Raw genomic sequence first — 115,343 nt, forward strand, 5'->3', positions numbered from 1 at the left:
GGGATGTATTCACAGAAGGGAAAGCCGACGTGGCATTGGCGGCTTCCGTTTTCCACTATGGCGATATCCATATCCGAAATCTGAAAAACTACTTGGCTGAACAAAATATACCCGTTAGGAATGACTGATTATGAGTATCGATTTAAAATCCCTGAAATTTGATGAAAATGGATTGATTCCGGCGATCGTACAGGACGACCAAACGGGAAACGTCCTCATGCTGGCTTATATGAATCAAGAAGCATTGCAAAAAACGCTGGAAACGAAAGAAACTTGGTTTTACAGCAGATCGAGACAAGAGCTGTGGAACAAAGGGGCCACTTCGGGTAATAAACAAACCGTGAAACGGATTTCGATAGATTGCGATCAAGATACGATCCTCTTGCAAGTCAATCCGCAAGGGCCTGCTTGCCACACCGGCGAAACGACTTGCTTCTATACAAAGATATTCGAAGAAGAAGCGTCCATCCGGGAAGTGGTCCAAGAAGTGGCAGAGGAAATCCGCGTGCGGAAAGACAATCCGGTGGAAGGTTCCTACACGACGTATCTATTCCGTGAAGGGCTCGATAAAGTGTTGAAAAAAGTAGGGGAAGAGTCCACGGAAGTCGTCATCGGAGCGAAGAACCACGACAAGGAAGAAGTGACAAACGAGCTTGCCGATTTGGTCTATCATTCTCTTGTCATGATGGAAATCTTGGACGTGACAATTGAAGATGTGAAGACGGTTTTGCGAAAACGACGTCCGAGAAAAGAGGTATTGCGCCATGACTAAATTTTGGAGCAGCATGGTGCGGCGGACGGAACCTTACGTTCCAGGCGAGCAGATCAATCAAAAGGACATCATCAAGCTGAATACGAATGAGAATCCGTATCCACCTAGTCCGAAAGTGCAAGCTGCAATTCAGGCGGAAATGCAGCAGACCTTGCAATTGTATCCATCGCCGACAGCCGACGGACTTCGGGAAGCCATTGCGAAGCACAACGGAATCTCAAAAGACGAAGTGTTTGTCGGGAACGGTTCGGATGAGGTGTTGGCCTTTTCGTTCATGGCTTTCTTTGAACCCGGAAAGGCAATCCGCTTTCCGGACATATCGTATAGTTTTTACCCGGTCTATGCGAAAATATTCGATATTTCCTATGAAGAAATTTCGGTGAATGAAGACTTTTCATTGCCGGTCGAGCAGTTTTATCAAGCGGAGGGCGGTGTTATATTACCGAATCCGAATGCACCGACCAGCTTGTATGCCGAATTGGAGGACATTGAACAAATCGTCAAAAACAATCCCGATCAAGTAGTGATCATCGATGAAGCGTATATCGACTTTGCGGCGACATCTGCGGTCGAATTGATTCGGAAATATGACAATTTACTTGTCGTTCAAACGACATCCAAATCCCGTTCATTGGCCGGGCTACGTGTCGGGTTTGCAATGGGGAACCCGTCCCTGATTGAAGCGCTCATCCGGATTAAGGATTCATTCAACTCCTACACGGTCGACCGGTTGGCGATGGTCGGAGCGACTGCGGCTTTTGAGGATGAGCCATATTTCGAAGAAACGGTCGGAAAAATCATCGGTACCCGGAAAAAAACGATCCAGGCACTGGAACAACTCGGATTCGCCGTCTTGCCATCCCAGGCGAACTTCGTCTTCGCGCAGCATCGAATCGTTACCGCTGAAACACTATACAACCAATTGAAAGAAAACGGAATCCTCGTCCGCTATTTCAATAAACCGAGAATTGACAATTATCTACGCATCACGATTGGCACTGATAAGCAGATGGATAAGCTGTTGGAAGCTTTGAAGCAGATCATCTGAATAGTTCCCTTTGGAAAACCTCAGCCAGGCATGTTGCCTGGCTGTTTGCGTGGACAGATTTTGGTAATTCGATGTCGGATGAGAGGAGAACCTGCTATACTATACAAATTGAACAAATGATATGGAGGCAGAGACTTGAAGTTATCTAGAGTGGTCGATGTGTTGTTAATCTTATTTGTAGGATATTTAGCAATTATACGCTTCAAGGAAGGCATGACAGGAATCGGCATTATGTTTACAGCACTGGCATTCGTCTACCTAGTTACATTCATTGTAAGGATCAAAAATGAGAGAGAGAAAACTGATAACAAGTAATTGGCTGACATTGCTGCGCAAATAGTTGTTCCCTTTTTCAATTTGTTGTAGTATAATATTTGAATTGCAATTTTCGAAATGAGGAATAACGAATGAAAAAATCGATATATGGATTGACGCTCGACCAATTGACCGAGTGGCTTGTGGAGCAAGGGCAAAAGAAGTTCCGGGCAGCACAAGTTTGGGACTGGCTCTATAAAAAACGCGTCACCGAATTTGCCGATATGAAAAATATCAACAAAGAGTGTGTTGAACTCTTAGACGCGAATTTTGTCATCCAAACATTGGAGCAATCCGTCAAACAAGAATCTGCGGATGGCACGATCAAGTTCCTGTTTAAAATGCAGGATGGCAACCTGATTGAAACGGTTTTGATGACTTTTCCTTATGGCTATTCCGTTTGCGTAACAACCCAGGTCGGTTGTAACATCGGATGCAGCTTTTGTGCAAGTGGATTATTGAAAAAGAATCGTGATTTGAATGCGGGAGAAATCGTGGAACAAATCATGAAAGTCCAACAGCATCTTGACTCGAAAGGGAATGATGAACGAGTCAGCCATATCGTAGTAATGGGAATCGGTGAGCCGTTCGATAATTATACGAATTTGATGAATTTCCTGCGTGTGGTGAATGACCAAAAAGGACTTTCCATCGGAGCACGTCATATTACCGTCTCGACAAGCGGTCTGACTCCGAAAATCAGGGAATTCGCGAATGAAAACATCCAGATCAATCTGGCTGTCTCGCTTCACGCCCCGAATAATGACTTGCGGACACGGATCATGAAAATCAATAAAGCGTATCCGATTGAAAAACTGATGGAATCAATCGATTATTATTTGGAAACGACGAATCGGCGAATCACTTTTGAATACATTTTATTACAGGACGTCAATGATCATGTCGCAGAGGCACAGCAGTTGGCAAAATTGCTGGAAAACAAACGACATCTCTCTTATGTGAACTTGATTCCATATAATCCGGTGGATGAGCATGGGCAATATAAGCGGAGTACACCGGAAGCGATTAAGACATTTTATGAAACGTTGAAAAAGAAAGGTATCAACTGCGGCGTACGATGGGAGCAAGGTACAGACATCGATGCCGCGTGCGGTCAATTAAGAAGTAAACAAATTAAGAAAAACGCTGCGAAATAATCACAAGCGCCCGGAGTTGGAAAAAGCGGACAAGCCCTTCTGAATTGGGCTGTCCGCTTTTTATTTTTCCTGCCGCATGAAAATTAGACCGAATTGAACAAGAAGTGCCAGTCCAAAACCGAACGAAGTGATAATGAATAAATCCAATATCCCGATGGACTCGTAAAAATCTCCCGAGCCCATTAGGAAGCTGCGGAAAAACTGAAGAAATCCAAGAACTAACGCCACCATAAAAATCCGGAATGCAACCGTTAGCTTATAAAATAGCATGACACTGGCCAAAATCCCGACCGTCAAGCTGAAGATGCCGAATGTAGCATAGTTCTTCCATATCAGGGCATGACCACCAATTGTCCGAACGCCTAAAATGAGTAGAACAAAAGAAGTCAATGCCGTAAATAAACCGATTTTCCATAATCTGCTGTCCATTCATAACCCCCACTTTCCCTTTCTATCATACTGAAAACCGAGGAGATTTGCGAGTTGTCTCAAAAACGGGGGAGTTGGACGATTCTAGGAGTGTGCATAACATTTGTGGTGCGCTCATAATCCACTGTTGAGCTCATAATTCCCATCAAAAAAAGGCTCCCTTATGGGGAAGCCTTGCATTTAACATTATTTTTTAGCAATCAACACAAGCTTGCCTTGGTCCAGTTCTTTTTCCGCGTCCGCCGCTTCTTGTTCAGTCAAGCCTACCGCTTCCATTTTGCTGCGCAGCTCGTCACCACGGGAAGAGAACATATTTTTCATGCTATCCAGGAAGCCTTGTTCCGACATGCCCACGTTTTCAGTGTCCAACGCGTCTGTAATATGATCGGCTCTTTTTTTATCGTGGGCAAAAATATAGATATCGTCGTGTGTGTATCCTTGCGTCACCAAGTTTTCAATTTCTTTCTTTGCTTGCACTGCATTTTCCACAGTATGTTTGACAGTCATGTAAAAATCCCTCCATTGGTAGTTGCTTATTTCATGTATACCAACAAATGATTGGATTTAAACAAGTGGACCTTCAATAAGTCGTAGTCAATTGAGTTTTATTTGTTGGAAAAGTTGGATGAACTCGGATGGATCTTCTACTACGGTAAATGTGAAAACACCTTGGATCGTATGGAGATAAAACAAACCGGTGCCTCCCGAAAAAGGGCGGTATGACAAATCCAACACATCCTGTAATCGATATGTGTTTTTTCCTGTTGCAATAGCATGACGATATAGAATGACATGATGACTGGAACGGATGAACGTTTGCTCGTGCCAGACGGTTTTTCGGTCAACTAAAGTATATTCGATTTTGCATAGGATTGGATCCATAATGTCCCTCCGGATGATAAGATACAGTAGGTGTTCTTAAAGGTCCACTATATCGAATTCACAGGAATTTATCCAGGCATAGCCATTTCACTCTTCTGAAAGAAAAAATCCACCCAACTGGTCGCTGAGTGGAGACGGTACGTTCCTATTATTGAGCAGTAAGCATGGCTTCGAAAGCATCGATAATATGAAGGAAATGTTCCGCTTCGCGGAATACATGGTCGGCGAGTAATGGATGAATGATACTTTTAATCCGACATTCTTCAATCAGCTCACGTGCGGTCTTCTTGAAATCCCGTAATGAGACAACGGACACTCGGTTTTGATCAAGGAATTGATCCAAAAGAGGGACCGTTTCAGATTGTGGCCGCATGGAATCCAAATCTTGTGCTTGGAAAAGCAGTTGGTCAAAGTCATGGCTGAATTCACGTGCCTGATCGACCAGTTTCCGTTCGGAAGGATCTAACAGATGACCTATGAATTTGGAGTGGTCGGCCATGATCCGCAAGAAAAAGACATTCTCTTTAATAATCGCTTCAGGCAGCGGCTTGAGTTTTCCTTGGTTCAATTCCTTCAGGCGTTTGGCAAAATAGGCAGCCTCTCTGCTTATATGATCCAACAGCAACGGGAAGTTATTCGAGACGAGTTCACACCGTAACGTCAGTCCAAGAACTTTCCGTTTATAAGCCCAAATCGAGACGGCAGCCTGATATACCTGGATATTAAATCGCCGGATCACTTCAGGATCCGTTCTTTCATCAAACCCTGCAGCCTGTTGTTCAATTTCTTCAAAGAGCGCGATGAACTGCCTTGCCTCCTGAATTAGCATCGTATCATCCGCTGTAAATCCAATGCTGAGAAAGAAAGCGTGTTCCTTCATGATTCTTGACCAAAACCGGATTTCTTCCAATGAACGAGTCACAAAGGTAGGAATTTTAGTCACTCCTAAATTAGTTTTTGATCTCATTCATTCTATTTGAAAAGGGAATCACTTATGAATCGAAACGCAACAAACGTTTAATGTCTTTTTGAATATCTTCGCGATAGGATTCATCAGCAAAATTATATTCCGCCATCAAAAACCCGTTTTGGTCGATTAAATAAAAATTGGTTCCATGGATGACTTGATCCGAGGTCTTCGGCTTCTGGACAATCGTCTGAAACTGTTCCATCGCAAACGTTTCGATGTCTTTTTGGGAGTAGCCGGACAATAAATGCCAATTCGATTCGTCTTCTGTGAAATGCTGGATATACTTCTTTAGTACTTCGGGAGTATCCACATCGGGATCGACTGTAAAGGTAACGAATTTCACATCTAGTCCTTTTTCTTTCGCTTCAGCTTGCAAGGTTGCCATCTCCATCGTCATCGGAGGGCAGACCGTTTCGCAATTGGTAAAGATGAAATCCGCAATCCAGATATGCCCTTCAAGTTCTTTAGTGCCAAACGATTGTCCATCTTGATCTGTGAATGAAAAAGAGACAAGTTCTCTGCCGGGAGACATGTCTGAACCGCAAGCTGCAACGAGCAGAAGGGTGGAAAGAAATATTAGAGCTTTCAGCGACCGTTTTCTCATCTCAACTCACACCTTCCTCATCAGTTTGTATATAAGGCAAGCGGATCGTGACGGTCGTACCTCTTTCGGAATCGCTCACAATGTGAAAGGAGCCTCCGTGTACACGAACAATCTCTTTTACAATGGAAAGGCCCAAACCGGTTCCACCAGTGGTCCGGTTCCTCGCTTTATCTGTTCGGAAGAAACGTTCACCAATCCTTCTAATATCCTCGTCGTCAATAAAAGTTCCTTCGTTTGTCACCTGGAAAACCGCATTCTCAGCTTCTTCCTGCAATTCGATGAAGATAGTTCCACCCTGAACCGAGTATTTGATGGCATTATCGATCGTATTGTAAAACACTTGCTGTAGCCGCTTTGGATCGCCTGATATAATAAGCTCTTCCTCTACATGAGAGGAAAGCTTCAAGTGTTTATCGGAGAGATGGATCTTGAACAAATCCAAAGTATCGTACAATAATTGGGCAACTGCAATCGGTTGCCATTCAAGGGAATACAGATCTTGTTGCAAATGATTGAGGTCAGCCAAATCGTAAATTAATTTGTTCAGTCTCTCTGTCTCTTTTTCGATGGTCTGCAAATAACTTGCTGCTTCTTCCGGAGAGGAATAAATCTTTTCTTTCAATGCATGGGTATAGCCGGAGATGTACGTCAATGGGGTCCGCAGTTCGTGCACGATATTCGAAGTAAACTCCTTTTTCCGCTCTTCTTGCTGCTCCAAAGACAAGCTCATCGTATTGAATGCTTTCGTCAATTGCCCCACTTCATCATCCCGCTCCGTCTCAATCCGGTTGGAATAATTCCCTTGGGACACCTCGTAGGAAAGCTTCTGTAAATCCTGTAACGGCCTAAAAAGGGAACGCCATGCCTGGTTAACAACGAGGAATAGGATAAAGAAAAACAAGGAACCGACAATGATGAGCAGGGGAATGCTTTCCCGGAATACGTCTTGGATTGCGGCAAGCGGCACGTAAATATAGATGAAACCGATGAGGCCGCTTGCTCCTTTAATCGGAAAAATCGCGCCCAAGATGTCCCGGTTCAGCTCTTCTACATGGCCTCTCTTCGTGACATAGGCTCCCTTTTCCAATTGAGCACGATCTTGCTCATCGACAAGTGTTTCATAATTGATTTTATAGGGAAAATAAGAAGATAGCTCTTCCAAGTTATCAACCACAATAACTTCATATTCCGAGACTATGTTATACCATTGAATCTTTTCAATGATCTCATCATTTAATTTCCCATAATGATAATGGGACGCTGTCCGCTTCCCTTGATAAATGATTGATTCCTCAATACTATTTAAATAGAGTTCCGAATAAAGATAATGGATGAAAAAAAAGGAAAATAGAATCGTGAATCCGATGCTTGTCAAAAGGACGATCAATATCTTCTTGCTTAATGTCAACTGTTTCATCATCACACCTCAAACTTATAACCGACTCCCCAAACCGTTTCGATCATGTCTCCGTCTTTCCCCATTTTCAGGCGCAACGTTTTAATATGGGTATCCACGGTCCGTTCACTGCTTTGGTGTTCATCGCCCCAGACAAGTTGCAGCAATTGTTCCCTTGAGTAGACACGCCCCTTGTTTTTCACCAAGAGGCGTAGAACCCCGAACTCTTTAAGGGTCAATGATAGAGGACTCCCGTTCAATGTGACCGTATGGGATGTATGGTCAATTACAAGCGGACCTGCCCGCAAAACTTCTTCATCCTGTTGCTGTCGATATGTCCGGCGTAAGACGGACTCGATACGCGCCAGCAATTCTCCCGGAAGGAAAGGCTTGACGATATAATCATCTCCTCCTAATTTGAGACCTTGGATTTTATCCCATTCCTCGCCTTTGGCAGATAAGAAAATAAGCGGAATGGAGGAAGTCCGCTTCACTTCCTTGGCGAACGTGAAGCCATCCATATAAGGCATCATGACATCCACGATGCATAAATGTGGTTCTTCTTCTTCGATGAGGTGTAATGCCTGGATGCCATCAGCGGCTTCGAGGACTGCATAGCCTTCTTTTTCAAGGAAGGTCCGGATCAGTTTTCTCATTTGCTCTTCATCGTCTATAATTAAGATTGTCGTTTGTTTCATTTGCCATACCTCGTTTCAGTTACGCTCTTTTACTTTTAGTTTCTAATAAATTTGTGAAGACTATATGAAATTCCAATTCTTCACCAATATTTCGCAATCATTTTATATAATCATACTGAAGTTACGGAGTTACGTGAAGAAAAAAGACATGGGAGGAATTGGTTTGAAACGTATTGTTAGATGGTTGCTAATAGGGGCGACGATAGCGATATTGGCTGCTTGCGGGAAAAATGAGGAACCGGAAGTAAGCACCGAACCGGAAGAGATCTTGCCGCTGGAAGTCGCGCTGACGGTGACGGAGCAAGTGGAAGTCGGTGAAACGGTGAAGATGGAAGCGCTCGTGACGCAAGGGGATGAAAAAGTCGAAGATGCGGATAAAGTAGTTTTTGAAGTATGGGAAGAAGGCAAAAAAGAGGATAGTGTCATGATGGATTCAATGAATGCGAAAGAGGGCTTGTATACTGCGGAAACGACATTCGACCATGACGGCCTATTCCACATCCAAGTCCACGTGGATGCAAGAGGTATGCATACGATGCCGAAGAAAGAGGTAACGGTCGGTGATGGAGGCCATCATGGGGATGCTCATGACGACCAAGAAGGGAATCATGGACATGGTCATTCGAATGGTTTTTCCATGCACTTCACAAAACCTGAAGCTGTCAATGTGAATGAAGGACAAAATTTGATGGTCCATCTCCAAATGGATAATGCGCCGTTAGAACAAGCGAGAGTGCGTTATGAAATTTGGAATGGATCGAATGAAAACAAAAAAGAGTGGGTGGAAGCGGAGGAGTCCAAAGCGGGAGAATACGTTGCAACGCATACATTTGCAGAGCCAGGCACCTTTCATGTCCAAATCCATGTGGAGAATGAAGATGGATTGCATGAACATGAAGACTACAAATTTGAAGTGAAATAAAACGGAAGCCTTCTGACCTATGTGTCAGGAGGTTTTTTGATGCTAAGGAAATTATAAAATTTTGACCTGAGCATAACCTTCTAAGCCAGCGTATTTACGTCTAGGCTCCGGGCGCCAGCCCCTCGAGTCGCTTCGGTCTTTCAATAAAGGCAAAAAACGCCTTTATCTGAAAGCCCTCCAGCGCTTGTCGGGGCTAAGAGGGCGCCCTGCGCTTTTGTTCTTCTAGTAAAAATAGAACCTCTTTCCCAAGCATTTCCAAAACTATATCATTTCTTTACCTTTCCTTTACATTGGCTCAATAATCCTGTTCTAAAATTAAGTATATCTTCCTGGAGGGTGGTCATTGGATTGGGAAAATGGTTGCGGAAATACAAGGGGAGACAGGTCGTTCGGTTAAAAAGATTGCCGGCCGTCAAAATGACGGAATGGTCTTTCAAAAGTCGACTCATGATGGCAATCTCCTCAATTTTACTTGTGTCGACGATATGTATCGGTTTTGTTACGTATCAGAAATCGAAGGAAAGTACAATTGATCTTGTCTCCACCCGCTTGGAAAGGGAGGTCCACATTATTAATGATTTGGCAAAAACCTTGATGCTCGTTCATGTTGGGAATCGCGAGCAATTCATGAGAGAGCTGGAAACGGTCGTCAAACGCCAGCATGTTTCCTTGATCCAATCCGGTTACCATCCGGATATGTTTTATTTGGAAGAAAGCAAGCTGATACCGTTTTCCACTAGTAAAAACAGGGACCTGCTTGTCGACCATTCTGTTTTGAAAAAAATCAGAGAGGATCGCAAGGGCGTGCTCCACGAAACAATCCAAGGTGAGCCTTATACCATCAGTTTTTTTGAAATTCAAGAATTAGGCGGGGCATATATCATCGCCATACCGGACCAGGATTATTTGGCTGCTACGCAGAAAATGGCTATTTTCATCCTTCTGACGATTGTTATTTCATTACTGATCGCCATACTGCTAGTCAGCTTGATCATCCGGAAATTGACAAAACCGATGATCCAACTGCAACAGAAGATGCGGTTTGTGAGGGAAGGGGATTTGCGTGTTGAATTGACCTCCGAGTCCACTATTCCTGAAATCCGTTCATTGAATAAAAGCTTTCATATGATGATCGTAAGCATGTCGCAGATGTTGGCCGAAGTGAAAGAAACGAGTACAAAGCTTTTGACAACGGGAGAACAGTTACAAGAGAACTCCGCTGTTCTTTTGGATAAAAATAATCTTGTGCAAGACATTGTCTCAGAGTTAGGTACAGTTGCGAAAGAGACGGTAGCGGTATCTACTCAGCAACAGCAGGCATTTTTACATATGAAGGAATCATTAGATGGCATGTTTCAAGAAATGACAGACGTGTCCCGATTATCGTCCAGCACAGAACAGATCGCCACTATGGGGGAAATATCGGTAGGTGAGGCTGCCCATTCAATGCAGCTCTTTTTTGACAGCATGCGGCAAGTCGTTCAAACAATAGAAGAACTCCAAGAGAAATGCAAATCAATTGATCAAATCGTCAACTTGATTGGGCATCTGACAGAACAAACACGAATGCTTGCGTTAAATGCCAAAATTGAAGCGACACGTGCGGGCAAAGCAGGGGCCGGATTTTTAGTCGTGGCCAATGAAGTGCAAAGATTGGCGGAACAATCGAATGACGCAACCGAAACAATCAAAGCATTGCTCAGCGGAATGGAACAAAGCGTCCATGCTTCCGCTACGAATGTGGACAAGATGCAAGAAAATGGAACGGTTTTGCAACGTGTCACTAATGAGAATGGGCAACAATTCAAAGGGGCGGCGGTGCATATACGCTCTTTAAATGAAAAGCTTTTAATCATGTCCGATCATTTGCATTCTTTGGAAACGGCAGTTCCGCTACTTGAAAATACAACGGTCCGACTGGAACATGTTTCAATAAAAAATGAAGAAATCTCCATACGTATGATGCATTCCTTCATAGAACAACATGAAGCAATGGTGGAGGTGGAGCAGACGGGGCGGGATCTATCTATATCGTCGGATACACTCCGCACCCATGCGGAGCGATTTAAAGTTTACGAAGATACCCAAAGCAGCCAAGACAATAATAAGGATGATACTGCAATCCCTCTTGTAAACTTCCCTGTGTCTGCTGAGGTGGTGTAAAGGAGATGGATAGAAAAAAGCGGCAGACAAGTTAAACTTGTCTACCGTTTTTTACTGTTTATTGGAATCTGTCTCGATCGGAACAAGATCGAAAATTTCATGATCTTCAAACGCATCAACAAGCCGATCAAGCCACTCATAGTAATCCCGCATATATTCAAGCTTCTCTATATCTCTCTCTACGATACCCCGCAATTCGGAGTCGATTGATTCGTCTTGTACCAGCTCTCTCAATTCCTTTAATGACCGCCTGACCGCCACGGAATGAAGTGAAATGGACCTTCTCCATTTAATGGAGAATAGGTCGATGAAGCTTTGATACCAATCATCTTTCACTTGGTAGAGGTCTTTGCGGACTCCCCGTTTCCAAGCACGTTCGACTAATTTTAAATCGGAAAGGGCTCGTACGGAAGTGCTCATGCTCGTTTTGCTCATGCCTAGTTTTTCGGTCATTTCATCTAAAGTCAGAGGTTCATCGTGAAAGAACATCGTTCCGTATTGTCTACCGGCAGATGGAGTCAGACCGTAGAGATGGATGTTTTCTGCGATGGCTTCAATAATCCGTTCCCGGACTTTATCAAGTTTTTCCCTACCGTCCATAAATCTGCTTACCTCCATTGTATTTACTGCCATATAGCGTAGTATAGATTCCCAAAAAAATCAATTTTTATTTATTCTAGTTCGTACAGTTTTTTCCGTACAAACGATTTGAATAGAACTTACGGTTGTTTTTCAAAATGATTACATTTATAATTAGAAAGGTTACTAGCTTTTTAAATTAATAAGGAGTGTACCAATGAGTGAAACAGATGAAGTGAAAAAGATTCAGGTTGTGAACATAACCAAGATATTTGGCAAAAACACAAAACGGGCAGCCCGTATGCTGAAAGAGAAAAAAACCAAACAAGAAATTTTACAAGCGACCGGTGCTACAGTCGGGGTCAATCATGCGTCTTTTGATATCTACGATGGAGAAATATTCGTCATCATGGGGTTATCCGGAAGCGGAAAGTCCACACTTGTCCGGATGTTGAACCGGCTCATCGATCCGACCATGGGTGAAATCCTGTTGGACGGCAAAGATATCGTCAAGATGAATAAAGAGCAACTCCGGGAAGTGAGACGAAATAAAATTGGCATGGTGTTTCAAAACTTTGCGCTCTTTCCCCATAAAACAATCCTCGAAAATACAGAGTATGGTTTAGAAATCAAAGGGGTTTCCAAAGAGGAACGCCGAGAGAAAGCGATAGAATCATTGCGACTTGTCGGCCTTGCAGGATATGAAGATCAATACCCAAAACAGTTGAGTGGCGGGATGCAGCAGCGGGTAGGTCTCGCAAGGGCTCTTGCCAACGGACCGGATATTTTATTGATGGATGAGGCATTCAGTGCACTCGATCCATTGATCCGCAGAGATATGCAGGATGAATTGCTGCAGCTTCACCATGAAATGGGCAAAACAATCATTTTCATCACCCATGATCTCGATGAGGCGCTCCGGATCGGAGACCGCATTGCATTGATGAAGGACGGGGAAGTGGTCCAAGTTGGGACTCCGGAAGAAATTTTAATGAGTCCATCCAATGAATACGTGGAACGTTTTGTAGAAGATGTCGACTTGTCCAAAGTGTTAACTGCAGGTCATATTATGAAAAAAGCGGATACTGTTCAAATTGATCGGGGACCTCGGGTTGCGTTGCGCCTGATGAAGCGTCTTCGCATTTCATCTATTTATGTCGTCGATTCCGCAAACCGGCTGTTGGGTGCTGTCACGGCGCAAGACGCAGGGCAAGCGATCGAAGCGGGAAAAACTTTGGAAGATGTCTTAATTACGGATTTCCCGATGATCCCGGCGGATATGGTTTTGACAGACCTGTTTGATCTTGTATCAACGGCGGTCATCCCTGTTGCCGTCATTGATGATAGCAGGAAATTACAAGGGATTATCATTCGTGGTGCACTGATTGGCGCATTATCAGGTGACAATCAGTTTATCAATAATAATGGAACAATCGATTCGGAAGAGCAGATCAGCGGGGAGGTGACTTCGAATGAATGAATTATTACCTCGATTGCCATTTGCGGCTTGGATTGATGAAGGTATTGATTGGCTCGTCTCGACATTCGGTACTGTGTTTGATGGTGTATCCGGTTTCTTGGCGGGGATTGTGGAAGGGTCAGTAGAATGGCTGAATATGGTGCCATCGATTCTGCTCGCTGTTCTATTCTCCTTGCTGGCGTGGTTTTTATCGACACGCCGTATCGCGATTTTCACCTTGATCGGCTTGTTGTTTATCGATTATCTAGGTTACTGGTATCCGATGTTGCAAATGTTGGCACTTGTGTTGACATCCGTTTTCTTTGCACTCGTAATCGGTATCCCGATTGGTATTTGGGGCTCTCAAAAGGCTGCAGTCCGCAATGTGGTGAATCCGATTTTGGACTTGATGCAGACCATGCCGGCATTCGTTTATCTATTGCCAGCAATCTTCTTTTTCAACATTGGCGTCGTGCCGGGCGTGGTGGCTTCGGTCATTTTCTCGATGCCTCCGACGATCCGTCTGACGATGTTAGGCATCGAACAAGTGCCGAAAGATTTGATTGAAGCGACAGAAGCTTATGGATCCACTACGTGGCAACGCTTGAGCAAAGTGCAAATCCCGCTGGCCAAACCGACCATCATGGCGGGGGTCAATCAAAGCATCATGCTTTCCTTATCCATGGTTGTCATCGCTTCCATGGTCGGTGCACCAGGGCTCGGAGAGGAAGTGTACCGGGCCGTAACACAATTGAAAACAGGTGTCGGTTTTGAAACAGGGTTATCCATTGTAATCGTAGCGATCATTTTGGATCGGATCACCCAACATGCAGGTAAGAAAAAAAGAGGGGGACTAACAGAATGACATTGACGAAAAAGATATTAGGAGTAGGGACGGCGGCGCTTCTGGCGCTTGGTCTGGCAGCTTGTGGAGGCAGTGACGACAAAGGGAATAACGAGTCCGGCAGTGAACCGGCTAATAAAACCGAAGGATCGGTAGGCGAATCCGTAAAATATAAAATCACGGGTATCGACCCAGGAGCCGGCATTATGCAGGCAACGGAGCAAGCTATCGAGGAATACGAGTTGAATAACTGGGATGTGACAACTGGTTCGGGGGCGGCTATGACTGCTGCGCTGAAAAAAGCGTATGATAAAGAAGAGCCGATTATTGTGACGGGCTGGACACCACACTGGAAATTTGCGAAGTTCGATCTGAAATATCTTGAAGATCCAAAAGGTGTATACGGCGGAGAAGAACAAATTCGCACGATCGCTCGTACTGGTTTGAAAGAGGATCTTCCGGAAGCTTACCAAATCCTCTCCAACTTCAAATGGACCGAGGAAGATATGGGAGATGTCATGGTAGCAATCCAAGACGGTGAAAAAGAAGAACAAGCTGCCCAAAATTGGATTGATGAAAATTCGGATAAAGTAGCGGAATGGACAGAAGGCGTCGATAAAGTGGACGGCGATAAAATCAATCTGGCCTACGTTGCATGGGATAGTGAAATTGCGAGCCATAACGTTATGAAATTAGTTCTCGAAGACATGGGCTATAACGTCACATTGACACAAGTCGAAGCGGGTCCACTCTGGACAGCTGTTTCCGATGGCAGTGCGGACGCATCTTTAGCGGCATGGTTGCCGGTCACGCATAAAACCTATGCGGATAAATTCGAGGGTAAATTCGAGGAGCTCGGCGTCAACATGGAAGGCGTCAAAATTGGTTTGGTTGTACCGACATATATGGACATTGACTCCATTGAAGATTTAAAAGAATAATTTTAGTGTGACCCGGACTGCTTTGAGCAGTCCGGGTTTTTGGATATCGGGAAATATTTTATAGGGAGAAAGTCTCGGTTTGCAAGCAGTTGGTGGGAAACTGCAAGTAACTAGATGTGAAGTACAAGCAAATAAGTGTCGGATGCAAGCAACCGGATGTCGAGTGCAAGGAAACTCCCGATGGATTGAAAAGGGAGACAAGGAAACGGGGCAGAACGGATTACTTTGTTGTGAGAATAGTCCCGAATTGGGAATGAAACTTCGAAAGTGACGGATAAGGGAACTAAAGTGACGGATAAAATTGTGAACTTGAAGGATAAGTTCTTACATGGGCATGTTTGTAATAGATGCTTGTCAGTTATCTTTCTAAGAGGCAAGTTTGTCCAAAGATATGCCAGTTTCCCAGGAGGTGTACCAGTCCCAAAATAAATTTCATTTGCTCGCCAGCTTTAAATTTTAAGGACTAGCCCTTTTCCACCATTTCTTATTTGGATTTTGATTAACGAAAGCGAATATGATACCTTTAACAATGTACATACAATTCAAACGCTTCGGGGCAAGGTGAAATTCCTTACCGGCGGTGATCGAGCAATGGCTCGTCAGTCCGTGACCCGTCCTTCCTCCTCGGAAGGCGGTGGAGCTGGTGAAACTCCGGCACCGACAGTGACAGTCTGGATGGGAGAAGCGATTTGGTTGGCGTACAATGCCCGATCCGCTCTGCCCTTTTCATCAAATGAAAGGGGGAATGCTTATGGATCCGGAAAATTATATGAAACTTGCTCTTGACTGCACGCGGACCACAGAGGGTCACTCCTCTCCTAATCCGCTTGTTGGTAATGCTGCGCTGGAGTTTTGGCCTCAAACAGGAACAACGCGACCTTGCGTCGATCTGTTCATCCAAAGCGGAGTCCGTCGTGTCTTTATCGCATCCATCCATCCGAGTTCTGCTGTATATGGAACAGGAATCGGGCTTCTTCGGGATGCCGCGATCGAAGTGGTCACCGGAATAGTAGAAGAGGCAGAGCAGTTGAACAGGGCATTTTTTCACTACATTAATTACGGAAAACCATACGTCACCTTGAAAGTAGCCGTCACCCTCGATGGCCGACTTTCGACGCAGACCGGGGATAGCAAATGGATACGATCGGCCGCTTCACGAACCGATGTCCATCACCTCTGCTATACCCATGTTGCTATTTCGGGCGATGTAGAAACCGTACTTCATAATTACCCTTTCCTCACCACCCGTTTGCCCCATGGTGGAAAGAATCCAACTCATTTTGTTTTAAATCGGCATCTCAGGACGCCGGAGACAGCCCAAGTCGTTAGAGATGGTGCTGTTCAAACCATTCAGTTGACACCGGACTCCCGATTACGAAAGGAGGGGACTGTTCCGTGTTCACAGGAATTGTAGAAGAGATCGGCACGGTGTCTTCGATTCAACAAGGGCCGAATTCATTGAAACTGGCAATCCGTTGCGAAAAAGTGCTGGAAGACGTCAACAAAGGCGATAGCATTGCGGTTAATGGAGTCTGTCTGACGGTTTCGGATTTTTCAGCCAACCAATTTACGGCGGATGTCATGCCGGAAACCGTGAAAGCGACGACCCTTTATACGCTTCGTACGGGAAGCCGTGTGAATCTGGAACGTGCGATGGCTGCCAATGGCCGGTTCGGAGGTCATTTTGTTAGCGGCCATGTGGACGGGACTGGCGAAATCATCAGTATTCGAAAACACGACAATGCAGTTTATTTTGAAATTAGCATCGCTCCTGAACTGTCGTCCTATTTGATTCCAAAAGGTTCAATAACCGTGGATGGGACCTCGTTGACCATCTTCGGTGTGACGGAAAAAGGATTCATCATTTCGCTCATCCCGGTTACACAGGAAGACTCCATCGTCGGTGGAAAAAAAGTGGGCGAAAAAGTGAATGTCGAATGTGACATGCTCGCAAAATATATGGAAAAGCTATTGGCAAAAAAAGAGGAGAAATCCGTCGGTGGTTTGACAATGGAAACATTAGCCGCAAACGGTTTTCTTGATTAAAGGAGGGCTAAACATGTTCGCAGCAGTTGAAAAAGCGATTGAAGAGCTCAAAAAAGGAAAAGCAATCATCGTAGTGGATGACGAAGATCGCGAAAATGAAGGGGATTTTGTGGCCCTTGGCAGATTCGCCACGCCAGAGATGATCAATTTCATGGCGACGGAGGGCAGGGGATTGATATGCGTCCCGATTGAAGAAGAGAAAGCGCAGCAGCTTGACCTTCCCCTCATGACTGATCGGAATAGTGATGCGCATGGGACGGCTTTCACCGTCAGCATCGATCATGCAAATTGCCACACTGGCATCTCGGCGTTTGAGCGATCAGAAACTATATTTGCCATGCTTGACGATCAGGCGGTTCCCGCTGATTTCAGAAGGCCTGGACATATTTTCCCTTTGATTGCCAAGCCAGGTGGTGTGTTAAAGCGGGCTGGACATACCGAAGCGGCAGTGGATCTGGCAAAACTCGCAGGTGTGGAACCGGCTGGAGTTATTTGTGAAATTATGAATGAAGACGGAACCATGGCGAGACGCCCCGATTTGAATATCATTGCGAAGCGCTTTGACCTTGTCATCCTGACAATCCAAGATTTGATCGCTTACCGAAGACATCGTGAAAAGTTGATCGAGCGAGTCGTTGACGTCCAACTGCCAACTGACTTTGGAACGTTCACTGCTGTCACTTATATTGAAAAGCTGACGGGACGTGAGCATATCGCATTAGTGAAAGGTGAAGTCGGAGACGGAGAAGATGTTCTCGTCCGTGTTCATTCCGAATGCCTGACAGGCGATGTGTTCGGTTCTTGCCGATGCGATTGTGGGCCTCAACTGCATGCCGCACTCGCCCAAATCGAAAGAGCGGGAAGAGGTATCTTGTTATATATGCGGCAAGAAGGACGGGGCATTGGACTTGTCAATAAAATGAAGGCTTATAAGCTCCAAGAAGAAGGGTATGACACGGTGGAGGCCAATGCGAAACTCGGGTTTGCGGACGACTTGCGGGAATACGGCATCGGCGCCCAAATCCTTCGTGATCTAGGAGTGAAATCCATGCATTTATTGACCAATAATCCGCGCAAGATCACAGGCCTGGCGGGACATGGGTTGGACATCACGGAACGTATCCAAATTGAAATGCCGGTAAAAGAAGAAAACAAAGCATATATGGCAACGAAAAAAGAAAAACTGGGGCATTTATTGCACAGCTAAGGGGGAAAACGACATGGCAGTTACTTTTGAAGGACATTTAGTCGGTACAGGATTAAAAATTGGAATCGTAGTGGCTCGGTTTAATGAATTCATTACAGGGAAGTTGTTGAGCGGTGCGGAAGATGCGTTACGTCGCCATGGTGTGCGTGAAGAGGATGTGGCAGTCGCTTGGGTACCAGGCGCATACGAAATCCCGCTTGTTGCAAAGAAAATGGCAAGCTCAGGACAGTACGATGCAGTGATCACGCTTGGCACCGTCATCCGTGGATCAACGCCACATTTTGATTATGTATGCAATGAAGTGGCGAAAGGTGTAGCGGCAATTGCTATGCAGGAAGGCATTCCGGTCATTTTTGGTGTCCTGACAACCGACACGATTGAACAGGCGATTGAACGTGCGGGAACGAAAGCTGGAAATAAAGGTTGGGATGCCGCTGCATCGGCCATTGAAATGGCGAATCTATTAAAAGATTTGTAAGACCTCCCCTCGAAAAACTAGACAATTATCGTTATGATAGAGGAGAAACTATTTAGAAGTGAGGGAATTGAATTGACTACTTATCCAGAAAAAACTTGTTCCATTGAAAGGCTCGTCACGATTCCGGAAGATGTCCAGAAAGTGATTGACGGCAAAAAAACAGCAACTCGCCGCAATGGTGTATATGCGTACCCAGGCGAAATTATGGTGCTGAACGGGAAAGAATTTAAGATTGACAAACTTTATTCCCAAACATTAGGCGAATTGACGGACGAAGATGCAAAGACTGAAGGATATTCAACGGTGGAAGAGTACAAGCAGTCCATGTTGGCAATCCATGATAAAATGCCTTGGCTTCCGACGATGTCTGTCTGGGTGCATGAATACAGCCCGGTTCAGAAATGATGTTTTCGTATGAAAGTCGGCGTCTATAGTATCTTTGTGTACCTGCATGTATTTAGCGCGATCCTTTCAATCGGTCCCCTATTCGTCTTGATGCCGATTATCCGACGCTTACGTAAAGCTAATCCGGATGCCGAATCCGCTTACCTGTCCATAATCCGTGCGATTATACGGATGGTTATGCATGCAGGGCATATGTTAGTTTTCACGGGTACCGTTTTGCTGATCATCGGACCTTGGCTGTGGTATACATCCTGGGTAGTTATGACATTAGCGATCATGTTGCTGTCTGCAGTCTTTTTGGCAAAAGGCTTCACCAACGTTTTGAAAAATTTCCATCAAGCGGCGGATAAGCATCAAGTCCTGAGTCGCCTAATGACCACTTCCTGGATGTACATCGGCCTGCTACTCATCATGCTTTGGCTGATGGTGCAAAAACCGGTGATCTGGTGAAGTTGTGTACATAACTGGTAGAGGCTGTCCAAATTACTGGGCAGCCTCTTTCTTGTTCGTCTGGCCCAGCTGATTCGTGGGAGCAGGAGAGGGACCGCTCATAACGTACGGCCAGCGCTCATATTGCCTCCCAACCGCTCATAAGCGTAGCTGTCCTTCGTCCAAGGTTCCCGGGAAGCCCGGTTTTACATATAGTAAGAGTGAACCGGAAATGTAAGAAGTAAGGAGCGGATAGTGTGTTCCGACAGCCACCATTTAATAACAATAGCATGCCGTTTCATAATAACATGCCGCTTAATAACAACAGCATGCCGCCCGATGAAGGATCGGTGGAAGTGGCCGCAAAGCTTGCGTTTGTTGGATCGCTGATAGCTACAATCGGAGATGCCATATCGACAATAGCAGCGGCGGTTGCAATAGAAGAGGCTAAAGCTGCAAATGCACAACAGCAACAACAATTTGGAAATCTCCAGCAGCAAATAGATGAATTGAAAAAAGCAGAGGCTAAGGCTGCAGAGGCACAACAGCAACAACAATTTGAAAAACTTCAACAGCAAATTGATCAATTGAAAAAAGAAGATGATCAAAATAAGCAATGTAATCCAGATATTGATACACTCAACAAACTATTGGAAAAACTGGTTGACCGATTGGATGGAGGAAAATGAAAAGACTGACGAATCAAACGAATTCGTCAGTCGTATTTTATTTAGAAAAGATGCCAAGTTGTTCAATTCGGGCAATTGCTTCCCTGATCCGCTTTTCGCTTTCCAATAATCCGACACGGACATATCCTTCTCCGTGCTCTCCGAAGCCATTCCCCGGTGATACGGCGACATTCGCTTTCGAAAGCAGTAGATCTGCGAATTCCTCACTAGTGAAGCCTTCCGGAACTGGTAGCCAGCCAAAGAATGAGCCCGTTGGCGGGGTGATGTCCCATCCGATCCGTCGGCATTCCGCAACGAGGACATTCCGTCGGCTTTCATAGAGTGCAACTAAATCTTCCACGCATTGTTGACTGTCTGTCAACGCGGTGATGGCCGCTCGTTGGACAGCAGGGAAGACGCTGGTGAATAAATGATCTTGCAACAAGTTGATCGCTTCCACAATTTCCGCATTTCCAACCGCGAATCCGACCCTCCATCCAGCCATATTGTACATTTTGGAAAGAGAGAGCATTTCGATGCCGACGTCTTTTGCTCCTTCCGCTTGCAGAAAGCTAATCGGCTTTTTGCCGTCAAATCCGATGGCGCCATAAGCGAAGTCTTGCAATACGTAAATGCCATGTTCTTTGGCAAAGGCGACCGTCTCTTCAAAAAATGGGAGGGTGGCGGTCACGCCTGTCGGGTTGCTTGGATAATTCAAATACATCAATTTTGCTTCCTGTTTTTGTCTATCGGAAAGTGCAGTATAGTCAGGAAAAAATCCGTTTTCCTCGAGAAGCGGCATCGTTTCATACCGGATATCAGCCAGGCTTACACCCGACAAGTAATCCGGATATCCGGGATCGGGAAGAAGCAATAATTCGCCTTCATTCAGAATCGCAAGCGGCAGTTCGACGACACCGATTTTTGTGCCGCCAAGGACAGCCACTTCGGTTTCAGGATCGACGGTCACGCCAAACTCCCGTTGATAATAGTCGGCAGCCGCCTGACGTAATTCTTTAGTTCCTCTGAATGGGGAATACCCATGGGTGGCAGGGTCTTCCACCGCTTGTTGCAACGCCTTGACAATATGCGGGGGAGTCGGTTGATCTGGATTTCCGCGGCCTAGATTGATGACATCTCGGCCTTCTGCCATAGCAGCCTCAACTTTGCCGATCAATGTTGTGAAAAAGTGTGGGGGTAACGCTTGCAATCGATTTGAAATCGCCATTTGGTTTTCCTCTTTTCTCAATCATCTGTTTAAAGAATAGTATACATATAATGCGGGACTATCTGCAAACTAGCGAAAATTGTCGAATAAGCTTGACTAATTGTTTAAATAAATATAAGCTAATCTAAGGTCAAAAAAATTAAATAATTACTCTTATCCAGAGCGACCGAGGGAAAGGCCCGATGACGTCCAGCAACCCCTTGTATACAAGGAAGGTGCCAAGTCCTACAGAGTGGATTTTCATTCTGAGAGATAAGCTGATATTGTTCAGTGCTTCTTTCATTGATGAAAATGGAAGAGGTTTTTTATATTTATTCAGCGGATAATTGGATACCCGTTGATTTGTAGAAAGAGGAGAGCCAATGATCCAGATCAAAAATCTTTCAAAAGAATACAAGACAAAGGGTGGCATCGTGAAAGGTGTAGACAATGTCACGCTCGAAATCCATACAGGCGAGATTTTTGGCATTGTCGGTTATTCAGGCGCAGGGAAAAGCTCATTGCTCCGTTGTATGAATTTATTGGAAAAGCCGACGAGTGGCACAGTCTTAGTCGATGACTTGAATTTAATCAAGTTGAAGGGGAGAGCCTTGCGCCAAGCCCGTTTGAAAATCGGAATGATCTTTCAACATTTTTACCTTATCAGTCAAAAAACGGTCTTTGAAAATATCGCCTTTGCCCTGCATGCAGCCAAAATGCCGGCGAATCAAGTGGAGGCACGAGTTACAGAATTGCTCGAAATGGTAGGTCTGGCTGACAAACGGAATGTGTACCCCGCGCAGTTAAGTGGCGGACAGAAACAGCGGGTCGGAATCGCCCGTGCATTGGCCAATAATCCATCCGTGTTACTTTGTGATGAAGCGACATCCGCCCTAGACCCGAATACGACAACGTCAATATTACGGTTGCTCAAGAAGATCAATCGTGAATTAAAAATTACGATCGTTTTGATAACTCACGAAATGAACGTTGTAAAAGAGATTTGCGATCGGATGGCGATCATGCAGGACGGGAAAGTGATTGAAGAAGGACAAGTATATGATATTTTCTCCGATCCGAAACAGCCGTTGACGAAAGAGTTCATCAGCAGTGTCGTTTCGTTCGATGTGCCGGATGCCATTTTAGAGACGTGCACCGGAACATTGGTGAAAGTGATATTTAAAGGAGATGTCGCCGTAAAGAGTGTTATTTCCGATACGATGCAGCATTTCAATGTAAAGGGGAATTTCTTGCACGGTTCTATCGAATATATTCAGGAAAGCCCGCTTGGCACGTTTTTAATGGAATTACAAGGAGATCCGCAGGAAATTCAAAAAGCGATCGATTATATGGTTGGACAAGAAGCGATTGTGGAGGTGATTGACAATGGGAATTGATATGGTACATATTGTTGAATTGATACCAGATATCACGAAAGCTTTTGGTGAAACTCTGTATATGATTGGCATTTCATTAGCAATAGCGATTGTCATCGGGCTGCCTTTGGGCATTCTGCTCTTTATAACGGATCGTGGACTGTTCTTGGAGAATGCACTGATTAATTCCTTCTTTGGTTTTATTGTCAATATGGTGCGGTCAATTCCGTTCATCATTTTGCTGGTCGCCTTGATACCATTGACTAAACTGATTGTCGGCAGCACAATCGGCCCGGCAGCTGCGAGTGTTTCCTTGTCGGCGGCGGCCATTCCGTTTTTTGCAAGGATTGTGGAAACATCCATGAGGGAGATTGACAAGGGAGTCATTGAGGCTGCAATCGCTATTGGGGCTTCTCCGTGGATGATCATCCGCAATGTTCTATTGCCCGAAGCCAAGTCGAGCATTGTCCAAGGTGTTACATTGACAGTTATCAGTCTGGTAGCCTACTCGGCCATGGCAGGTTTTGTCGGGGGCGGGGGAATCGGGGATCTGGCCATCCGGTTCGGTTATTATCGTTATGATAACACCATCATGGTGGTAACAGTTGCTATACTTATCATTTTAGTACAGTTAATTCAATTTACGGGAGATCGGGTTTCAAAAGCTATAGATAAACGATAATTGAGGAGAGAAGAAAATGAGAAAATTTGTATTGACGCTTCTTGCCGTTGTATTGGCTGCAGCCCTCGCCGCTTGTGGTGGGAAAGAAAAGGCGGAAGACACTACGGCTACAGAGGAAAAGAAAACGTTGAAATTCGGTGCTACTGCGGGACCGTATAGCGATATGTTGAAAAAAGCGATTACTCCAGGTCTGGAAGAAAAAGGTTATGAAGTGGAGATTGTGGAATTTAGCGACTATATCCAGCCGAACAATGCGTTGGATAGCGGCGATATTGACGCTAACTTGTTCCAGCATATCGTCTACTTGGAAAATTTCTCGAAAGAAAACAATATGGATTTGACGGATTTGATTGTTGTTCCAACGGCTCCACTCGGTATTTATTCAAATAAATATAAGTCACTGGATGAAGTGGAAGATGGTGCTTCCATTACGATCCCGAATGACCCGGTCAATGCAGCGAGAACATTGCTTGTGCTTGAAGCGAACGGCCTGATTAAAATGAATCCGGACGTCGAGCCGTTGAAAGCATCTGAAAAAGACGTAGTTGAAAATCCAAAGAACTTGGTCATCCAACCGATCGAAGCTGGACAGTTGCCACGTTCAGTAGAAGGAGCGGATCTTGCAGCGGTTCCAGGAAACTTCGCGTTGGCTGCCAACATGAACTTATTGGACGCACTTGCGTTGGAAGACATGCCGGATCAATTCCGTAACGTGGTTGCTGTGAAAACAGATAACAAAGACAAGCAATTTGCGAAAGATATTATCGAGATTGTAGAATCGGATAAATTCGAAGAAGTGATCGACTCCGATTTCCAAGGATTCGGTAAACCGGCTTGGATGCAGTAATCATCAGCTCGAAACCTTGAAACCTCGAATCCTAAATGAACTTGGAAAACCATCCCCTCTCCCAAAAATGAGGTGGATGGTTTTTCTGTCGTTGAAAGATGTCGGTAAATGAGAAAATATAGTATACTGACTCATGGAAGTATGAAAAACATACACAAAGTGCATCAATTTTTCTTCACGGTTTCACTGAAGAGTGGACGAGAATAGGAGAGCGGATGAATGATGAAAAGAACTGCCTTATTATTGATTATGATTTTGTTATTGGCGTCATTGGGTGCATGCAACGGTAAAAACGCCGCGCAAGATGACAAGACGTTGTTGATCGGCACAACCGGCGGGTCATTTAATTTTCTGTTGAAAAAAGCGGTCATTCCAGGGCTAAAAGAGAAGGGATATCAAGTAAGCTTCTTTGAGTACAAAGATATCGATGAGTTGAATGATGACTTGCTCGCCGGAGAAATCGATTTGAATCTCTTTCAGCATGAGGCCTTTTTGGACAATTTGAAACGGGACAAAGGCCTGCCGCTGTCGGCGGTGATTGATGTGCCAACCGAACCAATCGGCTTGTTCTCCGAAGTATACGATTCGTTGGACGAAATCGAGGAGGGGGCGACCCTCACGGTGCCGAATGATCCGGTGAATCTACCTGTGGCATTGGGAATGCTGCAGGAAGCCGGTTTGATTGCCTTGGATGCGGCGGTGGACGCGTCCAAGGCGACTGAAGAAGATATTGTGGATAATCCAAAGGATTTGCAGATCCAACCGATTTTGCTCAATCAATTGCCGGTTGCCCTGCAAAGTGCTGAACTATCGGTCATTCCGGGGGCTATGGCCATTTCCTCGGACTTGGATTTGAAGGAAGCTTTGGCGCTGGAAGAGGTGCCGGATCAATTCAAGAATATCTTTGTTGTGGCAACAGAAAATGAGGACGCTCCTTACGTGAAGGATTTGGCGGAGGTCATCCAGTCAAAGGAGTTTGCTGAGGTTATCCGTACGGAGAATATTTATTACGTCGAGAAAAAGAAGGAATGAAGAGGGGGCTGTCCGAATACGGATAGCCCCTCTTCCATTCTAAATTGCTTCAATCGGCTCCGATCTGCTCCGTTAGTTCAATTAATTCGTCAATTAACGCTCCTATATGGGCAATCGTCTTCCGCAATGGTTCATCCGTTGTGATATCCACTCCCGCCATTCGGGACAGCTCCGCAGGGGATTTGGTTCCTCCGGCTTTCAACACGTTTAGCCACTCTTCCACGGCAGGTTGTCCTTCTAGCAAGATGCGCTCGGACACTTGCGTCGAAATCGTCAAACCCGCACTATATGTGTACGGGTAAAGCCCCATATAATAATGTGGCTGCCTCATCCATGTCAACTCGGCCCCTTCATTGATATCCACGGTATCGCCCCAGAATTCCTCCAGCACTTCGCGTTTGTACCGGTTCAAGATCGTTGCATTGACATTGCCTCCTGCATCGACCCGGTCATACACTTTCCGTTGGTACGCTGCCTCCAGCAAGTGGGTGACAAAGTTATGATAATACGTCCGGGACACGATGGATGAAATGACCCATCGTTTGAACTTCGGATCTTCCGAGTTTTGCAGTAGATGGTTCGCCATGAGCATCTCATTCATCGTGGAAGGTGCCTCGATGAAATAAAGGGAAGGATCCGCATTGAAAATGTTTTGATTGCTGTTGGTGTAATGGAAATGGCCTGCGTGTCCCAATTCATGGGCCAGGACGAACACATCTTCCATGCTTCCTGTCCATGAAATTAAAATATAGGAATGATTGCCATAAGGACTGGAACAAAAAGCGCCCGTCGATTTGCCAAGGTTTTGGGAATAGTCTATCCAGCGATCTTCGTATGCCCTGTCCACCATGGCCAAATAATCATCTCCCATCATCGAGAGAGCTTCTTGAATATACTGTTTCGATTCCTCAAATGTAATTTTCGGTTCATACGTCGGATCGAGCGGAATTTTCAAATCGGCAAACGTCATCGTTTCCAAGCGATGGACCTTTTGCAGTAATTTGGCGTATTTCCGCATATGGGGAGCTAATTCTTTCATTATTAAGTCGATTTGTCGGTTGTACATAGACCGATCCACTTCCTGATCAACCAGCAAGTAATCAAATATCGTTTCATAGCCACGCAAGTCAGCTGTCGTCTTTTCCATCTGGACGTGCATATCATACGTTTTGGCAGTCGTATGTTGATAATCTTTTAATTTGGCTGAAAAAGCATCAAAGGCCGCCCGCCGCTTTGTCGTGTCGGGTTCAGATTCCCATCCTCCTTCAAAGGTGACATAACTGAGTGGATACGATTTCCCGCCCACTGTGAAATCATCGAATGATATATCGACTAATTTCGTCACATGATATAAACTGTAGGGCGCATTGAACGTTGCCGAAAAGGCGGCGAGTGCCTTTTCGGCCTCTGGATGCAATTGGTGCGGCTTTTTTCGGATGATTTGATTCAAATATCTTGCATGTCCTTCTGATCGGGAGGCGGCTTCTTGCAAGATTTCAGTCGGCAATGCGGATAACTCACTGCTGACGAAGGACAAGATGCCGCTTAGCTTGGCTGCGAATGTTCCAAACTTGCTCTCCCGCATTTGGGCTTCATCATCCGATTGGTCTACGGTGGTTGCCAAGCTTGCGTAAGTGGCCGCCGGGATGAATTTCTCCATGATGGTACGATAACCATGCAGTGCTTCATTGACCGACGATGGATCGGTAATTTTCCCTTTGAATTGTTCTTCAAATTGAACAACTTCCTGTTCCAACTCGGCAATGGCCTGTTCATAATCCTCTTCCGTTTTGAATAAATCCCCTAAGTTCCACGTTTCCTTTTCATTTACTTCAGAACGGTGTGGCAAAGTTTTCACAATGGATCTCCCCGTTTCTACTTATAGTCTGTGTATAGAATAGCATTCCGTTGTAATGATATTCCAATGAAAGGAGGATTGGCTCCAAAAGTACTCCTTACAAATGATTATTCAAGATGAACTGAACAAGCCAGTCCTTGTCAAGCGGACCATCGACAATTTCGTAATACAAGGAAGAATTTTGGATGATTAAATTTTCGTTGATAATAATCAAAATTGAGTTGTCTTCCTCATCTTGAAGACGTATGCTGAAGTGATCTATATCATCCGTGATGTCAATCTCTTCCGGTTTTAATTTTCGGACGTGGTAATGCTCTAAAAACAGAAGGAGAGCCTCAATCTCTTCCGGGTCATCGACAACCCAAGTGTCTGAGGAAAACCCGGAAATAGCCGGTTTGGAAAAGGTCAGTGAATTGAAAGGTTTGTGCCATTGAGAGAGAAATTGCGTAGAACCTCTCTCTGATTCGTCTTGATAGGATTGTATCATCATATAGGCGCCGCTGATCATAAGTGCTATGAGCAAAACCGCTCTTGTCTTCATAGTCATCCCCCCATCCTTTTTTCTAGTATACGCAGGAGGGGACCGTAAGATATGTACACCACGTCATGTCGTTTTTCAATTTTAGATTCAGGAATTTTTTTCAAAGCAATCATGAAACTTTCATCTTGGTAATTCGTATATATAGGGACTATTGGGAACTGCATAGATAAGATGAAGGGAGGGGCAATGATGTTATTTGTACTAGGCATTGTGACGGTCGTCATGGCTGTCCCGATTACGGCCATCGTTACGGACTACAAAAGGAAGACGTTAAAAATGAAAGCGGAAATGGTCCGGGACGAAATTGAGTTGGAGCAATTGAAACAACAGAACTTCATCATTGAAACCGAAAAAATGAAAATTGAATTGGAACAGATGAAACTCGATTATACACAGAAAAATAACGATATATTAAAAATATAAGGTTGGCAAAGATGCTATTATCCGGTGAAGCTTACAATCAGATAGTGGAGGTGTCTGGAATGGAAAAAACAGGTTTGAAAGTATTGGTTCATGCTAGCGCTTTCTTCGCTCCATTTTTGGTCCCGTTCATTGTATTTCTAATCATTGATGATGAGGAGGTCAAGCGGTTAGCCGTCCAGGCCTTGTTATTCCAATTGGTTATGGGGGCGTTAATCTTCCTGTCCGTTTTGCTTATCGTTGTGCTGATCGGTATTCCGATGCTCATTATTTTCGGTCTCATGACTGTGATCATTCCGATCATCGGAATCGTGAAGTCGTTACAAGGGGAAACATATAATTACCCGTTCGTCGGAAATTGGTTTCGTGCATAATTGAGGAGTAACGGCCCCCTCCGTTCCACAATCCGAAGGGGGCTTTAAGAATTTTTTATGTAGGAATGAAGTATGATGAAAGCTTGACGGACGTAACCAAACTTCATGATTTCATTGAATTGTTACAAAAGTGATTTCAGCCACTAGTAAAGAAAATGAAGGGCCTCACATATACATTAGAAAGTTGAAATGCTAGGTGGGGTTCCGTGTACTTTATACAGAAAGCGATTCGGATTATGATTGGCAGCCTCTTTGTTGCGATCGGCATCAACTTCTTTCTTGTGCCTTTTGGCTTGTTGGAGGGCGGGGCGCTCGGTATCAGTCTCATCTTCCACTATCTATTCGATGTGAAAGTGGGGCTGACTTTTTTGGTGATCAGTCTACCTATTTTCTTCTTGGCGTGGATGTTTTATCGTCCGTTTTTTTACAATGGTATCCATGGAATGTTGCTTTCTTCGCTCATTATCGATTTGTTGCATCCGCTTCATCAGTTGGGCGGGATATGGATTCCATCCCCTTTATTTAGTGCAATAGGTGGGGGCATTGTGATAGGTATCGGGATTGGCTTTATGCTTCGTGCGGATATTAGCCTCGGAGGGACCGACCTCTTAGCGCAGATGATGGCTAAAAGATTGAGAATGAATGCCGGAATCATGATTTTCTGTTTTGATATCCTGATCGTCACAATCGGGAGTTATGTTCTTCAATCGGTCTCCATTCTCTTGTCGATAACAACCGTGTTGTCTGTCGGTATGACAACAAGCTTAATGGTTGCAGCACCCTCTATCAGACGAGCCAGGCTCCAATATCGTAATCATTAGCATTCTAAAGCTAGAATAAGCCAAAAATGCCCTGCAATTCTAAAAAATACGGTATACTGAATCTACTGTATCTTTAGATTGAAGAAAGAGTGTGGGGTATCAAATGACAACAAGTAAAGAAAGCAATAAACTCGGTAACCCCGTCTATCCGATCATGTTTGCGATTGGCGGTGTGCATTTACTGAATGATTCACTCCAATCTGTCATTCCTGCCATGTTCCCGGTTTTAGAGAAAGCGAGAGGTCTGACGTTCACCCAACTCGGATTCATTTCGTTCGCGTTGAATATGGTGGCATCCGTGTTGCAGCCGGTCGTCGGTTATTTTAGTGACCGGAAGCCCCGGCCTTATGCGCTGCCGATCGGGATGACATTCTCCTTTGTCGGCATCGGAGCGCTGGCCTTTGCACCCGAGTACTGGATGATCCTCTTGGCAGTTATATTTCTTGGGTTCGGTTCCGCAGTATTTCATCCGGAAGGCTCCCGGGTTTCCTTTATGGCAGCTGGATCGAAACGCGGGCTTTCCCAATCGATCTATCAGGTGGGCGGGAATACCGGACAGGCATTGGCGCCCCTGATCAGCGCATTCATCTTGGTTCCGCTCGGTCAAAAAGGGGCAGCCTTATTCATGGTAGTGGCGGCCATTGCTATTTTTATCCTAACGAAAATCTCCGCATGGTATAAACGGCAGCTGGAGCAGGAAAAGCTGAATAATCGTAAGAAAGTTCTATTATCCTCCATGGCCAACCTAACGAAGAAGCAAGTCGGGATAGCGTTGACATTACTATTGATCGTCATTTTCGTCCGTTCTTTTTATGTGACGAATATCACGAACTTTTACATATTTCATTTGATGAAAGAATATGGGCTTGCGATTGACAAGGGCCAGCTGGTCATCTTTTTATTCCTGGCGCTTGGTGCGGTCGGCACCTTCTTCGGAGGTCCGATGGCGGACCGGATCGGGCGTAAGAACGTCATTGTCCTTTCCATCGCCGTGCCAATCCCGCTTAGTATCCTGTTGCCATACGTCCCTTTATGGGCGGTGATCGTCCTACTAATTGCCATTGGTTTTCTCATCATGCTCAGTTTCTCTGTTACAGTGGTCTATGCGCAGGAACTGGTACCAAGCAAAATCGGCACGATGGCCGGTTTGACAGTCGGCTTGGCTTTCGGCATGGGGGCAATCGGAGCAGTGGTGATCGGAATTCTGATGGATCATATTGGTATCTATACCACGATGGTCATCATCTCGTTTTTACCGATTCTCGGACTTGTTGGACTCGCATTGCCGCGAGATGGAAAAATTACGGCAGCTAACAATTAAGAATGATGTAAACCCGTCTCTTTGGCTACGGCTAAAGAGGCGGATTTTTGTATGGGGGTCTACAGCCCTTTTCAACTCCAATCTTCACTTAAGTTCGTACAGGCGCTTATAAGTTCACGGCAGTGCTTATAAATTCGTGCTAGCGCTTATAAGTTCACGCCAGCGCTTATAAATTCGTGCGAGCGCTTATAACTTCAGGCTAGCGCTCATAATTTCGTTCCAGCGCTTATAACTTCGGCCTAGCGCTTATAACTTCGTGCAAAGCTTATAATTTCAACCAAGCGCTTAAAACTCCTCACTAGCGATCATTAACTTCACTCCACCGTTCAAACCTTTCGTAAATATTCACTATCCCACCCAACCTCACATTACATTTAACAAATCCTCCTTTCCATTAATTCACCATTTCAATAGATTAAATAAAAAAAGTAGGTGACAAGCAACCAAGGAATTGTTAATATTAAAAGTCTGGTTACATTTTTGAAAGAGGGTGCGAATGTGTCATCTGCACAGCGTAAAAAATTGATAATCCTAATGATCAACATGTTTATTGCGGTCGGCAGCTTCGGTATTATTATTCCGATTTTGCCTCAATATTTGCTATCGATCGGTGAAGCGGGGACGGCTGCCGGCTTGATGATTGCCATTTTTGCGGGAGCCCAGCTGGTCATGTCACCGATTGCGGGCAGATGGGCGGATCGATTTGGAAGAAGGATCATGATCATTATTGGGCTTGCCGGTTTGGCGTTATCCATGTTCGTCTTTTATTTCTCTGACTCCATCTTTATTTTATATATTTCTAGAGTGATCGGCGGGGTAGGGGCAGCGCTCTTGATCCCTGCTATCTTTGCGTATGTGGCAGATATCACAACGATGGAGCAAAGGGCGAAAGGGAATAGTTTCATTTCCGCTTCAATGTCACTCGGTATTGTTATTGGCCCGGGCATTGGCGGGTTTCTCGCTGATTTCGGCTTGAAGATCCCCTTGTTAGTCTCGGCTTTGGTCGGATTGGCGGCAGTCGTATTCTCGGCTCTTCTTTTACAGGAGAGCATGGAACCGATGACAACTGATCTTCCACTCGGAAAACCGGAACCGATGGTGAAAGAAATTATGCAGTCTTTTGAAAAACCTTACTTCATCCCATTGGTGATCACCCTCGTCATGAGTTTCGGTTTGATGGCCTATGAATCGGTCCTTGGTCTGTTTGTGGATAATGAATTCGGTGCATCACCAAAAGACATTGCGATCATGGTTACTGCGACGGGTATTGTCAGTGTAATCATTCAATTGTTTGCAGTCGATTGGATTGTTCGACGCTTCGGTGAGAGAAACGTGTTAAACGGTTTTCTGGCATTGGCCGCATTTGGCTTTTTCCTCTCAACCATCGTGCCGAATTATTTTTTGTTTTTCATTGTTACCATGATCATTTTCTTGGCAACCTCTATATTACGGCCAGTGCTTACGACTTTGATTTCCAAAATGGCGGGATCCGAGCAAGGGTTTGCCATGGGAATGAATAATGCGTACATGAGTATCGGAAATGTGTTGGGTCCATTGCTTGCAGGCGTCTTGTACGATGTTCAAATCATGTATCCTTTCATTCTAGGGCTGATAGTGCTGATCGTGACGATATTCGTTTCCATCAGGTGGAAAACTCCTGTTAATTCCCCATTATAAAGTAAGGATCATCCGCAAAATGGATGATCTTTTTTGTTGTTAAGGCAATTTTAAAAACTTGGCATACGGATAACCTTTAGAGTGCGGACCTCTACTAGGCAGGTGACCTGCCCTTTGCTCTTACCGGCTTTACAATCTTTCTTGATCGGCGTATACTTAAGTGGTTACCTAGGTAAATAAAAGGAGATGGAATATGAATCCGCTTTTTCACGAACTCTTCCAAAACACCCGATTGCTCAGCCGGGAATTAAATCAGGCGTTAAAAGCCCATGATCTTTTTGCGGCGCAATGGACAGTATTATTTTGCGTAGATCAGCATGGCGAGATGAGTTTGACTCAAATCTGGAGATACTTGAATGTGGAGGCACCGACCATTACTCGGACTGTGCTCCGTTTAGAAGAACTCGGATGGCTGACAACACATCCCGGGAAGGATAAACGTGAGAAAATTGTGCGATTATCCGAAATGGCCCTAACCAGAATTCCAAAAGTGAAAGAGTCCATTCACCAATTTGAACAGAGTTTTTTGGAAGGGATGTCGATCGAAGAGCAAGCTTTGCTGTCCAAATTGCTAAAAAAAATGACGAAAGGAAGTTGAGATACGTTTTGAGTAATAAAGAACCGATATGGACAAAGCCTTTCATCAGTCTGTTTGCTACCAATTTGTCCATTTTCGTCGTATTTTATGGGCTGATCACAGTCTTGCCCCTTTATGCGAAAGAACAGCTTAGCCGAACGGACGAGGAGGCCGGCTTATTAATGACCGTTTTCATGGCCTCGGCCATCCTGGTTCGCCCGTTTACTGGAAAGATATTGGAGTTTATGGGTAAACGTAAGATGTTATGGATCGGGCTTATTTTTTATGTAGGCTGTACGTTCTTGTACTATCTGATTTCCGCTTTTCCAGGTTTATTGATCATTCGTTTTATGCAGGGCATCTGGTTTAGTATATTGACGACTGCGACAATTTCATTGGCAGCGGATTATGTCCCGGCTTCGAGACGGGGTGCAGGGTTAGGATATTTTGCTATGTCCCTCAATTTAGCTGTCGTCATTGGTCCGTTTATTGCATTGACTATCATTCAGTCCTTTTCATTTGACACATTCTTCATCCTCCTCACTATATTGATGGCCATCGGCGCCTTCGCTTCTTTAACATTACCTCCTGAACCGGTCTCCCATCGGCCTACTGGTAAATTTACAATTACAATAAATGATCTATTTGAGAAAAAAGCATTGCCCGTTGCATTATTCGGAGCGGTCATCGCTTTTTCTTATGCAAGTGTCTTGTCCTATCTATCGATATTTGCACAGCAACGGGGTTTACTGGAATATGCAAGCATCTTTTTTGTCGTTTATGCAGCGGTCATGCTGATCAGTCGGCCATATACCGGTAGAATATTTGATGAGAAGGGGCCAGCATATATTATTATCCCCGGACTCATCTGTTTTGTAATTGGGTTTTTCTTGCTGGCTGATGTGCATTCTGTGTTTGTATTTCTATTATCCGGGGCGTTCATCGGACTTGGATATGGTACGCTGCTACCTAGTATGCAGGCGTTGGCCGTCCAATCCACTGATGTTACAAGAAGCGGTTATGCTACGGCCACTTTCTTTACCTTGTACGATTCGGGAATAGCAATTGGATCCTATTTCCTCGGGTTGCTCGCGGTTTACACTAGCTACCAGGTCGTTTATTTATTATCTGCCGTCGTCGTAATATTGGCTTTGATTGGTTACGTAATAAAAGGAAAGAAAAAGAAGGCTGTCGGATAATTCATCAGGCCAGGCTACGTAATTGGTAGCCTGGCTTTATTAATGCTCTTTGAATTTTTTGAATAATTTTGATCATTAAATTAAAAAAATTATGATTTTAAGTACCGAGAATTAGGGTATAAGGTAAATAACTAAATTATAGGGGTCGGTTATTTTTGGACAGGAAATTTTGGAAAAACCCAGTGTTTTCAATTTCAGCAGCGGTCATTTTCGTTTTGGTCATGCTTGGCGCGATGATGCCTGTCAAATTTGGAAACATTGCAGAAATGCTTTACTATTTCACTACAAGAAATTTTGGCTGGTTCTATTTATTAGTCGTCTTTATTATTATCGTTTTTTTGATAGGTTTAGCTATCAGTAAATATGGCGCAATTCGGATTGGCGGGGACGAGGAACGTCCCGATTTTCCCTTTTTCACCTGGATTGGCATGTTGTTCTCGGCAGGGTTCGGAGTAGGTCTAGTATTCTGGGGAGTGGCTGAACCGATGAGCCATTATTTCGATTCTCCGATCAGCGGAACTGCAGCCCAATCGGAAGAGGCGGCCCGGATTGCCATGGGCTACTCCTTTTTCCATTGGGGAATTTCACAGTGGGCCATTTTCGGGATTGTGGGTCTCGTTATCGGCTTTTTGCAATTCAGGAAGAATAAAGACGGGCTGATCTCCACTGCAATGGAACCGCTGATCGGGTCCAATAAATATGTGAAGGTAGGAATCGATTCATTCGCCGTCATTGCTACTGTGATGGGAATTGCCACTTCTCTAGGCCTTGGAGTGCTGCAAATGAGCGGAGGATTAGAAAATGTCTTTCATATAAAGAACACCTTTCTTATTCAACTGGCGATTATCTTCATCGTGTTTGTCGCTTATATGCTTTCGGCGTCCACCGGGCTGAACAAAGGGATCCGCTTTTTAGGAAATTTCAACTTAGGAATGGCGATTGCGATGCTTGTTTTCTTTTTTATCGTTGGTCCAAAAGTTTTCATATTGGAAAGTTTCACATTGGCGATAGGTGACTATATTACGAATTTCATTCAATACAGTTTACGGATGCAACCGTACCAAGGTGAAACTTGGGTGCAGGATTGGACAATTTTCTACTGGGCTTGGACCATTGCCTGGTCCCCATTTGTCGGCGCATTTGTAGCACGGGTGTCGAAGGGACGTACAATCCGGGAATTTATCGTTGGAGTTATGATCATTCCTCCGGTGTTCGCCTGCATGTGGATTGCCACTTTGGGAGGAACCGCTTTATATAGTGATCTGAATAACGGTACACACATCGCGGAAGCAGTCAATGCGGACGTCACATCCGCCATTTTTGAAACGTTCCGGCATATGCCGTTCACCGGGGTCATGTCTGCATTAGCCATCATTTTAATTTTTACATTTCTCATTACTTCGGCAGATTCAGCGACCTATATATTGGCTAGTATGACGACAAGAGGAAGTCTATTTCCTCCGATGATTGTCAAAATGACGTGGGGATTCTTAATGTCTGCCATTGCTGCCGTTCTTCTGTATGCCGGCGGATTGGAGGCTCTGCAATCCGCTTCCCTTGTCTCTGCTCTACCTTTTACGCTATTCCTAATCCTGCTTGTATTCTCGATGGGTAAGCTGTTAAAGCGGGAGCCGATCACCGTACGGCCTACAGATGTCCGACGGTTTGAGCGGATTGAAAGGGAAGTGAAAAAGAAGAAGGAGCGGAAGAGAGGGAAGATTAAGAATAACGTAGCAAAGAGAAACGCCAGACGGTAATTGGTCCATCTGGCGTTTTTCAGTATTCATTTTTCATAAATGCGGATCAAAGCCTCTTTGAATGGGGTTCGAATATTCACTTGCGGACGGATGGACTTCACTTGTTGTTCCGCGTCCTCCACCGAACTTGCCCTTCCCAGTTGGATCAATGTGGCTGCGGCCACCGTTCCGGCACGACCGCGACCGGTGTTGCAGTGGAAATAGACGTTTTTCCCCGATTCATATGCCTCGATTACCTTTTGGACAGCATCCTGGATGGATTCGTCCTGTTGTTCTGCGTCATCCACAATTGGCTGATGGACACTACGCTCGCTCGATAATGGCGCTTTTACCTCAGCCCGCAAATCATAGATAATATCAATTTTCTCATTTTCGAGCAGCTCTTCGATGTCATCGATTCCCCCGATAAAAATCCGGTTTGCAATCAATTCCTGATAATTTGGTTTAACCAACTATTCACACCTCATTTCATGACTCTATTCATTATCCATGATACAGTGAATAGGAGAGATTCACCAGGGAAGGAGAATTTCAATGTGTGGACGGTTCACATTATTTGCTCCGTATTATGAAATTATAAAGCGTTTTGATATCGAATCCGCTTTTGAAGAGAGCGATTATATTCCCAGTTATAATATCGCTCCTTCTAACCAAGTGGCCGCTATCATCAATGATGGTCAAAAAAACCGGCTTGGCTATCTGAAGTGGGGGTTAGTGCCTCCGTGGGCGAAGGATGAAAAAATCGGTTATAAAATGATTAATGCCCGGGCTGAGACAGTGGCAGAAAAACCGAGTTACCGAAATGCTTTTAAGAAAAGAAGGTGCATCTTGCCGGCGGATTCATTTTATGAATGGCAGCGGAAAGAAGGGAACAAAATTCCGATGCGTATTAAGCTGAAAGATGACGGTCTTTTTGCCATTGCAGGTTTATGGGAGTCATGGAAAAAGCCCGATGGCAGCATGCTATACACATGCACAGCCATAACGACGGAGCCGAATGTCCTTGTGAAGCCCATCCATGATCGGATGCCGGTCATCTTACGGAAGGAAGATGAGGCAGCGTGGCTAAATCCGTCAAATCAAGACATTCATTTCCTGGGAAATATGTTGAAACCGTTTGACGAGGAACAAATGGAGGCGTATATCGTTTCGTCCGATGTGAATTCACCGAAAAATAATAAAGAGTCACTCATAGCTCCAGTTTGTTAAGGGGGAGAATGCCAATGTTAGCAGATTTGATGAAAAAATCTAATTATACAATTGTTTATTCTGGTGCAGGTATGTCTACGGAAAGTGGGCTGCCCGATTTCCGCTCGGCTAAAACAGGTCTTTGGGAAAATGAAGATCCTGCCCAAGTGGCCAGCACGGAGGCGATGAACAAGGACGTGGAACGATTTTTCGAATTTTACAGGAAGCGTGTATTGGGAGTGAAAGACTGCCAACCGAATAAAGGCCATGATCTATTGGCGAAGTGGGAGAAGGAGGGCTTGATCAAAGGAATCATTACACAAAACGTCGATGGATTCCATTCGGTCGCGGGTTCGGAAAACGTGATGGAACTGCATGGCACGTTACAGAAGGTCCATTGCCAAACGTGTGGTCGGGAATATGACAATACGCGTTATGAGGAACAAGCCTATTATTGCGACTGCGGTGGAAAACTTCGACCTTCCGTCGTGTTATTTGGCGAAATGCTGCCAGAGGACACCTTCCTGAAAGCCGCACAGGAAAGTGAGAAAGCGGATTTATTTATCGTCTTGGGCTCTTCGCTGACGGTCACGCCCGCCAATCAATTCCCGCTCATCGCAAAAGAGACGGGAGCCAAGCTGGTCATAATCAATTTGGAACCTACCTTATTTGACGGCTATGCAGATCTTGTTATCAATGACCGGAAAATCGGAGAGGTTCTGCAAGAGGCTGAGGAACACTTATCCCAAATGTCCTGAACAGGAAGAAGCCTGTCATCTGCTTATGTTGCAGTGACAGGCTTTTGATTTATATGAAAGAGTTCATCCTATTCAAAGGTCCATCGGGATCGATGATATTCTCCAAATCTTTGATTGAAATAGGGAAATATGGAAACCCCCAATAATACGGGGTGATTTCATACAGTTGGAAATAAATGACGAGGGATGTATCGGCAATATAAAAATCTTGGTCAGGCCGGATTGTTTTGAATGGAGGGTCCAGTAACTGAACTTTTTGTTGTTCAATCTGTTCCTGCAGGAGAGAAGACAGGACGCCAACGTAATCGCTATCCTCTTGAAATAGCTCCCGCAAGGAATACTGTATGCCGGTTTTCGTATCGAACGTCAATGATCGGACGATTGTCATTCCGTGGGCACCGCCTGTAAAAGAGTAAACGATCAGGTTCAAACTGAGGATACCGCGTTCGTTCGTCTTCAGTTCATAATAGGCAATCAACTCTTGAAGATTTTTATCATAATAATGCTGCTCCATCAAAATCGAATTTAACTGCTCCACGATGGCATGGTTCATTTTACTCTGCAGTCCATTGTCCTGCAAATGAACGATGACCGGATAATACACATTCACATTCGGTGAAATAGAAGGCAATTTCCGTGTAACGACTGAAACGGGAAGTTCCATTCATAACCCCTTTCCTTCTCCATCAGGTAGTCCATCATATGAGAGACAGATCGGGTTTAATCAAGAAATTCATAAGAGTTTACTCATAAACGACCCGTGGCGCTTTCCGGATGACCACTTCCCAATTCGTGCCTGTGCCGACACGATAAGCATCCGCGAACGAGCCCTGGTTGATTGCGATGCCTACATTATCCAGGGAATTGATATACAAAAGGGGTTCGCCAATATGGGAGTCGGCAAAGGAACGGCCGAACTTCAAAATATTATGATAGATGGTCCGCCCGTCCGTCGTGATGGAAACTGCATAGGCCGTGCCATATGAATCCGCAATGTCATTGAATTGTAGGCGGCTGATGTTCGTCCATAAATTCCCGAAAGGGCGGTCGATGATGTCTACAATTCCCGTGATGACTTCATCATGAATGGTTGAATTTTTCAAAGGAAGTTCTATCAACATCGCTGGATCTAGGGCATCCCCAATGTCGTCAAATCCAATGATGCCGGCGGCCAGTCGGGCACCCGTGAAGGCAAAAATATCGCGACCGTGGAACGTATGGGATTCCCCGGATTTCGGAAGACGGTTTTTCGTTTCATCTATGATCCGGACATCCGTTATGCCGACAAATCGTTTCAAATGGGTGAGTGTTCCATTATCGGGGGTGATGATAAGTTGCCCATTCACTGTTTTCACTACAACCCCACGCCGATCCGAGCCGACGCCCGGATCGACAATCGAAACAAACACGGTTCCACTCGGCCAATATCCCACCGTTTGCAACAATCGGTAGGAAGCCTCCCATATATTATATTGGGGAATTTGATGTGTGATTTCAAAGATTGGAATTCCCGGCTTCACGGAATTCGCAACGCCGTGCATTGCACTGACGGCCCCATCCCCTCTGCCGAAATCCGATTGAAATACTAATAAACCATTGGTCATTGAATTCCACTCCTTGCCGGTATAATAAAAAAATCTCGTCCTCCGCAATCATTCGACTGCAAAGGACGAGATCGATTCCCGTGTTACCACCTTTGTTTGCTGCCCTTTCACAAAGACAGCCTTAACAAGTGCAAAATCCGGTCCAACTGGATTTTAGACTTGTGGTATGGATAACGGATACCAAGTCCGCTGCTGCCTACTAATGCTGCCTTTGCACGTTCAACGCAGAGCTCAGAGGCCATTTTCGAATGACTGTTTTCCGCTTCTTCTCAGCTCCCGAAGCTCTCTGTATGGAACCTTGCCATCCTACTTATCTCTTCATCGCCAATCTTATTACTACATAATTTACACGATGACAAATTGGCTGTCAAACTTTTCATTAAAATCAAATCTTTTTTGGTACTATACATTTATTTTTCCTTCCAATAAGTGAATTATGCAGTTCTGTGGTAGACTTTTACAATGTCACTTACTTTAATTGATAATCAAGAAAAGGGTGGGTACGTGGATAAAAGAATACTAGAAATTGTGGATCAGACGAGAATGGAATTTGGTCTGGAAAATTATTCTTTGGGGCGGTACGGTTTTTACAAACGACTCAACAGCAAAGAGGAGCAGGAGTATCACCTGAGCATGGAGTGGTTTCCGAACGATTTGCAGGAGCATGTTGAAGAGGATGAAAATCCTATAGGAACCGCTTGTATTGAATTTAACCTTCAACAACAAAGATATGACAGCGCCATATTTGTCATGCAAACTTCTTACTCGACAAAGGCGCCGTTTCAGGAAAAGACACCGGAAGAAGTCGGGGAGTGGATCAGGCGAATGACCGATCTGGAAGTAGGGAGGGAACTGCGCCTATCTGAAGCTTATGAGGATGGATTCCTATTTAAAGGGAAAATCGACGGAATCCGTTTGTCTCCCGATGTCTCAGTTGAGGTGAAGTTCAACGATGAGGGGCAGTTGCTCCTATTCTCCAAAATTGGCGACTTCCCGCTACCGGAAGAAGTGTTGCAAACTGAATTTTTGATGACACTCGAAGAAATAGAGCCGATTGTAAAACAGCAGCTTCAACTGGTCACATTCCCTTCTGAATCGAAAAAACGTTTTGTTTCCGTCTATGCGATGGAAGAAGTGTTTGTGAAAGCGGATGGCACTGGAACCATCCCGTTTTTCATGCATGAGAGAACAGAGCGCATCCTAAACGAAACAGTGAAATGGGATAGCCCTCTAATTGAAGAATTACAGCAGGAACTGATATCCAAAAGTTGGGAAGTGTCTGCTGAAGAAGCTTTCCATCCTTCGAGTATTGAAGAAGAACAACAACTGACAGAAGAAGACGTGGAGCGTTGCAGAGTTGTGGCATGTGACGTGCTGCGTACAATATTTCCAGACGAATCCGGTTCTTGGATGTTAGGAACACTTGCCCGTTCTGATGATTACCTGATAGTGAAATGCCATCGAGTCGGTGAAAATCCAACGTTTTTCAATCGGAAAGTGGTTGTTATCATCGAACCCGGGACATATCGTATGTTGAACTATATGGACAATATGGAGATGGTTCGACTATTCGAAGACTATGAGCCAGCGGGTGCCAATCAAGTGGCCGCAGATGAAGCATTTGAAAAAATGGTGCCGTTCATTACATTGGAACCCACATATGTCTATGACCCTTCCGTAAAGAAATATGTATTATGCGGCTTGCTGGATGCAGAAGAATGCGTAGACGCGGCTACAGGGGAAATCTCGTTATTAGGAGATCTTTGATAGGTCAAGAAAGCTGTGGATCTGCTCACAGCTTTTTCGGCATTCCCTGCTTTACTTTTGAATTTGGATAGTTTATTATATGATTAATAAAGTTTCCTGAGGGAAACAATATTTTTTTACACCAAAACTTGCGCAAGGGAAAGTTTTTTTATTTTTTTACATTAAAAGTTGCACGAGGGAAAAAGTGCAACATACGATAACTGTATCAACAGGAAGACAAGGAAGGTGAATATTGTGGGCAATTCTCTTGAAGTGAACAATCTCTCCGTCTCGTATTACGGAAACATCGCTTTATCCAATATAAACTTTGAAATTGAAATAGGGAGATTGGTGGGAGTCATCGGTCCGAACGGTGCGGGTAAGTCCACATTGATCAAAGCGATTCTCGGCCTATTGCCAAAAGACCGTGGAGAAATCAAAATAAAGGGCAAACCGATCAAAGAGATGCGGAAAAATGTGGCATACGTCCCGCAACGAAGTGCAATTGATTGGGATTTCCCAATTACTGTGAAAGAAACGGTGTTGATCGGAACCTATCCTTCGGTCGGCATGATCAAACGGCCCGGTAAACAAGAGAAGGACCTAGCGAAGGCGTGTTTGGAGCAGGTCGATATGCTTGCTTATGAAGATCGGCAGATCGGGGAACTCTCCGGAGGGCAGCAGCAACGGGTCTTCTTGGCTCGTGCATTGGCGCAAAAAGCTGAGCTGTTCCTACTCGATGAGCCTTTCGTCGGCATAGACGTGACGAGTGAAGAGATGATTATCCGGATTTTGAAAGAGCTTCGGGACCAAGGGAAAACGATTGTCGTTGTCCATCATGATTTAAGCAAAGCAGAACATTATTTTGATGAATTAATCTTGTTGAATAATGAATTGATTGCAAGTGGCCCGGTGAAAGAGGTCTTTACACCGAAGACAATCGCTAGGGCTTATGGGGGCCAATTGTCATTTTTGGAAGGAATGGTGATGTCCTCATGATCCACTTTCTCGAAGCGGTTGTCCAATATGAGTTTTTGCAAAAAGCGCTCATCACATCTGTGATGGTCGGCATCATATCCGGCGTTATCGGATGTTTTATCATCTTGAGGGGGATGGCATTAATGGGAGATGCCATTTCACATGCCGTTTTGCCAGGTGTCGCCATTTCCTATATGTTGGGGATCAATTTCTTCATCGGCGCCGTGGTGACCGGTATTGCAACGGCAATCGGCATTGGATACATTAGCCAAAACAGCCGGATAAAAAATGATTCATCAATCGGAATTATGTTCACCTCGGCATTCGCTCTAGGAATCATTTTAATAACGTTGATGAAGAGCAGTACGGATTTGTACCATATCTTATTTGGCAATGTCTTGGCGGTCCGTCCTTCCGATATGTGGACTACATTGGTCATCGGCCTAATTGTTCTAGGCGGCGTTTTATTATTTTATAAAGAGTTGCTAGTCAGTTCATTCGACCCGATCATGTCCCAGGCATACGGCTTGCCGAACAAAGCGATCCATTATTTTCTTATGGCGCTTTTGACGCTCGTGACGGTTGCCTCCCTGCAGACAGTCGGCATCATTCTGGTCGTTGCTATGCTGATCACACCGGCATCCACCGCTTATTTGCTGACGAACCGATTATCAACGATGTTGCTTCTGTCCACTGTATTTGGAACAGTGGCGGCCATAGTCGGGCTGTATTTGAGTTTCACGTACAATCTTGCCTCGGGGGCAACTATCGTTTTGGTAGCGACGGGGTTGTTCATCTTATCCTTTCTATTTTCACCAAAGCAAGGAATCGTATGGCGTTCTTTGAGAACGAAGAAAACGGCATTGCCATGATGAAGGAGTTGTGTATATGAAGAGATGGATATCAGTTCTCTCCTCGATACTCTTGGTCGCATTTCTGACCGCTTGCGGAAAAGGTTCCGCCAATAGTACGGGGGAGGCGGTTACTGACTCGGGAGCGAATGAGGAAAAGTTGAAAATTATAACGACCTACTCGATCATTTACGATATGGTCAAAAATGTAGGAGGCGATTTGGTTGATATTCATAGCCTTGCACCGATCGGATCAGACCCCCACAATTATGATCCGTTGCCGCAGGATGTCGTCTTGACAACGGATGCCGATATTGTCTTCTACAACGGATTGAATTTAGAGGAAGGGAACGGCTGGTTCAATAAACTGATGGTTGCTGCAAATAAATCGGATGATGACGCGCCAGTCTTCAAAGTGAGCGAGGGCGTTACACCGATGTATTTGAAATCGGAAGAACATGCGGGGGAGGAAGATCCGCATGCGTGGCTCGATGTCCGGAACGGCATCCGCTATGTAGAAAATATCCGTGATATCCTCAGTAAAATGGATCCGGATCACGCATCTGTCTATGAGGAGAATGCCAGCCGGTATATTAGCCAGCTGGAAGATCTGCACGAGGGCATTAAAGACAAAATGAGTCAAGTTCCAGAAGGAAAACGGATCCTTGTCACAAGTGAGGGAGCATTCAAATACTTCTCGGCAGCTTATGATTTCGAAGCAGCCTACATTTGGGAGATCAACTCCCATGATGAAGGAACTCCCGAACAATTGAAGCGCATCGTTGACATCATAAAAGAAAACGGAATTCCCGCTTTGTTTGTAGAAACGAGCGTAGATACGAGAAGTATGGAGACTGTTTCCCGGGAAACGAATGTGCCGATTCAAGGTGAAATCTTTACGGATTCGTTAGGGAAGCCGGGCACGGACGGCGACACCTATATGGATATGGTCAAGTGGAATGCAGATATGATATACAATGGACTGGTCAAATGATGAAATGACGGATGCAGGACACCCGATTGATAGGGGTGTCCTGTTTTTGGGTTTCTGGAATAGAATACGCTCAATTGTCTGAGTAATACGGCCAAGCGGGCGTGGATTACGCTTAAATGCCGTAGAATTCCGCTCAACCATCGGAGGATTGCGACAAAGCGGTCGAGAAATCCGCCCACCTGTCGGAGAACCCCTCCCAACCGTGGTACCACCAGGTCTTCGAAATCAGGGAAGGCACACCTTCTGAATTATGTTAGGATACTGTAAAATGAATGGATAGAGAGAAGTAGGGGGAGATCGAGATGAAGTTTTTCCATACCGCAGATTGGCATTTGGGTAAGCTGATCCAAGGTGTTTATATGACAGAGGATCAACGTTTCGTACTGGACCAGTTCATCCAAGCCATTATCGAAGAGAAACCGGATGCTGTCGTCATCGCGGGAGACTTGTATGACCGGGCGGTTCCGCCGACGGAAGCGGTAGCGTTATTGGATGAAGTCCTGGATAAGATTGTGTTGGAACTGAAAACGCCGGTCCTTGCAATAGGGGGTAATCATGACAGCCCGGGTCGGCTCCGTTTTGGAAGCCGTATTATGCGATCCAACGGTCTCCATATTGTGGGCCAAATGACAAAGGAATTGGAGCCTGTCATTTTGGAAGATGAGTTTGGAGAGGTCCATTTCCACCTCATACCGTATGCCGACCCTTCCATCGTCAAACATCTCTTTGAAGAAGAAACAATTTCCAATCACCATGAATCTATGAAGACAGTGATCGATTCCATCCGTGAGAAGATGTCTCCGGACGCCCGCCATGTTTTCGTGGGACATGCGTTTGTTACACCGCATGGGGAAACTGCCGACAATACAAGCGATTCGGAACGGCCGCTTGCGATCGGTGGTGCGGAATATGTCTCCGCCCATCTGTTTGAACCGTTCCATTACACAGCGCTTGGCCACTTGCACGAAGCCCACCATGTGTGGAATGAAACGATTCGCTACGCCGGATCACCATTGAAATATTCCATTTCCGAAGAGCGTCATAACAAAGGGTTCTTCATTGTGGAAATGGATGAAGACGGTCAGGTCAATATTGAGAAAAGGCTTTTGCAGGCACGACATGACATGCGGACGGTTGAAGGACGTTTGGCAGACCTTCTGACCAAACCAGTCAACCATGACTATGTTTTTGTCAAACTGCTTGATGACACACCGGTTTTATTTCCAATGGAGCAAGTCCGAACGGTATTCCCGAATGCGATGCACGTAGAACGAAAATTGGCCATCCAGACGGCTGTCGGAGGAAGCGAAGGACAGGCGGTTGCCGGAAAACAGGATGACTTGACCTTGTTCAAATCCTTCTATGAGACGGTCAAGGGGGAAGTGGCCGATGCGGAAACGGCTGAACTGTTCGCAGAAGTCCTGCATGAAGTCATGAACAAGGAGGGGGACGAAAAATGAAACCGATCCAATTGAAAATGACGGCTTTCGGTCCGTATAAACAGACGGAGACAATTGATTTTACCGAACTGCAATCACATCGGCTGTTCGTCATCTCAGGGGCGACAGGAGCGGGAAAGACGACGATATTTGATGGCATTTGCTTTGCTTTGTATGGGCAGGCGAGCGGGGAAGACCGGGCCGATATGAGAGCGATGCGAAGCGATTTTGCGGATGATGGCGTACAGACTGCGGTGGAGTTGATATTTGAATTACATAATCGCAAATACCGGATCATGCGCCAAATCCCTTACACGAAAAAAGGGAACAAAAGTGAAACACTGGCGGCTTGCGAGTTTTTTGAACTGACAGCGGATGGGGAAATCCCTTTTGTCGACCGGCAAATTGTGTCGGAAATCAATAAGAAAGTCGTGGAGTTAATTGGCTTTACCCAGCCCCAATTCAGCCAGATTGTCATGCTGCCGCAAGGGGAATTCCGAAAATTCCTGACATCCACTACAGATAACAAAGAAACGATTATGCGTAAAATTTTCAAGACGGAACCATATAAGGAAGTTGAATCGCGTCTGAAAACCCGCAGTGATGAGGCGAAAGCACACTGGTCAAGCGAGAATCAGGTGAGGGAAACATTATATAGCCAAATCCCGTCTCTGCTCCCAAGCCGTGAATCGAACATTTTCAATGTCTTGGCGACGGGCCAATTTAATGCCAATCAAGTGATTCAAGCGCTGCAAGAGGAATGGGTCTTTTATTCAGAAAAAACAGCGACCGTCAAACAGACATATGAAGAATGTTATGCAAAACACGGTAAGATGGTGGAGACATATCATCATGCCAGAAATATGAATGAGCGTTTAATCGAACTGAAACAAAAAGAAGAAGTATTTGCGCAGTTAAATGGACAAAAACCAGCAATGGATAGAAAAGAAAAGCAGTTGGCCGACGCGGAACGGGCAGCCGCCATCGTAGAAATCGAATTGCAGTACAAGCAATTGGAACGGGAAACGGCTTCCAAGACGGCAACGCTGGAAAATGCGGAAAAGGAAGCACGAAATGCGGAAGAACTCTCCATACAGGTCGATGCGGAGTACAAGACGGAGGAAAGCCGGAATCCCGAGCGACTTCAGTTGACGGAACAATTGATCCGTTTGAAGGATTATCTCCCGACAATTACGGACTTGGCTGCAAAAAAGGCGGAGCTCCAACAGATGGAGCAGGGAATTTCCAGTTTGGAAATGGCCTTATCGCATGTGAATGAGCAGTATGCGGGCAAAGGGGAGCAAATTGAAAAACTGAAAGCGGAAATCGTTGCAATCGAGAGCCGGTTACTTCCGTACGATGGACAATTGGATCGATTGAATGAAACAAACGAAAAGGTCAAATGGATGGTAGAGGTCCAAAACATCGAGCGGCAAATCCAGTCATTGGACGCCGAATTGGCCGACAAGAAAATCCGCTATGAGGGCTGTCAACAGGAGTATGAGGAATTGGAGCAGCGTTGGTTGGATAACCAGGCGATGATGCTTGCAGAGCGTCTTCAAGAAGGAGCTCCTTGCCCGGTATGTGGAAGCGAACATCATCCGGACCTCTCGCTAGGCCATTCAAATGGTACAGTCACGCGGGAGGAATTGGAGGAAGCCAAGAAACGGTTAGCGAAGAGTGAAAACGAATATCAGACGGCTGCAATCCGTCATAGACATGCGGTAGATCAATTACGGGCGAAAGGCGAAGAGAAACAGCAGTGGGCTGTTTTGGAGGAATTTACACACTTACTTGAAATGCAACGGGAACTCGAAACAGAAGTGGCAAATTTACGGACAAGCCGCACGAAGCTCATCCAATTGAAAGAGGAGTTGCAAAGGCTGGAGACCATGTTGGCAGACGTGCAACAGGACAAATCCGGGAAAGAAAAATCCCTTGCCGAATTACAGAATGCCCATCGTACGGCGCAGGCTGTACTCTTTTCGAATATCGAAAAGATTCCGGAAGAGATGCGGGAACTTCAAGCCCTCCAACATCGGATTGCGGAGACCGAGACGCGGAAAAGAGAGTTGGACACCGCATGGAAAGCAGTGCAGGAAAAGCGCGAAACCATCAAGGGTAGACTCGTGACCGCCCAGTCTTCCGTCATCCATGCCACCCAGTCATTGAAAGAGAATCTGGAGAAGAAAGCAGACGTCAAGCAACGATTCCATAACGCCCTCCAAACGTCCGGGTTTCCATCCGAAGCGGCCTATCTGGACGCGAAAATGGAAGAGGCGGAACGGCTTTCCATTAAAAAACAGCTGAGCGAATATACGCAACAACTCCACTCCGTCGGGCAATCTATTACGGAATTGCAGTCGTTCGTGGAAGGGCAGGAACTCGTGGAGTTAGGGCATTTGGAGTCGGAAGTAGAGCGGTTAAAAGAGGAATATGAGACGGCCTTGAAACAGTATCATGCTTGTTTGGACAGTGAGAAGACGACCCGTGAATTAAAAGAAAAGATTGAGAGCGCGACCGCGTCCATTGATAAAGCGGAAGTTACTTACCGGAAAGTATTGGACCTATACGAAGTAGTGAAAGGCAACAATATAGCCAAATTGTCTTTTGAACGATTCATCCAGATCGAGTATTTAGAGAGGATCGTCCAGTCGGCAAATGAACGCTTGAAAGAGATGTCGAATGGTCAGTTCGAATTGATCTGCAGCGACCGGAAGGAAGCCCATGGGCGGCAAAGCGGCCTAAGCCTCGATGTGTACGATGCCTATACTGGAGCGAATCGGGACGTGAAAACATTATCGGGTGGGGAAAAATTTAACGCGTCTCTTTGCCTGGCGCTAGGCATGGCGGATGTAATCCAAAGCTTCCAAGGCTCCATTGCTATCGATACGATGTTCATTGATGAAGGATTCGGCTCGTTGGACGAGGAATCATTGCACAAAGCGATTGACACGTTAATAGACCTTCAAAAATCAGGGAGAATGATTGGCGTCATCTCTCACGTCGAGGAATTGAAATCGGCTCTTCCCGCCATTTTGAAAGTGGAAAAATTAAAAGAAGGTCATAGCGTAACGAAATTTCTGATCAAATAAGAATAATAGACCCCTTTGCCTTGGTCCATCGAGTGAAGGGGTCTTTATTTAATGAAAGCATAAAATAAACTTAATATTTTAAATCAATTAATATATTGCATTTGATAGAAAGGAATAGTATATTATTTTCTGTGATATATTGCATTTTACAACGAGAGGAAGCATACTTATGCAGAAAAAACTATCATTTTCTTCCAACCTTGTTATAGGGGTTATGCTATTTGCGCTATTTTTCGGCGCTGGAAACTTAATTTTTCCAGCACAACTTGGTCAAGATTCCGGCATGAATTTATTACCTGCGGTTATTGGCTTTTTAATTACCGGGGTCGGTTTGCCTTTTTTAGGCATTTTGGCGATGGGATTTTCGGGAAGCCGAAATTTGCAGGAGTTGGCGAGTCGAATCCACCCGGTGTATGCGGTCGTATTCACTTCATTGCTCTATCTGACCATCGGACCGTTCTTTGCAGCACCTCGGACGGGAGCAGTGGCGTTTGATATTGGAATTTCGCCGTTTATCAGTGAAGGGTCGATGAAAATGGCACTTGTTATTTTCACTTTTCTCTTTTTCGCCCTCACATTATGGCTGTGCTTGAACCCGTCCAAAATCGTTGATCGGGTAGGGAAGATCTTATCACCAGGAATTATCATTTTACTTCTTGCTCTACTTGTCATGGTTGTCATGAAGCCGATGGGTGCCATTCAATCTCCGGAAGAGGCATACGCAAGCGGAGCGTTTGTAAAAGGATTCATGGAAGGCTATAACACAATGGATGCCTTAGCCTCCCTCGTATTCGGGATAATCGTAATCAATGTCATCCGCTCGATGGGAATCACGGAACGGAATGGCATCCTGGCGGCAACAGCGAAGACAGGTGCCGTGGCAACTGCCTTTCTAGCCCTTCTCTATGTGGGTATTGCCTATTTGGGAGCGACGAGCACGGAAGCGTTCGGCTTGTCGGAATCAGGAGGCCAGATCCTTTCACAAGCTTCTGAATACTATTTTGGAACATTCGGGTTGATCATGCTTGCCGTCGTTATCATTTTAGCCTGTTTGACGACAAGTATCGGGTTGATAGTGGCGTGTGGAGAATATTTCCATACAATTTTCCCAAGAATCGGCTATAAAACATTTGTTACGATATTCACGGCGTTTTGTTTCATTATTTCCAACTTCGGATTGTCGAATATCATCACGTATTCCATCCCTGTATTAATGTTCCTTTACCCGTTAGCCGTCGTCCTGATGCTGTTGACCTTTTTGTCTCCATTATTCAACCATTCACGGCTTGTCTATGTGGCAGCGACAGCGGTCGCCTTTTTGATCGGCATCATTGATGGATTGAAGACGCTTTGCTCTTCACTTGGCATGGAGTACTTCGGCTGGATGAAACCGATCGTTTCCTTCTACGAAAAAGTGTTGCCGTTCTATAGCGACGGTCTCGGTTGGGTACTGCCGGTGTTCGGTGTCATTCTCATCACAGGTTTCATTGCACGAATCTTGAATTATTCAACTGCGGAAGCATAAAAAAAGCCGGTTCCCGTCAAATAGGAACCGGCTCTTTCTATTCTTTTTTCAATGCGTAAAATTCTTCGATTGCTCGTAACCAGTTTTCCCGCATGACAGTAGACACTTTTTCTCTGTCCCCTTCCCGCATGAGCCGAATCACTTCGTTATGTTCCTTAATCGATTTTTCGGTCAGCACGATCGAGTTATGGAAAAACAAACGTCGGACATGTGCTTGCAAGGATTCTACCATGGATAGGATATATGGATTTTTGGCAGCATCCACGATGATTTGGTGAAATTCCTCGTCAATTTTCAAAGCGGCAAAATAATTCTCGGAATGCACCGCTTCGGCAAACCGAGCATTCGTTTCTTTCAATAAATCAAAAGTTTCCTCAGTCAAATGGGGAATTGCCAATTCCGCTGACAATGCTTGTAAAGCTGCAAGAGGAGGAAGAAGATCATTAATCGCTTCCTTTTCCACTTCTGTCACCTGAGTCGCCTTACCGGGATACATTTTAACGAAACCTTGGACTTCCAACAGCTGCAGCGATTCGCGAATCGGTGTCCTGCTAACGCCCAATGCCTCTGCCAGCTCGGTATCGTTCAGTTTTTCACCCGGCTGTAAAGTACCATCAATAATCCAATGCTGGAGTTGGTTGAAGGCGGTTTCTTTTGCTGTTCTTCGAATTGGCGTGGAATGTTCTGTAGGTATCGGCATTGTGAATCACCATCCTGTTCAGTATTTGTATAGTATACAGGAAAATGTTTCAATAATAAAGTATGCAATATATTGCATATGCTTTATTTGGAAAATTTATTCATAAGATACGGAAATTCTCTTTTTATTAAATGATAACACAAATAGCCTATTGTACAGCCAAGTGTATTTAACCATAAATCGTCCACATCGCTGCTCCTATTCTGTGTCAGTTGGGTTGTTTCAATGAATAGAGATATGCCAAATCCGGTAGCTGCCACATTCCATAGCCGGTTAAATGATTTCCATAATGAGGGGAGGGCGAATCCGATTGGCATAAAAATAATGATATTTCCTAAAAAATTGATGAGAATTGGTTCCCAAGTTTGTAGCTCCGTAATGGCATAATAATTATCTTGAAAAACACGTAAAGGGACGAGATTGATATTCGAAAACGAGCGGGTGACAACAGGTCCTGTGTAAAGAAATGCAAAAATCGTCTGTGAGAATAGGGCGACCATGAATAATAAGAAGCCGATCACGCCGATTTCATGTAGTAGGCTGCCCCGATTGGAACGCCGGATCTTATTATAAATGATTCGGAAAATCAATATCAGAGGCAATGCGATTCCCAAATAGGGGATCATGTCCCTAATGTAACCTAAAATTGCAGTCATTATATCCACCTGTTTTTCTTAGTTTGTAACAATATGTTCGGGGTTTCGGTTGATAGGAAAGTTTTATTTATTAAAGAAGTGTATATGTCATATGTCCTAATTCGGACATTTTTAAGACAAAAAAGTTCAGTTGTTGACAAGATTTCGCTTCCTTTTCAGTCGCTTTCCTATTATTTTCGATAACACTCGCTTCACCACTCCTCACAATTCTCCTTATTGTCCTTTATTAGACGAATTTACGCCCCTAACGTTACGAGCGTGCTCATGTCAGTGGAAAAGCGATCGTACCGGTACTTTTCAATGCTTTTCGATTGTTTGTCGGCACTTGACTTGCTCCCATTTCCCAATCCGGATTCATTGATGATTTCATTATAGCGGCACCCACCCTGTAATATAACGTTTCTTTTTGTAACGTTAAAGGTTATTTGTTGTAATCGTTTTGTAACATTCGGCTGATAGACTGTGTGTAGACTAAAGCACAAGGAGAAGAGCTATTGAGAAAATTTCTTGGGACCCTCATTATCGCAATTGCTTTATTGGTCAGCGGTGCGAATGAAAGTTTTGCCGCATCGTCAACGTACACCGTAAAGAAAGGCGACTCTTTATACAAGATCGCCAAAACACATCATGTGTCTGTTGCCCAATTGAAAACATGGAATAACTTAAAATCGAATACGATCCATCCTAAACAAAAACTGAAAGTGGCTGCACAAGGCAAAGCAGCGGCAGCGAAAAAGACAGCTAAATCGGTCGCCAAAGCACCATCGCGATCGGATGAAGGAAATGTCGTGAAGGAATTCACGGTTTCCGCTAGTGCCTACACAGCAAATTGTAACGGTTGTTCGGGAGTCACAAAAACAGGCATTAACCTGAAACGGAACCCGGATATCAAAGTAATTGCAGTGGATCCAAGCGTCATTAAACTCGGGACAAAAGTCTGGGTAGAAGGCTACGGGTACGCGATCGCCGGTGATATAGGCAGTGCCATTAAAGGGAATAAAATTGATGTGTTTTTCCCAACAAAGAGCCAAGCCTACCAATGGGGACGCAAAAGTGTGAAGATCAAAATATTAGAATGACAAAAAACCAACCTCTGATTGTCAGAGGTTGGTTTTTTGGGCTTTGGGAATTTATACATGCCGCCCCTCAATAATAATACATTCAAAAACAACAATTATTTATTGCAAAACGATAAATAATGTTTTAAAATTATCTCATACTACTAAGTGAGGTGCTTTATTATGAAACAAGGGTCAACACTTTTTTTAAAGACGGCAGTCATTCTAATGGGAATCCCGATTTTAGCATTGTGCGTCTTCTTTGTTCCTGGAATCGCGAATTATTCTGCAGAGCTGTATCCTGATCAGAGTTATATAAAATATTTTGTTTTCATCGATTTGTATGCAGCAGCGATTCCTTATTACATAGCTCTGTATCAAGCATTTAAACTACTGAGTTATATTGACAAGAATATCGCTTTCTCGGACCTGTCTGTTACGGCTTTGAAGAATATAAAATACTGTGGCATTGCAATCAGTCTCCTGTTTATGGCTGGCTTACCACTCTTCTATCTCATCGCGGAGAGAGACGACGCGCCGGGTCTCATCGTCATAGCAATGGTCATCGCCTTTGCTTCCCTGGTGATCGCTGTCTTTGCGGCAGTCCTTCAAAAGCTGTTACAGGAAGCGATCCAAATCAAATCAGAAAATGATTTAACGGTTTGAGGTGAATGAGATGACAATTATTATCAATATTGATGTCATGCTGGCAAAACGGAAAATGAGTGTCACGGAACTATCGGAGAGGGTCGGCATCACGATGGCCAATCTGTCGATCTTGAAAAATGGCAAGGCGAAAGCAATCCGACTTTCGACGCTAGAGGCGATTTGCAAAGCATTGGACTGTCAACCTGGCGACCTTTTGGAGTACCGGTCCGATGAAGATAGATAAAGAACTTAAACAGGGATCAGTTTATGACTTTACGAAAGGGGCCTCCCGGGTCGCGAAGGGGTTCGGGCAAATCGCCCGTTTCGGTTGGGAGCAGGCCCTTTCCTGTATATTTCCCGTCGTAATATTCGGCTCATTGGCGATTACCCAAGTCGTACCACTTCCTTTCTTGCCACGCTATGACTGGCTGCTCCTTATTTTCCTTCTTATGCAATGGTGGATGTTGCGATCGGGAATTGAAACACGGGATGAACTGAAGGTTATCACATTGTTCCATCTGATTGGACTGGCTTTGGAAATTTTCAAGGTTCATATGGGATCCTGGTCATATCCGGAGGATGGATTTTTTAAAATTATGGGAGTACCTTTGTATAGCGGTTTTATGTACGCAAGTGTCGCTAGTTATCTGTGCCAAGCATGGCGGAGGTTACAGGTCGATCTAGTTAAGTGGCCGCCGTTTTTCGTCGTCGTCCCTCTAGGAACTGCGATTTATTTGAATTTTTTCACGCACCATTATTGGATTGACGTTCGTTGGTGGTTATCGGCACTAGTCGTCCTCGTTTTTTGGAAATCATGGGTCACCTATGAGGTGAATGGAACACGGTATCGTATGCCAATTGCCCTGTCATTCGTGCTCATTGGATTCTTTATATGGATTGCTGAAAACATCGCCACATTTTTTGGTGCTTGGCAATATCCGAACCAAGCCGAAGCATGGAATCTCGTACATCTTGGAAAGGTGAGTTCATGGCTCTTATTGGTCATTGTCAGCTTTCTCATTGTCGCTACTTTAAAGCAGGCCAAGGAGAAAATGCACTAGTATTCCCGCCGATGGGTGCATCGTCCCCGTTCTATGCGGCAGCAGGCTCATGTACTATCATTCTCCGTTCTTAATCCCCCAAATGGAATCCAACATCTCAAAGCGATATGATAAAGGGGAACGAACATTCAGTAGTATCTTCGTAGAACGAAAAAGTAGAGGTGAATTGATGTGATCAGTACATCATCAAAGAAATTTGAGGGCATCCCTTTATCCATTCTAGATCTCGCGATGATTAACGAAGGCAGTGATGCGACGCAGTCATTCAAGAACAGTGTCGACCTGGCCAGGCATGCCGAGCGATGGGGGTTCAACCGGTTTTGGCTTGCGGAGCATCATAATATGCAAGGTGTTGCCAGTTCGGCGACTTCCGTCATCATCGGCCATGTAGCCGGCGCGACGAAGACGATCCGAGTCGGTTCGGGCGGGGTCATGCTTCCGAATCATGCGCCTCTCGTGATCGCCGAGCAGTTCGGTACGCTCGAAGCCATGTATCCGGGCCGGATCGATCTGGGGCTAGGCCGTGCGCCGGGAAGCGACCAGGCAACAGCGTACGCTCTGCGTCGGACATTACATAGTAGCGGGGAGGAGTTTCCGGAGCAATTGGCGGAGCTGCGTGGCTATTTCGAGTACAATTTGCAGGCCCGCGTCCGTGCGGTTCCGGGGGAGGGACAGGATATCCCCATCTGGCTTCTTGGCTCCAGCGGTTTCAGCGCACAACTTGCCGCGCAGCAAGGGCTGCCATTTTCATTTGCGAGCCATTTTGCGCCAGGCTATTTGATGCAGGCGTTGCAGCTATACCATCAGCAGTTCCGGCCTTCCAAAGATCTGTCGGCACCGTACGTCATGCTCGGCGTGAATGTCATCGCGGCAGATACGAACGAGAAGGCACATTGGCTCGCGACTTCCTACCAACAGCAGTTTTTGAATATCCGCAGAGGAGTCACGACGAAGTTCAAGCCTCCGGTCGATGATCCAGACACGTTCTTTTCGGAATACGAAAGAATCGCGATTGGGGAATTGATGAGTTGGCCATCCACCATCATCGGTGATCGGGAAACGGTCCAGCGTAAACTGGAGTCCTTCTTGCAGTCGACGAAGGCGAATGAATTGATTATCAGCTCGGGCATTTATTCTCATGAAGATAGATTGCGTTCATATGAAATTCTTGCTGAACTGATGGAGTGAATCAATAGTTGCATGCAAGGTATAACGGGCCTGGCATCATACGGAGTAGCGGCGTATTTCATCTCACTTTGATGAATAATGCGCCGCTAGTTCTATTGTCAGAATGTCAGAGTTGTGTCGGTGACAGGCACCAAAATGAAGCAAAAGAATGGGGAGCGGCATGGTTTATCGTAATTTTGAACCGTATATTCGTCTGGGACAGCATGTGAAGTAGAGAAAGATTTACGATTAAAACCCCAAAAGGCATTTATTCCTTAAGACCTTCTTCTTATTCCGCTATTCTCGTTTTTTTATGTTATTTGACCCCGGCAACCAAGCGTGTTATTTATAACTTATGTAAAAACATGGATTTTGAGTTGATGACAGAAAGGGGACTGGGTGAAGTGGAGGCTGTCTTTGTTCGGAAGGTGGAATGGCAGGTGAGAGCGAGTTGAAAATCCTGGCTGTCAATCCGTTTCATGAAGGGTTGCGTAATAATATCGACATGCTGACCCGTCTGGAGACAGAGATGAATACGGTGGAAACGGCCATCGAGGCGTTTGTCGCACTTGATGAGGCGTTCAAAGGGGAGGGTGGCCATGCCATCCGTTCGTTCTATAATGAAGTCCATCTTCCGTTCATCCGGTTGTTCCATATGATGCAGAATGATTTCCGGAACGTGCTGGAGCGGATGGATGCCGCCTTGAGTACGCTCGAGCCGGATCCGTCGGGTTTTATCCGTGAAAGCTTCCTGGAAGGGGAAGTGGAACAGGGATTGACGGAGATTGCAATGGTGACGGCAAATTTGACCGATGAAGCGAACCACATCATGAGCAAAGTGGTGGATATTGTCGCCTTGCCGAATCTTGATGATAGAGATGTGCAAGAGGGCGTTTACAGGTCGAAGAGAAAACGGGATAATACAGTGACAGAGCTGCACGGATTTGATTCAGAACAGACAAACGCCTTAACGGCGATTGAGAATCATCTGCAAGTGATGCAGCGTTGGATAACGGACGTCGAAGGCATGTTCACGGATGACAGAACAGACATCCATTTCAACACCGGTCAGTGGGCGGAACTGTTGGCGAAGAACCTTCTTCAGACAGATGTGCAATACCAGGAGAAGTTTACGTCGGGAGTCATTGGTGATCCCGAGTCGCCAAGGGAACTCCAAAAGAGCATCGAAGCTAAACTGAACGAAGCCAATAAACCGGTTGCCGCGACCAGCAAAGATGAGGAATTGCAGCAGATTTACGCTGCTTTGGCAACTGAGGGACTTCATTTACAAACGAGTACCCGAACCGAAGCCCGTGTCAATGATGGCGATCCAGACATGCAGTACAAGGCGATCATTGGCGAGCGTGCGAATTTCCAGGGGCTCGTCCCGCCAAACGCCGACAAGGCGATGAAGGCTGTCGTGGACTTTCTAGTCATGGACGATGTCAACACCATTCTGGATAAGGAAGCCTCCTTAGTCGACAAAGGCTTGGCCATCGTTTCTGTCACACCAATCGGAAAAGGCATCAAAGCGGGAAGATTGGGATTCAAGCTGCTCAAGAAGGCATTCGGCGGCAAAGTGAAAGATGTCGGTAAAGTGACCGATCCGAAAAAATTGGGGATCGTGGAGGGCGGGAAAGGTTCAGGTAAAACCATTTCACACCCGGTACTCGATAATACCCGATCAGGAAGTGCTTTAAAGAAGCCGGATGGACAACATGGATTCAATGATATAATCGATAATTACTCGCCGAATGCCAAGAAGTTTGATGTAGTTGGCGGTGATGGAGTAAAGAGGGACTTGTTTCAAATCAAAGGCGGAATGAAGTACTACGATAATAAAGATGTTTACAATAAAGACCTAAGAATGTTCGAGAGGAAAACAACTGTGAAAGACCAAGAAGGAATATTCGAATGGATGGTTGACCCGACAAAAGGAGTCACACATCGGAGATTTATCCCGGATGGCCAGATTACAGGTACTCCAAATCAAAGACCATAAAGTTAAGGTGATGATAAAGCGTGGGTATTTCATTGGATATTTTCAAGCAGAACCAAATAAGTTGTTGTTGGAAAACAGTGTATGCAGGGTTGAAAACAGATCTCCTAAAACCTAGTGAAGTAGCTAGCTATGCAGTTGAGTATTTAACTAACCATCCTGAAACAAATGATCAAAACATCATTCAACTTGCTTGGGGCGAGGAAGATACGGACTTCGAGAATTTATTGGCACATATATTGGAGAAGTTGGATGTTGAAGATTTGGATTTAGACGCTGACATCTGGCATATTGAGAAAAGGAAATGGCGATTTGCACTTTTGGCCTCTTTGAAGGCGCGGTATCAAAACGATTTGGAAGAGTTGTTGGATAAGGTTGCGGAAGTGTATGCTGATTTTGATTACCCAGAAGACATGGAAAGCTTCATTAACTATCTGGCCCCTCCAGAAGGTTTTGATCCTTCCCAATACACTAAAGAAGAAAATGTGAATAGGTTAATTACCTTGTTTGATGAATTTCTAAATATGGAACGTCAATATTTGCAGCAAGCTGCAGCGTAAATAGAGAGAACAAACCTGAAGGTGAGTAATTTGGGTGGCGAGAGAATAACAAAGATGGAGCTCTTAAAAAGAAAAAGCAGAAGGAAGATATTGATTCAAGAATTAAACTTTCTGAACCTTGCAGAGAATCCTTTTTTAGATAATGAAGACAATGACTTATTTTGTAAGGAAGTATTTTCATTACTTGCTACTACAGAAAATAAGATTCAATTGCAAGGAGGCAACGATAAAGAAATTATTCAAAGATCAATACAATTGTCAAAAGAGACTATAGATCATATCAAAGTAACGCCAAAGTTAGGTAGATTATTGGTTTATAGGGAACATGAGATTGAAGCGGTATTGATTCATGTGAATGAAATATTTAGCAATTTGGATAAAGTTCTCGACTTAACCAAATATTCATCAGGCTATGGAGATTTTATTCTAGTTGGAGAAGATCTTGATTTTGGATTGTGTATCGAGCGAACGGAATATTTTCATGAATTTACTGTTTGGGGGCTTTTAATGAAATAAGGATATTAGAATCTTGATTGGATGAATGTCTTTCAAGATTCTTTTTTGTTGGGTCTCAAGAATCCAGGGGAGAAGTATCGGGATGTAATGAAGTTCGGCGAGCCGATCCGTCTGTAATACCCGAAAATATTCATTAAAAAGATCAGGGGGTGATATTTTTGTTCAAAGATGAAATAAATGAGGAATTTATGGGATTTAAAGAGGTGAATGAAGGGGATTTTACATGGTGGAACTATGTGAATATGAAATCCGATATACACACAGCTCTTGGGTTTGCGAAATTTTTCTATCCGGATATTGTCAGGGTAGAAGGATGCTTTTTATTAAAAGATAAGTTTTCACAAAAGAATTTCAGGAGGTGGAAAGAGGACTCTCAAAATAATAAAGTGACCATCGAAAAAATGATGAACCTCTACCAAGTCAAAGACTTTTTTCATATCAATGTTAATGAAGAAGTCACGGGGGACCAGATCCAGGCATTAGGAGAAGTTCTTAAACAATTCTGGTCCCTTAGCTTTAAAGACAGGTTTCCAAATCGAAATATTATTGTAAGTGTATTCGAGGAAGTAGATGGAGAGTTGTTCATTACCGTCTATGAGCAATGAGTAAACATTCGTCATCTGACACGATAGTCTTGATTGGCTACATGCTTTGTCAAGATTATTATCAGACTTGTCAAATCTAATTCCTCGTGGCCAAATTCAATGAAAAGAAAGCGGGTGATAGAGAATGGATTTGCAGCTTTTATATCACGCGTATTTACCGGATGACCATCCACATTTTGTATCGATAGAGCAAGTTATGCAGAATGGAATACGTAGCACTACAACATCCAACTATCGCTATAGTATAGGCGGCAGGGTGAAAGTGGAGATCACCGAGAGCTTGAGGCCACCTCATATACCTGCCTGGGTTGATTTCCGAGAAGCCATAGGAGTGGATTTGACAAACCGTTTTTCCAAATCGTTCTGTTTTCCTGCATTTACCGAAAAGATTCTAGTATTTGACGGAGATATCTCGCTATCCATCTATGATCAAGCATTCTACGATGATTTCAAGGAGTTTGATGAAGAAGCCTTGAATTTTGACACGGGCGAAAAAGTAGAGCATTGGAATACTTTATATTGGGAGAGTATGATGCCGTTGGATGAATATGTATTACAGAAACCCTATCGGAAGCCGGAAGTGTTAGTTTTCGAACCTATTCCAAAAGAACTCATCCATGTTTGTGAAGAAACCTCATAATACTCCCTTCAAACGATTCCTAATTCCTTTCCCGTATCCACGAGGGCGTTCAGCAATTGCTGAAGATGGTCATCCGTGTGGCTGGCCATGAATGTGATACGGAGCCGGCTTGTCTGTAAAGGTACCGTCGGTGGACGGATTGCCGGGATGAAAATGCCGCGCTCCAGCAGCCGATGTGAAAAAGACATTGCGCGTGCGGCATCCCCGACTAGCACCGATAGGATGGGTGTCTCGCCGGAGCCGAGCAGTTGGAACCCTTCATCCTTCAGAGAGAACAACACTTTTTGAACATTTTGCAGCAGCGCTTCCCTTCGATCGGGTTCTGTCCGTAGGATACGTACCCCTTCGCGGGCCGCCGCAATGGTAGCTGGTGCTAAAGCGGTCTGGAAGATGAACGGCCTCGCCCGGTTTTGTAAAAAAATTATCGCGGATGCGGAGCCAGCGACAAATCCGCCTTCCGCCCCGATCGCTTTGCTCATTGTACCCACCGTAAAATCAATCTTGTCCTGGATACCGAAATGACTGGCCGTCCCTTCTCCGTTCGACCCGAGGACGCCCGACCCGTGTGCATCATCGACGAGGACATACGCATCATACCGTTCCGCCAGCTCCACAATTGCAGGAAGCGGTGCGATGGTGCCATCCATACTGAAAACCCCATCTGTTACAATAAGTTTCTTTCCAGTACCAGAATGCGCCCGCAATTTTGATTCCAGATCCGCCATATCACGATGCTTATAGATAATCGTTTGTGCCCGGCTCAACCGGCACCCGTCAATGAGGCTCGCGTGGTTTAAAGCATCTGAGAAAATGACATCCCCTTTTTGCGAGATGCTTGAGATGGCTCCAAGATTGGCCAAATAGCCGCTACTGAAGACGAGAGCACTTTCCGTCCGCTTCCAATCGGCAATCTCTTTTTCAAGCTGTTCGTGGAGAACCGAATTGCCTGTCGTCAGTCTCGCACCCCCCGCCCCCGTCCCGAAGTCTTCAATCGCTGCGGCCGCTTTCTTTTTCAAGCGGGAATCCGTCGCTAGCCCGAGGTAGTTATTCGAAGAGAACAATAGGAGCCGCTGTCCATCAATGACGGCTTCCGCTTCGTTGCCGGTCGCAAATGTGCGCATCGATCGAAGAAGGGACGTTGACTCCAACTGTTCTAAAGTTTCAAAAAAGCGTTGTTCCATCATAGTTCTCTCCCTTTTGTTGAAATTAGGACCGGGCATTTTTCCAGATAGCGGATGTAGTCATCCACATCCGTGTTTGGCAGAATGAAAAAGACACGCCCTCCAGTTTCGCAACCTATCTCTTTTAACCGGGAAACCCGCATATAGCCAAACGTCCCGCTGCTGACATAGCCTGCCGTATAATCCGGGTCATCGGACCAGCACAGTTCAGCGACCGAAAAAGGGGAGGAGGCCACTTTGGAAGCGATCGCCATTGCATCGCGGATTCGCCCGTTTGCCGGTAGGGCGGCATCGGAATTCCATCCGAACCGTGACACTCGGATTCCTTTCAACCCACGGGCGTCCATCCGCTCGCCGGAATGGGCCTCCACTAAAATTGCGCCCCGATGTGTCGGGCCGTTCAGTAAATGGTGGAACGCGTTGTCGATCGCTACCTTTGAAATCCTTATCCTTTTCAGCAACTCGGCGGCTTTCTCTCGACCTTCCGCAATCGAGGAAACATCAAACCGCCTAACGGGCAAGGTTTCTATTTTTCTAATGTCATGTGTAGCAACTTTCTCGACGGAAATTTGTAAAAAGTCAGGAGTCCCGCGGGTATGTGTCCGGGCTTTTGAAAGGAAGTCCAGAACGGATTTTTCCAATCCTTTTTCTTCCACTAGAGCTTCGGCACCCGAAATATGTTTTCCTCCATCCTCATGGGCGCCTCCTTCCGCAGCCCGCATCCGAATGCTAAATAGCTCGCTTCTCATATTGTCGGCTCCCAACTTTTTGATATGTCGATCTAAGCAGCTTCGTTAACGGCCAGGCGCATGCTGCTGTGATGACCATTCCGGGAATGGTTGGTATGTACAGCGTCCAGAACGGCACCCCGAGGGTCATCGCCAGCCCGATCCTCGCCATGGTAGTGCCAATCGGACCGGCAATCAGGAGTACGGGCAAGGAAGTCCCAAAGAAGACGATGATCAGTCCGACAGTCAACCGGAAAATCATCGAAATTTCTATGTTGATGATCGTATGTATGCTAAGCAGGAATAAAATGATGCTGGAAAGGATGCCCGCAATCAGATAGCGCTTGAATCCAAACACAGCTGCAATGGCAACTGCAAGTGGAGCCGATAGTTGAAATTCGGATCCGGGAATACCAGTCGGGATTTTAAATGAGCCTGCGACAATAATTAAACAGGCAAGGACGGATATTTCCGCCATTTCGTATACCGTGAACTTTCTCATCTTTACACCCCTATCAGTTAACTAATTTTTAAATAATGTTAACACAAAGGGAGGGGGAAAGTAACTATTATTGGCACGGAAATTATGGCGCCAGCTGAGAATTTTCGGACAACTCTCTTTGCTTGTCATCCGAGTGGATGGAAATTAAAGCCTCTTAGTCTTGTTGATGCAAGGTTCTAAAGTAATCCCGAATTCAATTAGAATCCTTATCTAACAAGGCGCTGACCCCTGATAGATCAGCGCTTTTTCATAATTGTTGTCCTACCAGCCGTGTGGTCGATTTCGGGGATTTTGTTTATTCTTGCGATAAAAAGTTTGCCTGAAATAATTGTTACGATTTTTGTCTGACCAACCTGGTTGATTCCGAGGGTCCTCGGAAAGTAATTTTTCCAAGCCTGAACGATCGGTATTTCTCATCACTTTTTGAATTTCATCTTCAAAAAATAGCGACATGTTGTCCTCCTCCTTTCTAGCATATTTAGAGAAAGGAGTTTAAGTTTTTCAATTAGAAATTATTCATTCTGGAACTTCCTTCCTCTCTTTAAAGTACGTCGTTATTTGTAGGGCGAGGGGGACAGGTGCATACTGATTATATTAAAAGTTGAAAAGGTGCTAGGTTCTAAAAAAATTCAAAATTCATTTAGGAACAGGAACCCTTCTGTTGGTTATTGCTTTAAAGTCAGAATTGCGTTTGAATTGTATAAGTGACTGTCCCCATTCCGGAATGGTACACTACTTATAGTAGAAAGAGCTTGGGGGGACGAGATGGATAAGAGGAGATTGCTAATTGGGCTGTTGATTTTGATTGCGATTCCGTTGTATGTGTGGATTCAGTATTACGAGATTCCAAGTAAGGCAAAAGTGGGAGAGTCGAATAGACAACAGGATCCGCTGACACATGATTTTGCGCAAGTGCTTTCCTTAAAATCCCAATATATGGGAGATGCCTCCAATACGAGCGGTTTGTTTCAATCGCTACCGCTTTCCGAGATGAAGGGACCGATTGAAATGGATTCGGAAGCCCTCTCGGTTACCGTCCATTACGAAGCTGCTGCGGAAGAACTTGGAGACAAGGCGGAGCAGGCTGTCCTGTACAATACGACTGCGGCCTTTGTGTTGATTCAAAATGTCGAACAGGTCAATATGCAGTTTACGGATCGCTCTTTTACCGTAACGAGAGAAAACGTCAAGGAATGGTACGGACAGGATTTATCCCGATTGCTAGAACCGGAGTCTTTTCAGAAAGTGGTGCAACAGCCATTACAGAATGATGATCTGAAAAAATGGCTTGCCAGTTATACGAAAGGGGAATGAATGATGGATGTTTTTATTGTGACAGGCGCGTCGAAGGGAATCGGATCCGCTATTTATCAACAGTTGTGGAAGAAGGGCAAGAAGGTGATTGGCATTGCCCGGACGAATCCTGTCAATGCTGAACATTTCATAACCGCGGACCTGTCGGAGACAAGCCGACTTGAGGGCCTGATGACAGACTTGATTCGGGAAACTATTGGGCAGGCAGACTCTTTCACGCTGATCAATAACGCCGGAATGATTGAACCGATCGGATTGACGGGGACATTGGATGCCCAGGCACTGGAGAAAGCGATCACCGTCAATTTGACAGCGCCTATGATCCTGTCCAATACGTTTATCGCTGCCTTGCAGAATTTTACTGGAACGAAGCGAATCCTGAACATTTCCTCGGGAGCTGGCCGTAAACCGTATACAGGGTGGGGGGTCTATTGCACGACCAAAGCCGGACTGGACCACTTTTCACGGGTTTCTGCATTGGAACAGGAAAAGGAGAAGCATCCAGTCGAGATTGTCTCAATTGCACCAGGCATCATCGATACAGGGATGCAGGAGACAATACGGGCGAGTGATCAGAAGGACTTCCCGATGTTAGAGCGGTTCATTGATTATAAAGAAACAGGGGCACTGGCCAGCGCTGAAGAGACGGCCAGGAAGCTGCTTGATTTCCTGGAGAATGAAAACCTGCGCGAAGTAGGACCGATTGCCGACATACGTCAATTTTGAGGTGGGAACTATTAAAGAAAGTGAGGAGGGCATATGGAGACGATTGTTTCATTGAAAGATGTCCATTTTCAAAGAGGGACTAAAAAAATCTTACATAATATTGATTGGGCTTTCCAGAAGGATGAACATTGGGGGATACTCGGACTCAACGGTTCAGGGAAGACCTCCCTATTGAACATCATTTCCGCCTATCAATTTCCTTCCAGCGGGGAAGTGACAGTGCTGGGAAATAAATTTGGAAAAACGAATTTGCCGGAACTCCGGAAACAAATCGGGTTTGTCAGCAGTTCATTAGAACGATTTTCGTCATACTTCCAGAATGACCCGGTGGAAAGAATTATCGTCAGCGGTAAATTCGCCAGCTTTGGCGTCTATGAGGAAGTAACGGATGCGGATTGGGATCGCGTCGATCAACTGCTTGAAGATTTCCGTCTGTCGTATCTGAAAGGGAAGTCGGTACAACTCCTATCGGAAGGGGAAAAGAGGCGGGTTCTCATTGCCCGAGCATTAATGAGTGATCCGAAAATGCTCATTTTGGACGAACCGTGTTCAGGATTGGATATTCTTTCGCGCGAGCAGTTTTTGCAGGCGTTGGAGACGGTGGCCCACAACGGTTGCCATATCGTCTACGTCACCCATCATATAGAAGAATTGGTGAAAGAAATCACGCATGTGCTTTTGTTGAAAGATGGGCAACTGGTTGCGGCTGGGCCGAAAATGGATGTTCTCACAGACGATCTGCTGACGGAAACATTCAATGTTCCGGTCACCGTGCAATGGGGAGAAGGGCGACCTTATTTATCCGTTCAACAACAGTTTTTATCCAAAGCATAGGGATTCAAAAAAGCGTTTCGCACATTGGCGGAACGCTTTTTGGTTCATTTCATTGTGAGAGACATTTTACTCGATCGGCTTGATTTCCTCAAAATCCCGCAGCTTTTCGAATGCAATCAGGAAAGGGGGATTGTTCCGCTGGTTGAGCAATTCATACCGGATGACATGCACATCCGCCTGGTGGAGGGTCTTCACATACGCAAGCAAGGCGTCCCGTTCCTCTTTTCCTCCCTCATGGCCTTCGTAAACCGACACCGCGATGATACCGCCCTTTTTCAGCATGCCGAGCAATTGATGGATGGCTTCGATGGTCGTTTTCGGCTTAGTGATCACCGACAAATCTTCGCTATACGGCAAATAACCAAGGTTGAAGATCGCCCCTCCAACCGGTCCCTCCACATATTCGGAGACATTGGCATGGCTATCCAAAATGAGAGACACGCGATTGTTCAGGCCTGAGAGCCGTTTCTTCGTCGCATCAAGGGCCGCTTGCTGGATGTCGAAAGCGAAGACATGTCCTTCTTCTCCGACCTGTTCCGCTAAAAATAGCGTGTCGTTGCCGTTGCCTGCCGTTGCATCCACTACGGTTTCTCCTGGCAGGATTGTTTCCGCCAATAATCGTTTGGCGAACGGGAGCACCCGATGGAGTTTGATTTGGTTCATATCGTTTCGACCGCTTTCTCATAATATTTCCCTTGCCAACTACCTCGTCGTTCCAGTTCCTTGTCGATTCCATTGAGCACTTCCCATTTTGTCACGCTCCACATCGGTCCGATCATCAACTCGATCGGTCCATCACCGGTGATGCGATGGATGACCATATCGGGTGGCAGGATTTCCAATTGATCGGCGACTAAATTGATATATTCCTCTTTTTCCAGGAATTCCAGCTGGCCTTTTTCGTATTGCTTCACCATTGGTGTCCCTTTCAATAAATGAAGAAGATGGATTTTGATGCCTTGTACATCGAGTTTAGAGACTTCACGTGCGGTTTCCATCATCATGTCATAGTCCTCCATTGGCAGGCCGTTGATGATGTGGGTGCAGACGCGAATGCCGTGTTTCCGGAGTTTATTGACCCCTTCGACATAGGTTTGGAAGTCGTGCGCGCGATTGACCAAGTTCGCCGTCTTTTCATGGACAGTTTGCAACCCGAGCTCGACCCATAAGTATGTCCTTTCATGAAGCTCGGCCAAGTATTCTACGACATCGTCCGGCAAACAGTCCGGACGGGTGGCGATGGATAGGGCGACGACACCTTCCTGTGCCAGGGCTGCTTCAAATTTCTCCTTTAGCTTAGGCAATGGTGCGTGGGTGTTCGTATATGCTTGGAAATAGGCCATATACTTGCCCTCTTTCCATTTCTTGTGCATTTTATCTCGTATTTCGGCGAATTGGACATCAATCGGATCGACCCGGTCACCCGCAAAATCACCGGATCCGGCGGCACTGCAAAACGTACAGCCCCCGAAAGCGACCGTACCGTCCCGATTGGGGCAATCAAACCCTGCATCCAAGGCGACTTTGAACACTTTGAAGCCAAACTCGTCCTTCAAATGCCTAGACCATGTATAATATCGTTTCCCTTCAGACGGGAAGGGGAATTTTTGTTTGTCCACATGTTTCACTGCTACTAAAAACATAGACAAACATAGCTATTTTGTCTATGCTAGACGTTTTCCTGCTTCTTCGTACCCCGTTTCGCCGAATGCTCGCTACTCCGGTTGGTTTAGCACTCCACAGGCGTTAATTCGGATGTAGCCCACCCTACATATATGCGATTATCATTTCGTGATTGTCGTATATTCTTTTGCGAATTTCAGATTTAAACTAGCATTCAAATCACGATCAAGAACTGTACCGCAACTGTCACACACGAATATTCTTCGTTCGGAGAGACTCAAGCTTGTCTTTTTGAATCCACAAGTCGAGCAGAGCTTAGAAGAAGGGTACCACCGATCTACCAGTCTTAGTTCGATGCCATGCTCCCCGCACTTGTTTCTCAGTAATTCCCGAAAAGAAAAGAAGGATTGCTGTGCGACAGCTTTAGATAAATGCCGATTTTTCATCATACCTTTAACGTTTAAATCTTCAATCGTAAGATACGCTGGTTTGGTTTTCACCAACATACTCACCACATACCGAATGTGTTCATGTCGGATGTTCGCTAGTCTAGCATGCAGTTTTTGAACAACTAAGAGTTGTTTCTGCCTGTTTTTAGCGCAGAATTCACCTCGCTTGCGATTTTTATTTTGTTCGTAACTACGACTCAGTTTACGCTGTTGTCGCTTTAAACTTTTTTCTAATTTTATGACGTACTGGGTTTTGTTGATGTTCAGGAATTGAACATTATCACTACAAACTGCAAAAGCACCCACTCCTAAATCAATTCCAATCCCATCCTGTTCTGGGACATAGGTTTTATGCACTTTTTCGATTTCACACAAGGCGGAAATAAAATAGCGACCTGCTTTTTGCGAAATCGTGCAACTGGTTATGGCTGCATCCGTTGGAATGTAGCCAAATTCCTTTAATCGAACCCAACCAATCGTTGGCACTTTAATCCGATGGCGTTCAACGGTCAAGTCCGTCGAATTGTTTTTCGGGAAATAAGCTTTCACATCTTGATTCTTTTTCTTTTTAAAACGTGGGAACTTTGCCAACCCCTTGAAAAAGTTCTTAAAGGCCTTATCACCATTCATGATGGACTGTTTAACCGCTTTACTTGAAACATTTTTGATCCATTCATCAGTTTGTTTTAGATGAACATTGTTTAACCACTTCGAAAAATCATATCCTGACAAATGCTTCCCTGTGTTTTTGTAATGGTCTTGTGCTGTTGACAAATACAAATTATAAACATATCGACAAGTGCCTATCGTTTGATTCACTTTTTGTTTTTGATTCTCGTCAAGAAGAAGCTCAGTCTTATATGCTTTTCTCAACTTCTTCATCCTCCTTGACTTTTTTCTAGAGTTTTCACAGAGACTCCCATCATTTTTGAAAATTCGTGTGGTTTATATATTTTGTCCGTGACTACATTTGGCTGTATCTTTACCTATTGTTACCTCACTCCTCTGACTAGTTGATTGTATCATGTTTTTTCATGTTGCATCATCTGCCGATCATTATCTTCATAAGCCGACAGAAAAAAACAACGGCCATTGCAACATTGCAAATCTTCTGTTTTAATGAAAGAGAAGTAATATTGCAAAAGGGGGATGTTGGATGAAACCGATTTATTCATCTGCACAAGAAGCGATAGCGAACATCGAAGACGGCGCTACATTAATGGTAGGCGGTTTCGGACTAGTGGGGATTCCGGAACAGCTCATTTTGGCACTAGTCGAAAAAGGCGTCAAAGATTTGACGATCATTTCAAACAACTGCGGAGTCGATGAATGGGGACTCGGACTCCTGCTCAAAAATAAGCAAATCAAGAAAATGATCAGTTCATATGTTGGGGAAAATAAAGAATTTGAACGCCAAGTGCTCGCTGGAGAAATTGAAGTGGAATTGACGCCGCAAGGAACACTGGCAGAAAAGATCCGTGCTGGTGGTGCAGGCATTCCTGCGTTTTTCACGCCTGCAGGAGTAGGGACCGTTGTAGCGGAAGGGAAAGAAGTCCGGGAATATAATGGCAAGGAGTATGTCCTGGAGGAAGCGCTGTATGCGGATTTCGCTTTGGTGCGGGCTGCAAAAGCCGATAAATTTGGAAACCTCATCTACAATAAAACGGCTCAAAACTTTAATCCGATGATTGCGACGGCAGGGAAAGTAACGATTGCAGAAGTGGAAGAAATCGTGGAGACAGGTGATCTGGATCCGGCGACGATTCACACGCCAAGCATCTATGTGCAAGGTCTTCTGCAAGCGGAGCAGGAAAAACGGATCGAGCGTTTGACGACTCGATAAGGAAAGGGGATTGTACGAATGGGACAAGTTAATGTGCGCGAACGAATTGCTAGAAGAGCTGAAAAGGAAATTGAAGATGGCAACTACGTAAACCTTGGAATTGGAATTCCGACATTAGTCGCGAACTATATATCACCTGAGAAAACAGTCGTCCTGCAATCGGAGAATGGATTGCTCGGAATCGGACCATACCCGACGAAAGACGAAGTGGATCCTGATTTGATTAACGCCGGAAAGGAAACGGTTACATCGATTCCTGGTTCTGCGTACTTCAATAGCGCCGAATCTTTTGCAATGATACGTGGGGGGCACGTAGACGTTGCCATTCTGGGCGGCATGGAAGTATCGGAAAAGGGCGATTTGGCCAACTGGATGATTCCAGGCAAGATGATCAAGGGCATGGGAGGCGCGATGGATCTCGTCCATGGCGCGAAGAAAATCATCGTCATTATGGACCATGTCGCGAAAGACGGCTCGCCGAAGATTAAAAAAGAGTGTTCTTTGCCATTGACAGGAAAAGGCGTAGTCAATCGGATCATTACGGAACGTGCTTTGATCGACGTTACTCCGGACGGCTTGGAATTGAAAGAAGTGTTCGAAGGATTCACCGTCCAAGAAGTGATTGATTCGACAGAAGCCGATTTGATCGTGAATGATGTCAAAGAAGGCGTAAGTTGATGGTTGTTAAAAATAGATGAATCGGGTAAACTAGTACCAAATAGTGTCGGTATTGAAGAGGAATAGTAATCGTTCTTGTCGATTAACAGAGAGCAGGCGGTTGGTGGGAGCTTGCAACGACATCGATGAACTCGCCTTGGAGCCAGCATTGGTGAAAGTACTAGTAACCCATGCCGTTTGTCCGCGTTAAGGATTCAAGTTGGACGGCTTTGCTGTCAATTTGGGTGGTACCGCGGGAAACGTTTTCGACTCTCGTCCCTTGCAAGTCTAGGGGCGGGAGTCTTTTCGTTTGAATGGCGGGACTAGCGGACTGATACATACGTTTTTTCATCAGGATTAGAATGAGGAGGAATTTTTTCATGAGTTACAACCACGTGGAAATCGAAAAGAAATGGCAGCAGCATTGGAAGGATAACCAAACATACAAAATGGTGGATGATCCGTCCAAACCGAAGTTCTATGCCTTGGATATGTTTCCGTATCCGTCGGGGGCGGGGCTTCATGTCGGCCATCCGCTAGGTTATATCGCAACCGATATTCTAAGTTCATTCAAACGGAAGCAGGGATACAATGTCCTTCATCCGATGGGGTGGGACGCTTTCGGTTTGCCTGCTGAACAATATGCGTTGGATACGGGGAATGACCCTGCTGAATTCACGGCCCGCAATATTGCCACATTCAAGCGGCAAATGCAGGAACTTGGTTTCTCCTATGATTGGGACCGGGAAATCAATACGACCGACCCAAGCTATTATAAATGGACACAATGGATTTTCATTCAATTGTATAAAAAAGGGTTGGCCTATGTGGATGAAGTGCCGGTCAACTGGTGTCCTGCCCTAGGTACGGTGTTGGCGAATGAAGAAGTGATTGACGGGAAGTCCGAGCGCGGCGGCCATCCGGTCGAACGTCGCCCGATGCGTCAGTGGGTGCTTCGCATTACAGAATATGCTGATCGCTTGCTTGAAGATTTGGATGATTTGGACTGGCCGGATAGCTTGAAAGATATGCAGCGCAACTGGATCGGCCGTTCGGAGGGGGCCCAGTTGACGTTTGAAATCGATGGAACGGGCCTTACATTCGAAGCGTTCACTACACGTCCGGATACGATTTTTGGCGCGACATATGCGGTTTTGGCTCCAGAACATAAATTGGTCGAGCAGATTACGACGGCTGAGCAAAAAGCGGCGGTTGAAGCCTATTTGGATAAAGTGAAAACGAAGAGTGACTTGGAACGGACGGATCTGGCAAAAGAAAAGACTGGCGTATTTACGGGTGCTTATGCAATCAACCCGGCGAGTGGAGAAAAAATGCCAATCTGGATCGCCGACTATGTTCTGGCCACTTATGGAACGGGCGCCATCATGGCAGTGCCGGCGCATGACGAGCGCGACTATGAGTTTGCAAAAGAGTTCGATTTGCCGATTATCGAAGTTGTGGAAGGCGGAGACATTTCGAAAGAAGCGTATGTCGGGGACGGCCCTCACATCAATTCTGGTTTCTTGGATGGTCTAGGCAAAGAGGAAGCGATCGAAAAGGCGATTTCCTGGTTCGTGGAAAACGGCAAAGGTGAGAAGAAAATTACGTATCGCCTGCGTGACTGGCTATTTTCCAGACAGCGCTATTGGGGCGAGCCGATTCCGATCATCCATTGGGAAGATGGTTCCATGACGCCTGTCGATGAATCCGAATTACCGTTAAAATTGCCGGTGACGGATAATATCAAACCGAGCGGAACGGGTGAATCGCCGCTTGCCAATATCGAGGACTGGGTCAATGTCGTCGACCCTGTAACGGGCATGAAAGGTCGACGCGAGACGAACACGATGCCGCAATGGGCGGGAAGCTGCTGGTACTATATCCGCTATATCGACCCGAACAACGACGATATGATCATTGATCCGGAACTGGCGGAACGCTGGCTGCCGGTCGATATTTACGTCGGCGGAGCGGAGCACGCGGTCCTTCATTTGCTGTACGCACGCTTCTGGCATAAAGTACTCTATGATATCGGGGTTGTCCAAACGAAAGAACCATTCCAAAAATTATTCAACCAAGGGATGATCTTAGGGGAAGGCCATGTGAAAATGTCCAAATCCCTCGGCAACGTCATCAATCCGGATGATATCGTCCATTCACACGGTGCCGATACGCTGCGTTTGTATGAAATGTTCATGGGGCCGCTCGAAGCTTCAAAAGAATGGTCGACGAACGGATTGGACGGTTCCCGTCGTTTCCTCGATCGGATCTGGCGTTTGTTCGTCAATGAAGACGGCACCCTCAGCTCGAAAATTGGCGGGGAAGCCGGTGGGCCACTTGAGAAGGTCTACCATCAAACGGTGAAGAAAGTGACGGAAGACTTCGAGGGCATGCGCAATAACACGGCCATTTCCCAATTGATGGTGTTCATCAATGAAGCTTATAAAGTCGACTCGATCCCGAAAGAGTATGTCGAAGGGTTCCTTTTACTCATTTCACCGATTACACCGCATCTCGCGGAAGAGATCTGGGAGAAGCTTGGCCATACCGACACGATCACGTACGAAACATGGCCGACGTATGATGAGTCGAAGCTCGTCGATGATACGGTGGAAATGGCGATCCAGCTGAACGGGAAAGTCCGCACGAAAATAGTCGTTTCCAAAGACGCCACGAAAGAAGAGCTGGAACAATCCGTTATGGAAGACGAGCGTGTGAAAGAACTGCTCGAAGGTAAAGAAGTGAAGAAAGTCATTGCAATTCCAGGGCGACTGGTGAATATCGTCGTTGCTGGATAAATAAATGAAAAAATCCGCTGGGGACCTTAATGTCCCAGCGGATTTTTAATGTAAACGGTGCGGCTCGTATGAGGGAGGTGCCTGCACTCATTGGGTGTTTTGTGAGCGCTCATAAATTTCGAGGAACACTTATATTCCCATGCCAGCGCTTATAAAACCGGCCATCCGCTCATAACTCGTGGGAAGCGATCATATTTCTAGTCAACCGCTCATATCTCTCCGAGAGCGCTCATACTTCCTGATATCCGCTCATAACTTGCCGCCCTCACTTCTGATTATCGTCCGGCTGCAAATTCCCCTGCGCTCATGCCGGCAATCCGGCCTGTGACGAGGGCGGAAGTGATATTATAGCCCCCTGTATAGCCGTGGACATCCAAGATTTCCCCACAGAAATAAAGTCCCTCTTTCATCCGGGAGGCCATCGTCTTCGGGACGATTTCTTTGACGGAGACGCCTCCGCCGGTGACAAACGCTTTTTCGATCGGCTGCGTGCCGTTCACTTTCATTGTGAAAGCTTTCAATAGTTTCGAGAACGATCTGATTTTTTCAGCTGAGATGGTGGCTCCCGTCGCTGCCGGATCAATCTCTGCCTTATCTAGCAGAAACAACAGCCACCGCTCGGGGACAACGCCTTTCAAGGCGTTTTTCACAGCTTTCTTCGGGTCGTCTTTCAAGGAAGTGTGCACGAATTGAAATGCCTTCTCTTCATTCATGGATGGGAGGGAGTCAATCCGGATATCCACGGGTTGATTTCCATTCTTCTTCCGTTCTTTGACGACGAATTGGCTGCAGCGCAAAATGGCGGGGCCGCTTAAGCCGAAATGGGTGAAAAGCATGTCCATTTGATGGGTGACCAGCGTCTTCCCTTTGGCGTTCAATACCGAAACCGACACGTCCCGCAGCGCGAGCCCTTGTAATTCTTTCAAGGCGATAAATGGTTCACTTGATAATAAAGGCACTTCGGTCGGATAAAGGTCCGTAACGGTATGTCCAGCTCTTTCCGCCCACGGATAGCCGTCTCCCGTAGATCCAGTTTGCGGGACCGCTTTACCACCGACTGCGACCACGATTGCATGGGATCGGATTTCTTCCCCCGATTCCAATCGGACACCAAGTACTTTTTCATCATCCATCAGCAATTTCTTTACACGCGACTCGAGTTTTACTTGGACGCCTAATCGGTCCATCTCAGTCAATAGGGCATCGACGACGTCTTTCGCTTTATTTGACACCGGAAACATACGGCCGTGGTCTTCCTCTTTCAAGGCAACTCCGAGCCCTTCGAAAAACCGGATGATGTCCTCGTTGTTGAATACCGAGAAGGGGCCGTATAAGAAACGTCCGTTGCCAGGGATGTTTTTCACGATTTCTTCTTGTGGGAGACGGTTCGTTACATTGCATCGTCCACCTCCTGAAATGGCAAGCTTCGTGCCAAGTTTCTTCCCTTTTTCGAGAAGGAGGACTTTCTTTCCATTTTCAGCGGCGGCAATGGAAGCCATCAATCCGGAAGGCCCCCCGCCGACGATGATGACATCAATACTTGTTTTTTTATAATCAGACATGATTTAGAATCCTTTCATTACATTCATTTTACTATAACCAAATCGTGCTTTTAGGAGGAATTGAAACCACTCCTATTATAACACTTGGTGGCGGTATTAAGCCTAACATCATATAGGGATAAATTATTGCTAAACAATGCTCGGCTACAAACTATTCTTTGTCCAGTTTGAATATCTTTCCATTTCAAAAACGTATGTTACTACAAACGACTAATAAGGAGAGGAATTTATTAAAGCGATAGTTAGTAATAAGTATGGTCCCCCGCATGTATTGAAGATGAACGAAGTCGAAAAACCAACTCCTAAAGACAAGGAGGTGTTAGTAAGAGTCCAAGCAGCGTCCATCAATTATGGCAATCTCGTATTGTTGAAAGGTGAACCTAAGTTGGCTCGATTGGCTTTCGGGATATGTAAACCGAAATACGTTATCCCTGGAGGAGATATATCAGGAAAAGTTGAAGCTGTTGGTGAAAATGTGCGGATGTTTGAAATTGGAGATGAAGTGTTTGGAGATCTTTCAAGTTGTGGGTGGGGTGGATTTGCTGAATATGTAGCAGTGCCGGAAAGTGCTTTAGCCTCTAAGCCGAAAAACATCTCATTTGAAGAAGCAGCCGCGGTACCAATGGCTGCAGTAACCGCTCTGCAAGCTATTCGTAATAAAGGGAAACTTCAACCCGGACAAAGAGTATTAATTAATGGGGCCTCTGGTGGAGTGGGAACATTTGCAGTTCAAATTGCAAAAGCTCTTGGTGCAGAGGTAACGGGTGTTGTCAGTACAAAACATGTACCCATTACACAAACAATAGGTGCCGACTATGTTATTGATTATATAAAAGAAGATTTTTCAAAGAATCCAGAACGATATGATTTAATTATTGCTGCGAACGGAAATCATCCGATTTCTGTATATAAACGTCTGTTGAATCCTACTGGAACTTTTGTGGCAGTTGGAGGGTCTTATAATCAAACCTTTCAAGCATTGTTATTGGGACCTCTTTATTCAATGTGGAGCAAACAGAAAATGAACAGTTTCTTGCAAAGAGCCAACCAACAAGACCTTATATTTATTCAACAGCTAATTGAAGAAGGAAAAGTTCATCCCATTATTGATCGGATTTATTCCATTGATGAAATTGTGGAGGCATTTCAATATTTTGAAGAAGGCCATTCGAAAGGGAAAGTGATTATTACGATGTAGAGTAGTGAAAGTCTATTGGGGTTCCAGTAGACTTTTATTGCTTAGGTTCTTTGACAGGTTGCCTGAAAATACATGAGCAATCCTTTAGCAAGAGTGTCGGATAGCCGAGGTTATTTTGTTTTTCTCTCTTTATTTTGGACAGAATTCAATGGTACCCGTACACTTATTAAGGCTGGTCATTGTTCAAAGAAACCACATTTTCTCTTATCTCCCTTATACACAATTGACCGTTATACATTGTGCAAAGGACGGTTGAGGGGTACACTATTAAGTGGAATCAGGTCTAGCGTGTGGTTTGAAATGCCAGTATCGCTTTGTATTTGAAGAAGGAATGGAAGGATCAACTCAATATGTCATCAAATTTAGTAAAAGGCACCGCGATTTTGACGATCGGGCTCTTTTTATCGAAAGCGCTCGGCCTATTATACGTCATCCCATTTTACGCCATTGTCGGGAATGAGAGCATTGTCCTCTATCAATACGCATACATACCGTACAATATCGCATTGTCTTTTGCGATATCGGGGGCTCCGCTCGCATTCTCCAAATATACGGCCAAGTATAATACGCTTGGCGATTATGCCACTGGGCGGAGTTTGATGAAGTCGGGCATGCTCGTCATGGCGCTTACCGGCATCGCTTCGTTTCTCATCCTTTACTTCATGGCGGAGCCCATCGCCCATATGGTCCGGAAAGACGATGACCAGATTTTTACGATCGAAGAAATTGCATCGGTCATCCGATGGGTCAGCTTTGCGTTGATCGTCGTGCCCGTCATGTCCCTTGTGCGGGGTTTCCTGCAAGGCTATCAGAAGTTTGAACCGACTTCGGTCTCACAGTTGGTCGAACAGATTGTCCGTATTCTATTCGTGTTGGCCGGGGCTTTCTTTGTTGTTCATTTCTTGCACGAATCCCCTCGGACGGCAGTTAACTTTGCGGTGTTTGCGGCATTTATCGGAGCTCTTGCCAGCCTCGTGGTCCTATATCTATATTGGAAAAAATACAAGCCCGAATTTGACCATTTATTGGCGAAGAGTCCGCCCGCAAGCAAAGTCTCCTTTCGGGATATGTATAAAGAGTTATTCACGTATATTTTCCCGTTCATTTTGGTCGGGGTCATCAATCCGCTCTACCAATTTGTCGATATGATTACGTTCAATGATGCTATGAGGTCAATAGGACTTGCGAAGGTGACCGATATTTACTTTGGCATGTTGAACTTCTTGACGCATAAAATTGTCATGATCCCTGTTATGGTAGCGACCGGATTTTCCATGGCGCTGATCCCAGTCATTACGAGTTATTATGCCAAACGAGATCAGAAAGGAATTGTCCGCTCCCTTGATCAAACGTATCAAATCATGCTGTTCTTAACCGTGCCGATGGTCATTGGACTCATCGTATTGTCCAATGAATTTTACCAATTTCTTTATGAAAAAGATGATATGGGGGCCGCGATTCTTGCTTATTACGCCCCGGTAGCTATCCTGTTTGGCCTATACACGGTGACTGCATCGATTTTGCAGGGAATCGACCGGCATAAATGGATCGTCTTCACCTCGCTGCTTGGACTTTTATTGAAGTTAGCATTAAATATCCCGCTCATTAAATTGTTTGAGACGAATGGTGCCATTTTGGCAACGGCTTTCGGATACACGGTGGCAGTCGGAACGAATATCGCCATCATTTCGAAAACCTTGGAGTACCGATCTAAAATGGTAACCCGTAGGCTGATACTGATTGGGATCTTAAATGCCGTCATGTTGGCCGCAGTCCTACTGACATTAAAACTGTTGAATCTATTCGGTGTAGCGGACTCCAAAATACAGGCTCTATTTTATATTTTTGTTTGTGCTGTCGTCGGCGCCGGCGTGTATGGTTATTTATCTTTGAAAGTCGGGCTTGCACAAAAATTGTTTGGAAACCGGCTTAAGCGGCTGACGTCGAAGTTCGGTTTGTAGGAGGTGTTTTCATTGCGACTGGATAAACTGTTATCCAATATGGGGTATGGATCCCGGAAGGAGGTCCGGCAGCTGTTGAAATCCGGATCCATTCGGGTCAATGGCAAAACGGTGAAAGATGCAGCGCTTCATGTGGATCCATATGGAGAGGAAGTGTTCGTCCTCGGAGAGCGTGTCCTCTACAAGGAATTCATTTATTTGATGATGCATAAGCCACAGGGGGTCATCTCGGCAACAGAAGATGTACGTGACCGTACGGTGGTCGATTTGCTAGATGCGGAACACCGGCATTTTAATCCTTTTCCGGTCGGACGATTGGATAAGGACACGGAAGGTTTCTTGCTGTTGACGAATGATGGAAAACTCGCTCATAATTTGTTGTCACCGAAAAAAGAAGTGCCAAAAACATATTATGCTCATATTTCGGGTGTAGTGACAGAAGAAGATGTGGCTAAGTTTGCTTCTGGCGTCACGTTAGAGGATGGATATTTGACGAAGCCTGGAAAGCTCCAAATCCTGAAATCCGCGGAGCAATCTGAAATCGAACTGACCATTACTGAAGGGAAGTTCCATCAAGTGAAAAGGATGTTTGAAGCGGTCGGAAAACGAGTTGTATACTTGAAGCGTTTATCGATGGGACCGCTTCAGTTGGATGAAAGTTTACCGATCGGTGCCTATCGGGAATTAAGTGAAGGGGAAATGAATTCTCTTTTGGCAATAGGAAACAAGGAAGAGAGCTGAATCCGTTTCAAGCGGGTCAGCTCTCTTTTATTGTTCGTTATTCTCTTGGGGTATAGACATTCCATTTGGTCTGCCCATTCTTTGTTGTCCATGCAGTTATGAAGGTAATTTCACTTTCTTTGCTGTTGTTGTCCATTTACCGCGGACCGGGCTCGTGATCAGTTCATTGTATTCCAGAACGTTCAAATCCCTTTGTACCGTGCGGTGAGTGATGCCAAATTCCTCGACCAAAGTGTCAGTAGTAACCGTACCGTTATCCAGGATGTATAGATATACGTCCTTGATGCGGGTAAGCATACGATCCGTAGTTGAATTCAATTTTGGGACCACTCCTTCATCATCATTTTCCAAAATTCCAATGGACATGAGACTTATGAATGTTACATGGCAATAGGTGAAGTTATGTTCCGAACCTGCACTTCCTTTTACAAATTTAAATTTGTCGTATCGAATCTTCCGACAATACTAGTATAACGTATTTTTGAGGCAATTGCATAAATTTATTGTAAAAGAACTGTTAACTTCATTCAGCAAAAGTCCCCTACTTCCATAAGTGGTGTTATGAATGCTAGATATGCATTCAAGTCAGTGGGAAGGCAAATCCTTGCTGAATGAAGTTAAAGCCTCCGGCGGATGTCACAGATTTTGATGGGAGTCAAGAGGAAGGCAGTCTAAAAGCGCGACGTCCTGTCGCAACGACTGCATGACCTGCATCACGCAGGCCTCAAGCTCGATTCAAAATCTGGACGCAATTACGCCTCGGCGTAATTGATTTATCCCGACATAATAATAGATTCTTCGTTTAAAAGGGGTACAATTCGGGAAGTTGGTCCTTTATTTTATTGCCCGGACGTGTGAAAATAAGAGAAGTCGGATGAAGGTGTACCGTAGCCGGAAATTGACTTACTATATATATAAAGTATGAAAAGATAAAAATGGATCATACCGTGGAGGGGAAAGAGAAAATGACAGTCTATTTTATGGATGGACAATTTGTGGAAAAGAAGCACGTCGCAATTTCGATAGATGATCGGGGTTATTATTTTGGCGATGGCGTCTATGAAGTGATTAAAGTGTACGACGGGGAATTGTTTACGAGTAAAGAGCATATTGCGAGGTTGTTTGAAAGTGCGGCCAAGATCAAATTGGTGATTCCTTATACTGAAGCGCAGCTACTTGATATAGCGCAACAATTAGTGATTTCCAATTCGATCTCGGTCGGTCATGTGTATATGCAGGTGACGCGTGGAGTCTCACCGCGGATCCATCAATTCCCGGATCCTGCAGTTTCACCGATGGTTACTGCCTATGCTTTAAGTAGTGCGCGGCCTGTCGAAGTCATGGAGAACGGGGTGAAAGTGAAATCGGTCGTTGATTTCCGTTGGCTGCGCTGCGATATTAAAAGCCTTAATTTGCTTGCCAATGTCATGGCGAAACAAGAGGCGGTTGAAGCCGGTTGCAAGGAAGCTGTCTTTGTCCGCGATGGATTTGTGACTGAAGGTGCTTCTACGAATATGTTCGGCGTGAAAAACGGCATCCTGTACACACATCCGGCGAACAACCTAATTTTGAACGGGATTACGCGACAAGTGGTGTTGCGATTAAGCCGTGAGTTGGGGATTGCCGTTGTGGAAGAACCGTTTACATTAGAAGCCGCGTTTGCGATGGATGAATTATTCATGACTTCTACAACACTAGAAGTGATGCCTATTATCCAGCTTGACGATAAGACGATCGGTTCTGGCCGTCCAGGTGAGGTCACCGTACAATTACAAAAAGCGTTCACATTGCAAATTCCTACCGTTGTGGCGGGTTCTTGAGGACAAGCGAGGGAATGGAGTGATGGTTGATGGCACAACTAGTCAAGTTGCTTGATTATATTTCTCGGTACGAACATGATCTAGCCCGTTATCCGACGCAGTTCATCCGGTTGAAAAAGTACCAATGGGACCGGATGAAACGGTTATGGGAGAACGGAGAGGACCTGACGGAATGGCAGCGGGACAAAGAAAAAGTTGAAACAGACGTAGAACCGGAAGAAACACGATGGTTCTCCCCATTGCTTCGTATTTTCGGGAAAAATAGGACTTCTGAAGAAGAGGAAGTGCAGGAGGTGTCGGCGGAGGATGAAGATCAGTTCGGATTTACTCCGAATATCATCTACAATCCAACGAACCTTCCACAATTGCGCAGACTTTATTTGGATCAGCTATTCCAATTCCAGATCAAATGGGCAAGCTCGACATTGATGGATAAGTCAAAGGTCGATCCGCGTTACATGCGAGATACACTATTGCGCAGTTTCGCACAAGATTTGCCGGATAGCTTTTTGTTGTTTTATTATCCGATCCTTGTCATTAAAAAAGCCCCTGTGGAACTTGATATCCTCCTCGTGACACCCATTGAATGTATATGTATCACTGTTTTGGAAAGGGAGGAACTGGCGGCATTCATCGGAAGCGGCGATAAATTTTGGACTAAGAAACTGAGAGACCAGGAATCAAAAGTGCTCAATCCGATGATTGCCCTGACGCGGATGGAGAAAATTGTATCGGGTATCTTCAAGGCGAACGACATTGATTTCCCGATTAAAAAGTATGTGATTTCCAGGAATGGTTATATTGATTACCCAGGAAGCGCGTATGATGTCCAGATGGTCGATCGGCGAAATTATGCCGAATGGTTTGCGGCCATTGGGAAATCGTCTGTTCCAATGAAACATAATCAGTTTAAAGCGGCCCAGGCCCTTTTGGACATCGGTCAGACGACGGCAATGAGCAAATTAGTAGAAATGGAAGAAGACCTAACAGAATTGTAATTTATAGAAAAGAGTGTGTAGTAATGAGACTTCGAAATAAACCATGGGCCAGGGATTTCATGCAGGCGCATCCCGATGCATTGATCCTGGAACCCGAAACATTAAAAAGAGGATGGCATTCAGAGTTTGGCAATGCTCACCCGATCCATGTCGAGGTCGGCACGGGAAAAGGACAATTTATCATCGGGATGGCTTTGGCAAATCCTGACGTAAACTACATCGGAATCGAGCATTTCGATAACGTCATCGTTTCCGCTTTGGAAAAGGCGATCGAAGCGGACAAGCCATCGAATTTGCGCTTAGTCCGGGCGAACGGGGCAGACCTGGAGGCGGTATTTGAGAATGGGGAGGTGGATCGGGTCTATTTGAATTTCTCCGATCCATGGCCGAAAACCCGCCACGCCAAACGAAGATTGACGCATGAATCATTTCTTCGCCGCTATGAAGCCATTCTTGTACCGGGTGGGGAAATCCACTTTAAAACGGATAATCGGAAGCTGTTCGAGTATTCGCTCGTCTCTATGTCCGATTACGGCATGAAATTGCTGGATGTGGCATTGGATCTCCACGCCGATCTGCCGGAAGATAACATTATGACGGAGTATGAGGAGAAATTTTCAAAAAAAGGACAACCGATATACCGACTGGAGTCAAAATTTGTTACTCTTTAAATAGTTTGGGAAAAGGGGGATGTTGAGATGGACCGATTTACTTTTCACGGAATGGAATTGACTTGGCTCAACGGAGGGACTAATCTCCTGGACGGGGGGCCGATGTTCGGAGTGGCTCCGAAAGTGCTCTGGTCCCGGAAATACCCTGCGGATGAGAATAATATGATCGAGATGATGAACCATCCGATTCTTATCCAATATGAAGGGAAAAACCTCTTAATCGATGCGGGGATCGGGAAAGGGAAATTGGATGAGAAAATGAAACGGAATCTCGGGTTGATTGAGGAGTCAAAAGTGGAAGAGCAACTGGCCACGATTGGCTTATGGCCCGGAGATATCGATATTATCTTGATGACCCATCTGCATAATGACCATGCAGGCGGATTGACGGGTTGGAAAAATGGGGAACTCGTTTCTCTGTTTCCGAATGCCGATATTTACGTCACCCAAATTGAATGGGATGAGATGCGCAATCCGAATATCCGTTCCAGAAATACATATTGGAAAGAGAATTGGGAACCGGTCCAACATCAAGTGAAGACATTTGAAGGCAATATCACCATTTTACCGGGCATTGATATGATTCATACCGGCGGACATAGTGATGGCCATAGTATCGTCAAGTTGACACAAAACGGGGACACGATTCTGCATATGGCGGATATCATGCCAACTCATGCACATAGCAATCCGCTCTGGGTACTCGCTTTCGATGATTACCCGATGACTTCAATTTATGCGAAAGAGAGACTGATGAAAGAAGCGCTAGCGGGCGGCTATCGATTCATCTTCTATCACGACGCAATCTACCGCCTTGTCAAATGGGATGAAAGTGGGAAGGAAATCATCGAGTCTGTTGCCAGGACGCATTATTAAATTTGAAAAAAAGAAAGGGGATCGGTCGCTACGCGAGTGAATGGGCATTCACGAAGCGGCTGATTCCCTAATTTTTTATGCGCTCATAACATTTGCAGAACGCTCATAACTTCGCTCAAGCGCCCATAACTCCGCTTTTTCTTCTCATACCTCTCCCCAATCAAAAATCCGCTGCATCCTCACGGATGCAGCGGATTCCTATTTAATTCCTGACCAATTCCACAACAGTTCCAGTCTTTGCATCTGCTGCAAATTCGTATTGTTCCAACTCACCGTTTTTGATTCGGGAGATGCCACCACGATAGACATCCATTGAAATGACTTCATTCGTGAACGGTTCCGTTTTCATGACGATCCATGAGCCGTCAATCGGGCCCTCTTTTTTAAAAGCATCTTTAACATTGCTTAAAACGGCGTCTGCCGGGACATTGCGATTCACTCGGTCAATCGCTTCATTGACCACGATGCCGGCTGCGACACCCGTCAATACACCCGCAATAAATTCTTTCATTTTCATAACGATGCTAAGCCCCTTTCGGTATCAGTTTGTCAATAAGTGTACCACATTTGGGGCTGGAGGTTGAGTAAAAAAGAGAAATCTGTGTACCAAAGTGAAACAATGGTATCACGCAGGCAGATGGACTACACTAGGAAATAGATATTTACTTGGGGAGGCCTAGATCCATGGAGAAAGAGACATTGGCTATGTTTAAGACATTGACGGAATTGCCCGGCGGGCCGGGGAATGAACACCAAGTCCGGCAGTATATGCGGACGGAACTCGGGAAATATGCCGATGAATTAATTCAAGATCAGCTTGGAAGCCTGTTCGGCGTTCGCCACGGCGAGGAAGGGACGCCGCGTATTATGGTGGCAGGCCATATGGACGAAGTCGGCTTTATGGTCAGCGCCATTACTGAAAATGGGATGATCCGGTTTCAGCCGTTGGGCGGATGGTGGAGCCAAGTGCTGCTCGCCCAGAGGGTTGAAATCATTACCGAAAACGGACCGGTTATCGGGGTGATCGGCTCGATTCCACCCCATCTGTTAAGCGATGCAGTCCGCAATAAACCGATGGATATTAAAAATATGCTAATTGATATCGGAGCAGACGATCGGGAAGATGCGAAGAAGCTCGGCATCCGGCCTGGGCAACAGATTATCCCGATTTGTCCGTTCACGCCGATGGCCAATAATAAAAAAATCATGGCGAAAGCTTGGGATAATAGATACGGATGTGGCTTGGCCATTGAGTTATTGAAAGAAGTCCATCAAGAGAAGCTGCCGAACCAGTTGTATGCAGGTGCGACCGTCATGGAGGAGGTCGGGTTGCGAGGGGCACAGACGGCCGCTCGTATGATCCAGCCCGATCTGTTTTTTGCTTTGGATGCAAGTCCCGCCAATGATGCCTCCGGAAAAAAAGATGAATTCGGCCAGCTTGGCAAAGGGGTGCTGTTACGGATTTTTGACCGTACGATGGTAACCCACAGGGGAATGCGAGAATTTATTTTGGACACTGCGGAAACGCATCATATCCCGTATCAATACTTTGTCTCTCCGGGTGGAACTGATGCCGGACAGGTCCATATTTCAAATGAAGGCGTTCCGAGCGCTGTGATCGGCATCTGTTCCCGCTACATCCATACAGCCGCCTCCATCATTCATACGGATGATTATGCAGCTGCCAAGGAACTGCTCGTAAAGTTGGTCAAATCCTGTGATAAAACAACGGTGGAAACAATTAAAAACAACGTGTAATACCGATTGCCGGATGGCAACGCAAAAACGTAGGGGGGCACAATCCCCCTGTTTTTTATGAAGAGGGAGGAAGCGGAATGGACTTCGTCATTGGATCTACCAATAATGCAAAAGTGCAAGCCGCAACGGAAATTATCAAAAGACAGTATCCGTCAGCCAATTTAGAGACGAGAGATGTCGCATCTGAGGTATCGGATCAGCCATTTGGGGATGAAGAGACGATGGCGGGCGCTGTCAACCGGGCGAAAGCGGCAGCTCTAACGAAGAAAGGAGCCGTCGGAATTGGCTTGGAAGGGGGCGTGCGGATGGTTGGGCGACAGATGTATCTATGCAACTGGGGCGCTTTGTCGTTGCCGGACGGTAAGATCTTCACAGCAGCAGGCGCGCAAGTACCTCTCCCCCTTGAAATCGCCGAACAACTATTGGGTGGCAAGGAACTTGGACCGGTAGTGGACGAATATTTCCAAGCTAGTGGAATCCGCCAAAGGGAAGGAGCAATCGGTATGTTCACAGCCCATTTAGTGAATCGGAGCCAGTTATTTGAACATATTTTATTGCTCTTGATCGGCCAGCTTGAATTTTCAGAGAACAACTTGAAGTGAGCCAGCGGTTGCAACTCCCTATTAACAACATTAAAATGAATAGTGAATTCATTAAATCGAATGGGGGAAACCGAATGTTCCGTAAATGGAAATTCATATTCCTGATGATATTGTCCCTCATCCTCCTGATGGGTTGTGGCAGGTCTCTGGAGGATCGGGCGACGGGTGGAATCGAAGCGGCAAGAGAGGCTTTTTTTGCAAATGACAAGAAACCGACGGAACAAACAGACGGAATACGATACTATAAACCTGCAGGGTTCGCTGTTACAGAAGATTCGGATGCTCAGAATATCGTGTTCACTAAAGGTACCGACACTTATATCCTGTTCATCAATCCGAATGAAGAAAAGGATAGTAAGCTCTTCTACGACCTTTTGAAGGCGGAGCAAAGTAATGAAATCATGGAAGAATCTACATTTGAAGAAGCCGGTAATTTCGGCTTTGCCGCTATTGTAAAAAGTGGCAAGGATGACTTTGAATTAATTGCAAGTGTAGGCGGGGCTAAGATGACCACCGTTGCAAAAAAGAGGAATATGGAAACGGATCTGGGAAAAATGATGGAAATTGTACGGTCGGTTGAGCAGGATTGAATTTGCTGCCAATCGACTTCTTCTTGTATGTAAAGTCGTACGATAAATTAGAAAGGTGGATGGGATATGAAATCAGGGCAACTAGTAGAGCTGTTGAAAGAACGATTGCCATCCGAAAAATTTCAATGGCACTTTGATCGAAAAACTGATAAAGTCCGGTTGGAACATATGGAATTGAAAAAAGGGATGGATATTTCACTTCCCGAAATTCTTGCGAAGTATGAAGTGAAAAAAGACCAAGCGATCGAAGAAGTTGTTTATACAATTAAAGAAACATTCAGCGCCATGGAAAAGGAGAACGAGGAAGGTTTTAATGGGGAGTCTACCATTTATCCAGTCATCCGGTCGACTTCATTTCCAATGGAAACTTCGTCGGGGATACGTTTCTTGACAAAAGAACATACGGCAGAAACGCGAATCTATTACGCACTCGATCTCGGGACCACGTATCGCTTGGTTGATGAGAGTATGGTCGAGTCCATTGGTCTATCCGCAACGGAAATCATGGAGTCTGCCATGTTCCGTATGCGTTCCCTTCCGACCTCGATGAAAAAAGATGAGGTATCCGGTAATATTTATTATTTTGTCAATAACAATGATGGCTATGATGCAAGCCGTATCTTGAATAGCGCGTTTTTAAAGGAGATGGAGGGCAAGATCCAAGGCCATATGACCGTTTCTGTCCCACATCAAGATGTTTTGATCATTGGAGATATACGGAACGACACAGGGTATGATGTCTTGGCTCAATTAACGATGCAGTTCTTTACTATTGGATCGGTGCCAGTCACCTCACTTTCCTTCATTTATGAAGACGGAAAACTGGAGCCGATTTTTATCATGGCTAAAAATAGAGTGACGCGAAAGGAACGAAAGTGAAAATGAAAATGAACCTTTTTTATAATCCGGTTGGTGTAGGGGATGTATTGCTCATCCAATTTTCTTCTACAAATCCAACAACCATTACCGTTAGCAGGGAGCAAGATATTGCATGGCTTGCGGATGAAGAGACCGGGGAAGTGGTCGGTGCCAATCTATTTAAAGCGTCGACTTATTTGCCGATCAAGGGGGAAGGGAATATTGAGGTAACAAGTGAGGTTGTGGATCAACTTCAAAAAGCGATACATGCCAATGGCTCTGATTATATGATGGACATCGACCTCTCTCCTAAATTTGTCGTTGGGAAAGTATTGACGAAAGAAAAACATCCGAATGCAGATCGCCTGAGTGTTTGTACAGTCGATGTCGGGGAGGAAACATTGCAGATCGTTTGCGGCGCCCCTAATGTAGAGGCCGATCAAAATGTGGTAGTTGCCAAAGTAGGTGCTGTCATGCCATCGGGACTTGTCATCCGGGACGCGGAACTACGCGGCGTTCCATCTTCAGGTATGATCTGTTCTGCAAAAGAACTTGCACTGCCAAATGCCCCGTCTGAAAAGGGGATACTTGTACTAAATAGTGATGAAAAGCCAGGAACTCCATACCTCTTGTCATAATCTAAAACGTACCGGTCTGGTACGTTTTTCGTGTTTCTCGGATTGATTTGATTTAGCTGCAGCAGACCTGTTAAAATAGATTGATTGACACGAAAAGAGTGATTGTATGAGTTGGTTTAAAAAGATTGCTAACCGGCTATTCGGCCCGGAAGATGATGAGAAATTATATGAAAACGATAGAATAGAACAAGAACAATTGAAGGAAATGCCTAGTGAAACGAAGTCTCCTCCGTCCTTCCGCTTTCCGATTATTACGGATGCCGAAATTTATGGCTGGAATGAAGAGGATGAAGGGCAGTCGGAAAAAAGAAAGTATGACCCCATAATCGAACGTGAAGATGATGATTATGAAACTGTGCCGCTATACAAGAATGACAGATGGCCCGGTACGCCGACAACTGGGAAAATACATAGAGCGGGATCTTCATTGAAATATGGATTAAGCGCAAGTGATGAAATGGCAACTCCGAAAAGTACGAAAAAGGAGATGCCGTCTACACCACCCAAACCGGAATTTAAGCGGTCCGGAAGACCATTTTCACCTACAGAGATTCCTTCCCCGGTTTTTGGTTTTAAAAGACCGGAAACAATGGCAAATCAAAATCTACAGGAAGATCAGATAGATAGGTTTCCACTACAATCGGCAGTGGAGAAATGGGAATCATCTTTTGAACAAAGGACTGCTATAGATACCGAACTGAAAGAGATGGAATCAGTATCTGAAGAAATTTCGGCCAGTTTGGATGTATTGACGGGAATTGCCGAAGTAGGAAACGACCATACTACGGAAAATGAATCCCTATTGTTTTCGACGTCTAATTCAATTCAAAACGAGTCGCTTACGGCGAACGTGCTGATGGATAAGCAACCGGACGAGGAACGGCTAGAACGACAGGATGAAGAGATTCCAGTACAGCAAGGCGAGGGAGAACAAGTACCGTCGCACAAGTTGATGGAAGAGAGTGAACTTACATCTGCCGAAAACCTACCGGAGAGGCAGGGAGCCTTATACGTGCCGATAGAGAAAGAGGATGAGTCTAATTTATCCATGCACGAATCAGCTGAACCCACAGAAGAAATGGTCCATAAGCTGCCAGGATTAGACGAGATGATCGAAGCGCCACATGAAATGCATGAAGAGCCGCAACAATTGGCAGTAGATGTCAGTATGCCGGAAGAATCGCTTGAACAACCCGATCGTAAAGAGCGGATTGTGCCATTTAATGTATTGATGCTGAAATCGGATAAAGAGAAAATGGAGAAGGTCATGGAGTCCGGAAGTGTTCCGGAACAACCGGCTGTTTTCAAGCAGGCGAAAAGCCAACCCGTTCAAACTCAAGTTGTACAGGAAGATCCACCGGTCGCTGTGACGACAATGGAGCCGGAAGAGGAGGAACCGCCATATTACGCGTTCCCTTCGCTGGAATTCTTAATACCGCCTGAAAATCAAATTGAGGATACGGAGTGGCTGGAGTCTCAAGCCGAGAAATTGGAAGTCGCACTTTCCCATTTCTCTGTCCAAGCTAATGTTATTGAAGCGGTGCAAGGCCCTTCGGTAACCCGTTTTGAATTAACAGTTGCCCAAGGCACAAAGGTAAGCAAAGTTAGAAACTTGTCAGATGATTTGAAACTGGCACTAGCTGCGGAAGACATCAGGATTCAGGCGCCGATACCGGGCCGAAGTTCAATCGGTATTGAAATACCGAACCGGAAAACCCGTCCTGTCCGAATTTCTGAAGTGATTGGATCTGATGAATATCAGAATTCTTCCTCCCCGCTTGAAGCAGTCCTAGGCTTAGGCTTGACGGGCAAGCCGGTGACGATTGACCTCCGGAAGATGCCTCACGGAATGATTGCTGGGGCAACAGGGTCCGGTAAATCCGTTTGTATCAATTCAATCTTGATCAGCCTGCTTTATAAAGCAGCGCCGACTGACCTGAAAATGATGCTTATCGATCCGAAGATGGTGGAACTCGCTCCGTTCAACGGAATTCCTCATCTGATCAGTCCTGTCATAACCGATGTCAAAGCTGCAACAGCCGCTTTGAAATGGGCGGTCGCAGAGATGGAACGCCGATATGAACTCTTGGCGCATGCCGGGGTACGGGATATTGAGCGTTATAACCGGCAAGTTGTCGAAAGCCGTAAATTTTCATTGAAAATGCCGTATCTTTTAATTGTCATAGATGAACTGGCGGATCTCATGATGATGGCACCGGCGGACGTGGAAGTATCCATCAGCCGGATTGCCCAAAAAGCCAGGGCTTGCGGCATCCATCTCATTATTGCGACACAGCGGCCCTCGGTGGACGTCATTACCGGGACAATCAAGGCGAACGTTCCGACAAGAATCGCTTTCTCGGTGTCTTCCCAAATCGATTCTAGAACGATTCTGGACTCCCCGGGCGCCGAACGACTCCTTGGCAAAGGGGACATGCTGTATATTGGGAATGGCCAATCCTCAGCAGTCCGACTACAAGGGACATTTGTCACGGATGAGGAGATTGAACGTATAATAGAACATGTTCAAAATGAAGCGGAACCGGAATATTTATTTGGCCAGGAGGACCTCTTGGCTCATGCTGCCGATGAGGAGGAAAAGGATCCGCTATATGAAGAGGCATGCCATTTCATCCTCGAACAAGGCAGCGCTTCTACATCTCTCTTGCAGCGCAACTTTAGCATTGGCTACAATCGGGCCGCCAAATTAATTGACCGGATGGAGAAACAAGGTTTCATATCAGGCCAACGTGGAAGCAAGGCAAGGGATGTCTACTTGACAGAAAACGATCTTGACAAAATATATAAGGAATAGGCTGGCCTTTCCTTTATTTATGAAAAAAGATATTTATTAAGGGAACAGAAATGGTCCTGGGAGGTTGCATTATGACATTGTTCCATTTTGTTGGAATCAAGGGATCGGGCATGAGTTCACTTGCCCAGATCCTTCACGATTCTTCGTATGAAGTGCAAGGTTCAGATGTTGAAAAATATTTCTTCACTGAAGAACCATTACGCGATCGGAAAATACCAATATTTCCATTTGATGAAAATAATATACATCATGGGATGACTATTATTGCAGGAAACGCTTTTCCCGATGATCATCCTGAACTGAAAAGGGCGGCGGAACTTGGAATCGAAATTATTCGTTATCATGATTTTCTCGGTAACTACATGAAAAATTTCATCTCCGTAGGAGTCACTGGCTCCCATGGAAAAACGTCCACGACAGGCCTGCTCTCCCATGTTTTGTCAGGCTTTGCCCCAACGTCCTATCTAATTGGGGATGGTACGGGAAAAGGGGTCGAGGAGAGCGACTATTTCGTTTTTGAAGCATGTGAATACAAGCGTCACTTTTTGGCGTACGAACCCGATTACGCCATCATGACGAATATTGACTTTGACCATCCCGATTACTTTAAAGACTTGGAAGATGTCTTGGACGCTTTTTCCGATATGGCATTGCGTGTAAAGAAGGCCCTCATTGCCTGTGGGGATGATCTGAATTTACAGCGGATCCATGCTAATGTGCCGGTCGTTTACTATGGTTTTGAAGAATCCAATGATTTCGCGGCGAAAAATATTATAAAAACAGAAGACGGATCGACATTTGACGTCTTTGTCCGCAATGAATATTACCATACGTTCACGATTCCGTTAGCAGGGGATCATTCCATCTTGAACTCGCTCGGTGTCATTGCATTATGCCATTACGAAGGCGTTCCGGTAAATGTTATTCAAGAACGCTTGTCATCATTCTTGGGCGTGAAACGACGTTTTTCCATCACACCCATCAATGGCAGGATCATCGTTGACGATTATGCCCATCATCCAAATGAAATCCGGGCAACGTTGCAAACCGCAAGGCAAAAATATCCTGACCGGGAACTGGTGGCCATATTCCAACCACATACCTTTACAAGGACATCCGCATTATTGGAGCAGTTTGCGGAAACCTTGTCCGCAGCTGACCATGTATACTTATGCGATATTTTCAGCTCGGCGCGTGAAAAGTCTGGAAACCTGACGATTCATGAGCTGGTGGAAAAAATACCGGGCGCCACTTATTTGGATCTTGAAAATGTCCGGTTGCTAGACAACCACAATGACGCTGTCTACCTTTTCATGGGCGCAGGAGATGTCCAAAAATATCTTTATGCATTCAAAGATAAGATGGCAAAAGATGAAACAGCTTAATCCCGAAGGATTAAGCTGTTTTCCGTTTTTTATCATCTTTTACGGTCCGAAAAATTCACCAAAACAAATGCCGTATTATAGAGGATTTAAAGGAGGCGTGTCGAAGAGGATAGTTAGACCTTCATGTTTATATTACCTTAAATTAGGGTAATTATAAGCTATGGATAGCTGTTTAGGAGGGTAAAGCCATTGGAGAACTTATTGTACATAGCGGCCATCGTCGCTGCCCTTGCATTTCTAATTTTATGTGTGAGCCTTGCAATGACCCTGTTTTCATTGAAAAAGACATTGCAATCCGTTTCTGAGACGATGGACGGGCTATCATCCCAACTCGAGGGGATCACTTCAGAAACGACCGAGCTATTGAACAAGACGAACAAGTTGGCTGAGGACATCCAGGAAAAGTCGGAGAAGCTGAATACGGTTGTGGATGCGGTGAAAGGCGTTGGCGAATCTGTCAATGGATTCAATTCATCGATCATGCGCGTTAGCAACTCGATTACGACCGAAGCCGAACGGAATAGCGATAAGATTGCTCAAGTCGTCCAATGGAGCAATGTCGTGCTTGGAATTCTAGAAAAAGTGAAGGAGCGGAGAAATGAATCTTCTGACGGCTGGACAACGTATGAGCCTGTAGCAGGGCAAAAGAGACTTCCCAGTCCGGCAGACCGCTTTCAATAAAAAATCGTCATTTGAAATAGGAGGAATTGAAAATGTCTGAACAAATTACAAAACCGAACTACAATGATTCACAGTACAATCCAGGACAATATAAAAACACCTTTGGCGATGCGCCATCATATTTGCCTACAAATTACCAATATGATCGTAGCCGGACCGACTCGTTCTACAATCAGGATGACAGCTCGGGCACTGGCAGTTTCCTATTCGGCGCTTTAGTCGGGGGAGTGATCGGTGCAGCCGCAGCTTTATTCCTAGCACCGAAGACGGGCAGTGAGATGCGTGAAGACTTCTCTTCGCAAGCGGGGCAATTGAAGGACAAAAGTATCGAGCTGAGTTCTGTGGCAAAACAAAAAGCGACAGAATTGACAACAGTCGCCAAAGAAAAAACAGGTGAGCTGACTAAAACGATCCAGGAACAATCCGGACAATTGGTCGACAAAGTGAAAACTATGTCATCCAAAACGTCAGCACCAATGGATGATGGAACGGTCTCATCTGAAGGTGAGGAAGCGATTGACTACGTTCAATCCACGCTTGAAAAAGGGAAAGAAGTGGCAACTTCTACCGGGGAAGCCTTAAAAGAAGCAGTCGTAAAGAAAATGGAAGAAACTGATCAACAGAAGACTGGAAACAGTGATGTCGCCTATGATAATAGCGAGAATTTCGGAAAAGAAAAGATCACGAACCAAAATCATATTTCGGTTGAAGAACCGAAGTGAGATCAATTCGATAAGTAATCAAAAAACAGGTGGGTGCCAATGCTTCCCACCTGTTTTTATGTTTATGGAGAAATTAGCAAGATTCAAAAACGACCTGGTTTAATAAAGTATGATCTCCAATGAATCGCCGCCGAAAATGGTGTCGCGAAATCCGATCGGCTCCCCATTCCTTAGCAACTTATATTGGCTCGCTGAACTGCCTGGGAGCTTATAGTCGGTAAAGGCGAAAATATCACTGAATGTGAATCCGCTTTGGCCAGTAGGGATGAATTGCAGATGATCCCCCGGCTTGACGACTGATTGGCTGTCGGCCGGCTGGCTATTCAGCGTAACAGCATGATGCGGTTTACTCAACTGGAGGCGCTCACCGTTAAAGGTGATAGTCGCTATTTCCTCCAATTTCTTTCCGAGTTCTTCTGCGATATTTGCCACAGTGGGCAAGGTGGCAGTCCGGATCGTAATTTCATCGCCATCTTTCAGGACATGGGAAGGGGAAACCGGTACAGAGCCTAGAAGGTATTGTGTTACCTGTCTTTTGAGTGTCACCGTCTTACCATTTACTTGGATAGTGAACACTGGCTGGGCGAAATCCCGTTTTCCCAACCTTGCGGCTCCATCTGCTATTGTTCTCGGATAGAAAATCGTGATTTCATCATGATCCTGTACTTCGTTATCTATATGGACGGCGTTCCCGTTCCGGTATGCTTCAGGCATCAGCCGTACGGATTCCCCGTCTATCACGGCATGGATGGGCTCTACGTCGTCCAGCAAGTCCCGAATAGTCGCTGAGGCGTCTTTTCCATTCTCTCCGAGGGTGATTTCAATTGTATCTCCGTTAGAAATCAGATCTTTTATGTCCGCTTCCTTACCATTGACCCGGATGATGGATGGTCGACCGTGTTCCCCAGGAAGAATGATGCTCTTTCCGTTGACTGTAAAAGATATTCCGAGGCCGGGCATGCCGTATAATTGGTTCGCCTTGATATTGGCTGCCAGCAGGGCATCGCCGACTGTCATTTCTTTCAGCTCGAACAATCGGATTACTTTACCATCCACGGTGATTGACATGTAATGGATCGGTGCCCGTTTTGCAGCAATGGCAATCCCGATCGGCGTGACCAGTTCAGGAGAAGGGGGGAGGCCTGTTTCCATCGTGATGCCAGACAGTGCATCCGACCCCCGGATAGCGACCCGGTTCCCGGGGAGATCCAATGCAGAGCTTAGCTGGTCGGTCAGTCCGGGCGTCAAGCTACCACCCCCCACAACCATTACAGCCTTTGGAGAAACACCGTTGTTCAGGCGAATCATTTCACTTGCGATCGCTTGTGCGAGCCGCTTCACTGCCGGAGCAATCACATTCTTCAAATCGGTAGACGGCACTTGCTGTTCAAAACCTAAAATATCTGTGATGGTCACTTCGTTGGATGAATCTAGCTGTCTCTTGATGGCTTCTGCGACCGGAAAGTCCAGAAGATAGTGATTGCTAAGTTCCTCCGTAATTTCATCGCCTGCAAGCGGCACCATCCCGTATGCGATGACCGTATTATCATCCGTGACGGCAATATCTGAAGTTCCGGCCCCGATATCCACAAGTGCGACATTCAAACGTCTCATGGAAGGGGGGATCAAGACATTGATAGCGGCAATCGGTTCCAGTGTCAAAGCTTCCATTTGAAGTTCAGCGCGGTTTAAAGCCGCCAGAAGCGATTCCACGACGACGCGCGGCAGGAAAGTCGCGATCACATCAACGGAAGCCGAGCGTCCTGCTTGGTCGATCAGGCTGCCAATTTCCTCCCCCTCCAGCTTATAGTGAAGGACGGAATAGCCAACGCAATAATAATAGTCATCATCCTGTTTCACCGCATCCGAAGACAGCAGCTTCTGCTGGGCATTTTGAACGGCAGCCAGTTCCAGCCGGTTCACATCCTCCATGGAAATCAGGCTGTTTCCAGATATATCAATAGTCATGGAGCCTTCCGCGGTTTTTAAAGCCCTCCCGGCCGCAGCGACGCTAACACGTTTCAGCGGGCCATGCCGTTCCACGAGCATCTTCTTAATTTCCACGATAACGTCGGCTACACGCAATATATTATGTATTTGTCCATCAATCATGGACCGTTCCTGATGCTCGATCGAAACGAGGTCGGCTACATGAAATTGTCCGCCGCTTTCTTTTAGAATGATGCCCACAACGGACCTCGTGCCAATATCGAGTGCGAATAATGTGTTCGTCAGGATTTCCCACTCCCTTACCTTCATTTTGCAGGATTTTGGACTTTAAATTGACTAAAATAAAGTCATAAGTACAAATTAATTAGAGAAATAACGTGACTTTTCAATAAATATTCATTATACTTGGTCTATTATCTAAAAATGTAACATAGAAACCCTGTTTCGAAAAGGGCGTATATGGTACGGGGAGGAGAATGTCTGATGAGACAGAATGAGCTAGACCAGCTGCGCGATAGCGTGAATGAGCTGAACATCAAGATTTTGGACTTAATTAATGAACGGACTGCTGTCGTTCAGGAAATTGGGAAAGTGAAAGAAAAGCAGGGTGTTAACAGATATGATCCGATCCGTGAGAGGGAAATGCTTAATTTTCTAAAATCCTATAATGACGGCCCGCTTCCGAATGGTGTATTGGAACAGATTTTTAAAGGGATCTTCATGTCAGCCCTTGAAATACAGGAAGATGAGCAACGGAAAGCATTGCTTGTATCGCGTAAAAGAAAGCCGGAAGATACGATTGTGAATATCAATGGTCATCAAATTGGAGATGGTAAGCCTTCCTTCATTTTCGGACCATGTGCAGTTGAGTCGTACGAGCAAGTATTGGCGGTTGCCCACTCCATCAAAGCAAAAGGGTTGACGATGATTAGAGGCGGTGCATATAAACCACGTACGTCTCCATATGATTTCCAAGGCCTTGGTTTGGAGGGTCTTAAAATCTTGAAACGCGTGGCAGAAGAAACAGGCCTTTCTGTTGTAACGGAAATTATCACGCCTACGCATCTGGAAGAGGCCCTTGACTATATCGACGTCATCCAAATCGGAGCACGTAATATGCAGAACTTCGAATTATTGAAGGAAGCGGGAATGGTGAACAAACCGGTCCTTCTGAAACGTGGTCTTGCGGCGACAATTGATGAATTCATCAATGCTGCTGAATATATCATTTCCAAAGGGAATAGCGAGATCATGCTTTGTGAGCGGGGCATCCGGACATATGAACGGGCTACACGGAACACATTGGATATCTCAGCTGTACCGATTTTAAAACAAGAAACGCATCTTCCGGTATTCGTGGATGTGACACACTCAACAGGAAGAAAAGATTTACTTCTTCCGACCGCAAAAGCTGCAATTGCAGTTGGTGCTGATGGAGTGATGGCAGAAGTGCATCCTGATCCAGCAGTTGCATTATCTGATTCGGCTCAACAAATGGATATTGCACAATTCGATGAGTTTTATGAATCTATCCAACAATTCATGAAATCGTACCAAACTATTTCATGACGCGAAGCCGGGACTTTCAAGGTTCCGGCTTTTTGTTTATAATGGAATCGGGGATACTAGAGGCAGCTAGGAAAGGAAAGTGAAAAAATGGCTGTAACGATTTACGATGTTGCCAGGGAAGCGAATGTTTCGATGGCAACGGTTTCTCGGGTGGTGAATGGCAATCAAAACGTCAAGCCCGCGACGAGGAAAAAGGTGCTGGAGGTCATTGAACGTCTTGGCTATCGGCCGAATGCTGTAGCAAGGGGCCTTGCCAGTAAGAAAACAACGACAGTCGGCGTTATCGTTCCGGATATCGCGAAAAGTTATTACGCGGAACTGTTACGGGGCATCGCAGACATCGCGACCATGTATGAATATAATATACTACTTTCGAACTCTGACGAGCGGACGACAAGGGAGATCGAACTATTGGAGGATCATCTCGGAAAACAGGTTGATGGCCTGATTTTCATGAGTGACTCTATTTCTGACGAAGTACGGGCTGAGATTTCAACTGCGAACGTCCCTATTGTGTTGGCAGGTTCCTTGGACTTTGAATATCAATTGCCGACCGTCAATATCGATTTCGAGGAAGCAGCTTATGAAGCAGTCTCCAAGCTTATTCAGCATGGACACAAACAGATTTTATTCATATCAGGTCCTTTTACGAGAGATATTAACTCCATTTGTAAAAAGTCCGGCTATTTGCGGGCGCTCCAAGATGCAGGTCTACCTGTGGAAGAATCCTACATTATTGAAACAGATGGCATGTATGAACATGTATATGAATTATGGGATCAACTCAGCGGCTTGCCGGGGAATCCGACCGGCATTTTTGCAAGCAATGATGTAATTGCTGTCGGTATTTTCAATGCGATTCGAGACGCCGGATTATCCGTTCCAGATGATTACGAAATTATCTGCTTTGAACATTCTCTCCTTGCCCGAATAGTACGTCCGCAATTGACAACGATTGCAGTGCCGCTTTACGATCTCGGAGCTGTATCCATGCGTTTGTTGACAAAATTGATGAACGGGGAAGAAGTGGAGGAACAGCAAGTCTTTTTACCGTACCGGCTTGAGGAGCGGGGCACTTTATCAAAGTGACCCTAGTCCACTAAATACATGCCATAAGTAAACAAAAGGGCAATTACCATCGAATCTTCTGGAATCGGAGGTAATTGCCCAATACTTAAAATGATGTTAGATTTCAGAACATTTTGTGTAAAGAGAGCCCTTTATATAGTTATTTTTTCTGCTTTTCATTACGAATGATATGTAGGGCCCGATCTAGCATTTGCGCATTCTTTTCCGTGATTTCTTCTTTTCTCGGAATAGGTTCATAAAGCGGATCAGGATCTTCCCACGTCGGAATGAGCGGTACCGGAGAATGGCTTTGCCAAGTGGATAGCCATTCTTCAGGAAGCGGTCCGGTTGGAGTGGGAATTTGCTTCATAGCTAACCAAATATGGGACCATGCTCTCGGGACGACCCGGTAAATATCATATCCGCCACCTCCGACAGCGATCCATCTTCCATTACAATACGTTTCAGCCATTTCCCGTGCAACCCTAGGAATTTCTTTATAGATTTCCAGCGTGCCGTACAGATGGGTGAGCGGGTCGAAATAATGGGCATCCGCCCCATTTTGCGTCAAAATGACATCCGGTTTGAAAAAGTCCACCACTTCTTCCATGGCTGTTTTATAGATGGAAAGGAAAGACTCGTCTTCCGTAAAAGCATCGATCGGAAAGTTGAAGGATGTCCCATACCCAGCACCGTTCCCACGTTCCGTTATATTCCCTGTGCCTGGGAATAAATAGCGGCCTGTTTCATGGATCGACAAGGTACAAACGGACGGATCGTCGTAAAATGTCCATTGAACGCCATCACCGTGGTGGGCGTCTGTATCTACATAGAGCACTCGCGCTCCGTATTTTTCCTGCAAGTATTTGATTGCGACGGAACTGTCGTTATAGACGCAAAAACCGGAAGCCCGTCCTTGGAACCCATGATGCAAACCGCCGCCCAAATTCACTGCATATTTCGAATGTCCTTCCATAACTTGCTCCACCGCAGACAACGTGCCGCCAACCAGCATGGCGCTCGCTTCGTGCATATTCGGAAAAATAGGGGTGTCCTCTGTCCCGATTCCGTAAATGCTTGCCACATCTTCTCGCAATTCGCCTTTTCCCGCCCTTTTGACAACATCAATGAACTTCGCATCATGTACGAGAAGCAGCTCTTCATCTGTCGCCATGCGAGGTGCTATTATATCACTATCCTGAATCGCACCAATTTTTCTCAACAGGTCAAGTGTCATAACGATCCGTTTTTGATTAAATGGATGCGTGTCTGAAAATGAGTATCCTAGTTGATCTTCGGAAAATATGAAGACCGCGTCTTTTTTCATACGTCAATCCCCGGGACATTCGGCCAAAGCACTTCAAATCCGCTTTCTTTCAAACCTTCGATAATTGGGAGGGGATTCATTGTTTTGATCCGAACAACTAGGATCTTGTTAGACTCATTTTCTTTGTCAGGATAGACAAGCACACTCAGGACATTTATTTTGTGTTCATGAAAGACTTTGGATACTTCGTACAGGATTCCGGGTAGGTTCGGAACCCGCACTTCAATTTGTGAACCGGGCTGGTGGGCTCCGGTCAGTTCGATATATTTATATAGTAGATCTGTTTCCGTTATGATGCCGACTAACTGGTTATTCGTGACGACCGGCAATGAACCGATCCGGTGTTCGTAGAATAGGACCGCCACTTCTTCGACGAAATCCATCGGGTGGCCGACGATTGGATTTTTTGTCATAATATCGCATAATGGCATGTCATAATGTACTTTTTCTTGCCCATTCAAAGGTGTATTCGTCTTCAAATCGCGGTCCGATATGATTCCGACCACTTCACCGTCTGCCGTAACAATTGGTATATGCCGGATCCGCTCTTCCCGCATGATTTGAAGGGCATCTTTGACAGTATCATCCTGTTTTAAGGTGATGACGTCCGTGTTCATGATTTCTTCGATCAGCATTCAAATTCCCCCTATTTCAATACATGAATCGATTAATGAAACGCAAACTATCGAACTGTTGGATGGATTCCTGATCCACTCGTTTTCCGATCCGGGCCATTAAGCAGTTGGCAGGGTGGGAGCTGATTTCAGGATCATCCGTTGCAAAATATTCCATTCCCCCTGCTTTCATCATTTTCTCCATCACTTTTCGGTATTCCCAAACATTCAGTTTTGTTCCTTTCAAATCCCAATGCCAATAATATTCCGTTGTCAGGATGATATAATCCTCCATTGCATCGTCCATCATGGACACTTGAAGCATAGCTTTGCCAATACCGCCGCTCCGGTATTTCGGAATCACTTCAATCGCTCCCAATTCTATCAGGTTTACCATATTTCCTTGAGACCATCTTTCAAGCGGGTCGGGGTATAGGTAGGTAACATAGCCGACGATCTGATCGCCTTCCCGTGCAATGATGATCCGTCCCTCCGGCAAACCGGCTATCCCGACGATGGCCTGATGTTGCTGGGCAGGGGGCCTGAAAGCGACCAAGTCCTCATGAAAGTCCAAGCTAGCTAACTCTTCCGGCGAGATGGGACCTTCAATAAGCAGATTTCCGTTTTTGTGCTTAACTTCCATCGCATTATATGTTTTTATGTGCTCCAATAGTTTCACCACCTTGCTTTAATTTGCACATAAATCCAGTATACATGAAAAAGGCAAAAATATAGCGACAGAAACCGACAATGTAAAAACAATTAGAAAAGTAAATAGATTCAATAGCCAAAACATAGTGAATTGGTGTACAATGTAAAATATGTCAGACTGTAAGATAGAGAGGATGGTTTTAAATGGTGATGAAAGCGCTGCCAAGATTTGACGGAGATTACCAACTAGCGGATTACGATCAAACGGCGAAAAGTTTTAAATGGTCCGATGTGGAAAAGGAATTTAGCTGGTATGAGACTGGCCTGGTAAACATCGCACATGAAGCTGTTGATCGTCATGCGGATTCTTATCGGAAAAACAAAGTTGCACTTTATTATAAAGACGCGAATCGGAAAGAAGCCTATACGTATGACCAGATGAAGAGAATGACGAATAAAGCTGCGAACGTCATGCGGAATTTCTCGACGTTAGAAAAAGGGGATCGGGTTTTCATCTTCATGCCTCGTTCACCTGAACTCTATTTTTCATTGATCGGAGCATTGAAAATTGGTGCGATTGTTGGTCCGCTTTTTGAAGCTTTCATGGAAGGGGCCGTGTACGATCGGCTGGCGGACAGTGAAGCGAAAGCGATTGTCACGACACCGGAACTATTGAGTCGTGTGCCTCTTGAGAAGCTACCTCATTTAAAAACAGTTTTCCTGGTAGGGGAAGGGATTAAAGAAGAAGGACCGTTTATAGATTTCAACAAACGAATAAAAGAAGCTTCTGCTGATTTCCAAGTGGAATGGATGATGAGGGAAGATCCGACTCTGCTTCATTACACTTCAGGTTCGACTGGAGCTCCGAAAGGCGTCCTGCATGTCCAGGAGGCGATGGTACAACAATTGCAAACTACGCGCTGGGTTCTTGATTTGAAGGATGAAGATATATTCTGGTGTACCGCCGATCCAGGTTGGGTAACGGGAACTGCTTACGGCATCTTTGGCCCAATGCTCGTCGGAGCTACCAGTTTGGTATTGGGTGGCCGCTTTTCAACAGATAGTTGGTATGAGGCGATCGAGGAATATGGAGTAACCGTGTGGTATAGTGCTCCAACTGCATTCCGGATGCTCATGGGGGCTGGGGATGGTCCGTTCAGCAAATATGACTTGTCTTCACTCCGTCATATTTTGTCAGTCGGTGAACCGCTCAACCCGGAAGTCATTCGTTGGGGAATGGAAGTTTTCAATAAACGGATCCATGATACATGGTGGATGACTGAGACGGGAGCACAAACCATATGCAACTTCGGGTGCTTGCCGATTAAGCCGGGATCCATGGGAAAAGCGGTACCTGGCATTGAAGCGGCGATTGTAGACGATCAAGGTAACGTATTGCCTCCGAACCGGATGGGCAACCTGGCGATCAAGAAAGGCTGGCCGGCTATGATGCGTCAAATCTGGAACAATCCAGAAAAATATGATTCTTACTTCTTGAATGGGGAATGGTATGTTTCCGGGGATTCGGCTTATATGGATGAAGACGGATACTTCTTCTTCCAAGGACGTGTGGATGATGTCATCATGACGAGCGGTGAGCGGGTAGGTCCATTTGAAGTGGAGAGCAAACTGCTTGAACATCCTGCGATAGTCGAGGCGGGTGTTATTGGAAAGCCGGACCCGGTCCGTGGGGAAATCATCAAAGCCTTCGTTGCCCTCCACGAAGGGTACGAGCCTTCTGAAGAATTGGAAGAAGACATCAAGCAATTTGTGAAGAAGGGGCTTGCCGCGCATGCTGCGCCGCGAGAAATCGAATTTAAGGAAAAATTACCGAAAACGCGAAGTGGTAAAATTATGCGTCGCGTGCTGAAGGCGTGGGAATTGAACTTGCCGACAGGCGATCTATCCACAATGGAAGATTAAAGAATGTGGGGCTGTCCAAAAATGGACAGCCCCGTTTTTCATGTGAAAAGGGATCGTCCTGCAAGTCTTTTATCAGCTTGTAGGACGATCCCTATGTTATTTATTTTGACTCGGTTTAGTTGGGAGAAGAGTCCCCGTTCCCTGGGTTACCTTGGTTCCCATTGCTGCTATTGCCGTTTTGCCCATTTCCACCGTTCTCTCCACTATTTCCTTTGTCTTGGTCGCCAGAGGAAGTGCCTGGACCTGGATCGGTCGGAATATCGGCTACCGGTGGATCATTTGGATCTGGTGTCGGAGGTGTTTCCGTCTCTGCCGAAATCACATTGGAAGGTCCCGATAGTTTGCCTGTAATGTCTACGGCCACTACATAATAAGATCCTCCACTAATTGGGTACGTGTTGGCAGCTGAGCTTGGGACTGCCCCGATACGGCTTCCCCCTCGGTATACATAATAACCTACGACATCATTCGATGGGGAATTGCTCCATTGAAGCGTTCCTCCATTAACTGATGCACTGACAGGGGCAGGTGGGGCGCCATCTGCATGGAAGACCGCACCGCTTACTACTCTGGAGGAAAACCCTGAATTGGCAGGGAATAATTTTGAGGCCTCCCCTTTCAGTGGTCCGAGCATCCTTTCGATGAACTCACTATTTACCCCGACACCACCCGAAGAGACGAATTCAGGCGGAGTAGTCGGATGAGCCAAGTATCGATTGCCATTGATTGTCACATATGAAGAGGCGATGATACTATCATCCGGCTTGGTTGGCAACATGACACGTGCGTTGAAGAGATCGCTTTTCACCAGACCGGCAGACGAGCAGGCTGCTGATGGTGCCAATCCTGAAATGCCACAGAACGATCTGCTGACAACACCTTCTGGTTGTTGGAAACGAGCATTAGCTCCTATCAATTCCGGTTTGGTCTTATAGGCTGCATTCAGCAGTTGAGCAAAAAGCGTCGTTGTCCGTATATTTGACGTTCCGTAGCTTCGGTTACCGGGTCCTTGCAAGGATAGGGTCTGATATTTATAACCCATCCATACGCCAAGAGAAATGTTCGGATTATAACCGACTAGCCAGGAATCACTATACGAATCGGTTGTTCCTGTTTTGGCCGCAATATCAATATTGAAATTCAAATGATTCCTCATATTTGTTGCAGTTCCATACTTCGGTACGTCTCGTAACATATCCGTAATGATATAGGCGGTCTGCGGGCTGAACACGTCAACCGCTTGGGATTCATGCTGATAAACTATATTTCCTTCCCGGTCCTCGATTTTCTCTATTAAATACGCATCGATGAATTTACCGCCATTTGCAAACGTTGCGAACGCATTGGTGTTCTCTTCAACCGTCGTTCCGATACGCATGGCCCCTAAGGAAAAGGATGGATTCTCATAGTCGACATCCTGTAAATTGGAAAAGCCCATTTTCTGCAAGAACTCTGCCGGACGACGGTCTAGAATGTTCCGATACAATCGCGCGGTGGCAAGGTTTTGGGAAGAGGCAAGGGCTTGTCTTGCCGAAATGATTCCGAGTTCCTGGTTGCTGAGGAAGTTGACGGGCTTCCAGCCACTCCAGTTGAACTTGATGTCCACAACAGGACTTCCTGCACCGATGAAACCATATTCAATAGCAGGCGCAAAGACGGCTAGCGGTTTCATCGTCGATCCATTCTGCCTGAAGCTTTGGGTAGCGTGGTTGACAGCTTCTTCTCCGTGATTGCGCCCCCCGACGAATGCGAGGATCTTGCCCGTGTTATTTTCAAGCAACATCGCTCCCACTTGGACCGGATATTTAACAATTTCCATTTCGCCCGTTTCGCTATTTTTCTTTTCATCCGTGTACGTATATCCATAACGGTCATAATTTTGGGCCACTTCGTTCAAGGCATCATATAGCTCGAGATCTACCGTTGCGAAAATTCGGTATCCATCGTTTCTCATGGAGCGCTCTGCCATAATCATATACTTTTCATTCAATTTGGTTTCCACTTCAAGCCGATCTGGATCGATTCCATCTTTCTCGGCAATCAATTTCGAAAGGATTTGAACTGTTCGTCTTTGAATTTCTTCCGTCAAATATGGATAATGTTCATTTGATGGGATACTTGGCTCCCTAAAATCTTTCGTAATATCGTAGGCAATCGCTTCCTCGTATTGTTCCTTAGTAATATAGCCTGTCTCTTTCATCCGGAAAAGAACAGTTTTCATTCGATTGATACCCGGTTGTAAATATTCGGGTTCCTTTAAGCCTCTATTTCGATTATAAAATGGTGTGTAGGCAAAAGGCGCTTGTGGTATCCCAGCAATGTAAGCTGCTTGGGGCAACGTAAGGTCTTTTGCACTTTTATTGAAGATTCCTTCCGCTGCGGCTTCTATGCCCGCAATATTGGTCCCATTTGCGTTTCTTCCGTATGGAATAATATTCAAATAAGCTTCGAGAATCTCGTCTTTTTTCATAAAATGCTCAAGACGCATGGCAAGGAGAAGCTCTTTCGCTTTCCGTTCATATGAAACTTCGTTGGTCAGTATTTGGTTTTTAATTAGCTGCTGCGTTAGAGTGGAACCGCCTGTTTGGCTATCCGAGTTCGTAACATCTTGAAAAAGCCCTCGGAAAACTGCTTTTGGCACGATCCCGTTATGCTTGTTGAAGTACTCATCCTCTGTCGCCATAACTGCATCAATGACGTGCGGGGAGACATCCTCCAACCGAGTCTCTTTTCGCTCAATGTCCGCACTGACTTTTCTTAGATACTGGCCGTTCGTATAAATTTCCGACGTCTCTTCGTAATTGAAAATCGCTGCCCGCATCTCTTCTTTCGGGCGCAGTGGTTCTTTCGAAACAAGAGATGCAAAATAACCAGCACCTACGGAAGCGGCGAAAACGGTGAATGTCAAACCAAAGATTAGAAATAAGATCAAGAGATTCCAAAGTACTCCTGAAGTGATACGCAGATGCTTGGCCCATTTGGTTTGATTCATTTCCTCCAGTTTTTCTTCTATTAGATCAAGCCGATTTTTTTTCTGTTCGCTCAAATAGATCTACCCCCTGAAATCTTCAATAATTATACCATAATTTTTTGCAGGCTCACGATAATGTTGACAACTTCTGAAATTCATTTACAATAGGGAATGTATATTTTTCACATATTGAAAAAGTCGGAGTAGTGACGGTCGATCCGTAGAGAGAGGCAGCGGTTGGTGCAAGCTGTCCGGTACATCGTTTACGAATTACAGCTTTGGAGTGTGCGCAGGCGCGGCGTTATGGCGCTTTTGAGGTGGAGAATTAATTCTCAAGCCGGGTGGTACCGCGTTAATTTAAAATTAGCGTCCCTGCATGATTCGTTTCGGATCGTGTGGGGACTTTTTTATTTCCTAAGCACGATCAGTGATGACGCAGTGCGAAATTGTTCTAATCCGCATTCGTCATAGAAACAGGCTACATACTTACTAGGAGGTTTTCTGAATGAAAAATGAATTGATGGAAGATTTAAAGTGGAGAGGGTTGCTCTATCAGCAAACCGATGAAGAAGGCCTAGAAAAGGTGCTCAATGAAGAGAAAATTGCCCTATATTGCGGTGTGGACCCGACAGCGGACAGTATGCACATCGGACATATCGTGCCTTTGCTAACATTGCGCCGTTTTCAGATGCATGGCCATCGCCCGATCTTGCTCGTCGGTGGAGCCACCGGGATGATCGGGGATCCATCGGGCCGGTCTGAGGAAAGGCAGCTGCAGACGACAGAGCAAGTCGCGGAAAATGTCAAAGGCATCAAACGCCAGTTGGAAATGATTTTCGATTTTAATTCTGAAAATGGCGCTCAATTAGTGAACAATAACGACTGGATCGGTTCGATGACTCTCATCGAGTTTTTACGTGATTTCGGTAAGTTGTTGAGTGTCAACTACATGTTGGCGAAAGATAACGTTGCGTCCCGTTTGGAGCAAGGGATTTCCTATACGGAGTTCTCCTACATGCTCATCCAAGCAGCGGACTTCAATCATTTATACAAAAACTACGGCTGCCGTGTCCAAATCGGCGGGTCTGACCAGTGGGGCAATATTACGACCGGCCTTGAAGTGATCCGGAAAACACATGACGAGGAAGCGAAAGCGTTCGGCATCACGATTCCGCTCGTCACGAAAGCGGATGGCACGAAATTTGGAAAGTCGGCGGGCGGAGCGGTTTGGCTTGATGCGAAAAAGACATCTCCATATGAATTCTACCAGTTCTGGATCAATACGGCAGATGCGGACGTCATAAAGTACATGAAAATCTTCACTTTCTTGAAACGGGAAGAAATCGAAGCGTTGGAAGTGTCGGTGCAGGAAGAACCCCATTTACGAAAAGCCCAAAAAACGCTTGCGGAAGAAATGACCCGCCTGATCCATGGGCAAGAAGCACTCGATCAAGCTATCCGCATTTCGGAAGCATTGTTCAGTGGAGATCTGAAGGCTCTAACTGTGGATGAAATGAAAGACGCATTCAAAGATGTACCGACATTCGAGATGGAGAAAGCTGATAAAAACATTGTAGATTTCATTGTCGAATCAGGGGTTTCATCATCTAAACGCCAAGCACGCGAAGACGTGACGAACGGAGCCATTTCTTTGAATGGAGAACGGGTAACGGATACCGCGTATGAAGTGGGGGCGGCAGATCGTTTGGATGACGCCTTTACCATCGTCCGCCGTGGGAAGAAAAATTATAAAATGGTGAAGTTTAATTAAATGAAGGAAAGGGGGCTATCCTGTATTGGACAGCTCCCTTTTTCATTTCGGTTTATGGCGCTCATAAATTTTCTTAAGCGCTTATAAAAATGGATGGGTGCTCATAGTTTCAAAGAACCGCTTAAAAGTGCGAGGTGGCGCTTATATATCTCGACAAGCGCTTATATCGACAGAGAGCCGCTCATATTCCGTGCCAAGCGCTTATAACACGCGCTCCCATTCAAAAAGAGGCCATCCAATTTGCCGGACAGCCCTTCTTTATTTATGATTTCGTCACCCAAGCAGGAAGTTTCATATCCTGATAGGTTTCTGGATGTAGCAAGTTACCTAAATTAAATGCCCCTTCAAGCAGTCTTGGAGAGGGTCTGCAATATAAGGCTTCTTCCATTATATCGATCCGATCTTGCTGAACGGCGTCCATCTCTTTCCAACCGGGTCGTTTTAAGACTACTTCTTTTTTCACTTTATCCACACGGACGCCGACCCATGCCAACAGAATATGGTCGGGATTCCGTTTCAGCACGTCATCCCAATCGGTTTGGACACTGGCGAGTTCGACATCACGGAATTCATTCAACCCGCCGGCGATTTCACTGATTTCCGTTAACCAATTGATTTGACCCGGAGTGAAAATCGGCTTCGGCCACCATTCCCAATATAAGGATGGGCGATCCGGAACAGAGGAGGCCCGCTTTTCCATCTCAGAAATGAAATGCAGATAGTCCGCTTTGATCTGTTCCGCTTTTTCTTCAATGCCACACGCTTTGCCGACTGCTAAAAGGTTGTCCGCTATATCCTCGAGACTTTGCGGATCCAAAACAATATGTGGGATCTGACGCTTCTCCAACTCTTCCACATTCTTCTCCATTCCCGGAACGCTAAGTGACGCAATTACCAAATCCGGTTTAAACGTTTCCAATTTATCCATATCAATCGACAAATCGGGTCCCAACCTAGGCAAGGAGTTGACTGCTTGCGGCCAATCCGAATAATCATCAATGGCGACCAACAGATGTTCCAATCCAAGATAGCCGAGCACTTCGGTATTGCTCGGGCAAATCGATATCAGTTTCATCCTTTCACCCCAACTACATTCATATTTTTTCTTCCCGCCCAAAAGATGACGGGGACGAGCAGCAATGATAAAACGCCGCCTGCGATGGAAAGCGTTGCATAGCTTGTTTGGGCGGCAACCATTCCAGATAAAGCTCCTCCGGAAGCCCCCGATAAAGCGATCAATACATCGAGCGAGCCTTGTGTTTTTGCGCGAGTTTGCGGATGGGTCGCATCTACGATAAGCGCTGTTCCACTAATGAGTCCAAAATTCCAGCCGAGTCCAAGGAGTCCAAGCGCGATGGTGAGCAAAAAAACCGAGTCCCCAGGTGCGAAAGCCGCCATAAGACCTGCCGCGAGAAGTGTGAATCCTGAAGCAATTGCCATGGCGTTCCTTCCGACTTTATCGACAAGCATACCGGTTAAGAGGGAAGGAAGGTACATGGCACCAATATGTATGCCAATGACAAAGCCGATCGCACGCAAACTGTGACCGTGATGCCCCATATGGACCGGGGTCATTGTCATAATGGCCACCATCACGATTTGGCTGAGCAGCATTATCATGGCGCCAATCGCAATACCTCGTTTGTTATTGAGTGACTCGGTTTGGAGCGGGCTCGCGTCAGTATTTCGTTCAGCAGCAATCGCTTTAGCAACCAGAAATGGGTCAGGCCGTAAGAAGAGAAATAAAACCGTGCCTGCTAATAGAAAGGCTGCTGTCGCGAGAATAAACGGCCCGGCTAACGCAGGAATCCCGATAGTCAAAGCGAATTGTCCCATGACACCCACAAGATTCGGTCCCGCGACAGCACCGAGTGTAGTAGATACCATGGCAATGCTCACCGCAGTGGCCCTTTGTTTCGGGCCAGCCAAATCTGTTCCCGCATAGCGGGCTTGTAAATTGGTTGCCGTACCAGAACCATAGATCAAGAGCGAGAACATCAAAAGGATGATACTATCCGACATTGCGGCAAGAATGACACCGATTGCTCCAATACCTCCGGCGAAAAACCCGGCTGCCAATCCAAGTCGCCTCCCAGAGCGCTGAGACAATCTGCCGATTAAAAAGGCAGCGACTGCCGAGCCGAGCGTGAACATAGCGACCGGAACGCCAGCGTAGCTATCTGTTCCCAGCATATCTTGGGCGAGCAGGGCACCAACCGTAATACCAGCCGCCAGTCCGGCTCCTCCGAATATTTGAGACAGAACGACGATGAATAATGTCCTTCGATACAATTGTTGCTGTTTTTCCATGGAGTCGATAATACTTTCCGCTCCCCTGGTCATGCCCGAAGGCTTCTCAAGCATAGACGAAGTCACCTTTCCGAACGAAATTATGGGTCGTTTCATGAATTATATCATTTTTTCAGGAGCGAAACGCAGAAAACTTGGAATCTTATAGCTGGAAGGAAGATTCCTGGGGAAAAGTGCATGACGCAAAATAGGGGGTTCAAGGAAGCGGCTGGTCTGTGCTAGGAAACTTGTTCGGGAGCAAGCAAAACCAGCGTGAGTGCAATCATATCGCAGTGGACTGCAAGCAAGTTGGGTTAAAGTGCAAGCAAATCTGTATGTGCAAGTAAAACATTCCAGCTTGCAATCAAACCGGACACGGGTGCAATCAAATTGCGCTAAACTGTAAGCAAACGACACTTGAGTGCAAGCAAAACATTCAAGCAGCAAAATAGGGCCCCAAGCCGGGACCCTTATGCCTTCTTCTTCGCAGCTGCCCGTTTGCGCGGAGCAGGTTTTTTCATTTTTGTTTTATCAAGTGACGCTTGGAGCGCTGCCATCAAATCGGTGACGTTGGAAGGGGCGGCAGGCTGTTTCTCAGTTGCTGAGACAGTGGCGTTGCCGGATTTCTTTTCCTCAATCAATTCCATGAGCGCGGTACGGTAATCGTCGGTATATTTGGTAGGCTCGAAAGCGGTCGTCAGTTGATCGACCAATAGAAGAGCCGTGTCCAATTCTTTTTGGACAATGGTGTCGCCGCCCGGAAGATTCGGTACATCCTGTACATCTCGGACTTCATCAGGAAAGTGGATCGTTTCCATTAATAACGCATTTTTATATACTCGGACAACGGCCAGTTGCTCCTTGGAGCGAATGATAATTTTGGCAACTCCGATTTTTCCTGAATCCTCCAACGTCTTTCGCAGGAGAGAGTACGCTTTTCCTCCTCCGCTATCGGGAGCCATGAAGTAACTCCGCTCAAAATAAATTGGATCGATTTCCTCCAGCTTAACGAAATCGATTATTTCTACGGCTTTATCTTCATTTTCCTTCTTCAATTTCTCCAAGTCCTCATCATCCAAGACAACAAATTTGTTTTTTGTGTATTCGTACGCTTTCACGATTTCTTCATTATTGATTTCTTTGTCACAAACAGGGCAGACTTTTTGATAATTGATGGGAGAATGGCATTCCTTATGCAGTTGTCGCAATTTGATGTCATTATTTTCGGTCGCTGCATGGAGTTTAATCGGGATATTGACTAATCCGAAACTGATGCTTCCTTTCCAAACCGTATGCAAATCCTTCACCCGCTTTCCTTTTTTATAGTATGGAAGTTCTGTTCATTCCTATGTATAAGAGGGACAGACGATCAAAAACTAATTATAAACAGGGGGCGAAAAAATGAAACCGATGCTACTGACGACGTCTGAAACAATTCCGGTCGGAAAAGGTTGGACGTATGAAGCCAAATATGACGGATTTCGCTGCATCCTTATTTGGGAAACAAACGGCGTTACGCTACTTAGCAGAAACGGCAATGTGTTAAATAAAATTTTTCCGGAACTGGTGGACTTCTGCAAGGAAAATCACGACCGGTTGGCTCTTCATCTTCCTTTGACGTTGGACGGTGAACTCGTTCATTTGGTCAACTCTTTCAAAAGCGACTTTTCCATTGTGCAGACAAGAGGGCGAATGCGAAACGAGCAGGTCATTAATAAGCATATGAAAGATTTCCCTTGCCATTATATTGTGTTCGATCTTTTGAAATATAAAGGGATAGAGCAAACGAATTTTTCTTTGCAGAAACGGCGAACCATAATGAAGAAGCTGTTTGCAAATGCTGGGGTGTTGGACGCGGTTCAACCGGACACAGGCAACCTGATTCAACTCATTGAATCATTTGAAGATCCGCATCCATTATGGGAAAAGATCACCGAGAACCAAGGGGAAGGGATTGTTGCCAAAAAGAGTTCGAGCGTTTGGAACGGCGGATCGCGATCTCCTCATTGGATAAAAGTGAAAAACTGGAGACTTGTCAACGTCATCGTCACCCAATATGATAAAATGAACGGCTATTTTACAGGGGCTGTTTACAAAAACGGGGAGCTCGTAGAAGTGGTCAACTTTCTCCATGGACTTTCGGAAGAAGAGGCGAAGACGTTACGGGTACTGTTTCAGACTAAAGGAGTGCAAATATCCGAAACGAGCTGGAAGTTGGTTCCATCTATTTGTGTGAAAATAGCTTGTATCGATTTTGACGGGAAGCACTTGCGGGAACCGAGGTTCCACAGCTTTGATTTCGAAATTGAGCCGGAAGCAATACAATGGCTGCTTATGTCACGCCAATTATTCCCGTTACCTCCAAACATTCAAGTGACCCATCCCGATAAACCGGTTTGGCCCCGGCTTGACGTGGAAAAGGACGACTATTTGTTGTATTTGCAACAAGCAGCTCCATTCATGCTTCCATTTCTAACAAATCGTTTGTTGACGGTCATCCGTTATCCTCATGGCGTGCCGGGGGAACGCTTTTACCAAAAAAACACGCCCGATTATACGCCAGACTTCATTCAAACCGAATTGGATGAGGATATCCGATATATCGTTTGCAATGATGTGAAATCGCTGCTTTGGCTTGGCAATCAACTCGCGCTTGAATTCCATGTCCCGTTCCAGACAATCGATACGAAGTTTCCTACTGAAATCGTCTTTGATTTGGACCCTCCTTCCGTAGAGGAATTTGGATTGGCAATCGAGGCGGCATTGAGGATGAAAGCGATCTTTGATCAGTTTCAGCTCGATTCATTCATCAAAACATCCGGCGGCAAAGGATTGCAAGTCTATATCCCGATACCGCATAATCGGTTTTCTTATGATGAAACAAGGGTGTTCACCAAATTCGTCTGTGACTTTCTATGTGAGCAAGAGCCCGGATGGTTTACGACGGAGAGATTAAAAAAGAAACGTGGTAATAAATTATATCTGGACTATGTACAGCACCATGAAGGAAAGACAATCGTTGCGCCGTACTCACCGAGAGGGAATGACCTGGGCCTGGTGGCGACACCGCTCCGGTGGGAAGAAGTGACGTCCTCTTTAAAGCCTGCATTCTTCCCCATTCCCGCTGTTTTGGAGCGAATGAAAAAAGGCGGCAATCCGTTTCGCGACTTCCGATTGAAGGGGGAAGAGCAACCATTTGATGCTGTGCTGACTGAACTTACATCATTGATCCGACGTCCTTAGATATAGGAGATCAGAAAGAGGGGATCCAATTGAAAAAATTAATGAAGATACTCATCGTGTTTGTCATCATGGTCATAGCGATCGGCTCAGGGGTCTACTATTTCGGAACGAAACTCATCGCTGACCAAGTGATGGACCAAGTGGCGGTCGAACTCCAAAATAGCGGGCAGCTGGAAGCGATTAAGCAAGAGGTCCATAATGATCCGCAGCTGAAAGCATTTTTGGATGAGGGTAAAAATGCCCAGAACGCCAATTTACCATTTCATACAAAAGAGGAAGCTGTGCGGGTTCTATTGAAGAAATTCGATATGACAGAGATTCAGGAATTGCAGTCAAAAGCGGCAACAGGTCTGTCTGTGGAGGACAAACAGGAACTCTTGAACAAGATGGAAAGTCGGCTGACAGAGGAAGAGATGCTGGCTCTTAAAGTATTAGCATACAAAGAGCTGGCGCAATAACGAAGAGGAAGGCGTGGAATCTGCCATTCAGTGGGGGAGCGCTGACCGGAAAATAATTCACAAAAAACCCCGGAAACGAAAAGTTTCTGGGGTTTATCATGCAGCTTACAATTAACGTGAGTAGAACTCAACGATCAATGCTTCGTTGATTTCGGAAGGAAGTTCGCTGCGCTCTGGAAGACGAACGAATTGACCGACTTTTGTATCTTTGTTGAATGTTACATAGTCAGGTACATAGTTGTTCACTTCAATTGCTTCATTGATGACATCAAGGTTTTGAGATTTCTCACGAAGAGAGATTTCTTGACCTGGTTTTACGCTGAATGATGGGATGTCCACGCGTTTTCCATCAACTAGGATGTGGCCGTGGTTAACGAGTTGGCGAGCCGCACGGCGTGTGCGTGCAAGACCCAAGCGATATACAACGTTGTCAAGGCGAGTTTCAAGAAGGATCATGAAGTTCTCACCGTGTTTACCAGGCATTTTACCTGCTTTGTTGAAAAGCGTACGGAATTGGCGTTCATTTACGCCGAACATGAAGCGTAGTTTTTGTTTCTCTTGTAATTGCAATCCGTATTCGGAAAGTTTTTTACGTTGGTTAGGACCGTGTTGTCCTGGTGCGTAAGGACGTTTTTCAATTTCTTTACCTGTGCCGCTTAGTGAAATACCAAGACGACGGGACAGTTTCCAAGATGGACCTGTATAACGAGCCATGAATGACTCCTCCTCTGTTTTTGGTTTTATTTTGTAAAATAAGAACCAGATATGTTCATTCCGAATGCCATTCTATCATCTTGCATCTTCGCCTTTGCAGCCAAAAGGTTACGCGATGCACCTTCAATAAGGAATAGACTGGTCTACCCGGAGCACATAACTGCTGCAACTATTTTACACAAAGAACATCATAACAATATTGTAGGAAAGAGTCAAGCTATATATCGGATCACCGAAACAGGCATTAACAACTAGTTTTCCCGCTCGCTAATATGGTTCAAATGTATTATAATATTTCTAATACAGACTTACTAATTTGAGAGTTCGTTTATCTTTATTCATCGGAATACAGCTGAGTAAAGATAAAGCCTCCGGCGGAGACGCAAACAATCCGAGGCGTAATTGATTGGGTAGGGGTGAATAAATGCGTATGAACCATCAATTGACTATGCTAACCATTAAAAGTGAATTATTCGATTTGTGGACAGAAGAAGCGGAAGCGCACTCTAATGGAAAATGGTTTGAGTCGCTGAGAAATATCCTAGACCGGCACTTTCGCATCCGGGCTTCGCAATTCTTCATTTATTATAATGAAAGCCTCATCCCGCTTAATGGAAACGACTCGAACACTAACATTACCTTGTCCATTCCTATGGAGACAAAACGGGAATACGGGAGCGAGTCCGATGAAGAGATATTGGCGGATCTGCGGGGAAAAGGATATCCCTTCGCCGATGATTATATTTTGTTTAGAAATACGGAAGGTGAGCCTATTGGCCTACTCTTGCTCAAGTCGACCAATCGCCTTCGCGCTTTTGCTGCCTCACCTTATTGGGGGGAATTACAGAATTCGATCCGTCAACTCGTTCAAAATGTGAGAAAGACTTATTTGCTTGAAAAGAAAGAAGAAAGTTACCGCCAATTATTCAATGTCACCGAAATATTCAATGCGACGATGGAAAGCCGGGTGATCCTGGATGCGATTGTTCAGACGGTATCCGAATCATTTCCGGAATTCCAGGTGGATTTGTTGCTCTCCCATGAGAGGCAAGAGCTGAGCCGGGCCTATCAATTATTCGACCATACGAATGAACGCCCTTCTGCTTTGGATGCGTTTTTATCAGGTGAGCTGACCGTGGAGCGTGCACAGGATCTCGCTAAGACATTGGTCAATGCCCCTATAAAGGGGAGGCAGGGTATTTACGGCGTTCTGCAGTTGCAGGCACCGATCGAATTCGACTTCAATAGTATGCAGAAAGATTTTATTCGCGTAGTGGCAAATACGGCTGGCAACGCATTGGAAAATGCTAGTCTATACGATCAGTCGCATCGACTCATTGCCGATCTACAGCTTGTCAATGAAACATCCAGGAAATTGAACGAAAATTTGAATTTCGATGAAATGGTCCTTTTTTTGAAAGGGCAATTGATCCGTGCATTCAAGCCGAGTGAACTTGCGTTTGTTTTCAAGGAGGAAGGGGAACGGTTTTCTACTTCGGATATGAGCACTTCTTTTTTTCAGGAAAGTAGATGCCGGCCGTATCTTAAATATGCGCTATGCCAATTTGACAGCGGAAAAAGGGAAGTGTTTGACGCTAATTTCGAAGTGGCGGTGGGAGAAGAGGCTCCTTACAAATCATTTATCGCCATTCCTATCATGAACCAGGAGGAAATGATAGGCTTTGTCATCCTCGTTCACAAAGAGAGATATTACTTCCCCTTTGACAGTTTCAAATTGATGCGCTCCTTGATCGGTCATTCATCACTCGCTTTTTCCAACTCAATGCTGCGCGATCAATTGCAAGAACTAGTCGATAAAGATAATCTGACGAAGCTCTATACCCGCAGTTATTTGGATAAAGTCATAGAACGCTCAATGGCGCATGACAAAAAAGGCGTCTTCCTAATGATTGACGTCGATAACTTCAAAAAGGTCAATGATACGTACGGTCATGCAATCGGAGACAAGGTGTTGCGGAACATTTCCCGGACAGTCCTTACGGAAGTCGGTGAAAATGGGTTTGCCGCGAGATGGGGTGGAGAAGAGATGGCCATTTACTTTCCTTCCGAAGATGCTGCCGGTGGACAAGCCCTCGCCGACCAACTTCTCCGACTCATTCCAAACTCGACTGAACCGAGCGTAACTGTCTCGATTGGCATGCGGGACTGGTCTCGTGACAATAAGCCGTCTTTTCAACAGCTTTTTCAAGAAGCGGACGAAGCACTCTATGAAGCTAAGCACAATGGGAAAAATCAAGTCGTCATATATAAGGCGGTTTCCACGAATTCTTAAAGTGGAAGCCGCCTCTTTTCCTTTCATGCATAAAATAGAGTAGACTGAATGTAAGCGCATTCAACTCAGGAAATAGAAAGGA

112 protein-coding genes, 2 riboswitches and 3 other annotated features (1 of these 117 cut by a window edge) are annotated in these 115,343 nt (G+C 45.4%); of the genes, 77 read left to right on the top strand and 35 right to left on the bottom strand.

Annotated features, from left to right (window positions below):
- The 5 genes from hisF to rlmN form a co-directional block, all read left to right on the top strand.
- Positions 1–128: the 3' end of an imidazole glycerol phosphate synthase subunit HisF gene (gene hisF, locus AB1K83_RS03825; RefSeq protein ID WP_413056827.1), read on the top strand. 637 nt of this gene lie to the left of the window's left edge; only the last 128 of its 765 coding nucleotides appear in the window; its start codon lies off the left edge, out of view; the stop codon is at positions 126–128.
- The gene (hisIE, locus tag AB1K83_RS03830) at positions 125–772 is read left to right on the top strand and encodes a bifunctional phosphoribosyl-AMP cyclohydrolase/phosphoribosyl-ATP diphosphatase HisIE (protein WP_413057078.1); all 648 of its coding nucleotides are present in this window, start codon (positions 125–127) and stop codon (positions 770–772) included. The genes hisF and hisIE overlap by 4 nt, the downstream gene beginning before the upstream one ends.
- Positions 765–1,820: a histidinol-phosphate transaminase gene (hisC, locus tag AB1K83_RS03835; protein ID WP_413056828.1), complete on the top strand. Its 1,056-nt coding sequence runs from the start codon at positions 765–767 to the stop codon at positions 1,818–1,820. Before hisIE ends, hisC begins: the two co-directional genes overlap by 8 nt.
- 135 nt (positions 1,821–1,955) lie before the next feature.
- Complete coding sequence (locus tag AB1K83_RS03840; protein ID WP_413056829.1) at positions 1,956–2,135, top strand: hypothetical protein; 180 nt, start codon at positions 1,956–1,958, stop codon at positions 2,133–2,135.
- Positions 2,136–2,227: 92 nt separating this feature from the next.
- Positions 2,228–3,292, top strand: coding sequence for a 23S rRNA (adenine(2503)-C(2))-methyltransferase RlmN (rlmN, locus tag AB1K83_RS03845; RefSeq protein ID WP_413056830.1), 1,065 nt, complete (start codon positions 2,228–2,230; stop codon positions 3,290–3,292).
- A 60-nt stretch (positions 3,293–3,352) separates the two neighbouring features.
- Here the strand turns inward: rlmN and AB1K83_RS03850 are convergent, their stop codons facing one another.
- The 7 genes from AB1K83_RS03850 to AB1K83_RS03880 all read right to left on the bottom strand — a co-directional run bounded on the left by AB1K83_RS03850 (position 3,353) and on the right by AB1K83_RS03880 (position 8,271).
- Complete coding sequence (locus AB1K83_RS03850; RefSeq protein ID WP_413056831.1) at positions 3,353–3,721, bottom strand: hypothetical protein; 369 nt, start codon at positions 3,719–3,721, stop codon at positions 3,353–3,355.
- Between the two features lie 186 nt (positions 3,722–3,907).
- Positions 3,908–4,228: a general stress protein gene (locus tag AB1K83_RS03855; protein WP_413056832.1), complete on the bottom strand. Its 321-nt coding sequence runs from the start codon at positions 4,226–4,228 to the stop codon at positions 3,908–3,910.
- Between the two features lie 87 nt (positions 4,229–4,315).
- On the bottom strand, positions 4,316–4,603 hold the full coding sequence (locus AB1K83_RS03860; protein WP_413056833.1) for a hypothetical protein: 288 nt from the start codon (positions 4,601–4,603) through the stop codon (positions 4,316–4,318).
- A 148-nt stretch (positions 4,604–4,751) separates the two neighbouring features.
- Positions 4,752–5,570: a DUF2935 domain-containing protein gene (locus AB1K83_RS03865; RefSeq protein ID WP_413056834.1), complete on the bottom strand. Its 819-nt coding sequence runs from the start codon at positions 5,568–5,570 to the stop codon at positions 4,752–4,754.
- A 25-nt stretch (positions 5,571–5,595) separates the two neighbouring features.
- The gene (locus AB1K83_RS03870) at positions 5,596–6,177 is read right to left on the bottom strand and encodes an SCO family protein (RefSeq protein ID WP_413056835.1); all 582 of its coding nucleotides are present in this window, start codon (positions 6,175–6,177) and stop codon (positions 5,596–5,598) included.
- A gap of 1 nt (position 6,178) precedes the next feature.
- Complete coding sequence (locus AB1K83_RS03875) at positions 6,179–7,597, bottom strand: sensor histidine kinase (RefSeq protein WP_413056836.1); 1,419 nt, start codon at positions 7,595–7,597, stop codon at positions 6,179–6,181.
- Entirely contained in the window at positions 7,597–8,271 is a 675-nt protein-coding gene (locus AB1K83_RS03880; protein ID WP_413056837.1) for a response regulator transcription factor, read from the bottom strand. Before AB1K83_RS03880 ends, AB1K83_RS03875 begins: the two co-directional genes overlap by 1 nt.
- Before the next feature lie 163 nt (positions 8,272–8,434).
- Between AB1K83_RS03880 and AB1K83_RS03885 the strand changes: the two genes are divergently transcribed.
- Together AB1K83_RS03885 and AB1K83_RS03890 are read left to right on the top strand one after the other, a co-directional pair.
- Positions 8,435–9,193, top strand: coding sequence for a FixH family protein (locus tag AB1K83_RS03885; RefSeq protein WP_413056838.1), 759 nt, complete (start codon positions 8,435–8,437; stop codon positions 9,191–9,193).
- Positions 9,194–9,541: 348 nt separating this feature from the next.
- Positions 9,542–11,356, top strand: coding sequence for a methyl-accepting chemotaxis protein (locus AB1K83_RS03890; protein WP_413056839.1), 1,815 nt, complete (start codon positions 9,542–9,544; stop codon positions 11,354–11,356).
- Between the two features lie 51 nt (positions 11,357–11,407).
- On the opposite strand, the gene AB1K83_RS03895 is transcribed toward AB1K83_RS03890, so the two are convergent.
- The gene (locus tag AB1K83_RS03895; protein ID WP_413056840.1) at positions 11,408–11,956 is read right to left on the bottom strand and encodes a GbsR/MarR family transcriptional regulator; all 549 of its coding nucleotides are present in this window, start codon (positions 11,954–11,956) and stop codon (positions 11,408–11,410) included.
- Between the two features lie 196 nt (positions 11,957–12,152).
- Here AB1K83_RS03895 and AB1K83_RS03900 point away from each other — a divergent pair, with 196 nt between their 5' ends.
- The 10 genes from AB1K83_RS03900 to AB1K83_RS03945 all read left to right on the top strand — a co-directional run bounded on the left by AB1K83_RS03900 (position 12,153) and on the right by AB1K83_RS03945 (position 20,433).
- A complete protein-coding gene (locus AB1K83_RS03900) occupies positions 12,153–13,415 on the top strand; it encodes a quaternary amine ABC transporter ATP-binding protein (protein ID WP_413056841.1) in 1,263 nt (420 codons plus the stop codon).
- Positions 13,408–14,259 carry an ABC transporter permease gene (locus AB1K83_RS03905; protein ID WP_413056842.1) on the top strand — a complete coding sequence of 284 codons (852 nt, stop codon included), beginning with the start codon at positions 13,408–13,410 and terminating at the stop codon, positions 14,257–14,259. Before AB1K83_RS03900 ends, AB1K83_RS03905 begins: the two co-directional genes overlap by 8 nt.
- A gap of 2 nt (positions 14,260–14,261) precedes the next feature.
- Positions 14,262–15,179, top strand: coding sequence for a glycine betaine ABC transporter substrate-binding protein (locus AB1K83_RS03910; RefSeq protein ID WP_413057079.1), 918 nt, complete (start codon positions 14,262–14,264; stop codon positions 15,177–15,179).
- Between the two features lie 543 nt (positions 15,180–15,722).
- Positions 15,723–15,870: riboswitch (FMN riboswitch) on the top strand.
- Positions 15,871–15,930: 60 nt separating this feature from the next.
- Positions 15,931–16,593 carry a bifunctional diaminohydroxyphosphoribosylaminopyrimidine deaminase/5-amino-6-(5-phosphoribosylamino)uracil reductase RibD gene (locus AB1K83_RS03915; protein ID WP_413056843.1) on the top strand — a complete coding sequence of 221 codons (663 nt, stop codon included), beginning with the start codon at positions 15,931–15,933 and terminating at the stop codon, positions 16,591–16,593.
- Positions 16,575–17,225, top strand: coding sequence for a riboflavin synthase (gene ribE, locus AB1K83_RS03920; RefSeq protein WP_413056844.1), 651 nt, complete (start codon positions 16,575–16,577; stop codon positions 17,223–17,225). The genes AB1K83_RS03915 and ribE (AB1K83_RS03920) overlap by 19 nt, the downstream gene beginning before the upstream one ends.
- Positions 17,226–17,238: 13 nt before the next feature.
- Positions 17,239–18,432 carry a bifunctional 3,4-dihydroxy-2-butanone-4-phosphate synthase/GTP cyclohydrolase II gene (locus AB1K83_RS03925; RefSeq protein WP_413056845.1) on the top strand — a complete coding sequence of 398 codons (1,194 nt, stop codon included), beginning with the start codon at positions 17,239–17,241 and terminating at the stop codon, positions 18,430–18,432.
- Between the two features lie 13 nt (positions 18,433–18,445).
- Positions 18,446–18,910 (top strand): 6,7-dimethyl-8-ribityllumazine synthase, encoded by a 465-nt coding sequence (gene ribE / locus AB1K83_RS03930; RefSeq protein ID WP_413056846.1) that lies wholly within the window; start codon positions 18,446–18,448, stop codon positions 18,908–18,910.
- A 33-nt stretch (positions 18,911–18,943) separates the two neighbouring features.
- Positions 18,944–19,315 (top strand): ASCH domain-containing protein, encoded by a 372-nt coding sequence (locus AB1K83_RS03935; protein ID WP_413056847.1) that lies wholly within the window; start codon positions 18,944–18,946, stop codon positions 19,313–19,315.
- Between the two features lie 9 nt (positions 19,316–19,324).
- Entirely contained in the window at positions 19,325–19,765 is a 441-nt protein-coding gene (locus AB1K83_RS03940) for a DUF2269 family protein (protein ID WP_413056848.1), read from the top strand.
- A 236-nt stretch (positions 19,766–20,001) separates the two neighbouring features.
- On the top strand, positions 20,002–20,433 hold the full coding sequence (locus AB1K83_RS03945) for a hypothetical protein (protein ID WP_413056849.1): 432 nt from the start codon (positions 20,002–20,004) through the stop codon (positions 20,431–20,433).
- Between the two features lie 37 nt (positions 20,434–20,470).
- On the opposite strand, the gene AB1K83_RS03950 is transcribed toward AB1K83_RS03945, so the two are convergent.
- Entirely contained in the window at positions 20,471–21,640 is a 1,170-nt protein-coding gene (locus tag AB1K83_RS03950) for a pyridoxal phosphate-dependent aminotransferase (protein ID WP_413056850.1), read from the bottom strand.
- A gap of 150 nt (positions 21,641–21,790) precedes the next feature.
- Positions 21,791–21,899: riboswitch (SAM riboswitch) on the top strand.
- 103 nt (positions 21,900–22,002) lie between these two features.
- Here AB1K83_RS03950 and AB1K83_RS03955 point away from each other — a divergent pair.
- The 4 genes from AB1K83_RS03955 (at position 22,003) to AB1K83_RS03970 (ending at position 25,556) form a co-directional block, all read left to right on the top strand.
- Entirely contained in the window at positions 22,003–23,016 is a 1,014-nt protein-coding gene (locus AB1K83_RS03955; RefSeq protein WP_413056851.1) for a methionine ABC transporter ATP-binding protein, read from the top strand.
- Entirely contained in the window at positions 23,006–23,677 is a 672-nt protein-coding gene (locus AB1K83_RS03960) for a methionine ABC transporter permease (protein WP_413056852.1), read from the top strand. The genes AB1K83_RS03955 and AB1K83_RS03960 overlap by 11 nt, the downstream gene beginning before the upstream one ends.
- 16 nt (positions 23,678–23,693) lie before the next feature.
- Positions 23,694–24,524, top strand: coding sequence for a MetQ/NlpA family ABC transporter substrate-binding protein (locus tag AB1K83_RS03965; RefSeq protein ID WP_413056853.1), 831 nt, complete (start codon positions 23,694–23,696; stop codon positions 24,522–24,524).
- 219 nt (positions 24,525–24,743) lie between these two features.
- Positions 24,744–25,556, top strand: a complete 813-nt coding sequence (locus AB1K83_RS03970; protein WP_413056854.1) for a MetQ/NlpA family ABC transporter substrate-binding protein — start codon at positions 24,744–24,746, stop codon at positions 25,554–25,556.
- Positions 25,557–25,605: 49 nt separating this feature from the next.
- Here the strand turns inward: AB1K83_RS03970 and pepF are convergent, their stop codons facing one another.
- Positions 25,606–27,417 carry an oligoendopeptidase F gene (pepF, locus tag AB1K83_RS03975; protein WP_413057080.1) on the bottom strand — a complete coding sequence of 604 codons (1,812 nt, stop codon included), beginning with the start codon at positions 27,415–27,417 and terminating at the stop codon, positions 25,606–25,608.
- Positions 27,418–27,511: 94 nt separating this feature from the next.
- On the bottom strand, positions 27,512–27,955 hold the full coding sequence (locus AB1K83_RS03980) for a hypothetical protein (protein WP_413056855.1): 444 nt from the start codon (positions 27,953–27,955) through the stop codon (positions 27,512–27,514).
- A gap of 186 nt (positions 27,956–28,141) precedes the next feature.
- Here AB1K83_RS03980 and AB1K83_RS03985 point away from each other — a divergent pair, with 186 nt between their 5' ends.
- The 8 genes from AB1K83_RS03985 to AB1K83_RS04020 all read left to right on the top strand — a co-directional run bounded on the left by AB1K83_RS03985 (position 28,142) and on the right by AB1K83_RS04020 (position 36,101).
- Positions 28,142–28,378, top strand: coding sequence for a hypothetical protein (locus AB1K83_RS03985; RefSeq protein ID WP_413056856.1), 237 nt, complete (start codon positions 28,142–28,144; stop codon positions 28,376–28,378).
- A gap of 59 nt (positions 28,379–28,437) precedes the next feature.
- Entirely contained in the window at positions 28,438–28,749 is a 312-nt protein-coding gene (locus AB1K83_RS03990) for a DUF4870 domain-containing protein (protein ID WP_413056857.1), read from the top strand.
- A gap of 206 nt (positions 28,750–28,955) precedes the next feature.
- Positions 28,956–29,570 carry a YitT family protein gene (locus AB1K83_RS03995; protein ID WP_413056858.1) on the top strand — a complete coding sequence of 205 codons (615 nt, stop codon included), beginning with the start codon at positions 28,956–28,958 and terminating at the stop codon, positions 29,568–29,570.
- A 103-nt stretch (positions 29,571–29,673) separates the two neighbouring features.
- Entirely contained in the window at positions 29,674–30,891 is a 1,218-nt protein-coding gene (locus AB1K83_RS04000; protein WP_413056859.1) for an MFS transporter, read from the top strand.
- Positions 30,892–31,389: 498 nt separating this feature from the next.
- Positions 31,390–32,568, top strand: coding sequence for an MFS transporter (locus tag AB1K83_RS04005; RefSeq protein ID WP_413056860.1), 1,179 nt, complete (start codon positions 31,390–31,392; stop codon positions 32,566–32,568).
- A 193-nt stretch (positions 32,569–32,761) separates the two neighbouring features.
- The gene (locus AB1K83_RS04010; protein WP_413056861.1) at positions 32,762–33,166 is read left to right on the top strand and encodes a MarR family winged helix-turn-helix transcriptional regulator; all 405 of its coding nucleotides are present in this window, start codon (positions 32,762–32,764) and stop codon (positions 33,164–33,166) included.
- Between the two features lie 8 nt (positions 33,167–33,174).
- The gene (locus tag AB1K83_RS04015; protein ID WP_413056862.1) at positions 33,175–34,344 is read left to right on the top strand and encodes an MFS transporter; all 1,170 of its coding nucleotides are present in this window, start codon (positions 33,175–33,177) and stop codon (positions 34,342–34,344) included.
- Between the two features lie 155 nt (positions 34,345–34,499).
- Positions 34,500–36,101 (top strand): BCCT family transporter, encoded by a 1,602-nt coding sequence (locus AB1K83_RS04020; RefSeq protein WP_413056863.1) that lies wholly within the window; start codon positions 34,500–34,502, stop codon positions 36,099–36,101.
- Between the two features lie 26 nt (positions 36,102–36,127).
- Here the strand turns inward: AB1K83_RS04020 and AB1K83_RS04025 are convergent, their stop codons facing one another.
- Positions 36,128–36,553 carry a dual specificity protein phosphatase family protein gene (locus AB1K83_RS04025; RefSeq protein ID WP_413056864.1) on the bottom strand — a complete coding sequence of 142 codons (426 nt, stop codon included), beginning with the start codon at positions 36,551–36,553 and terminating at the stop codon, positions 36,128–36,130.
- An 82-nt stretch (positions 36,554–36,635) separates the two neighbouring features.
- Here AB1K83_RS04025 and AB1K83_RS04030 point away from each other — a divergent pair, with 82 nt between their 5' ends.
- Together AB1K83_RS04030 and AB1K83_RS04035 are read left to right on the top strand one after the other, a co-directional pair.
- Positions 36,636–37,310, top strand: coding sequence for an SOS response-associated peptidase (locus AB1K83_RS04030; protein WP_413056865.1), 675 nt, complete (start codon positions 36,636–36,638; stop codon positions 37,308–37,310).
- Between the two features lie 14 nt (positions 37,311–37,324).
- Positions 37,325–38,047, top strand: a complete 723-nt coding sequence (locus AB1K83_RS04035) for an NAD-dependent protein deacylase (RefSeq protein ID WP_413056866.1) — start codon at positions 37,325–37,327, stop codon at positions 38,045–38,047.
- A 49-nt stretch (positions 38,048–38,096) separates the two neighbouring features.
- Here the strand turns inward: AB1K83_RS04035 and AB1K83_RS04040 are convergent, their stop codons facing one another.
- Together AB1K83_RS04040 and AB1K83_RS04045 are read right to left on the bottom strand one after the other, a co-directional pair.
- A complete protein-coding gene (locus tag AB1K83_RS04040) occupies positions 38,097–38,711 on the bottom strand; it encodes a DUF3298 and DUF4163 domain-containing protein (RefSeq protein WP_413056867.1) in 615 nt (204 codons plus the stop codon).
- A gap of 79 nt (positions 38,712–38,790) precedes the next feature.
- Positions 38,791–39,651: an S-adenosyl-l-methionine hydroxide adenosyltransferase family protein gene (locus tag AB1K83_RS04045; RefSeq protein ID WP_413056868.1), complete on the bottom strand. Its 861-nt coding sequence runs from the start codon at positions 39,649–39,651 to the stop codon at positions 38,791–38,793.
- A gap of 58 nt (positions 39,652–39,709) precedes the next feature.
- Positions 39,710–39,982 (bottom strand) — a binding site (T-box leader).
- 173 nt (positions 39,983–40,155) lie between these two features.
- Here AB1K83_RS04045 and AB1K83_RS04050 point away from each other — a divergent pair.
- The 7 genes from AB1K83_RS04050 to brnQ all read left to right on the top strand — a co-directional run bounded on the left by AB1K83_RS04050 (position 40,156) and on the right by brnQ (position 50,279).
- Positions 40,156–41,418, top strand: a complete 1,263-nt coding sequence (locus AB1K83_RS04050) for a hypothetical protein (protein ID WP_413056869.1) — start codon at positions 40,156–40,158, stop codon at positions 41,416–41,418.
- A gap of 234 nt (positions 41,419–41,652) precedes the next feature.
- Positions 41,653–42,396 (top strand): metal ABC transporter ATP-binding protein, encoded by a 744-nt coding sequence (locus AB1K83_RS04055; protein WP_413057081.1) that lies wholly within the window; start codon positions 41,653–41,655, stop codon positions 42,394–42,396.
- The gene (locus AB1K83_RS04060) at positions 42,393–43,247 is read left to right on the top strand and encodes a metal ABC transporter permease (protein ID WP_413056870.1); all 855 of its coding nucleotides are present in this window, start codon (positions 42,393–42,395) and stop codon (positions 43,245–43,247) included. Before AB1K83_RS04055 ends, AB1K83_RS04060 begins: the two co-directional genes overlap by 4 nt.
- A gap of 16 nt (positions 43,248–43,263) precedes the next feature.
- Positions 43,264–44,220, top strand: coding sequence for a metal ABC transporter solute-binding protein, Zn/Mn family (locus tag AB1K83_RS04065; protein ID WP_413056871.1), 957 nt, complete (start codon positions 43,264–43,266; stop codon positions 44,218–44,220).
- A gap of 302 nt (positions 44,221–44,522) precedes the next feature.
- Positions 44,523–45,680 carry an exonuclease SbcCD subunit D gene (locus AB1K83_RS04070; protein ID WP_413056872.1) on the top strand — a complete coding sequence of 386 codons (1,158 nt, stop codon included), beginning with the start codon at positions 44,523–44,525 and terminating at the stop codon, positions 45,678–45,680.
- Positions 45,677–48,754 (top strand): AAA family ATPase, encoded by a 3,078-nt coding sequence (locus AB1K83_RS04075; protein WP_413056873.1) that lies wholly within the window; start codon positions 45,677–45,679, stop codon positions 48,752–48,754. The genes AB1K83_RS04070 and AB1K83_RS04075 overlap by 4 nt, the downstream gene beginning before the upstream one ends.
- 169 nt (positions 48,755–48,923) lie before the next feature.
- Positions 48,924–50,279: a branched-chain amino acid transport system II carrier protein gene (gene brnQ, locus AB1K83_RS04080; RefSeq protein WP_413056874.1), complete on the top strand. Its 1,356-nt coding sequence runs from the start codon at positions 48,924–48,926 to the stop codon at positions 50,277–50,279.
- A 37-nt stretch (positions 50,280–50,316) separates the two neighbouring features.
- Here the strand turns inward: brnQ and AB1K83_RS04085 are convergent, their stop codons facing one another.
- Positions 50,317–50,979 carry a GntR family transcriptional regulator gene (locus tag AB1K83_RS04085; protein WP_413056875.1) on the bottom strand — a complete coding sequence of 221 codons (663 nt, stop codon included), beginning with the start codon at positions 50,977–50,979 and terminating at the stop codon, positions 50,317–50,319.
- An 83-nt stretch (positions 50,980–51,062) separates the two neighbouring features.
- Complete coding sequence (locus AB1K83_RS04090) at positions 51,063–51,635, bottom strand: VanZ family protein (protein ID WP_413056876.1); 573 nt, start codon at positions 51,633–51,635, stop codon at positions 51,063–51,065.
- A 494-nt stretch (positions 51,636–52,129) separates the two neighbouring features.
- On the opposite strand from AB1K83_RS04090, the gene AB1K83_RS04095 reads away from it, so the two are divergent.
- The 10 genes from AB1K83_RS04095 (at position 52,130) to AB1K83_RS04140 (ending at position 59,889) form a co-directional block, all read left to right on the top strand.
- The gene (locus AB1K83_RS04095; RefSeq protein WP_413056877.1) at positions 52,130–52,714 is read left to right on the top strand and encodes a 3D domain-containing protein; all 585 of its coding nucleotides are present in this window, start codon (positions 52,130–52,132) and stop codon (positions 52,712–52,714) included.
- Between the two features lie 162 nt (positions 52,715–52,876).
- The gene (locus AB1K83_RS04100; protein WP_413056878.1) at positions 52,877–53,359 is read left to right on the top strand and encodes a DUF2975 domain-containing protein; all 483 of its coding nucleotides are present in this window, start codon (positions 52,877–52,879) and stop codon (positions 53,357–53,359) included.
- A 10-nt stretch (positions 53,360–53,369) separates the two neighbouring features.
- Positions 53,370–53,585, top strand: coding sequence for a helix-turn-helix domain-containing protein (locus AB1K83_RS04105; RefSeq protein WP_413056879.1), 216 nt, complete (start codon positions 53,370–53,372; stop codon positions 53,583–53,585).
- On the top strand, positions 53,572–54,402 hold the full coding sequence (locus tag AB1K83_RS04110; protein WP_413056880.1) for a DUF817 domain-containing protein: 831 nt from the start codon (positions 53,572–53,574) through the stop codon (positions 54,400–54,402). Before AB1K83_RS04105 ends, AB1K83_RS04110 begins: the two co-directional genes overlap by 14 nt.
- Before the next feature lie 171 nt (positions 54,403–54,573).
- Positions 54,574–55,590, top strand: a complete 1,017-nt coding sequence (locus AB1K83_RS04115) for an LLM class flavin-dependent oxidoreductase (protein ID WP_413056881.1) — start codon at positions 54,574–54,576, stop codon at positions 55,588–55,590.
- Between the two features lie 412 nt (positions 55,591–56,002).
- Positions 56,003–57,571, top strand: a complete 1,569-nt coding sequence (locus tag AB1K83_RS04120) for a ribonuclease YeeF family protein (protein WP_413056882.1) — start codon at positions 56,003–56,005, stop codon at positions 57,569–57,571.
- Between the two features lie 20 nt (positions 57,572–57,591).
- Complete coding sequence (locus AB1K83_RS04125; protein WP_413056883.1) at positions 57,592–58,128, top strand: DUF2247 family protein; 537 nt, start codon at positions 57,592–57,594, stop codon at positions 58,126–58,128.
- 90 nt (positions 58,129–58,218) lie between these two features.
- A complete protein-coding gene (locus tag AB1K83_RS04130; protein ID WP_413056884.1) occupies positions 58,219–58,644 on the top strand; it encodes a hypothetical protein in 426 nt (141 codons plus the stop codon).
- Between the two features lie 149 nt (positions 58,645–58,793).
- Complete coding sequence (locus AB1K83_RS04135) at positions 58,794–59,249, top strand: hypothetical protein (RefSeq protein ID WP_413056885.1); 456 nt, start codon at positions 58,794–58,796, stop codon at positions 59,247–59,249.
- A 124-nt stretch (positions 59,250–59,373) separates the two neighbouring features.
- A complete protein-coding gene (locus AB1K83_RS04140) occupies positions 59,374–59,889 on the top strand; it encodes a DNA polymerase III (RefSeq protein WP_413056886.1) in 516 nt (171 codons plus the stop codon).
- Positions 59,890–59,897: 8 nt separating this feature from the next.
- On the opposite strand, the gene bioF is transcribed toward AB1K83_RS04140, so the two are convergent.
- From bioF to AB1K83_RS04160, 4 genes are all read right to left on the bottom strand, one after another.
- Entirely contained in the window at positions 59,898–61,070 is a 1,173-nt protein-coding gene (gene bioF / locus AB1K83_RS04145; RefSeq protein WP_413057082.1) for an 8-amino-7-oxononanoate synthase, read from the bottom strand.
- Entirely contained in the window at positions 61,070–61,819 is a 750-nt protein-coding gene (locus AB1K83_RS04150; protein WP_413056887.1) for a 6-carboxyhexanoate--CoA ligase, read from the bottom strand. The genes bioF and AB1K83_RS04150 overlap by 1 nt, the downstream gene beginning before the upstream one ends.
- Positions 61,800–62,300 (bottom strand): hypothetical protein, encoded by a 501-nt coding sequence (locus AB1K83_RS04155; protein WP_413056888.1) that lies wholly within the window; start codon positions 62,298–62,300, stop codon positions 61,800–61,802. Before AB1K83_RS04155 ends, AB1K83_RS04150 begins: the two co-directional genes overlap by 20 nt.
- A gap of 261 nt (positions 62,301–62,561) precedes the next feature.
- The gene (locus AB1K83_RS04160; RefSeq protein ID WP_413056889.1) at positions 62,562–62,753 is read right to left on the bottom strand and encodes a hypothetical protein; all 192 of its coding nucleotides are present in this window, start codon (positions 62,751–62,753) and stop codon (positions 62,562–62,564) included.
- Between the two features lie 312 nt (positions 62,754–63,065).
- Here AB1K83_RS04160 and AB1K83_RS04165 point away from each other — a divergent pair, with 312 nt between their 5' ends.
- The 3 genes from AB1K83_RS04165 to AB1K83_RS04175 are packed head-to-tail and all read left to right on the top strand — an operon-like array spanning position 63,066 to position 65,174.
- A complete protein-coding gene (locus AB1K83_RS04165; protein ID WP_413056890.1) occupies positions 63,066–63,614 on the top strand; it encodes a DUF4825 domain-containing protein in 549 nt (182 codons plus the stop codon).
- Complete coding sequence (locus AB1K83_RS04170) at positions 63,615–64,340, top strand: SDR family NAD(P)-dependent oxidoreductase (RefSeq protein WP_413056891.1); 726 nt, start codon at positions 63,615–63,617, stop codon at positions 64,338–64,340.
- Between the two features lie 33 nt (positions 64,341–64,373).
- A complete protein-coding gene (locus tag AB1K83_RS04175) occupies positions 64,374–65,174 on the top strand; it encodes an ABC transporter ATP-binding protein (protein ID WP_413056892.1) in 801 nt (266 codons plus the stop codon).
- Positions 65,175–65,240: 66 nt separating this feature from the next.
- Here AB1K83_RS04175 and AB1K83_RS04180 read toward each other — a convergent pair whose 3' ends face one another.
- From AB1K83_RS04180 to AB1K83_RS04190, 3 genes are all read right to left on the bottom strand, one after another.
- On the bottom strand, positions 65,241–65,837 hold the full coding sequence (locus tag AB1K83_RS04180) for a class I SAM-dependent methyltransferase (protein WP_413056893.1): 597 nt from the start codon (positions 65,835–65,837) through the stop codon (positions 65,241–65,243).
- Positions 65,834–66,793 (bottom strand): TIGR01212 family radical SAM protein, encoded by a 960-nt coding sequence (locus tag AB1K83_RS04185; protein ID WP_413056894.1) that lies wholly within the window; start codon positions 66,791–66,793, stop codon positions 65,834–65,836. The genes AB1K83_RS04180 and AB1K83_RS04185 overlap by 4 nt, the downstream gene beginning before the upstream one ends.
- A gap of 165 nt (positions 66,794–66,958) precedes the next feature.
- Positions 66,959–68,119 carry an RNA-guided endonuclease InsQ/TnpB family protein gene (locus tag AB1K83_RS04190; protein ID WP_413056895.1) on the bottom strand — a complete coding sequence of 387 codons (1,161 nt, stop codon included), beginning with the start codon at positions 68,117–68,119 and terminating at the stop codon, positions 66,959–66,961.
- A 283-nt stretch (positions 68,120–68,402) separates the two neighbouring features.
- Between AB1K83_RS04190 and AB1K83_RS04195 the strand changes: the two genes are divergently transcribed.
- From AB1K83_RS04195 to leuS, 3 genes are all read left to right on the top strand, one after another.
- Positions 68,403–69,089, top strand: a complete 687-nt coding sequence (locus AB1K83_RS04195) for a CoA transferase subunit A (protein WP_413056896.1) — start codon at positions 68,403–68,405, stop codon at positions 69,087–69,089.
- Between the two features lie 18 nt (positions 69,090–69,107).
- Positions 69,108–69,767: a 3-oxoacid CoA-transferase subunit B gene (locus tag AB1K83_RS04200; RefSeq protein WP_413056897.1), complete on the top strand. Its 660-nt coding sequence runs from the start codon at positions 69,108–69,110 to the stop codon at positions 69,765–69,767.
- A 43-nt stretch (positions 69,768–69,810) separates the two neighbouring features.
- Positions 69,811–70,030, top strand: a binding site (T-box leader).
- 96 nt (positions 70,031–70,126) lie between these two features.
- The gene (gene leuS / locus AB1K83_RS04205) at positions 70,127–72,544 is read left to right on the top strand and encodes a leucine--tRNA ligase (protein ID WP_413056898.1); all 2,418 of its coding nucleotides are present in this window, start codon (positions 70,127–70,129) and stop codon (positions 72,542–72,544) included.
- A gap of 275 nt (positions 72,545–72,819) precedes the next feature.
- On the opposite strand, the gene AB1K83_RS04210 is transcribed toward leuS, so the two are convergent.
- The gene (locus tag AB1K83_RS04210) at positions 72,820–74,106 is read right to left on the bottom strand and encodes an NAD(P)/FAD-dependent oxidoreductase (protein WP_413056899.1); all 1,287 of its coding nucleotides are present in this window, start codon (positions 74,104–74,106) and stop codon (positions 72,820–72,822) included.
- Between the two features lie 277 nt (positions 74,107–74,383).
- Here AB1K83_RS04210 and AB1K83_RS04215 point away from each other — a divergent pair, with 277 nt between their 5' ends.
- The 3 genes from AB1K83_RS04215 (at position 74,384) to AB1K83_RS04225 (ending at position 78,006) form a co-directional block, all read left to right on the top strand.
- Positions 74,384–75,304, top strand: coding sequence for an NAD(P)-dependent alcohol dehydrogenase (locus tag AB1K83_RS04215; RefSeq protein WP_413056900.1), 921 nt, complete (start codon positions 74,384–74,386; stop codon positions 75,302–75,304).
- A gap of 350 nt (positions 75,305–75,654) precedes the next feature.
- Positions 75,655–77,265 (top strand): putative polysaccharide biosynthesis protein, encoded by a 1,611-nt coding sequence (locus AB1K83_RS04220; RefSeq protein WP_413056901.1) that lies wholly within the window; start codon positions 75,655–75,657, stop codon positions 77,263–77,265.
- A 12-nt stretch (positions 77,266–77,277) separates the two neighbouring features.
- Positions 77,278–78,006, top strand: coding sequence for a pseudouridine synthase (locus tag AB1K83_RS04225; protein WP_413056902.1), 729 nt, complete (start codon positions 77,278–77,280; stop codon positions 78,004–78,006).
- A gap of 96 nt (positions 78,007–78,102) precedes the next feature.
- On the opposite strand, the gene AB1K83_RS04230 is transcribed toward AB1K83_RS04225, so the two are convergent.
- Positions 78,103–78,324 (bottom strand): DeoR family transcriptional regulator, encoded by a 222-nt coding sequence (locus tag AB1K83_RS04230; protein ID WP_413056903.1) that lies wholly within the window; start codon positions 78,322–78,324, stop codon positions 78,103–78,105.
- Positions 78,325–78,971: 647 nt separating this feature from the next.
- Between AB1K83_RS04230 and dat the strand changes: the two genes are divergently transcribed.
- Genes dat through AB1K83_RS04250 form a run of 4 tightly spaced genes read left to right on the top strand, consistent with a single transcriptional unit; the run spans position 78,972 to position 82,371 of the window.
- Complete coding sequence (dat, locus tag AB1K83_RS04235; RefSeq protein ID WP_413056904.1) at positions 78,972–79,826, top strand: D-amino-acid transaminase; 855 nt, start codon at positions 78,972–78,974, stop codon at positions 79,824–79,826.
- A gap of 29 nt (positions 79,827–79,855) precedes the next feature.
- Positions 79,856–80,824, top strand: coding sequence for an NERD domain-containing protein (locus AB1K83_RS04240; protein WP_413056905.1), 969 nt, complete (start codon positions 79,856–79,858; stop codon positions 80,822–80,824).
- Positions 80,825–80,847: 23 nt separating this feature from the next.
- Positions 80,848–81,495: a tRNA (guanosine(46)-N7)-methyltransferase TrmB gene (trmB, locus tag AB1K83_RS04245; RefSeq protein WP_413056906.1), complete on the top strand. Its 648-nt coding sequence runs from the start codon at positions 80,848–80,850 to the stop codon at positions 81,493–81,495.
- A 27-nt stretch (positions 81,496–81,522) separates the two neighbouring features.
- A complete protein-coding gene (locus tag AB1K83_RS04250; protein ID WP_413056907.1) occupies positions 81,523–82,371 on the top strand; it encodes a YtnP family quorum-quenching lactonase in 849 nt (282 codons plus the stop codon).
- Between the two features lie 202 nt (positions 82,372–82,573).
- On the opposite strand, the gene AB1K83_RS04255 is transcribed toward AB1K83_RS04250, so the two are convergent.
- Positions 82,574–82,888 carry a hypothetical protein gene (locus AB1K83_RS04255; RefSeq protein WP_413056908.1) on the bottom strand — a complete coding sequence of 105 codons (315 nt, stop codon included), beginning with the start codon at positions 82,886–82,888 and terminating at the stop codon, positions 82,574–82,576.
- Between the two features lie 167 nt (positions 82,889–83,055).
- On the opposite strand from AB1K83_RS04255, the gene AB1K83_RS04260 reads away from it, so the two are divergent.
- From AB1K83_RS04260 to AB1K83_RS04300, 9 genes are all read left to right on the top strand, one after another.
- Entirely contained in the window at positions 83,056–84,129 is a 1,074-nt protein-coding gene (locus tag AB1K83_RS04260) for a M42 family metallopeptidase (RefSeq protein ID WP_413056909.1), read from the top strand.
- Between the two features lie 77 nt (positions 84,130–84,206).
- Positions 84,207–84,731 carry a DUF84 family protein gene (locus AB1K83_RS04265; RefSeq protein ID WP_413056910.1) on the top strand — a complete coding sequence of 175 codons (525 nt, stop codon included), beginning with the start codon at positions 84,207–84,209 and terminating at the stop codon, positions 84,729–84,731.
- Positions 84,732–84,805: 74 nt separating this feature from the next.
- Positions 84,806–85,321, top strand: coding sequence for a hypothetical protein (locus tag AB1K83_RS04270; RefSeq protein WP_413056911.1), 516 nt, complete (start codon positions 84,806–84,808; stop codon positions 85,319–85,321).
- 66 nt (positions 85,322–85,387) lie between these two features.
- Complete coding sequence (locus AB1K83_RS04275; RefSeq protein WP_413056912.1) at positions 85,388–86,200, top strand: DUF1444 domain-containing protein; 813 nt, start codon at positions 85,388–85,390, stop codon at positions 86,198–86,200.
- Positions 86,201–86,208: 8 nt separating this feature from the next.
- A complete protein-coding gene (ytpR, locus tag AB1K83_RS04280) occupies positions 86,209–86,817 on the top strand; it encodes a YtpR family tRNA-binding protein (protein WP_413057083.1) in 609 nt (202 codons plus the stop codon).
- A gap of 106 nt (positions 86,818–86,923) precedes the next feature.
- The gene (locus tag AB1K83_RS04285) at positions 86,924–89,632 is read left to right on the top strand and encodes a DNA translocase FtsK (RefSeq protein WP_413056913.1); all 2,709 of its coding nucleotides are present in this window, start codon (positions 86,924–86,926) and stop codon (positions 89,630–89,632) included.
- A gap of 71 nt (positions 89,633–89,703) precedes the next feature.
- Positions 89,704–91,017 (top strand): UDP-N-acetylmuramate--L-alanine ligase, encoded by a 1,314-nt coding sequence (murC, locus tag AB1K83_RS04290; protein ID WP_413056914.1) that lies wholly within the window; start codon positions 89,704–89,706, stop codon positions 91,015–91,017.
- Positions 91,018–91,206: 189 nt separating this feature from the next.
- Positions 91,207–91,698: a DUF948 domain-containing protein gene (locus AB1K83_RS04295; protein ID WP_413056915.1), complete on the top strand. Its 492-nt coding sequence runs from the start codon at positions 91,207–91,209 to the stop codon at positions 91,696–91,698.
- A 32-nt stretch (positions 91,699–91,730) separates the two neighbouring features.
- On the top strand, positions 91,731–92,420 hold the full coding sequence (locus tag AB1K83_RS04300; protein ID WP_413056916.1) for a YtxH domain-containing protein: 690 nt from the start codon (positions 91,731–91,733) through the stop codon (positions 92,418–92,420).
- 99 nt (positions 92,421–92,519) lie between these two features.
- Here the strand turns inward: AB1K83_RS04300 and pilM are convergent, their stop codons facing one another.
- Positions 92,520–94,610, bottom strand: a complete 2,091-nt coding sequence (pilM, locus tag AB1K83_RS04305; RefSeq protein WP_413056917.1) for a pilus assembly protein PilM — start codon at positions 94,608–94,610, stop codon at positions 92,520–92,522.
- Between the two features lie 243 nt (positions 94,611–94,853).
- On the opposite strand from pilM, the gene AB1K83_RS04310 reads away from it, so the two are divergent.
- On the top strand, positions 94,854–95,939 hold the full coding sequence (locus AB1K83_RS04310) for a bifunctional 3-deoxy-7-phosphoheptulonate synthase/chorismate mutase (RefSeq protein WP_413056918.1): 1,086 nt from the start codon (positions 94,854–94,856) through the stop codon (positions 95,937–95,939).
- Between the two features lie 87 nt (positions 95,940–96,026).
- Positions 96,027–97,028, top strand: a complete 1,002-nt coding sequence (gene ccpA, locus AB1K83_RS04315; RefSeq protein WP_413056919.1) for a catabolite control protein A — start codon at positions 96,027–96,029, stop codon at positions 97,026–97,028.
- 139 nt (positions 97,029–97,167) lie between these two features.
- On the opposite strand, the gene AB1K83_RS04320 is transcribed toward ccpA, so the two are convergent.
- The 3 genes from AB1K83_RS04320 to AB1K83_RS04330 are packed head-to-tail and all read right to left on the bottom strand — an operon-like array spanning position 97,168 to position 99,618.
- Entirely contained in the window at positions 97,168–98,334 is a 1,167-nt protein-coding gene (locus AB1K83_RS04320) for an acetoin utilization protein AcuC (protein WP_413056920.1), read from the bottom strand.
- Positions 98,331–98,969, bottom strand: coding sequence for an acetoin utilization AcuB family protein (locus tag AB1K83_RS04325; protein WP_413056921.1), 639 nt, complete (start codon positions 98,967–98,969; stop codon positions 98,331–98,333). The genes AB1K83_RS04320 and AB1K83_RS04325 overlap by 4 nt, the downstream gene beginning before the upstream one ends.
- Positions 98,970–98,985: 16 nt before the next feature.
- Entirely contained in the window at positions 98,986–99,618 is a 633-nt protein-coding gene (locus tag AB1K83_RS04330) for a GNAT family N-acetyltransferase (protein ID WP_413056922.1), read from the bottom strand.
- 185 nt (positions 99,619–99,803) lie between these two features.
- Between AB1K83_RS04330 and acsA the strand changes: the two genes are divergently transcribed.
- Entirely contained in the window at positions 99,804–101,522 is a 1,719-nt protein-coding gene (gene acsA, locus AB1K83_RS04335; protein ID WP_413056923.1) for an acetate--CoA ligase, read from the top strand.
- Positions 101,523–101,637: 115 nt separating this feature from the next.
- On the opposite strand, the gene AB1K83_RS04340 is transcribed toward acsA, so the two are convergent.
- Positions 101,638–104,568, bottom strand: coding sequence for a transglycosylase domain-containing protein (locus AB1K83_RS04340; protein ID WP_413056924.1), 2,931 nt, complete (start codon positions 104,566–104,568; stop codon positions 101,638–101,640).
- Positions 104,569–104,673: 105 nt separating this feature from the next.
- Positions 104,674–104,870, top strand: a binding site (T-box leader).
- A 128-nt stretch (positions 104,871–104,998) separates the two neighbouring features.
- On the opposite strand from AB1K83_RS04340, the gene tyrS reads away from it, so the two are divergent.
- On the top strand, positions 104,999–106,264 hold the full coding sequence (tyrS, locus tag AB1K83_RS04345; protein WP_413056925.1) for a tyrosine--tRNA ligase: 1,266 nt from the start codon (positions 104,999–105,001) through the stop codon (positions 106,262–106,264).
- A gap of 262 nt (positions 106,265–106,526) precedes the next feature.
- Here tyrS and AB1K83_RS04350 read toward each other — a convergent pair whose 3' ends face one another.
- From AB1K83_RS04350 to AB1K83_RS04360, 3 genes are all read right to left on the bottom strand, one after another.
- Positions 106,527–107,339, bottom strand: a complete 813-nt coding sequence (locus tag AB1K83_RS04350) for a cobalamin-binding protein (protein WP_413056926.1) — start codon at positions 107,337–107,339, stop codon at positions 106,527–106,529.
- Positions 107,336–108,628 (bottom strand): MFS transporter, encoded by a 1,293-nt coding sequence (locus tag AB1K83_RS04355; RefSeq protein WP_413056927.1) that lies wholly within the window; start codon positions 108,626–108,628, stop codon positions 107,336–107,338. Before AB1K83_RS04355 ends, AB1K83_RS04350 begins: the two co-directional genes overlap by 4 nt.
- A gap of 395 nt (positions 108,629–109,023) precedes the next feature.
- The gene (locus tag AB1K83_RS04360; RefSeq protein WP_413057084.1) at positions 109,024–109,851 is read right to left on the bottom strand and encodes a Ku protein; all 828 of its coding nucleotides are present in this window, start codon (positions 109,849–109,851) and stop codon (positions 109,024–109,026) included.
- 103 nt (positions 109,852–109,954) lie between these two features.
- Between AB1K83_RS04360 and AB1K83_RS04365 the strand changes: the two genes are divergently transcribed.
- Positions 109,955–111,796: a DNA ligase D gene (locus AB1K83_RS04365; RefSeq protein WP_413056928.1), complete on the top strand. Its 1,842-nt coding sequence runs from the start codon at positions 109,955–109,957 to the stop codon at positions 111,794–111,796.
- A gap of 29 nt (positions 111,797–111,825) precedes the next feature.
- Positions 111,826–112,254, top strand: a complete 429-nt coding sequence (locus tag AB1K83_RS04370; protein WP_413056929.1) for a hypothetical protein — start codon at positions 111,826–111,828, stop codon at positions 112,252–112,254.
- A gap of 111 nt (positions 112,255–112,365) precedes the next feature.
- Here AB1K83_RS04370 and rpsD read toward each other — a convergent pair whose 3' ends face one another.
- Positions 112,366–112,968, bottom strand: a complete 603-nt coding sequence (gene rpsD / locus AB1K83_RS04375) for a 30S ribosomal protein S4 (protein WP_413056930.1) — start codon at positions 112,966–112,968, stop codon at positions 112,366–112,368.
- A gap of 424 nt (positions 112,969–113,392) precedes the next feature.
- Between rpsD and AB1K83_RS04380 the strand changes: the two genes are divergently transcribed.
- Positions 113,393–115,261, top strand: coding sequence for a sensor domain-containing diguanylate cyclase (locus AB1K83_RS04380; protein ID WP_413056931.1), 1,869 nt, complete (start codon positions 113,393–113,395; stop codon positions 115,259–115,261).
- Positions 115,262–115,343 lie beyond the last annotated feature (82 nt).

The organism is Sporosarcina sp. 179-K 3D1 HS (assembly GCF_047228905.1).
In the GTDB taxonomy this organism is placed as follows: domain Bacteria; phylum Bacillota; class Bacilli; order Bacillales_A; family Planococcaceae; genus Sporosarcina.

Excerpts from the sequence above, each read along its gene's own strand:
- AB1K83_RS03895 (WP_413056840.1), bottom strand. The coding sequence starts at position 11,956 with ATGGACGGTAGGGAAAAACTTGATAAAGTCCGGGAACGGATTATTGAA.
- AB1K83_RS04030 (WP_413056865.1), top strand. The coding sequence starts at position 36,636 with ATGTGTGGACGGTTCACATTATTTGCTCCGTATTATGAAATTATAAAG.
- AB1K83_RS04010 (WP_413056861.1), top strand. The coding sequence starts at position 32,762 with ATGAATCCGCTTTTTCACGAACTCTTCCAAAACACCCGATTGCTCAGC.
- AB1K83_RS04215 (WP_413056900.1), top strand. The coding sequence starts at position 74,384 with ATGAACGAAGTCGAAAAACCAACTCCTAAAGACAAGGAGGTGTTAGTA.
- AB1K83_RS03900 (WP_413056841.1), top strand. The coding sequence starts at position 12,153 with ATGAGTGAAACAGATGAAGTGAAAAAGATTCAGGTTGTGAACATAACC.
- AB1K83_RS04355 (WP_413056927.1), bottom strand. The coding sequence starts at position 108,628 with ATGCTTGAGAAGCCTTCGGGCATGACCAGGGGAGCGGAAAGTATTATC.
- AB1K83_RS04060 (WP_413056870.1), top strand. The coding sequence starts at position 42,393 with ATGATCCACTTTCTCGAAGCGGTTGTCCAATATGAGTTTTTGCAAAAA.
- AB1K83_RS04240 (WP_413056905.1), top strand. The coding sequence starts at position 79,856 with ATGGCACAACTAGTCAAGTTGCTTGATTATATTTCTCGGTACGAACAT.
- AB1K83_RS03965 (WP_413056853.1), top strand. The coding sequence starts at position 23,694 with ATGAGAAAATTTGTATTGACGCTTCTTGCCGTTGTATTGGCTGCAGCC.
- AB1K83_RS04380 (WP_413056931.1), top strand. The coding sequence starts at position 113,393 with ATGCGTATGAACCATCAATTGACTATGCTAACCATTAAAAGTGAATTA.
- AB1K83_RS04265 (WP_413056910.1), top strand. The coding sequence starts at position 84,207 with ATGGACTTCGTCATTGGATCTACCAATAATGCAAAAGTGCAAGCCGCA.
- AB1K83_RS04045 (WP_413056868.1), bottom strand. The coding sequence starts at position 39,651 with ATGACCAATGGTTTATTAGTATTTCAATCGGATTTCGGCAGAGGGGAT.
- AB1K83_RS04040 (WP_413056867.1), bottom strand. The coding sequence starts at position 38,711 with ATGGAACTTCCCGTTTCAGTCGTTACACGGAAATTGCCTTCTATTTCA.
- AB1K83_RS04300 (WP_413056916.1), top strand. The coding sequence starts at position 91,731 with ATGTCTGAACAAATTACAAAACCGAACTACAATGATTCACAGTACAAT.
- AB1K83_RS04110 (WP_413056880.1), top strand. The coding sequence starts at position 53,572 with ATGAAGATAGATAAAGAACTTAAACAGGGATCAGTTTATGACTTTACG.
- AB1K83_RS03850 (WP_413056831.1), bottom strand. The coding sequence starts at position 3,721 with ATGGACAGCAGATTATGGAAAATCGGTTTATTTACGGCATTGACTTCT.
- AB1K83_RS04180 (WP_413056893.1), bottom strand. The coding sequence starts at position 65,837 with ATGAACCAAATCAAACTCCATCGGGTGCTCCCGTTCGCCAAACGATTA.
- AB1K83_RS04195 (WP_413056896.1), top strand. The coding sequence starts at position 68,403 with ATGAAACCGATTTATTCATCTGCACAAGAAGCGATAGCGAACATCGAA.
- AB1K83_RS04175 (WP_413056892.1), top strand. The coding sequence starts at position 64,374 with ATGGAGACGATTGTTTCATTGAAAGATGTCCATTTTCAAAGAGGGACT.
- AB1K83_RS04155 (WP_413056888.1), bottom strand. The coding sequence starts at position 62,300 with ATGAGAAAGTTCACGGTATACGAAATGGCGGAAATATCCGTCCTTGCC.
- AB1K83_RS03870 (WP_413056835.1), bottom strand. The coding sequence starts at position 6,177 with ATGAGAAAACGGTCGCTGAAAGCTCTAATATTTCTTTCCACCCTTCTG.
- AB1K83_RS03950 (WP_413056850.1), bottom strand. The coding sequence starts at position 21,640 with ATGGCGATTTCAAATCGATTGCAAGCGTTACCCCCACACTTTTTCACA.
- AB1K83_RS04310 (WP_413056918.1), top strand. The coding sequence starts at position 94,854 with ATGAGACAGAATGAGCTAGACCAGCTGCGCGATAGCGTGAATGAGCTG.
- AB1K83_RS04065 (WP_413056871.1), top strand. The coding sequence starts at position 43,264 with ATGAAGAGATGGATATCAGTTCTCTCCTCGATACTCTTGGTCGCATTT.
- AB1K83_RS04260 (WP_413056909.1), top strand. The coding sequence starts at position 83,056 with ATGGAGAAAGAGACATTGGCTATGTTTAAGACATTGACGGAATTGCCC.
- AB1K83_RS03880 (WP_413056837.1), bottom strand. The coding sequence starts at position 8,271 with ATGAAACAAACGACAATCTTAATTATAGACGATGAAGAGCAAATGAGA.
- AB1K83_RS04350 (WP_413056926.1), bottom strand. The coding sequence starts at position 107,339 with ATGAAACTGATATCGATTTGCCCGAGCAATACCGAAGTGCTCGGCTAT.
- tyrS (WP_413056925.1), top strand. The coding sequence starts at position 104,999 with ATGAAAAATGAATTGATGGAAGATTTAAAGTGGAGAGGGTTGCTCTAT.
- AB1K83_RS04120 (WP_413056882.1), top strand. The coding sequence starts at position 56,003 with ATGGCAGGTGAGAGCGAGTTGAAAATCCTGGCTGTCAATCCGTTTCAT.
- AB1K83_RS03955 (WP_413056851.1), top strand. The coding sequence starts at position 22,003 with ATGATCCAGATCAAAAATCTTTCAAAAGAATACAAGACAAAGGGTGGC.
- bioF (WP_413057082.1), bottom strand. The coding sequence starts at position 61,070 with ATGGAACAACGCTTTTTTGAAACTTTAGAACAGTTGGAGTCAACGTCC.
- AB1K83_RS04105 (WP_413056879.1), top strand. The coding sequence starts at position 53,370 with ATGACAATTATTATCAATATTGATGTCATGCTGGCAAAACGGAAAATG.
- AB1K83_RS03940 (WP_413056848.1), top strand. The coding sequence starts at position 19,325 with ATGAAAGTCGGCGTCTATAGTATCTTTGTGTACCTGCATGTATTTAGC.
- AB1K83_RS03875 (WP_413056836.1), bottom strand. The coding sequence starts at position 7,597 with ATGATGAAACAGTTGACATTAAGCAAGAAGATATTGATCGTCCTTTTG.
- AB1K83_RS04100 (WP_413056878.1), top strand. The coding sequence starts at position 52,877 with ATGAAACAAGGGTCAACACTTTTTTTAAAGACGGCAGTCATTCTAATG.
- rpsD (WP_413056930.1), bottom strand. The coding sequence starts at position 112,968 with ATGGCTCGTTATACAGGTCCATCTTGGAAACTGTCCCGTCGTCTTGGT.
- AB1K83_RS04090 (WP_413056876.1), bottom strand. The coding sequence starts at position 51,635 with ATGACTGCAATTTTAGGTTACATTAGGGACATGATCCCCTATTTGGGA.
- brnQ (WP_413056874.1), top strand. The coding sequence starts at position 48,924 with ATGCAGAAAAAACTATCATTTTCTTCCAACCTTGTTATAGGGGTTATG.
- leuS (WP_413056898.1), top strand. The coding sequence starts at position 70,127 with ATGAGTTACAACCACGTGGAAATCGAAAAGAAATGGCAGCAGCATTGG.
- AB1K83_RS04275 (WP_413056912.1), top strand. The coding sequence starts at position 85,388 with ATGAAATCAGGGCAACTAGTAGAGCTGTTGAAAGAACGATTGCCATCC.
- AB1K83_RS03960 (WP_413056852.1), top strand. The coding sequence starts at position 23,006 with ATGGGAATTGATATGGTACATATTGTTGAATTGATACCAGATATCACG.
- AB1K83_RS04035 (WP_413056866.1), top strand. The coding sequence starts at position 37,325 with ATGTTAGCAGATTTGATGAAAAAATCTAATTATACAATTGTTTATTCT.
- ribE (WP_413056846.1), top strand. The coding sequence starts at position 18,446 with ATGGCAGTTACTTTTGAAGGACATTTAGTCGGTACAGGATTAAAAATT.
- AB1K83_RS03990 (WP_413056857.1), top strand. The coding sequence starts at position 28,438 with ATGGAAAAAACAGGTTTGAAAGTATTGGTTCATGCTAGCGCTTTCTTC.
- AB1K83_RS03925 (WP_413056845.1), top strand. The coding sequence starts at position 17,239 with ATGTTCGCAGCAGTTGAAAAAGCGATTGAAGAGCTCAAAAAAGGAAAA.
- AB1K83_RS04140 (WP_413056886.1), top strand. The coding sequence starts at position 59,374 with ATGGATTTGCAGCTTTTATATCACGCGTATTTACCGGATGACCATCCA.
- AB1K83_RS03970 (WP_413056854.1), top strand. The coding sequence starts at position 24,744 with ATGATGAAAAGAACTGCCTTATTATTGATTATGATTTTGTTATTGGCG.
- AB1K83_RS03935 (WP_413056847.1), top strand. The coding sequence starts at position 18,944 with ATGATAGAGGAGAAACTATTTAGAAGTGAGGGAATTGAATTGACTACT.
- trmB (WP_413056906.1), top strand. The coding sequence starts at position 80,848 with ATGAGACTTCGAAATAAACCATGGGCCAGGGATTTCATGCAGGCGCAT.
- dat (WP_413056904.1), top strand. The coding sequence starts at position 78,972 with ATGACAGTCTATTTTATGGATGGACAATTTGTGGAAAAGAAGCACGTC.
- AB1K83_RS04085 (WP_413056875.1), bottom strand. The coding sequence starts at position 50,979 with ATGCCGATACCTACAGAACATTCCACGCCAATTCGAAGAACAGCAAAA.
- AB1K83_RS03905 (WP_413056842.1), top strand. The coding sequence starts at position 13,408 with ATGAATGAATTATTACCTCGATTGCCATTTGCGGCTTGGATTGATGAA.
- AB1K83_RS04210 (WP_413056899.1), bottom strand. The coding sequence starts at position 74,106 with ATGTCTGATTATAAAAAAACAAGTATTGATGTCATCATCGTCGGCGGG.
- rlmN (WP_413056830.1), top strand. The coding sequence starts at position 2,228 with ATGAAAAAATCGATATATGGATTGACGCTCGACCAATTGACCGAGTGG.
- murC (WP_413056914.1), top strand. The coding sequence starts at position 89,704 with ATGACATTGTTCCATTTTGTTGGAATCAAGGGATCGGGCATGAGTTCA.
- AB1K83_RS04150 (WP_413056887.1), bottom strand. The coding sequence starts at position 61,819 with ATGAGAAGCGAGCTATTTAGCATTCGGATGCGGGCTGCGGAAGGAGGC.
- AB1K83_RS04075 (WP_413056873.1), top strand. The coding sequence starts at position 45,677 with ATGAAACCGATCCAATTGAAAATGACGGCTTTCGGTCCGTATAAACAG.
- AB1K83_RS04320 (WP_413056920.1), bottom strand. The coding sequence starts at position 98,334 with ATGAAAAAAGACGCGGTCTTCATATTTTCCGAAGATCAACTAGGATAC.
- acsA (WP_413056923.1), top strand. The coding sequence starts at position 99,804 with ATGGTGATGAAAGCGCTGCCAAGATTTGACGGAGATTACCAACTAGCG.
- AB1K83_RS04255 (WP_413056908.1), bottom strand. The coding sequence starts at position 82,888 with ATGAAAATGAAAGAATTTATTGCGGGTGTATTGACGGGTGTCGCAGCC.
- AB1K83_RS04285 (WP_413056913.1), top strand. The coding sequence starts at position 86,924 with ATGAGTTGGTTTAAAAAGATTGCTAACCGGCTATTCGGCCCGGAAGAT.
- AB1K83_RS04170 (WP_413056891.1), top strand. The coding sequence starts at position 63,615 with ATGATGGATGTTTTTATTGTGACAGGCGCGTCGAAGGGAATCGGATCC.
- hisC (WP_413056828.1), top strand. The coding sequence starts at position 765 with ATGACTAAATTTTGGAGCAGCATGGTGCGGCGGACGGAACCTTACGTT.
- AB1K83_RS04250 (WP_413056907.1), top strand. The coding sequence starts at position 81,523 with ATGGACCGATTTACTTTTCACGGAATGGAATTGACTTGGCTCAACGGA.
- AB1K83_RS03980 (WP_413056855.1), bottom strand. The coding sequence starts at position 27,955 with ATGAAGACAAGAGCGGTTTTGCTCATAGCACTTATGATCAGCGGCGCC.
- AB1K83_RS04160 (WP_413056889.1), bottom strand. The coding sequence starts at position 62,753 with ATGTCGCTATTTTTTGAAGATGAAATTCAAAAAGTGATGAGAAATACC.
- AB1K83_RS04070 (WP_413056872.1), top strand. The coding sequence starts at position 44,523 with ATGAAGTTTTTCCATACCGCAGATTGGCATTTGGGTAAGCTGATCCAA.
- AB1K83_RS04165 (WP_413056890.1), top strand. The coding sequence starts at position 63,066 with ATGGATAAGAGGAGATTGCTAATTGGGCTGTTGATTTTGATTGCGATT.
- AB1K83_RS04000 (WP_413056859.1), top strand. The coding sequence starts at position 29,674 with ATGACAACAAGTAAAGAAAGCAATAAACTCGGTAACCCCGTCTATCCG.
- AB1K83_RS04220 (WP_413056901.1), top strand. The coding sequence starts at position 75,655 with ATGTCATCAAATTTAGTAAAAGGCACCGCGATTTTGACGATCGGGCTC.
- AB1K83_RS03860 (WP_413056833.1), bottom strand. The coding sequence starts at position 4,603 with ATGGATCCAATCCTATGCAAAATCGAATATACTTTAGTTGACCGAAAA.
- ccpA (WP_413056919.1), top strand. The coding sequence starts at position 96,027 with ATGGCTGTAACGATTTACGATGTTGCCAGGGAAGCGAATGTTTCGATG.
- ytpR (WP_413057083.1), top strand. The coding sequence starts at position 86,209 with ATGAACCTTTTTTATAATCCGGTTGGTGTAGGGGATGTATTGCTCATC.
- AB1K83_RS04200 (WP_413056897.1), top strand. The coding sequence starts at position 69,108 with ATGGGACAAGTTAATGTGCGCGAACGAATTGCTAGAAGAGCTGAAAAG.
- AB1K83_RS04325 (WP_413056921.1), bottom strand. The coding sequence starts at position 98,969 with ATGCTGATCGAAGAAATCATGAACACGGACGTCATCACCTTAAAACAG.
- AB1K83_RS04270 (WP_413056911.1), top strand. The coding sequence starts at position 84,806 with ATGTTCCGTAAATGGAAATTCATATTCCTGATGATATTGTCCCTCATC.
- AB1K83_RS03915 (WP_413056843.1), top strand. The coding sequence starts at position 15,931 with ATGGATCCGGAAAATTATATGAAACTTGCTCTTGACTGCACGCGGACC.
- AB1K83_RS03865 (WP_413056834.1), bottom strand. The coding sequence starts at position 5,570 with ATGAGATCAAAAACTAATTTAGGAGTGACTAAAATTCCTACCTTTGTG.
- AB1K83_RS04365 (WP_413056928.1), top strand. The coding sequence starts at position 109,955 with ATGAAACCGATGCTACTGACGACGTCTGAAACAATTCCGGTCGGAAAA.
- AB1K83_RS03985 (WP_413056856.1), top strand. The coding sequence starts at position 28,142 with ATGATGTTATTTGTACTAGGCATTGTGACGGTCGTCATGGCTGTCCCG.
- AB1K83_RS03855 (WP_413056832.1), bottom strand. The coding sequence starts at position 4,228 with ATGACTGTCAAACATACTGTGGAAAATGCAGTGCAAGCAAAGAAAGAA.